The following is a 111969-nucleotide window of genomic DNA, read 5'->3' on the forward strand; positions in this document are numbered from 1 at the left end:
GGTGCTGATGGCGATCCTGAACATCATCCTCAACAATATCGCGATCAGCGCAATGACCGGCGGCGCGGCGATCTGACTGCCTGGCGTGAGACGACGGACGGGATCGTGATCGCGGTTCGCGTCACCCCGCGCGGCGGGCGTGACGCGCTGCTGGCTGGCACCGACGAGCATTTCGCCGCACGGCTCTCCGCCGCACCCGTCGATGGCGCAGCCAATGCGGCGCTGATTGTGCTGGTCGCCAAGCATTTTGGTGTACCCAAACGTGACGTGGCGCTGGTCGCGGGCCAGACCGCACGCCTGAAGCGACTGACGGTCGCGGGCGATCCGCAGGTGCTGGCGCGCGCCGCCGCTTCGCTCTATGCGGTCGCGCCATGACAGCGCGCCTCATCGACGGAAAAGCCTTTGCCGCCAAGCTGCGCGGCCGTGTCGCCACAGCGGCCGCCGCCTTCACCGAACAGGCGGGGCGTGCGCCCGGGCTGGCGGTCGTGCTGGTCGGCGAGGACCCGGCCTCCTCGGTCTATGTCCGGTCCAAGGGCAAGGCGACCGTCGCCGCCGGGATGGAGAGTTTCGAGCATCGCCTGTCCGCCGACGTGACCGAGGCAGAGCTGATCGCGCTGGTCGATCGCCTCAACGCCGACGAGACCGTCGATGGCATCCTTGTCCAGTTGCCCTTGCCGAAGCACATCGATGAGCGCGCGGTCATCACCCGCATCGACCCCGACAAGGACGTCGACGGCTTCCACCCGGTTAACGCCGGGCGGCTTGCGACCGGCTTGGACGGGCTGGTGCCGTGCACCCCGCTCGGCTGCCTGATGCTGCTACAGGACATCCACCCCCATCTGGCCGGGCTGGAGGCCGTGGTGATCGGTCGCTCGAACATCGTCGGCAAGCCGATGGCGGCCCTGCTGCTCCAGCAGAGCTGCACCGTGACCACCGTCCACAGCCGCTCGCGCGATGTGATGGGGCATGTCCGTGCCGCCGACATCGTCGTCGCGGCGGTAGGCATCCCCGCGTTCGTCCAGCCGGAGTGGATCAAGCCCGGCGCGACCGTTATCGACGTCGGCATCAACCGCACCGACGACGGGCTGGTCGGCGATGTCGATCCGCGCGTGGCCGAGGTCGCGGGCGCGATCACCCCGGTGCCGGGCGGGGTCGGGCCGATGACGATCGCGGTGCTGATGCGCAACACGCTCGTCGCCGCCGGGCGCCGCGCCGGCATCGCGGTCGATCCGGCGCTCTGATGGTCGAGCTGTTCGTCTCGTCGTTCATCACGTTGTTCGTCATCATCGATCCGCCCGGCTGCGCACCGATCTTCGCCGGGCTCACCGCCGGCGCGACCGCCACGCACCGCCGCGCGATGGCGATCCGCGCGGTGATGGTCGCGGCGGGCATCCTGCTGGTCTTCGCGCTCGCGGGCGAGCCGCTGCTCCACGCGCTGGGCATCGAGCTTGCGTCGTTCCGGATCGCGGGCGGCGTGATGCTGTTCCTGATCGCGCTTGAAATGGTGTTCGAGAAACGCACCCAGCGTCGTGAGGACCGCGCCGCCAAGATCACCGAGGAAGAGGCCGACGACGTCTCGATCTTCCCGATGGCGATGCCGATGATCGCCGGGCCGGGGTCGATCGCGTCGGTGATGCTGCTTACCGCGCGCAGTCAGGGCATCGAACAGACCGCGGTCGTGATGGCGGCACTCGCGGCCAACCTGATGCTAATGCTGATAGCGCTGCTCTCTGCCGGGCCGCTGATGCGCGTGCTGGGCGCTAAGATCGAGGCGGTCATCACTCGCCTGCTCGGCGTGCTGCTCGCCGCGCTCGCCGTGCAATTCGTGATCGACGGGGTGATGGAGCAGCTGCGCTAACTTCGTCATTGCGTTGCCAGAGTCGCAAGCACGTTAAGTCACTCCACCCGGTAAGCCCGGAACGGCGATCCCTTCCTGATCGGCAACGGCACGAGCCAGTCGAACTGCTCGCCCTTCGCCAGCCGGTCGTAGAAGCCGCCGCGTGCCTTCGCGCGATAGTTGGTCGATTCGGCCATGTCGGGACACACCAGCAGCATCGTCGCGCCGTGACGCTTCATGATCGCGCGCGCCACCTCGGGCGTGCCCATGAAGGCGTGGTGGACGTCGAGGATCGCGTCGCCGTTGCGGTGATACGGTCCAGCGATCGCATTGTGGTGCGTCAGCGTGATGAGCCGCGGGCCGAGGTCGACGAAGGTGAAGACGGTCTGCGCCGGATAGCGGTTAAGTGGCTGCATCGCCGGGATTGTCAGGCAGCGTCCGGTCGCCTTGTTGACGCGGCGGACATAGGCGTTGGGGCGGTCGACCTTGAACTGGTCGATGATGATTTGCGTGAAGCTGCCGGAGACGATCACGAACAGCGCGACCGCGGCCGCCGCCTTCGCCCACCAGTAACGCGGTGCGATCAGCCACGGCACCGCCATCCACGCCAGCGCCGCCGCACCAGGGATTGCAAGGAGTTGCGCCGCTGGCCCGGCGCGCGCCTGCCACAGCAGCATCAGCGCCGCGAACGCGCCGAACAGCGCCACGCACGCCCAGCCGCGCAGCGTCGGTTGCCGCCGTGCGCGCCAAGTTGCGAATAATGCACCGATTAATCCGATCAGCGGGAGCGTGACGATCGGCAGCGCGACGCGCAGCGGGTGGCGGTAGATCGGCTTGGCCTCGCGCACCTGCGACAGCCAGCTCGTGTAGAGTTCGTTCGACACCTGCTCGGGCCGGCCGAGGCATTGCGGGAAGGCGAGCGCGAAGAACGCCGCGACAACCGCACCCGCCGCGACGGCCAGAAGCAATCTTATCAGTGGCTTGCGTGGCGATGCGACCGCGACCGCCAGCAGCAGTCCGCCGGCCAGTACCACGGTGGAGGCATAGACCGGGGTCAGCGCGTCGCAGCGATAGACGCGGTTGGCGTAGGAGGTGAATGCCGCAAAACCCGCCGCCACGCCGCCCGCCAGCGATAGCGCGTAGAGCGCCAGCCGTTCACGTTCTGACCGCTCCCATACCCAGGCGAGCGCGATAATACCCCCTGCCATCGCGGCATAGGGAAGCATTTCCAGCCCGATCGTAAGCGAAATCGCGGTCGCGGTACCAACCAGTGCACCGCCGCGCCGAAGTTGCGGATCGCACAGCCCGGCGACCGTCACTGCCAGCATCGCGAGCTGCCAGCCGTGGTGATCGATCCGGTCGGGCATGAACATGCCGAGCGCGACATTGGTGGCGAGGAACAGCGCGATCCCCAGCGGCCATGCCAGCGGATGCACCAGCCGCCGCAGCGTCGCGCCCAGCGCCACCAGCACCACCGCCATCGGCAGCAGCGGCGCGATTCCGCACGCCAGCCGCTCGGCCTCCGCCACGCCGACGAACGGGCGCAGCAGCACGATCAGGCCCGCGATCGGCAGATCGACCAGCCGCGACCAATGGATGTCGAACCCGCCCGGCGGATTGAGCCGGTAGTTGCGCAGGTCGAACCAGCCCTGGCCGTCCAGCAGCGCACGGACCTGCATCAGCCGCATGTTATCGTCGGTGTCGCCCAGCGACAGCCAGTGGATCGCCGCCCAGCGCTGCCAGACGTACCAGATCGCGATGCCGGCCCATGCCAGCAATGTCAGCCGAAGCCAGTGGCGATCGAGTGTCCGCGCGACCCGGTCTTCAATGGCGGGCGGCAACAAATGATTGGTCAACACTTTTCCTTCACGCCGCGCCTTTGGCGCGCGGCCCGTCGATGGCGCGATGCTTAGGCTGCGGCCGGCGAAACGGCAACGGGCGTCCCCCGTTCGCCGGCACGCGGCCATTGCCAGCACCGGCGGGCGGGCCTAGGCGGGCGGCGGAAAGGGCAAGATTGTGGCGACGTTGCAGGCAGACGGCAAGATCGATCAATTACGCGCGCTTTTCTGGCAGATCGTCCGCTTCGGGCTGACCGGGGGCGCCGCGACCGCCATCTATGCGGCGGTATATTGGCCGATCGCCACCTATGCGCAGGTGCGCTGGCCGCTCGAGCATCGCAGCATCTGGCCGCTGATCGCCAATGTCCTCGGCTATCTGGTGTCGATGGTGGCGGGTTTCGTCATCCACAGCCGCTGGAGCTTTCGCGGGGTGGGCGAGCGTGACAATGTCGCGCGTACCGGAGGCCGCTATCTGGTGGTCATGCTGGTCAGCTTCACGATGAACACTTTCTTCGTCTGGTTGCTGACCGGCCCGATGCATGGCGCGACCTGGTGGCCGCTGGTGACAAACGTGTTCGTCACGCCGATGCTGACCTTCGTACTTTATCGTTTCTGGGTGTTCGCTTGATCAAGAGTAATCGCTGATGGACCGTCGCGTCTATGATCGCATGGCCGAGCACGATTCCACCCATTGGTGGTATCGCGCCCGCCGCGACATCCTGGCAGGTTACCTGACGCGTGAAGGGCGATTGCCGGCACCGGCACGAATTCTTGAGATCGGGTGCGGCACCGGACACAATCTGCCGATGCTGGCGGCGTTCGGCGTGGTCGACGCGATCGAGATCGATCCGGCCGCGCGCGACATTGCCAGCCAGCGGCTCGGCAAGCCGGTCGGCGATGCTCCGCTGCCGGCGCTTCCCGGCGTGCCGCGCGGGCATTACGATCTGATCGCGGTGCTGGATGTCGTCGAGCATATCGAGGACGATGTGGCGGCGCTGGCGGCGATGCGCGAATGTCTGGCCCCCGGCGGCAAGATCCTGATCGCGGTGCCCGCCCATCAATGGATGTGGAGCGCACACGACGTCGTGAATCACCATCATCGCCGCTATTCCAAGAAGACGCTGCTCGGCGCGCTGCACAAGGCCGGGCTCAAGGAGCGCGGGCTGACCTATTTCAACTCGCTACTGTTCCCGCTAGCGGCGGCGGCGCGGGTTGCCGGGCGGCTGACCGGGCGCGACGACAGCGACGATTCGCCGCCCGCCGCGCCGCTCAACGCCCTGTTCGAGCGGATCTTCGGGCTGGAGCGGTATCTCGTTGGACGAGTGCCGATGCCGACGGGGGTGTCGATCCTGACGCTGGCGGAGCCGAAGTAGGCTCCCGGAAAATGGTTGGCGTTGATGTAATCCGTCATTGCGAGCGTAGCGAAGCACTCCAGGGCGCCCTAATCCGACTCTGGATTGCTTCGCTACGCTCGCAATGACGGCTGAAAAGTTCGAGGTTAGTCGCCGATCACATGCAGCGCGAGCGTGCGGCGGTGGGGGGCGGCGCGGTGTTCGAACAGGTAGAGCCCCTGCCACGTCCCCAGCACCATCCGCCCGTCGTGGACGGGAATCCCAATCGAGACGTTGGTCAGCGCGGTCTTCAGATGCGCCGGCATGTCGTCCGGGCCTTCGTCGTCATGTTCATAGTCGCGCGATTCGGGCGCAAGCCGCTGGAAATACCGCTCCAGATCACGGCGTACCGCCGGGGCCGCATTCTCGTTGATGAGCAGCGAGGCCGAGGTGTGCCGGCAGAAGACGGTCAGCAGCCCGTCGGCGATACCCTGTGCGTCCAGCCACGCCGCGACCTCGTCGGTCACCTCGACCAGTCCCGCCCCGCGCGTCGCGATCGTTAATCTGCCGTGCGCCTGCCGCATCAGAACAGCCGCCCGCCATTCGGGACGGGAACGCCGGGGTGCACCAGCACGACCTTTCCGTCCGCGTCCGGGAAGCCGAGGGTGAGCACCTGCGACATGAACTTGCCGATCTGTCGCGGCGGGAAGTTGACGACCGCCGCCACCTGTCGCCCGAGCAGCGCGTCGCGGCCGTAATGTTCGGTGATCTGCGCCGACGAGCGCTTCGTGCCGATCGTCGGGCCGAAGTCGATCGTCAGCTTGAACGCCGGTTTGCGTGCCTCCGGGAACGGCTCCGCCGCGACGATCGTCCCTACCCGCACGTCCACCGCCAGAAAGTCGTCGAACGCGATCTCGGGCGCGGGCGGGGCGGCGGGATCGTGGGTGGCGTGCATCAGAAGTCCGGATTCTCGTAATAGCTCGGCGGTTCGATCCCGCTGATCCGTTCGGCGAGCAGCGGGCGGAAGCTGCGCCGGCTCTTGAACGCCGAATACCATGCCTTGGTCAGCGCGTGACCCGCCCAGTCGATCCCGCCGAGATAATCGGCGACCGAAATCTGCGCCGCGGCGGCGAGGTCGGCCAGGCTGATCGTCGAGCCTGCGATCCATTTGCGGTGATCGAGCAGGAAGTCGATATAGTCGAGATGCCCGACCGCCGACTTCATCGCCTCGCGCAGCCGCGACGCGTCGGGGGCCATGCGATGCGCGACGCGCTTGATCATGCGCTCGTCGAGCAGCGGCTGGGTGACGTCACGATAGAAATGCGTGTCGAACCACGCCACCAGCCGCCGGATCTCGGCGCGATTGGCGGCGGTGCCATTGATCATCGCCACCCGCTCGACCGTCTCCTCGAAATATTCGCAGATCGCCATCGAATCGACCAGCACGACACCGCGCTCGTTGTCAGTCATCACCGGGGTCTGCCCGGCGGGATTCATGTCGATGAACGCGTCGCGCCGCTCCCACGGATTTTCGCGCATGAGTTGATAGCCCACGTCCTTCTCATTGAGGAGCGTGCGAACCTTGCGCGTGAACGGACACAGCGGGAACTGGTAGAGCTGCCACATATAAGCGCGCTGTTAGGCAGACTTGCGGGCGGGGGGAAGCGGCTTCGTCGCGGGAGTGGGACGATCAGCCCGCAACGCGCGGGCGACGGCGCGGCACGGCATCCGACTGCCGCCGGATCAGCGCGTAATCGACCACAACATGCGGATGATCCTCGCTGCTACCGGCACGGCGCTGCCGAATCTCGCGCATCAGCAGGTCGACCGCGGTCCGCGCCATGTCACTGACCGGCTGGCGGATCGTGGTCAGCTCCGGCCAGACCGTCGTCGCGAGCGCCGAATCGTCGAACCCGCAGACGGTCAGGTCGCCCGGCACGTCGAGGTCGCGGCGGTGCGCGATCGCGACGGTCGCGGCAGCCATGTCGTCGTTGCTGGCGAAGATCGCGGTCGGCGCGTCGGGCAGGTCGAGCAACCGCTCCGCCGCATCGAGCCCGGAGCGATAACCGAAATCGCCCGCGGCGATCAGCGCGTCGTCAATGTCGAGCCCCATGTCGATCAGCGCGTCGCGATAACCGGCAAGCCGCTCGCCGGTTGCGCTCTGGTTCGCGGCGCCGGTGACGAAGCCGATCCGGCGATGCCCGAGCGTGCCGAGATGACGCGTCATCTCGTAAGCGGCCTTGCGATCGTCGATGCTGACCGACAGCGCCCATTCCGGCGCGCGCCCGGTCGAGACCGCGACGACCGGCACGTCGCGCTCGCGCAGCATCGCCAGCACCGTCTCGGCGTCACCGAGCGGGGGCGGCAGCAGCAGGCCGTCGACGCGGCCGTGCAACAGATGCTCGATCGCCGCCACCTCGCCGCCCGCGGCGCATTGCTCGACGATGATCTGGCCGTTCTGGCGCGCGGCCTGATCGAGGCAGCCGACGAGGAACTCGCTGAAGTAGAACAGGCTGGTCGTGGTGTGCAGCACGCCGAGCCGGAAATCCTCACCGCCCGCCAGCATCCGCGCGGCCGCGGACGGCGCATAACGCAGCGCGGCGATCGCTTCCTCGACCCGTTCGCGGGTCGCATCGCGGACGCTGCCTTCGCGGTTGATGACGCGGCTGACCGTCATCGGCGACACGCCCGCGCGCGCCGCGACGTCGCTGATCGTCGGGGCGTTGCGTTGGCGGCGCGACCCGCGCGGTTCGTTCATGCCGGACAGTCCATGCGCACGGTTCTTGGCGACCGCGGGCGACGCCGGCAAGCGTCAGATTAATCGTGGTGACCCGGAACGTACGGAAAGGACTGCGCCTTGTACCACGCCAGATCGTGCAGGGGTGGCGCGACCCCGGCGGGCAGGGCGCGGCCGTTGACCGACATCCAGTAAGCAAGACTGGCGTCGCGCCACCAGCGCGCCTCGCGTTCCTGCACCGCCAGATCGGTGGCGGTTTTCTGCCAGCGCTCGTCATCGACCTGCGCGCGCACGCCGTCCCATTGCTGTCGCATCGCCGCGACATAGGCCACGCCGCGATCGTAATGCGCGACGAGATCCTCCCATAGCGTCTTGCCCGACGGCATCTTCCGGTCCCATGCCACATGGTGGAACCACAACAGGTCGCGGTCGGGCGTGGTCTTCGGGTCGGCGAACGTTCTGGCGACCTTCGGCGCATATTGCGCGACCGCGTTGCTGCCGGTCCTCGTCCGGTCGAAGCCGATGCCGTTGCGGTCGGCCTTGTGATAATAGACCGGGTTCCACTCCGGCCGTGCGAGATCGGCGACCCACGGCCCCGGCCCGTAATGGTGGCCGGTCGCCATCAGATGCGCGAGCCCGAGCGCGCCGGTGTAATCGACCACCGCCTCGCGCGAGCCCATCATCATCGCGAGCGCGGTGTCGACCACCTGCCGGTCGGTACCAAACGTCTGCTGCGCCCATTCGTGCGCGATCGGCGCCGCCGCCAGCGTCGGGTCCCACGCCATCCGGCCGAAGGCGTACCAATTGGCCTGATTGAAGGTCGAGCTCGACCAGTCGCGGTCGCGCCCGATATTGGCCACACCCGCCATGCCGGTCAGGCGGTGCCGCTCGCTGGTGCCGTCGACGACGCTCGCGACGGTTTCGTTGCCGCGTCCGGTCCTGGCCGACAGCACTTCCTCGAACAGCGGGCCAAGATAGGCGAGGTGGGTCGCGAAGCCGAGATATTCCTTGGTGATCTGGAATTCGACCATCAGCGGGGTCTTCGGCATCGCGCCGAACAACGGATGGAACGGCTCGCGCGGCTGGAAGTCGATCGCGCCGTTCTTCACCTGCACCAGCACATTGTCGGCGAAGGTGCCGTCGAGCGGCTTGAACTCGGTATACGCCTGTTTTGCCCGGTCCTCGGGATCGGTTTCGGCATAGACGAAAGCGCGCCACATCACGAGCCCGCCGTGCGGCCTGACCGCGGCGGCTAGCATGTTCGCGCCGTCGGCGTGGCTGGCGCCATAATCGCGCGGGCCGGGCTGGCCTTCGCTGTTCGCTTTCACGAGGAAGCCACCGAAGTCGGGGATTGCGCGGTAGATCTCGTCGGCCTTCGCCTTCCACCATGCGGCAACCCGCGGGTCGCGCGGGTCGGCGGTCTTGAGCCCGCCCAGCTCGATCGGCGCGGAGAAGCGCGCGGAGAGATAGACCTTGATCCCCCACGGGCGGAACACGTCCGCCAGCGCGGCCGCCTTGGCGATGTAGCGCGGGGTGAGGCTGTCCGCCTTGGCGTTGACGTTGTTGAGGACGGTGCCGTTGATGCCGATCGAGGCATTGGCGCGCGCATAGTCGGTGTAGCGCGGGTCCTTGAGGTCGGGGAGCGTCCACCAGTCCCACAGCGACACGCCGGCATAGCCGCGCTCGACGGTGCCATCGAGATTGTCCCAATGGTTGAGCACGCGCAGCTTCACCTTCGGCGCGCTGGTCAGCGTCGCGGTGGCGGCCACCCCGCCGGTCGCGAGGTGGCGCAGCAGCGCGAACGCGCCGTACAGCGCGCCGCGATCGCTGTTACCGGCGACCAGCAGCGTCGGCGTGCCGTCGAGCGTGACGGGGCGGACCAGATAGCCTTCGTCGCCGAGCGGCGCGAACGGCAGCCGCAGCGCTGCGGTCCCGGTGTCGGCGGCAGTGGCGACGGTGACGTTCATGCCCGCGGGCAGCGCGCGCGACAGCTCGGCGGCGGCGAGGCGCAGCGTTGCGGTGTCGCCGCGGATCGCGACCGTCGTGGCGGCCGGTGCGGCGACCGGCGCGCGCAGCCACAGCCGGTATCCGTCGTCGGCGTGCGCCGTGCCTGCCATCAGCACGGCGAGCGCACCCAGCCATCCCGAACGTGCCTTCATCATCGCTCCCGCTACCGCCGGCGGCATTGACAACGCCGCTTCTTGGTCGCCATGGTAACGCTATCAGCATAAATTCACAAGTCTCGGCGGCAGATCGGGAGTGACTGGAGAGTGCGCGCGTGGCCGCCTATCGTCGAAAGAATGTGATCCGTGCACGGCGCGCGCCGCTGTGCCGGAACGCCGCCGCGCCGACCGTCACGCCCGCTTTCGCCTGAGAGAGACCATGCCGATCATCACCGATGCCCGCGTCATCATCACGAGCCCGGGGCGTAACTTCGTCACGCTGAAGATCATTTGCGACGACGGCACGACCGGGGTCGGTGACGCGACGCTCAACGGCCGCGAACTGGCGGTCGCCGCTTACCTTTCCGAACATGTCGTGCCGTGCCTGATCGGGCGCGACGCGCACCGGATCGAGGACGTCTGGCAGTATCTCTACAAGGGTGCGTACTGGCGGCGCGGGCCGGTGACGATGACCGCGATCGCGGCGGTCGACGTGGCACTGTGGGATATCAAGGGCAAGCTCGCCGGGCTGCCGGTCTATCAATTGCTGGGCGGCGCGAGCCGCGAGGCGTGCATGGTCTATGCGCATGCCAACGGCACCTCGATCGAGGACACGATCGCGGTCGCACTGGCCGAGCGCGACAAGGGCTATACGGCGATCCGGCTGCAATGCGGGGTGCCGGGGCTCGCCTCCACCTATGGCGTCGCCAAGCCGGGGCAGCGCTACGAGCCCGCCGATGCCGCGTTGCCGAGCGAATCGGTGTGGTCGACCGAGAAATATCTGCGTAACGTGCCGGAGCTGTTCGCGGCGGCGCGCGAGGCGCTGGGGCCGGACATTCACCTGCTCCACGACGTCCACCACCGGCTGACCCCAATCGAGGCGGGGCGGCTGGGGCGCGATCTGGAGCCGTACCGCTTGTTCTGGATCGAGGACCCGACCCCGGCGGAGAACCAGGACGCGTTCCGGTTGATCCGCCAGCATACCACGACCCCGATCGCGGTCGGCGAGGTGTTCAATTCGATCTGGGACTGCAAGGCGCTGATTGAGAACCAGCTGATCGATTATGTCCGGTCGACGATCGTCCATGCCGGCGGGATCACGCATCTGCGCCGCGTCGCCGCGCTCGCCGATCTGTATCAGGTTCGCACCGGCTGCCATGGGGCGACCGATCTGTCGCCGATCACGATGGCGGCGGCGCTGCACTTCGGGCTGTCGATCCCGAACTTCGGGGTGCAGGAGCATATGCCGCACACCACCGAGACCGATATGGTGTTCCCGCATTCCTACCGCTTCGAACAGGGCATGATGCATCCGGGTGATGCGCCGGGGCTGGGGGTCGATGTGGATGAGGCGCTGGCAGCGGGGTATGAATACAAGCGCGCCTATCTGCCAGTGAACCGGCTGGAGGATGGCACGCTGTGGAGTTGGTGATGTTTTATTACATCGCCGCCCCGGCGCACGCCGGGGTCCAGTTACGGCGCGCTCGCGAGATGCGGCCATGTTTTCCAACTGGGCCCCGGCGTCCGCCGGGGTGGTTGGTAGTTGAAGGGCCCATCGCATGAGCGACTTCACCGACGCCGCGCAGCACGCGCCCGAGACCGCCGTGCATGAGGTGCCGCGACCCAAGGGCCGCGTGCGCTGGATCATCTGCGCCTTGCTGTTCGCGGCGGTGGTGCTGTCGTACGTCGACCGGCTGGTGCTGGGGGTGCTCAAGCCGCAGCTCACCGAACTCTACCGATGGACGAACACCGGCTACGGCGACGTCACCGGTTATTTTCAGGTCTTCTACGGGATCGGCTTCCTGATCTTCGGGTGGCTGATCGACCGAATCGGGCCGAAATACGGCTATCTGCTCGCGATGGGGAGCTGGACGCTCGGCCATTTCGCGCAGACGCTGGTCACCTCGACGACCGGCTTCGTGATCGCGCGCATCCCGCTCGCGTTCGGTGAGGCGGGTACTTACCCATCCGCGCTCGCCGCCGCCTCGCAATGGTTTCCCAAGAAGGAGCGTGCGCTCGCGATCGGCGTCTTCAACGCCGGGGCGAACGTTGGCGCGGTCGTCACGCCGTTGCTGATCGGGTTCATCGTCGCCGGGCTGCTGCTCGACTGGCGCTGGGCGTTTATCATCACCGGGCTGTTCAATCTGGTGTGGCTGTTCGCGTGGTGGCGGCTCTACCACAAGCCCGCCGAGCATCCGCGGTTGACGACCGAGGAGCGTGCGTGGATCGAAACCGAGCCGGCGGTCGATCAGGGCCGCGCCGGCTTCCTGCGCGTGCTGCGGCATCGCGAGGCATGGGCCTATATGGCGGGGCGGTTCCTGATCGATCCCGTCTGGTGGACGTTCCTGTTCTGGCTGCCGGACTTTTTCAACAAGCAATATGGCTATGATCTGAAGAGCTTCGGGCCGCCGCTGGTTGCGATCTACATCCTCGCCGATCTCGGCGCGATCGCGGGCGGCTGGTATTCTTCGCACCTGCTCAAGCGTGGGGTGGCGACCGGGCGCGCCCGCAAGCGGGCGATGTTCGCCTGCGCGCTGTTCGCGCTGCCGGTGATGTTCGCGGGGCAGGCGAGCAACATCTGGATCGCGGTGACGCTGATCGGGCTGGCCTGCGCGGCGCATCAGGGCTTTTCGACCAATCTGTTCGCGCTGCCGGGCGACCAGTTTCCGCGCTTCGCACAGGGGACGCTGATCGGGCTCGGCGGATTCGCCGGGGCGGTCGGCGGGTTCATCGCATCGAAGTCGCTGGGGCTGCTGCTCGATACCGTCGGGAGCTACGGGCCGTTCTTCGTGGCGTGCGGGGTGGCATATCTGGTGGCGTTGCTGGTTTTCCACCTGCTCAACCCGCACTACCGCGACGTTCGCCTGACACCGGCCGGTTGACGGACGCGCCCAAGTGTTTGATACCGCTATCAACGCCGTGCGAGCATGTTCTCGGATCAGGTGCGACCGGCGCGAACGGTCAGGGAGAGAAAGATGTCGATGATCATGCCCGGCTCGAATCGTGCCGTTGACGACGTCTTTCCTCCGTTGCCGCCCGGCAGCTGCCCGTTTTTCTGATTTCGTTAGGCGCGCCGTTTTTCTCCCCTTTATTCGGCGCGTCGACTCTCGGGGCCGGTCTCTTCGCGAGCCCGGCCCTTCTTTCTTCCGGAGCGACCATGCGATCCTCGTTCGTGCTTGCCGCCGCGATGTTCAGCCTCGCCGCCACTCCCGCCGGTGCGCGCTCCTGTAGCTGGCAGGCGGCGTGGGCGTCGGCGCAAATGACGCCGGAGGGCAACAACGTCCTTCCCGCGGACGCGCTGCGCGATGCGACGCTGCGCCAGATCGTCCGCCCGTCGCTGGGTGGCGCGCGGGTGCGGGTGCGGTTTTCAAACACTTATGGGCGCGCGCCGCTGCGCATCGCTGCCGCGAGCCTCGCGCGCTCGGCGGACCTCGCCAGCGCGCGGGTGACGCCGGGCAGCCTGCGCGCGCTGTCGTTCGGCGGTGCGCGCGACGTGATCGTGCCGCCCGGCGCGGAATATTGGAGCGATGGGGTGACGCTGCCGGTCGCGGCGTTCGACGATCTGGCGGTGTCGGCCTATTTGCCCGTAGCGCCGGACGGGCAGACTTCGCACCCCGGATCGCGCGCGACCTCGTGGATCGTGAAGGGCGATGCGACCGGTTCGGCTGACCTGACGGGCGCGACCGGGACCGATCACTGGTTTCAGCTTTCTGGCGTGGAGGTCGAGCGCTGCGCCGCGCCAGCCGGGGTGGTCGCGTTCGGCGATTCGATCACTGATGGCTATGGCGTGAAGCCCAACACCAACGCGCGCTGGACCGACGGGCTCGCGCGGCGGCTGGGCGGCAAGGCGGCGGTGCTCAACCTCGGGATCGGCGGCAACCGCGTATTGCTCGACGGGCTCGGGCCGAATGCGATGGCGCGCTTCGATCGCGACGTGCTCGGGCAGGCGGGGGCGAGGCATCTGATCGTGCTGGAGGGTGTCAACGATATCGGCGTGCTGACCCGCGAGCAGCCTGCGACCCCGGAGGCGCATCTCAATCTGGTGGCCGGGGTGACGGGTGCCTATGCGCAGATGGTGGCGCGGGCGCATGCCAGGGGAATGACGGTGCATCTCGCGACGATCATGCCGTTCTCGACCAACGCTTATTACCATCCCGGCGCCGCGAGCGAGGCGGACCGGCAGGCGATCAACGCGTGGATCCGCACGCCGGGGAACGCCGATCATGTGATCGATTTCGACCGGCTGATGCGCGATCCGGCGCAGCCCGACCGGCTGCTCCCCGCCTATGACAGCGGCGACGGGCTGCACCCGAGCATCGCCGGCTATCGTGCGATGGCCGAAGGGATTTCGCTGGCGCCATTGCGGCGATAGATGCTATTTGTCCGACTATATATCTGTTTGCCGCTCTGGAGTCCGCCTGCATGACCGCCCCCCACGATCCGACGAAGCTGCGCAGCCGCGCGTGGTTCGACAATCCGGCGAACATCGACATGACGGCGCTGTATCTGGAGCGCTATCTGAACTTCGGGCTGACGCTGGAGGAATTGCAGTCGGGTCGCCCGATCATCGGCATCGCGCAGACCGGCTCTGACCTCAGCCCGTGCAACCGCCACCATCTGGTGCTGGCCGAGCGCGTGCGGGAGGGCGTGCGCGAGATGGGCGGGATCGTGCTGGAATTCCCGGTGCATCCGATCCAGGAAACCGGCAAGCGCCCGACCGCCGGGCTCGACCGCAACCTGGCGTATCTCGGGCTGGTCGAGGTCTTGTACGGCTATCCGCTCGACGGCGTGGTGCTGACGATCGGTTGCGACAAGACGACCCCGGCGTGCCTGATGGCGGCGGCGACGGTCAACATCCCGGCGATCGCNCCCCAGCCCAGCCCGAAGCCGAGCAGCAGCGCGGTCCCGAACCCGGCACCCCAATAGCCGGCGATCTGGATGAACATCGGCACGCGCGTGTCCTGCACCCCGCGCAACACGCCGGCCGCGACCGCCTGCGCGCCATCGACGAGCTGGAAGATCGCCGCGATCCCCAGCAGCGCGACCGCCAGCGATGCCACCGCGCCCTCGCGCGCCGGATCGACGTAGAGCCGCACCAGCCAGTGCGGCACTGCCCAGAACACTGCCGCGCTCAGCGCCATTACCGCGATCCCGGTCACGATCGCAACGTTGCCAGCGCGCGCGACCCACGCGCGGTCGCCCGCGCCGAACGCGAAACCGACGCGGATCGTCGCCGCCTGCGCGAGCCCGAACGGGATCTGGAACGCGATCGCGGCGATGTTGAGCGCCACCGCATGCGCGTCGATCGCCGCGACCGAGATCAGCCCCATCAGCAGGCCGGCGCCGCCGAACAACCCGCCCTCGGCCATCCAGCCGAGCGCGATCGGCGCGCCGAGCCGCGCGATCTCCGCCATCCGTGACCATTCGGCGCGCCACCATTTGCCGAGCAGGCGATAGCGGCGCAGCCGGCGATCGGTCAGCAGGATCACGACATAGGCCGCGCAGGTCGCCGTCGACACGATCACGCTCGACAGGGCCGACCCTTCCAGCCCCAGCGCCGGGAAGCCGGCGTTGCCGAATACCAGACACCAGTTGGCGAACACCGCGACACCCAGCGCCAGCGCGGTGACCATCAACGCCCAGCCCGGCCGTCCCAGCGCCGCTGCGGTCAGCCGGATCAAGGCCGCGCCGACCGCCGGCAGCACCGCCAGCGACAGCACGCGGCAGAACGATCCCGCGCGCGCCGCCACCGCCGGGTCCTGACCCGCCAGCCGCAGCAGTGGCGCGACGCAATTCAGCACCGCGATCACCACCACGGAGCCGAGCACCGCCAGCCACATCGCCATCCGGAACGACCGCCGCACCTGCCGCACCGCGCCGACCCGCCGGCCGAGCGCGGCGGCGATCAACGGCTCGGCCGCGCCGACCATCCCGATCAGCCCGAAGCCGAGGATATGGAAGAAGAACACGCCCAGCGTCGCGGCGGCGAACTCGACCGGCCCGAGCCGTGCGACGAACACCACATCGACCGCGAACACCGCCATCTGGAGCAGGTTCGCGCCGATCAGCGGCCCGGCCAGCGCCGCGAGCGCACGCAACTCCGCGCGCCACGTCGGCGGCGGCGCCTGCGTCAGCGGCGCGAGAGTGGAGGGGGCGGTCATGGATCGCGCACTAGCCGAGCCTGTCCGTCATTGCGAGCGTAGCGACGCCATCCAGAGCGTCCGGGGTGCGGCCCTGGATGGCGTCGCTACGCTCGCAATGACGTATGCTGCTCGTCCCTCATCCGTCATCCCGTAGAGGCGGGGATCCAGACGCGCAGGTCTGGCGCTAGCAGCGAAACGTCAGAGGTTCTGGATTCCCGCCTCCGCGGGAATGACGGAGAAGGCCATTTACCCTCAAAGCGTATTGCCCCGGTCATACACGCCGCGCTACGATCGCCGCCACGTAACGAAGGTGGCAGAAACGATGAAGCTGGTACGCGGCGCCTGGAAGCTGCTGGTCGGGATCAAGGACGCGCTGGTGCTCGTCGCGATGCTGCTGTTCTTCGCGGTGATCTTCGCCGCGCTCAATGCGCGGCAGCGCCCGGCCGCGATCGGCGACGGCGCGCTGGTGCTCAAGTTCGACGGCCCGATCGTCGAACAGCCCGAGGAAGTGCCGCTCACCGCGCTGGTCAGCGGGCAGCAGGTCGGCAAGCAATATCGCCTGCGCGACGTGCTGCGCGCGATCGACGCCGCGCGCACCGACGACCGCGTCAAGGCGATCGTCCTTGACCTCGATCGCTTCGGCGGCGCCTATCCGGCAGTACTCGGCGAGGTGCAGGCCGCGCTGGTGCGCGCGCGCACCGCGGGCAAGCCGGTGCTCGCCTATGCCACTGCCTATACCGACGGCGGCTATCGCCTCGCCTCGGCGGCGAGCGAGATCTGGATGGACCCGCTCGGCGGGACCTTCTTTGCCGGGCCCGGCGGCAACCAGTTGTTCTACAAGGGGCTGATCGACAAGCTCGGCGTCAATGCGCACGTCTATCGCGTCGGCAAGTTCAAGTCGGCGGTCGAGCCGTACACCCGCACCGACCAGAGCCCCGAGGCGCGCGAGGCGTCGCAGGCGCTTTACGGCACGCTCTTCGACCAATGGCGCGAGGCGGTGGCGACCGCGCGCCCGAAGGCGCAGCTCGCGCCCTGGCTCGGCAACCCCGCGCAGCTCGTCGCGCAGGCACAGGGCGACGTGTCGCGCGCCAATCTCGCCACCGGGCTGGTCGACAAGCTCGGCGACCGCGTCGCCTTCGGCCGCCGCGTCGCGCAGCTGGCGGGCGGCGACGACAAGAAGGTCGCCGGCTGGTTCAGGACGATCAACTACCCCGCCTATGTCGCCGCCAATCCGCTGCCCAAGAAGGGCAAGGTCGGGGTGCTGACCATCGCGGGCGAGATCGTCGACGGCGAGGCCGGCCCCGGCAAGGCGGCGGGCGATACCGTGTCGAAGCTGCTCTACAACGGGCTGGTCGAGAACGACCTCAAGGCGCTCGTGGTGCGCGTCGATTCGCCGGGCGGCTCGGTGCTGGCGTCGGAGAAGATCCGGCTCGCGATCCTCGAGGCCAAGCGCCGTGGCCTGCCGGTGGTCGTCTCGATGGGTGGGCTCGCCGCGTCGGGCGGTTACTGGGTGTCGACTCCCGCCGACGTGATCTTCGCCGAGCCCGGCACGATCACCGGCTCGATCGGCATCTTCGGCATCATCCCGACCTTCGAGAACACGCTCAAGAAGATCGGCCTGTCGACCGACGGTGTGAAGACCACCCCGCTCTCCGGCCAGCCCGACGTGCTCGGCGGGACCACCCCCGAACTCGACCGGATCGTTCAGGCCGGGATCGAGCATGGCTATCGGCAATTCCTCACCCGTGTTTCGCAGTCGCGCAAGCTGCCGGTCGAGCGCGTCAACGAGATCGGTCAGGGCCGCGTCTGGGTCGGCGGGATCGCGCAGCAGCTGAAGCTGGTCGACCGTTTCGGCGGGCTCGACGACGCGATCGCCGAGGCGGGCAAGCGTGCAAAGCTCGACGATGCGCAGCCGGTGTGGCTGGAAAAGAAGCCCGGGTTCGCCGCGCAGATCGCGCAACAGGTCGCCAGTCAGGAAGACGATGACGACGATGCCAGCGCCCCGGACGCGCTGTCGCGGCTGACGTGGCAGCGCCAGCAGGCCTTCGCCGCCGCACTGGGCGATGCGAAGCGGATGCTCGGCGGCGCGGCGGTGCGCGCGCAATGCCTCGAATGCGTCGGGCTCGGCCCGATCGCGGCGCGCGCCGAGGACCGCAATTTGTGGCAGCTCGTCGTCGCGCGGATCGGGCTGTGATGCCGCAGGGCCCGATCGCGATCCGCGCGGCGACCAGCGGCGACGCCGCCGCGATCGCTGCCATCTACGCGCCGTACGTGCTGTCAGGCACCGTCTCGTTCGAGAACGAGGCGCCCGATGCGGCGGCGATGCGTGAACGGCTCGAGGATTCGAACGGCTATTATCCGTGGCTGGTCGCGACCACCGACGACGCGGTGCTGGCCTATGCCTATGCGACGCAGTTCCGCGACCGTCCGGCGTATCGCTATGTGGTCGAGACATCGATCTACGTTGGCGGCGCGACCCACGGTCAGGGCGTCGGGCGGCTGCTCTACGAGGCGCTGGTCGACACGCTGCGCGCGCAGGGGTTCACGCAGGCGATCGGCGTGATCGCCCTCCCCAACGACGCCTCGATCACGTTACACGAAGCGGTCGGCTTCCGTCGCGCGGGCGTGTATCGCGAGGTCGGCTACAAGCAGGGCCGCTGGATCGACGTCGGCTTCTGGCAATGCGAGCTCAACGACAGCGCGATCCCGCCGGTCGAGCCGAAGCCGTTCAGCGTTACGGGCGTGCGCCGCGACTGACGTCGCGATCGATGAAGGCTGCTACCGTCGGCAAAACTGCCACCGTCGCCCCTGCGCAGGCAAAGGCCCATGTCTGTATCGTATGTCGAGCCAACCGACACACGATCGACACGCCTGTGTCAGATGCCCACGTGACGGGCGTCCGCCGCTACTGACGTCTGTGCTTGAGGGCCACGCTGACGATGAAGGAAGGGCAGCGTCGGGTTACGGCGCCGGCCGCTCCGCCTGCGCTTCGGCGAGGATTACCGCGAACTTGCCCTCGGCGTCGGTCCATTCACGCACCGGCGTCCACCCGCCCGCGCGCAGCAGGATGCGCGCGTCGCGCTCGCCATATTTGTGGCTGTTCTCGGTATGGATCGATTCACCCGCCGCTATCGAAAAGTCACGCCCCTCGACCGTGAAGGCAACGTCGCGCGTCGCGACCAGATGCATCTCGATCCGCGCGCGATCGTCGTTCCAGCGCGCCTCATGCGAGAAGGCGTCGACTGGCACCGTGCCGTCAAGCTCGCGGTTGATCCGCTCGAGCAAATTGCGGTTGAACGCCGCGGTCACGCCCTGCGCATCATCATAGGCCGGAACCAGCACCGCCGGGTCCTTGATCCGGTCCATCCCGATCAGCAGCATCGCGCCCCCGTTGCTGTCGGCGCCCAGTGACGCCCGCATCGCGCGGAGCAGATCCACCGCCGCCAGCGGGATCAGATTGCCGATCGTCGACCCCGGAAAAAACCCCAGCTTTTTCGCCGCGCTGATCGTGTGCGGCAGCGTCAGCGGGCGCGTGAAATCGGCTTCGAACGGCAGCACCAGCAGCTCGGGGAAAGCGTCGGACAGCTCGCGCGCCGACTGCCGCAGGAAATCGCCCGAAATGTCGATCGGCACGTACGACGATGGCTTGACGCAGCGCAGCACGATCGGCGTCTTCGTCGACGAGCCCGAACCGAACTCGACCACCGCGCGCCCCTCACCGACGATCTCGCGCAGCTCGGGGCACAAGCTCTCGAGCACCGCCGTCTCGGTCCGCGTCGGATAATATTCGGGCAAGTCGGTGATCTGCTCGAACAACTCCGATCCGCGGTGATCGTAAAACCACCGCGCCGGGATCGCGCGCGGGCGGCGTTCGAGCCCGGCGAGCACATCGGCACGGAATTGCGGGTCGGCGAGCGTCACCTGCCCGTCCTCGATCTCAGGCTTCAGCATCAAAGGTCCTTTGCCAGCCGCACGCCGGTGAATTGCCAACGCTGGTGCGGGTAGAAGAAGTTGCGATAGCAGGCGCGCGTATGGCCACGCGGGGTCGCGCAGCTGCCGCCGCGCAGCACGAATTGCCCGTTCATGAACTTGCCGTTATATTCGCCGACCGCGCCCTCGACCGGGTGGAAGCCCGGATAGGGGCGATACGCCGATCCGGTCCATTCCCACACGTCGCCGAAGAATGCCGGTCCGCCGTCGGACGGCCGCGGCTCGATCGCCCCCGCGCCATCGAGCTGGTTCCCCGCACTCGCGTCATACGGCGCGGCGGCGGCTTCCCATTCGAATTCGGTCGGCAGCCGCGCGCCGGCCCAGGTGGCATAGGCGTCTGCCTCGTAGAAGCTGACATGCGTCACCGGCGCCGCCGGATCGATCGCACGCCGCCCGTCGAGCCCGAAGCGCGTCCACGCCCCCTCGCGATGCTCCCAGTAGAGCGGCGCGCCGACCCGCTCGCGCTGCACCCATGCCCAGCCGTCCGACAGCCACAGCCGCGCATCGCAATAGCCGCCATCGGCAATGAAGGCGGCCCATTCACCATTGGTGACGGTGCGATCCGCGATCGCATGCTTGTGGAGGAGGGTGCGATGCCGCGGCCCCTCGCAATCGAAGGCAAAGCCGCTGCTATTGTGACCGACCTCGACGATACGCTCGTCACTCTCGATCCACGCGATCGGCCCGGGCAACGCCACGGGTACCTTGCGCGCGGGCGACCAGACCGCCGGCTCCAGCGGGTTTTCCGAGAACAGGTGCAGCACGTCGGTGACGAGCAGTTCCTGGTGCTGCTCCTCGTGATGGCAACCCAGCGCGACCAGTTCCAGCGCCGCCGCGGGCAGCTCCGCGACTGCCGCCAGCACCGCCCCGTCGACCGCCCGCCGATACGCCAGCACCTCGTCCAGCGTCGGCCGCGTGATCATCCCGCGCCGCCCGCGCGTATGACGCCGCCCCTCGGCTTCGTAATAACTGTTGAACAGGAACGGAAACCGCGGGTCGTGCAGCGCATAGCCCGGCACATGGTCGCGCAGGACGAAGGTCTCGAAGAACCATGTCGTGTGCGCCAGATGCCATTTCGCCGGGGAGGCGTCGTCCATCGACTGGACGGTGGCATCGGCGTCGGACAGCGGGGCGACCAGCGCCTCGCTCAGCCGTCGCACCTGCGCATAGCGCCGTGCGAGCGGGTCAGACCCGACAATCCGCCGGGTGAGCGCTTCCATCGTCGTCCTCCTGCAGCCACCCGGGAGATCGGGCGCGCACGGGACTGCCCTAGGTTATCGGTTTGCCCCTGCCACCCACAGAACGTCCCCACCTGCGTTAAGGTTCACCGATCGACAGGCGACGAAAAGAAAATCCGACAGGCGGTTCAGATAGATCAGTGCCTGCGGGTTGGCATGCGGTGCGAGCGCGATCGCCGAGCGTTCGGCACGGCGCACGATCGCGCGCGCCAGATGCAGCGACGCCGCCGCGCCGCCGGGCAGGACGAAGCTGGTCAGCGGCGGAACATGCGCGTTGAGCGCGTCGATTTCCGCCTCCAGCCGTGCGACCTGCGCCGGCACGATCCGCAGCGTCATTTCGCCGGGCGCGTAATCGTCACCCGGTGTCGCGAGATCGGCGCCAAGGTCGAACAGATCGTTCTGGACGCGGGTCAACTGCTCGGTGAGCGCGTTGTCGCCCAGCGCGGCGATCGCCACGCCGATCGCGCTGTTCGCCTCATCGACATCGCCGATCGCCTGCACGCGCGCATCGGTCTTGGCGACACGGCTGCTGTCCGACAGTCCGGTCGTGCCCTCGTCACCCGTGCGTGTGTAGATGCGGTTGAGCCGTACCATCAGGTGCGACCGGCGGCGAACAGGATCACGACGACGATCAGCACCGCGAGCGCCTGATAGAAGATGCGCATCTGCATCATGCGGTTCGATTTGAGCTGCGCCGCGGTCGGCCCCTCGCCGCGCGCCTCGGCGGTGGCGCTCTGGAGGAACGAGATGATGCCACGCACCAGCGCGACCACCGTGGCGATCATCGCCGCGATCAGCAGGATGACGAGAAAGGTATTCATGAAGCGAAGCTAAGACGCGGGAGCGCAAACGGCAATGGTCATCCCTCGTCGCCCCTGCGGAGGCAGGGGCATATGTCTGTCGAGTTGAAGAGGAAGGCAGACACATATCGGCCCATCCATGTGTCAGACCGCCCACCAAGCCGACACAGCCATGGGCCCCTGCCTCCGCAGGGGCGACAGCTCGCGCGGTGGGGGGCGCGACCTCTCCACACGCAATCGCGCCACGCTCACAACCTTGCTTTCACAGCGCCCCTCACCCCGTCGCCCCTGCGCAGGCAGGGGCCCATGTCTGTCGAGTTGAAGAAGAAGGCCGACACCCATCGGCCCACCGATGTGTCAGCCCCCTCACCCGAACGAAGCAGCCACAGGCCCTGACTTCGCGGGCAAGCCGACGCCTAAACCACTCCTGTCCGCAATCTCGCCGCGACCGCGGCCCCGTCCTCCCCCGCCTCGCGCAACGCCGCCAGCGTCGGCGCGCCGTGCCGCTTCGCCAGCCGTTGACCGTCCGTCCCGACCAGCAGATCGTGGTGCCACCAGCACGGCACCGGCAACCCGAGCAACGCCTGCAACACGCGATGCACATGCGTCGCCTCGAACAGATCGCGCCCGCGCACCACATCCGTCACCCCTTGCGCGGCATCGTCGACCGTCACCGCGAGATGATAGCTCGCCGGCGCATCCTTGCGCGCCAGCACCACGTCGCCTTGCGCCAGCGCATCATTCGCCACCACCTTCGCATGATCGCGCCATGACAGGTCACCGCAGCGCGCCACCGCTGCGGCCATGTCGATACGCCAGCAATGCGGCGCGTCACGCGCCGGAGCATGGCGACACGTGCCGGGATAGACCGCCACCGACCCATGCGGCGCGCTCAGCGCCTCGGCGATCTCCGCACGCGTGCAATAACAACGATATAGCAGGTCCAGCTCACGCAGCCGCTCAAGGGCGGCAGCATAAACCTCCAGCCGCGCCGACTGGAACAGCACCTCCCCGTCCCATGTCAGTCCCAGCCAGCGCAGGTCCTCCACGATCGTCGCGACATGCTCGGGCCGACTTCGCATCCCGTCGATATCCTCGATCCGCAGCAGGAATCGTCCGCCACGGTCGCGCGCGACATCATGCGCCCGGATCGCCGAAAAGGCGTGCCCCATATGCAGCCGCCCGGTCGGCGAAGGCGCAAAACGGGTGACGACGCTCATGCCGCGCGATGTGCGCCGTGCCGCGCGTGCCGACAAGAGGGTGACGTTTGGCAATATCGCGCGTTAGGAAGCGCCTATGACCGAACGCACGCCCCCCGTCGCCGCCACCCGCCCGCACAGCTTCACGATGCATGGGATCACCATCGACGATCCCTGGGCGTGGCTGAAGGATCCGAACTATCCCGACGTCACCGACAAGGACGTTCTCGCCTATCTCGAGGAAGAGAACGCGTATTTCGAGGCGCAGGTGGCGCCGCACCGTCCGTTGGTCGACCGCCTTTACGAAGAGATGAAGGCGCGCATCAAGGAGGACGAGAGTAGCGTCCCCCAGAAGGACGGCGATCATCTCTACTGGGCCGCGTTCGAGACCGGCGGGCAATATCGCAAATGGTGGCGCAAGCCGGTTGCGGGCGGCCCCGACGAATTGCTGCTGGACGAACCCGCTCTGGCGGAGGGCAAGGAATATTTCCGGCTCGGCGCGCTGTCGATCAGCGAGGACGGGACGCTGCTTGCCTATTCGACCGACGAGGATGGGTCGGAACGCTACACGATCCGCTTCAAGAGCCTGAACGGCGCGGCCGACGCGCCCGAGGCGATCGAGTCCGCCGCCGGCAAATGGGGCGATACGTCGATCGAGGGCACGATCGGCAACATCGTCTTCACCAGCGACGGCAGCTGCATCCTCTACGGCCTCACCGACGATCAATGGCGGACGCGCACGATAAAATTCCATCGTCTCGGCACGTCCAGCGCCGACGACGTGACGCTCTACTATGAAGACGATCCGGTCTTCTCGGTCGGCGTCAGTCAGACGAGTGACCGCAAGTGGATCGCGCTCGTCGCCAGCAGCCACGATACCAGCGAAATCCGCCTCTACCCCGCCGACAACCCCTTCGCCGAACCGATCCTGATCGCGCCACGCCAGCCCGGGCGCGAGTATGACGTCGACACGCACGGCGACACGTTGTTCATCCACACCAACGACACCGACCCGATGTGGCGACTGGTCACCGCGCCGATCACCGCTCCCGGCGAATGGACCGAGCGGATCGCGCCAAGCCCGCATTTCTACATGACCGGCGTCGAGTGTTTCCGCGATTTCTTCATCGTCGAGGGCCGCGAAGACGGGCTCGACCAGATCGAGATCCACGCCTACGATCTCGTCGGCGAGCCCCGCCGCATCGCCTTCCCGGAAGCGAGCTACGCGGCCGGGCTCGGCGACAATCCCGAGTATAATCAGACGGTTCTGAGGCTCGGGTACGAGTCGATGGTAACCCCGGGCACCGTTTACGATTACGACACCGCGACCGGCAAACTCACCACCCTGAAGGTGCAGGAAATCCCCAGCGGCTATGACGCGGCGAAGTACGACACGCAGCGGCTGAAGATCACCGCGCGCGACGGCACTGCCGTCCCGGTGTCGATTGTCTATCCGCGCGACTTCCCGCGTGATGGCTCGCGGCCGTTGTTCCTCTATGCCTATGGCGCCTACGGCCATGCGATCGCACCGGGTTTCTCGACCGGCATCCTCAGCCTGCTCGACCGTGGCTTTGCCTATGCCATCGCGCACATCCGCGGCGGCGACGACCTCGGCCAGCAATGGTATCACGACGGAAAGCTCGAGAAGCGCACCAACACCTTCAACGACTTCGTCGACGTCGCGAAGGGATTGGTCGAGGAAGCCTGGACCAGCGCCGGGCGGATTGCGATCGCCGGACGCTCGGCGGGCGGCGAGTTGATGGGTGCGGTCGTCAACTCCGATCCGCAACTGTGGGGTGCGGTGATCGCCGACGTCCCGTTCGTCGACGTGCTCAACACGATGCTCGACGAGACGTTGCCGCTCACGCCAGGCGAGTGGCCCGAATGGGGCAACCCGATCGAGGACCGGGCAGCATTCGAATTGATCCGCAGCTACTCGCCCTACGACAATGTAAGGGCGCAGGATTATCCGCCACTGTTCATCTCGGGCGGTCTCAACGATCCGCGCGTCACCTATTGGGAGCCCGCCAAATGGGCCGCCAAGCTGCGCGCGACCAAGACCGACACCAACATCCTGCTGCTCAAGACCAACATGGGTGCGGGCCACGGCGGCAAGTCCGGTCGCTTCGAGAGCCTGCGCGAAGCCGCCGAGGAACATGCCTTCGTGCTGTGGCAATTGGGCGTCGAGGCATGACCGCCGCATGACGATAGAGGCGATCGTCGCGCGCTATGGGCTCGCCGCGCTGTTCGCCGGCGCGGCGCTCGAGGGCGAGGCCGCGGTGGTGGCGGGCGGCATCCTCGCGCACAAGGGGCTGCTGTCGCTGCCCCTGGCGATGCTCGCCGCCGGGCTCGGTTCCTACACCGCCGATCAGGCGTGGTTCTACGCCGGCCGGCACTTCCGCGACCACAGATGGATCGCCGCCGCGCGCGCCAGGCCCGCCTTCGCGCGCGCGGTCGCCGTGTTCGAGCGCCATCCTACCGCGTTCATCTTCGCCTTCCGCTTCCTCTATGGTCTGCGCACCGTCAGCCCGATCGCGATCGGCTCGACCAACGTCTCGGCGCGGCGCTTCGCAATCGTCAACGGTGTGTCGGCGACCTGCTGGGCGATCCTGTTCACCGGGATCGGCTTCCTGTTCGGGCACGGTTTCGAGCGATTGCTCGGCCGGATCGCCGCCGACCGGCATCTCTGGTCGACGGTCGGCGCGCTGATCGCCCTAGGCATCGCGTTCGGCGGCTGGCGCTGGTACAAGGCACGACACGCATGACCTTTACCCGGACCTTCACCGCGCAACCCGCCGACATCGACGAACTCGGCCATGTCAACAACGCCGTCTGGGTGCGCTGGATTCAGGAGCTGTCAGTCGCGCATTGGGCGGAGATCGCGCCGCCCGCGCATCAGGCCGCCTATGTCTGGATGATCACCCGCCACGTCATCGACTATCGCGGCAATGTCGTGGAAGGTGAGACAGTTACGGGCGAAACCTGGGTCCCGGACCCACCGCGCGGCGCGCGCTTCGACCGCCATTTCCGCTTCCTCGGCACCGACGGCAAGCTACGCGTCGAGGGGGTGACGACCTGGGCGTTGCTCGACCGCGCGAGCGGGCGGCTGTTGCGGATCACGCCAGAGATCGCCGCTCCGTTTCAGGCGTAGCGTCATTGCGAGCGTAGCGAAGCAATGACGAAGGCGGAGGCCGCTATGAACCCCCGCCCCCGAGCATCACGCGTTCGCCGGCTGCTTCTCGCCGATCACCTTCATCAGATCGTCGAACGACTTGGAAAAGCTCGCCACGCCCTCCTCGACCAGCGTCTTGGTCACGCCATCCAGATCGAGCCCAAGCCGCGCCTGTTCCTCGATCACGTGCCGCGCCTCGTCGACGCCCTCGGTCAGCGTCTGCGCCACCGTGCCATGATCGCGAAACGCGTCCATCGTCTTCGGCGGCATCGTATTGACCGTGTCCGGCCCGATCAGCTGGTCGACATACAGCGTGTCGGGATAATCGGGGTTCTTGGTCCCCGTCGACGCCCACAGCAAGCGCTGCGGCTGCGCGCCCTTCGCCGCCAGCTTCTGCCAGCGATCCGACGCGATGAACTCCTGGTACCAGGCATAGGCCAGCTTGGCGTTGGCGATCGCCACCTTGCCCTTCAGCGCCTTCGCCTCGTCGCCGCCCTTCCCGGCGTCGATCGCGTCGTCGATCTTGCTGTCGATCCGGCTGACGAAGAAGCTCGCCACGCTCGCGATCCGGTCGATCGGCATGTCCTTCGACACGCGCTCCTCCAGCCCCTCGACATAGGCGTAGGCGACCGCCTTGTACGCCTCGACCCCGAACAGCAGCGTGACGTTGACGTTGATCCCCTTGGCGATCGTGTCGCGGATCGCGCGCACGCCGTCGTCGGTGCCGGGGATCTTGATCATCAGGTTCGGGCGATCGACCGCCTGCCACAGCCGCTCGGCTTCCTCAGCGGTTTCCGGCCCCTTGAGCGCCAGATACGGCGACACTTCGAGGCTGACATAGCCGTCCTTCGAGTCCAGCCGGTCATAGACCGGGCGCAGCGTATCGCACGCCGCCTGGATGTCCTTGATCGCCTGCGATTCATAACGGTCCATCGGCTCGGCACCCGGACTGGCCTTGTCGAACTCGGCAAAGCCCGCATCATAGGCGTCGCCCGCACCCATCGCCTTCTCGAAGATCGTCGGGTTGGAGGTGACCCCGGTCAGCCCGTCCTCGTCGACCAGCTTCTTGAGACCGCCCTGTTCGAGGAACTTGCGATCGACGAAGTCCAGCCACACCGCGGTGCCGGCGTTGCTGAGGTCCTGTAGCTTGCTCATCCCGATCTCCAAACTCGTCGCCCCCGCGCAGGCGGGGGCCAATGTCTCTCACCACGAAGGGCAACGCTGATGGATATAGTGATGGGCCCCCGCCTTCGCAGGGGCGACGTTTACGCCATCACTTCCTTCGCCACCTTCACGACATTATCGACCGTAAAGCCGTATTTGTCCGCCAGCTTGGCGAGCGGCGCCGACGCGCCGAAGGTCGACATCGTGACCTGCCGCCCCTCATAGCCGACATAGCGATCCCAGCCGAGCGACCCGGCCATTTCGATCGCAACGCGCGCCTTGACCGCCTTGGGCAGCACGCTCTCCTTATAGGCGGCGTCCTGCAGTTCGTAGCGATACCAGCTCGGCATCGACACGACCCGCGCCTTCACACCCTCGGCGACCAGCTTCTCATAGGCCTGCACCGCCAGCGACACTTCAGAGCCGGTCGCGATCAGGATCACGTCCGGCCTCTCGTCGCCACCCGCCAGCACGTACGCGCCCTTCTCGACGCCATCAGCGCTCGCATACTTGCTGCGGTCAAGCGTCGGCAGCGCCTGCCGCGACAGGATCAGCGCCGCCGGGGTGCTCGCATCCTTCATCACCGCGCGCCAGGCCGCCGCGACCTCATTGGCATCGCCGGGACGGATCGTGTCGAGTCCCGGGATCGCGCGCAGCGTGGCGAGATGCTCGATCGGCTGGTGGGTCGGTCCGTCCTCGCCGACGCCGATCGAATCGTGCGTGAACACCCACACCGATCCGATCTCCATGATCGCCGACAGCCGCACCGGCGCACGCATATAATCGAGAAAGACAAGGAAGGTGGAGCCGTAGGCGCGCAGGTGCGACAGCGCCATGCCGTTCACCACCGCGCCCATGCCATGCTCGCGCACGCCGAAGTGCAGGTTCGTGCCGCCGTAATTGTCGGCCTCGAACGACGGCGCACCCTTGATGTCGGTCTTGGTCGACGGCGACAGATCGGCCGAGCCGCCGAGCAGCCACGGCACCTTCTTGACGATCGCGTTGAGCACCTTGCCGCCCGCGTCGCGGCTGGCGACGCCCTTTTCATCGGCGTCAAAGGTCGGGATCTCGCTGTCCCAGCCCTCGGGCAGCTCGTCCTTGAGCAGCAGGTCGAGTTCCGCCGCCAGCTCGGCATGTTCGCCGCGATACTTCTCATACAGCGCAACCCATTCGTCGCGCGCCTTGCCGCCGCGGTCCTTCACCGCCTTGCCGAATGCTTCCTTCACGCCCTCGGGCACGTAGAAGTCCTCGGCCGGCCAGCCATACGCTTCCTTGGTCTTGGCGATGTTCTCGGCGCCCAGCGGCTCGCCATGCGCCTTCTCACTGCCGGCGCGAGGGGAACCCCAGCCGATCACCGATTTGACGACGATCAGCGTCGGCGCCTCGGTTTCCTCACGGAACGCCTCAAGCGCCTCGGTCAGTGCCTTGATATCATTGGCATCATCGACATGAATGACGTTCCAGCCATAAGCGTGGAAGCGCGCGCCGACGTCCTCGTCGAACGCCAGATCGGTATCGCCCTCGATCGAGATCTGGTTGCTGTCGTAGATCCAGCACAGGTTGCTGAGCTTCAGATGCCCGGCCAGCGACGCCGCCTCGGCGGAGACGCCTTCCATCATGTCGCCATCGCCGCACACGACATAGACGTCATGGTCGAACAGCGCGAAGCCCGGACGATTGTAGCGCGCCGCCAGCCAGCGCTCGGCGATCGCCATGCCGACCGAATTGCCGCACCCGGCGCCCAGCGGCCCGGTCGTCGTCTCGACGCCGGTGGTGTGGCGATATTCCGGGTGGCCCGGCGTCTTGGACGAAAGCTGGCGGAACTGCTTGATATCGTCGAGCGACATCGCCGGCTTGCCGCTCTTCTGGCCGCTCGCGTCGATCTCCTCGACACCGGCGAGATACAGCAACGAATAGAGCAGCATCGAGGCATGGCCGACCGACAGCACGAAGCGGTCGCGGTTCGGCCAGTCGGCGTGCGCGGGATCGTAGCGGAGGAACTGCGTCCAGATCGTCCAGCCGACCGGCGCCAGCGCCATTGGCGTGCCGGGGTGGCCAGAATTGGCCTTCTGCACGGCGTCCATCGACAGCGTGCGGATCGTGTCGATCTGCAGCCGCTCCGGGCTGCCGTCCTCGTGGAAACCGGCGGGCGAGCTGGCGGTATCGGTCATGCAATCCTCATGTCGGGAGTCACGGGGTCGAACGCACCGGCGCGACGCCGGTTGCCGAGTCCCGTTTCCCTTAACCGTTGAGGTCCACGCGTTCCAGTCGCGTAACGACGCCGCGATCCGCGACATAGGTCGCATCCACCTCGTCGAGGAACAGCCCGTGCCCCAGCACGCCGGGCGTGGCGTCCAGCGCCTCCGCCAGCCACCGCGCGTCGGGAAAGGCGGCGAAACGTGCGTCGAGCACAATATTGCCATTGTCGGTTACGCCATTGCGCACCGTCACCGTCGCGTCGACCATCGCCAGCCGATCCACGGCATAGGCGCGCGCAAACGGCAGCACCTCGATCGGCAGCCTGGCCGCACCGATCGCCGCGACGCGCTTCGAGGCGTCGGCGATCACCACCATCCGCGTCGAGGCCGCCGCGACGATCTTCTCGCGGAGCATCGCCCCGCCCGCGCCCTTGATCGCCCACAGCCGATCGTCGATCTCGTCCGCGCCGTCGATCGTCAGATCGACGCGCGCGACCTCGGCGAAGTCGCGGACGACGATGCCGAGCGCCGCCGCCCGCTCGGCGCTGTCGATACTGGTCGCCACCGCGGTGACGCGAAGCCCATCGGCGACGCGCCGCCCCAGCGCCTCGATCGCAAAGCGCACCGTCGATCCGCTGCCCAGCCCGACCAGCATGTCGCGCTGCACCTCGCCCACCGCCGCGTCGGCCGCGGCCCGCTTGTCGTCGTCCTGGGTCATCATCACCTTAGCGCATCAACCCCGCCCCGGTTGCACCAATCGCTCCTTTCGTCATCCCGGACTTGATCCGGGATCCCGCTTGTTCTTGCACGCTCGCGACGAAGAAGCGGGGCCCCGGACCAAGTCCGGGGCGACGAAGGTGGGTAAGCTGTCGATCCAGAAGTTAGGCCGATCCCGCCGAGCCCCTCAAGAACGCGGGGCGAAGATCTTGCCGACCAGCAGCTCGGCTGCGCGCGCGAACGCTTCGCCGGGTTCGGTGCGCGCCGCCTCCGGCTTCGCCCCGTTAGCCTTCTCGCCCCGCTCCGCCGCCTTCGCGGCCTCGCGCGTCAACGCCGCGGTCGCCACCGCGCCGACCACTGCCGCCAGCGCCTGCTTGCCCGCCGGCCCCTGCACCTGCTCGATCAGCTTCTCGCCGGCCTTGCGCAGCTCCTTGGGCACCTTCACCCCCAGCACTTCCTTGGGCAGCTTGCCCTTCTTCTTCTTCGCCATCGCGTCGCGCCTCCAGACTGTAACATTCATATAAGACACCACCGCCGCCCCGCAACCGTCGTGCGTGTCGTGCGTCTTGCCGCAGTGCGGCGCCCGCCCCACATCGCGCGCTCGCCGCCGGGCTGGACGCGGCCGAACAGATATGGAACAAACTCCCTTATGGCATTGACGACGATCTCCGTCCGCGGCGCGCGCGAGCACAACCTCAAGGACGTGAGCGTCGATATCCCGCGCGATACGCTGACGGTCATCACCGGGCTGTCGGGGTCGGGCAAGTCGAGCCTCGCCTTCGACACCATCTATGCCGAGGGGCAGCGCCGCTACGTCGAGTCGCTGTCCGCCTATGCGCGCCAGTTCCTCGAGCTGATGCAGAAGCCCGACGTCGACCATATCGAGGGGCTGAGCCCTGCGATCTCGATCGAGCAGAAGACCACCAGCCGCAATCCGCGCTCGACGGTCGCGACCGTCACCGAGATCTACGATTACATGCGCCTGCTGTGGGCGCGGGTCGGCGTGCCCTATTCGCCGGTCACCGGCCTGCCGATCGCGGCGCAGACCGTCAGCCAGATGGTCGACCGCGTCATGGCGCTGCCCGAGGGCACGCGGCTCTACCTGCTCGCCCCCGTCGTGCGCGGCCGCAAGGGCGAGTATCGCAAGGAGCTGGCCGAGTGGCAGAAGGCGGGCTTCACGCGCGTCCGCATCGACGGCACGATCCATGAGATCGACGAAGCCCCCGCGCTCGACAAGAAGTACAAGCACGACATCGAGGTCGTGGTCGATCGCCTCGCGGTGAACGAAAACGCCGCCACCCGCCTCGCCGACAGTTTCGAGACCGCGCTCAAGCTCGCCGACGGCCTCGCCTATATCGACCCCGCCGACCCGGTCGAGCCGCGCACCCCCGAAAGCGTCGTCCTCGGTGACCACGCACCCCCGGGCCGCATCGTCTTCTCCGAGAAGTTCGCCTGCCCGGTCAGCGGCTTCACGATCTCCGAGATCGAGCCGCGGCTGTTCTCGTTCAACGCCCCGCAGGGCGCCTGCCCGGCGTGCGACGGGCTCGGCGAGAAGCTCGTGTTCGACGAGGACCTCGTCGTCCCCAACCACGAACTGTCGATCAAGAAGGGCGCGGTCGTCCCCTGGGCCAAGTCCAACCCGCCCTCGCCTTATTACATGCAGGTGATGGCCAGCCTCGCGCGCGAATTCGGCTTCTCGCTCGACACGCCGTGGAGCGAGCTGCACCCCGAGATCGCCGACAAGATCCTCTACGGCACCGAGGGCAAGGCGGTGACGCTGACCTTCATCGACGGCAAGAAGAGCTACGACGTCAAGAAGCCGTTCGAGGGCGTGATCGGCAACCTCAACCGCCGACTGCTCCAGACCGAGAGCGCGTGGATGAAGGAGGAGCTGTCCAAATACCAGTCGAGCCAGCCTTGCGAGGTCTGCAAGGGCGCGCGGCTCAAGCCCGAGGCGCTGGCGGTCAAGATCGCGAACGAGAACATCAGCCACGCCACCCGCATGAGCGTGGTCGACGCGCTCGCCTTCTTCACCGATCTCCCCAACCACCTCGGCGACCAGCAGCGCGCGATCGCCGAGCGCATCCTGAAGGAGATCATCGAGCGGCTCGGCTTCCTCAACAACGTCGGGCTCGACTATCTCAACCTCGACCGCACCAGCGGCACGCTGTCGGGCGGCGAGAGCCAGCGCATCCGCCTCGCCTCGCAGATCGGCAGCGGGCTGTCGGGCGTGCTCTACGTCCTCGACGAGCCGTCGATCGGCCTGCACCAGCGCGACAACGACATGCTGCTCGCCACGCTCCGCCGGCTGCGCGACCTCGGCAACACCGTGATCGTCGTCGAGCATGACGAGGATGCGATCCGCATGGCCGATTACGTGATCGACATGGGGCCGGGCGCGGGCGTCCACGGCGGGCAGATCGTCGCGCAGGGCACCGTCAAGCAATTGCTCAAGAGCAAGACCTCGGTCACCGCCGATTACCTCAACGGCACCCGCGAAGTCGCGGTCCCGGCCAAGCGCCGCAAGGGCAGCGGCAAGAAGCTCACCGTCCACAACGCCACCGCCAACAACCTGACCGGCGTCACCGCGTCGATCCCGCTCGGCACCTTCACCTGCATCACTGGCGTGTCGGGATCGGGCAAGTCGAGCTTCACGATCGACACGCTCTATGCCGCCGCGGCGCGCACGCTCAACGGCGCACGCATCCTCGCGGGCAAGCACGACAAGATCACCGGTCTCCAGCATCTCGACAAGGTCATCGACATCGACCAGTCGCCGATCGGCCGCACCCCGCGCTCCAACCCCGCCACCTATACCGGCGCGTTCACGCAGATCCGCGACTGGTTCGCCGGGCTCCCGGAGTCACTGGCGCGCGGCTACAAGCCCGGGCGCTTCTCGTTCAACGTCAAGGGCGGCCGCTGCGAGGCGTGCCAGGGCGACGGCGTACTCAAGATCGAGATGCACTTCCTCCCCGACGTCTATGTCACCTGCGACGTCTGCCACGGCGCGCGCTACAATCGCGAGACGCTGGAGGTGAAGCACAAGGGGCACAGCATCGCCGACGTGCTCGACATGACCGTCGAGGACGCCGCGTCCTTCTTCGCCGCCGTCCCGCCGATCCGCGACAAGATGGCGATGCTGGTCGAGGTCGGGCTCGGCTACGTCAAGGTCGGGCAACAGGCGACGACGCTGTCGGGCGGCGAGGCGCAGCGCGTGAAGCTCGCCAAGGAACTCAGCCGCCGTGCCACCGGCAACACGCTCTACATCCTCGACGAACCGACCACCGGCCTGCATTTCGAGGACGTCCGCAAGCTGCTTGAGGTGCTCCATGCGCTGGTCGAGCAGGGCAACACCGTGGTCGTGATCGAGCACAATCTCGACGTCATCAAGACCGCCGACTGGATCGTCGACCTCGGTCCCGAAGGCGGCGTGAAGGGCGGCGAGATCGTCGCCGCAGGCACGCCCGAGGAGGTGGTGAAGGAACCGCGTAGCTTTACGGGGAAGTATTTGCAACCGTTGCTTTCGAGGAATGATGACAGGCAACATGCGGCCGAGTAATCTGGCCCTGGGAGGGGCCGATGTTCTACATCCATATACTTCGTGTGAAATGTGAAGGCATGCCGCAAGGCGACTTTCTTCGTGAGGCAAGCGACCCTGTGTCTGTCATTGTACGATCGTTAGAGTCGAAGCCGACTGCGGATGTTGGGAGAGGATCAGAGTGGCACATCGGAAACGTAGAAAAAATTGACAAAAGCGGTGTCGGGTTTGCCATGGGTCGAACGCAAGCTGTCACAACACCACAGTTTGATTTGAGTACGCACAACTTCGTTGAAGAGGAGGCAATGCGAGCTCCGTTCACGCTCGGCGTGTTTGATAAAGAAACTCAGTCCTGCGGGATCATTCGCAAAGGTGGCGTTTCACAAAGCTCGAGTGAAATTGCCGGAAAACTGGCCAAGTTACTAAATTCCGCGCCCTATGCCAGAGAGTCAAACTACGAGATTGTAGTCGAACCAATTCCGGATCCCATCGACTTCATCTCTTCCGTCCGGGAAGCAAAAGCGGTCATTCGTTTTAGTTTCACGGTCACTTGGCCGAATCCACATGATGTTGACAGATTGATTCAGGGACCTGCGAAGGAGTTTACCAAAGAGGCTGGAGGCGAAAAAACACGCGTTGAGGTTGAAGGAGAAAGTCTCGATAAGGGCTTGATTGAGGACGTGGCCAAAGCTGTCGCAGCGGATGGGGAGCAGGCGTCCGCCAGCGTACGGACGGGAGAGGGTGGCCCGCCCAAGCGCGTACATCTGTCAGGGAATCCGGTGGTAGAGCGCGTTGAACCGTCACCTCACGAGTCGGTATTTTCGTCAATACTCGATGCTACGAAGCGAGCTTACCATAGGGTTCGAGGCCCAGTGGATTTGTAATGCAAACATTCTGGAAATGGTTGATACATCGCAAACCCGGATCACCCCGAGGCATGGAGAATATTGTCAATGGTTTTCTTCTGATTCATGTCGCCATTGCCACGGTCGCTACATTCCTTATCAAGTCCGACCCATTTACGTTTGCAGCGAAGGCGCTTTTCCCAGCATCCTCTATTCTAATTGGCATGTCGCTGGCATGGACTACACGGGCGTCTACACTTCTCCAATCTGCCGACCTTAGAGATGCCCTTTTCAGAAACGATCGGCGCGCCGAAGACTACGTATACGGCTTTCAGTTAGCCATACTCGTCATTATGCTAATGGTAACGTACGTTGCGATAATGGCGGGTGGGGGCTTATCAATAAATGTTTTTGGGCAGGAGACAGATTCGCTACTATCGGGATTCTGGCTTTATCTGCTTCTCAGCCTCGCCATGAGGGAGTGCTGGGGTGTGGTGAATTTTACTAACTTGCTAAGCCTTTTAGATTACAGGCGAAGCGAAAAACGCTAAGTCACAAACCCGCGGCCTTCCGAAGCGCCTCGTTCATCCGCCCCTGCCACCCCGGCCCGCCTTCGCGAAACTTCTCGATCACCTCGGGATCGAGCCGCAGCGTTACCTGCCTTTTCGGCACATCACCACTCGGCGGACGCCCGACCGGGCGCCACTTACCCGGCCGGACGACCTCGTCACCGAGACGCACCTCCGCCTCCGCGAACATCTCCTCCGTCCACTCCGGCGCGTCGTCAGGGTCAACCCAGTTGCCGGGCGAACCAGTGTTGCTCTCGCTCATTGCACTTCCTCATCGAGATGATGCGGCGGTGTCCGTCCACCTCCGCCCACACCACGACCACCAGTCGTTCGTTCAGCAATCCGAACGTCTGGAAGCGAGGTTCGGGATAGTCGAACCGGTCATCGGCTCGCGTCATCGTCAAACCGGCGAACATCTGCCCGGCATCGGCGAAGTCCAGCCCTCGTTCGGCCAATGTCTTCGCGCGTTTGGCAGGGTCGAAGCTGATCTCCACCGCGCAATTATGTAGCTACACAATCGGCAAGGTCAATGGCCCGCCGCGGCAAAGCCGCGTCGTCGGACGGCGCTCATAGCGCCGCCGGCCGAGCCCGCCGCACGGTGCCGCGCCGGTAGCTCCGCTACCGCCTTGCGCGGCGGGCTGTCCTACACCCTCCAACAAAAGCCACCCTCCCGCACCCTTTCCGCAGGAGGCGCACCACAATGACCGTCATGACCCCGATGGAAGGCATCACCGCCCCCGCCCGCCGCGCCACGACGCCGCTCCCATCCGTCACCCTCCTCACCGAAAGCACCCAATCCCGCCGCCACGACGGCTGGTCCGCCACCAACCAGCGCGCCTTCCTCGAAGCGATCGCCGAGGGCCACGGCGTCGACGCCGCCTGCGCGTGCGTCGGGCTGTCCGCCACCTCCGCCTATGCCTTCCGCCGCACCGCCAAGGGCGCGGCGTTCGCGCTCGGCTGGCGCGCTGCGTCGCTCGTCGCGCGTGAGGTCGTCGCCGAGACGCTGATGGTCCGCGCGCTCGACGGCCAGACCGACACCTACACCCGCGCCGACGGCTCCGTGGTCACCCGCCACCGCCACGACAACCGCCTCGCGATGAGCCTGCTCGCCCGCCTCGACCGGCAGGTCGAGGCCGCCCCCGACACCGACGTGAAGGCCGCACGGCTCGTCGCGCAGGAGTTCGACGCCTATCTCGATCTCGTCGCGGGCGGCGGCGGCGCGGCGCGCGCCGGGCTGTTCCTCGCGCAGCGCAGCGGCGCGCTCGATCCCATACGCGACGCCGCCGACGGCGACGCCGCCGCGCTCGCCCCGCTCTACGCGCTCGCCGCCGCGGACCGCTTCGCGCGCACCGGCCACGCCACCGCCGCCGACGTGCCGGTCGCCGATCTCGACCCCGCGCAGCGCCAGCACTGGACCGCCGAGCAATGGGCGCGCGCCGAGGCCGCCGGGCTGATCGCCTTCGCCGCCCCGCCCGCGCCGGAAGCACCCCCGCCGGCGCCTCAACTTTCGCAACATTCGGCCGGGCCCGCCGAGCCGGTGTGGTGGGACGACGAGGCGGAGGACTGGCGCACCTGCTTCCCGCCGCCCGCCGATTTCCTCGGCATCGAGGAAGGCGATCCCGCCGACCCCGATTACGAACGCTCGCTGACCGAGGCCGAGGAAGCGCTGATGGGCGACCCGCCCGAGGATACGGATGGCGCGCTGGTCGCCGATCTCGCGCGCGACCGCGACGCGTGGTTCGGCGCGCGCGCCGCGTCGTGCTGGCCCACCGACGCGACCGAACCCGCCGCCCCGCCTGAACCTTCGTGGTTCGCCGACGTTGCCCCCGCATCCTTCCACGACACAGGAACGTTTGCGACATGAGCATCTTCGGGGCGATCAAGAAGGCGATCTTCGGCGACCACGGCCCGCTCGGCGGTCAGTTCTCGGGCAAGAAGGATGCGCCCGCTGCCGCCCCCGGCGCGCCGGCCGCCCCTGCGGCACCCAGCCCCCCGCCGACCTTGCGACCCCGAATAGCGCGCTTTCCTCCCCGCCGCGCCCGCCCGCTTTCCGTGTCGCTTTTGATGCAACAGCGCGCCGCAGTCTCCACGAGGGCAGGAGGGGGGCGGATTTGGCGCGCCGCTGTGATGCGGATTGATGCACCCGGATGCGCTTTTCGGCGGGCGTGGGCAAATGGTCGAAACGCGGCTTGGCAGCGCCATTGTGGGTGCTGGTAGCGGGAAAAGCATGATCTTCCCGACATTGCCTCAGAACGACCCGGAAACCCGCAGAAAACAGCCGTTCTTCGATCATGTTCGAGGCATGACCTAACCCTGATCCCAGACAGCCGAAAACATGATGTCTAATGAATTCAGAAGCTTAGCGGTGCCGATCTGTCACCCTAAAAGGACATGATCAGATCATCATAACATCAGGGTATTTGTCATGCCTTAAGCCGTTGATTTTGCCGGTAAGTTAGGAAGGTCAGGGTTTTCCCGACCCATCCCTACAGGTTTAGCCGGGCGTCCCTAACTAGGCACAGCCGCCCATTGTCGGACCGGCGTGCTTGCCAGTCCAAGGCAGCACACGGCGCAAAGCGCACATGTGCTATTAATGGAGCGGGTGAAGGGAATCGAACCCTCGTCGTAAGCTTGGGAAGCTTCTGCTCTACCATTGAGCTACACCCGCGTGGCGATCCCGTTGCCATGAGGCAAAGGCGGCGTCAACGCGATTCGGCGCGGTAGTCCAGCACGAAGGCGACCACCGACGCCGCCGGCATCTCGCACGGCCGCAGCGCGACGCGTCGGCCGGCAAGACGATAAAGATTGAAGCTTACCCGCGCTGCGCCGCCGAGTTCCTCGCCGTACAGCCACACGCGCCGCCGGTCCGGGCTTTCGGCGAGCGTGACGCCCCAGCGCCGCCCGGCATATACGCCCTCGCCATAGCCGGGCGGCCAATCCTCGAGCGTGGCGAGGAAGGCCGCCGGGGGTGCGTCGTCAGTCGAGGTCGCTGTTGCCATGACCGTGGCCGACCGTCACCTTTGCGCCGGTGTCGGCGCCGCGGCCGCTACCCGCTTCCCACCAGTAAGGCAGGCGCTTGCGGTTCCCGGTCGCGACTTCGTTGAGCGTCGCCGCGTCGTACAGGCGGCCGCCCAGCATCACGCGGCTGATCTTGTCGCTGTTGCGGATGTCGGCGGTGGGATCGGCGTCGAGCACGACCAGATCGGCGAGCTTGCCGGGTTCGAGCGAGCCGACGTCCTTCTGGTAACCGAGCGAGGTCGCCGAGGCGATCGTGCCGGCGCGCAGCGCCTCGATCGGGGTCATTCCGCCGCGCACGAAGCTCCACAACTCCCAGTGCGCGCCGAGCCCCGGTTGCTGGCCGTGCGCGCCGATCGCGACGTGGATGCCCTTGTTGGCGAGCTTCCTGGCCTCGCGCGCGGTCGCGCCATCGACATAATCCTCCTCGGGCGCGATCGGGCGGCGTGCGTTCTGCGCGGCGAGCAGCGCGGGCGGAGCATGGCGGGTGAGCAAGGGGTGCCGCCATACGTCGCTGTGCGCGCGCCAGTACGGGTCACCCGCCAGCCCGCCGTAAGCGACGACCAGCGTCGGGGTATAGCCGACCGTGGTCTGCGCCCACAGGCTGAGCACATCATTGTAGAAATGTTCGAGCGGGACGTTGTGCTCGAGCGTCGAATTGCCGTCCGACACCAGGGTCATGTCGAGCGTGTAGAGCGAGCCGCCCTCGGGCACGACTTCCATACCCTCGGCCTGCGCGGCGGCGACGACCATCTGGCGCTGTTCGCGGCGCGGCTGGTTATAGTTCTTGACGCTGTGCGCGCCCTGCGCCTTCAGCCGGCGGACGATCGACAGCGCATCGTCGTAGCTGTCGATCTGCGCGTAAACGTCGGGGCTCTTCGCGCCATAGATCACCTCGCCGGTCGAGAAGGTGCGCGGTGCGAGCACCAGCCCGGCGGCTTGCATCTCGGCGGCGGGGAAGATCTCCGCCGAGCGCGACGACGGATCGTGGACGGTGGTGGTGCCAAGCGCGAGATTGGCCATCGCCGACCAGTTCTGCTGCGGGACCAACTCGTCGTCGCCCTGCGGTCCGTGCGCGTGCGCGTCGACGAAGCCGGGGACGATCGTCTTGCCGGTGACGTCGACGGTCGTCGCGCCGGCCGGGACCTGCACCGAGGTGCGCGGCCCGACCGCGACGATGCGGTCGCCGCGGATCATGACCGTGGCGTTATCGATGATACCGCCGTCGGTGCCGGCCATCGTCACGACGCGGGCGCCGGTGAGTGCGACCGTGCCGGTCGGCTTGGCGGCGGCGACGTCCATCGACAGCGATACGCCGGTGCGCGGCGCGGCGAATTTGGCGGCGTCCTCGTCGGCCGGCGCGGCGCGGAACAGCGCGGCGATGTCGGCGGAATAGAGCGTCGGGCCGGCGCTCCAGTGAATACGCTTGCCGTCCTGCGACCAGTTGATGAAGTCGGCCCCGTCGGCGCTGACCCGCGTCACCGGCAGCGCGCCGGACTTGGTATCGACCTCGACCGCCTGCGTGCCCGGCATCAGTGGCATGACGAAGGCTTCGTAGTTCTGGCGGAACGCGACGTAATCGCCCGCCGGCGAGATCTGGAAGTCGTTGACCAGCTCGCCCGCGGCATGGACGCGACGGTTCTCGCCCGACAGATCGGTGCTGACCAGCTGGCGCTTGTTGCCCTCGTTGACGATCAGGAACACGCGGTCGTTGGCGGTGCCGAATTGCGGTGAGGCGGCGTCTTTCGCGACTCGCACCGGCGCGCCGCCGGTCGCGGCGACGCGGTAGACGCCGGTGCCGGCGTTGCCGCGCGCGGCGGTCAGCTCGCCGCCCTCGCCCTGTTCGAAGACGATTGTCTTGCCGTCGGGCGAGAAGCGCGGACGACGATAATGGCCGGCGACATTCGTCACCGCCTTCGCCGCACCGCCGCTCGCCGCCACGGTGCGGATCCGGCCGAGCCCGGCGTCGGTCCAGCCCGTGAAGACGATCGTGCGCCCGTCGGCCGACCAGCTCGGCCACAGTTCCAGCTCGTCGGTGGCGCGTGTCAGCCGCCTGGGCGCGCCGCCCGCCAGCGGCTTGATCCAGAGTTTGCCGAGCGTCTCGAACACCACCTGCTTGCCGTCCGGCGAGACGGTCGCCCAGCGGGTCGCCTTGGTCATGAAGCGCGCGGGTGCGACCTCGACCTGCGGGTGGACCGCCTCGGCGATCACGCGCGTGTCGTCGACGTGGAACGGGATCACGCTCGCGCTGCGGCCGTCAATGCCGACGCGGCGCAGCTTGCCGCCCGACCAGAAGACGATGCCCTTGTCATCGGAAGTCCAGCTCATGTTCGGATAGACGCCGGTAACTGCCCACGTCTCCTGCACGTCGCGGTCGAGCGGGCCGTAGACGATCCGCTCGGCACCGGTGGCGAGGTCCTTGACCCACAATTTGGTGACATTGTCGTCGCGGCGGACGAACGCGATCATCTTGCCGTTGCGCGACGGGGTCGGGCGTACCGAGCCGCCGACGCCGCTGACCGCAGTCGTCACCTCGCCGGTGTCGATGTCATACCGTTCGATGTCGAACAGATCGGTGCGCGAATTCTGCGCATATTCAAAGATCGGCCCCGACGAGACATTGCGGGTGTAATAGATGCTCTTGCCATCCGGGGCGTAGATCGGCTCGCCGAGTTCCTTCTGCAGCACCTCGCTGGCGCGCTTGACGAGTTGCACCCCGCCGCCGCCCGAGACGTGGTAGAGCCACACCTCGCCGGTGCCGAGCGAGCGCCCGGTCGTGAAATGCTTCTTGGCGGCGATGAAGCGCCCGTCCGGGCTCCACGTCGGCTGGTTGAGCAGGCGAAAGTCTTCCTTCGTCACCTGACGCTTGTCGCTGCCGTCGACGTTCATCACCCAGATATTGTCGCCACCGCCGCGATCGGACGTGAAGGCGATCCGGCGCCCGTCGGGGGAGAAGCGCGGCTGATGCTCGAACGCCAGCCCCTCGGCGATGCGCGTCGGCGTGCCGCCCGCAATCGGCATCGTATAGATGTCGCCCAGAAGGTCGAAAGCGATCGTCTTCCCGTCAGGCGCGACGTCGACGTTCATCCAGCTCCCTTCGTCGGTCGTTATGCGCACCTGCTTCGTGCGCAGGCCACGCGGTGCGTTGACGTCCCATTTCGCGGGCTTGGCATCCTTCGCGCCAGCGGCGGTGGTTGCCGGGGCGGGGGGCGGAAGGGTGCCGGAAGAGTCCGGCGTCGACGCGGTTGCCTCATTCTCTGGCAGCTGGGTCTGTTCGACCGGCTTGTCCTGCGCGGCGAGCGGCGCGGCGAACAGGCACAAGGCGACGGCGGTCATGGCACGGAAGGTCACGATGAGAGATTTCCTCTGATACTTTCGCCATCGTGCCGCGATCCGCGCGACGCGTCACGTCCCAAATCGTCGCCCTGGCGATCATTGTGCGTCGCTTACGCGAAAGTGACCCGCGCCATAAAATGGATCAGCGCTAGTTGCGACAAACCGTGTCTAGGATGCACGTTCGTTTTGCAGGAAAATTGTGTGCCTGAATCTTTGCTGCTCCATCGTTTCGAGGAATTCCTGCCGCTGTCCGAACAGGACAAGGAGCGAGTGCGCTCGCTGGGCGAGCCGGCGACGTCGTTGCCGCGCCATGCAGTGCTGCGCCGCGAGGGCGAGGCGCCGCGCCACATCTATCTGCTGCTCAGCGGCTGGGTCGGGGCGTCGGTGCTGCTGCCCGGGGGCGAACGGCAGATCGTCAAATTTCACCTGCCCGGTGATATACTGGGAACTCCCAGCATGTGTCTGGCGCAGGCGGCGGATACGCTGACCGCGCTGACCCCGGTGACGATCAGCCGCGTGCCGTTGGCGGCGTTCGGCGCGCTTTTCGCCGGTTCGCCGCGCTTCGCCGCCGCGATGTTCCTTAGTGTGCAACGCGAGCGCGTCGCCCTGATGGACCGGCTCGCCGCCGTCGGGCGGACCCCGGCGATCGCACGCGTCGCGGCGCTGCTGCTTGATGTGGAGGAGCGATTGCGCGCGCTGGGCAGTGCGGGTGACAACGGCTTTGACATGCCGCTGACACAGGAGCAGATCGGTGACCATCTGGGGCTGACCGCGGTGCATGTGAACCGCGTCTTCCGTCAGATGGCCGAAAGCGGGCTCGTCGGGCGCGAGCGGCAACGGATCACGCTGCTCGATGTGCCACGTCTGCGGTCGATGTCGGCGCGGCAGCAACGGGTAATGACCCGCGACGCCGGCTGGATCCTTGGTGAAGGCACGATCTGACACGCTGTAGTTAACCGCTTTTTCGTCAACGCTGGCTAACGGCGTGCCATCGGTCGGAACGATGGGACGAACACAGGCGTGGCGATTTTCTACGATGCCAGCGGGCGACGCGCCCGGCGGGTGCGTGTGGCGCTGGGCGCGGCGGTGCTCGTGCCGCTGCTGCTCGCCGCGCTGCTGATCGCGGCGGTCGTTCGTCCGGTCGCGGCGATTGCACCGCGCTTCGCGCTGCCCGGCGCGCCACAGGCTGCCACGGTGGCGCCAGCTCGTGACGTCGCGCGCGGCGCATGGCTGCCGGTGGCGAGCGGCGCGGCGCTGACCGGCGGGACGATGGGCTTCTACATGCCGTGGGACGCGCCGTCGCGGCAATCGTTGGCCACGCATGTCGATGAGCTGGAATGGCTCGTCCCCGGGCTCGCCACCGTCACCGGCCCGGATCATCGTTTCGTGGCCGAGGACGATCCGTTCATGCGACAGGTGCTGGCGCGCGCCGCGCGGCGTCCGCGCGTGCTGCCGATGGTGCAGAATGCCGCAGCGGACGGCAGCTGGGACGGCACCGGAACCGCCGCCTTGCTGGCCGACCGCGTCGAACGCGCGCGGTTCGCCGACCGGATCGTGGCGCTGGTCAAGCGCGAGGGCGGCGCGGGGGTGATGCTCGACCTCGAGAGCCTGCCGGCAAGCGCACATCGCGACTATCGTACCTTCCTCGGCGAGCTGCGCGCGCGCTTCGCACCGCGTGGCTGGACGGTGGCGCTGGCGACGCCGGTCGCCGATCCGGACTGGGACCTGCGCGCGTACGCGGTGGTCGCCGACCGGCTGGTGCTGATGGCCTATGACGAACATTGGATGGGCGGTGCAGCGGGGCCGATCGCGTCGCAGCCGTGGTTCGCGCGGGTCGTCGCGCAGGCGGTGGAACAGGCCGGCGCCGGCAAGGCGATCGTCGCGATCGGCAGCTACGCCTATGACTGGCAGGACCGCACCACCGAGCCGCTCGCGATCCCCGACGCGCTGGTGCTGGCGGCGCAGGCGGGGGTGAAGCCGGTGTTCGACGCTGCGAGCGGCAACAGCCATTTCGCTTATGACATGCGGGGCAAGCACCACGAGGTGTGGATGCTTGATGCGCTCAGCGCCGCAAACCAGATGGCGGTGGTGCGGCGTACCGGCGCGGCCGGCGTGGCGCTGTGGCGGCTGGGCAGCGAGGACGCGTCGGTGTGGCAGGCGCTCTCGGACCGCACGCGGCCCGATCTGCGCCGCCTGCCCGCGCCGGCCGGGATCGCGGTGCGCGGACAGGGCGAGATCATGCGCATGACCGCGGAGGCGGCACCCGGCGTGCGCGACGTGACGTGGCGCGACGGGCTGATCCGTGCGGCGCGGTTCGTACAGCTGCCGCAGCCCGATACCGTCGAGCGCACCGGCGCGCATCGCCGCCAGATCGCGCTGACCTTCGACGACGGCCCCGACCCGGCGTGGACGCCGCAGATCCTCGACGTGCTGGCACGCGAGCATGCGCCCGCAACCTTTTTCGTCACCGGCGCCAACGCGCTGGGGCAAGGCGCGCTGCTGCGCCGGATCGTCGCGCAGGGGGGCGAGCTGGGCAACCATTCGACCTCGCACGCCGACCTGTCGCGCCGCTCGGAGCCGGCGATCGCGCTGGAGCTGAAGGCGACCGCGCGGATCGTCGAGGCCTACACCGGGCGCGCGATGACGCTGTTCCGTCCGCCGTTTCTCGGTGACGCCGATCCCGATCGCCGCGACGAGCTGCACGCGACGCGCGTCGCGGCGCGGCTGGGATATCTGACGGTCGGGCTCAACGTCGATCCGCTCGACTGGCAGGGGCCGCGCGCCGAGCTGATCGCCGAGCGCGTGATCGCGCAGGTGGCGGTCGGCACCGCCGAGCGTCCGGCGCAGATCGTGCTGCTCCATGATTCGGGTGGCGACCGGACTGAGACGCTCCGCGCGCTGCCGCTCATCATTCGCGGGCTGCGCGCGCGCGGTTACGACTTCGTACCCGTCTCGACGCTTGCCGGCTTGCCGCGCACGACGGTCATGCCCCGGTTGCAAGGTCATACGGCAGCCGATGCGGCGGGGACGCGCGGGCTGTTCGACGGGCTGGCGTGGCTGCGCGACGCCGGGGCGGTGCTGTTCGCGGTGGTGATCGCGATCGGCATGGCGCGGGCGGTGACGCTGACCGGGCTGGCGCTGTGGCGGCGGCGCCGCGAAACGGTGCCCGACGGCGCACCGCATCTGGTGCCGACGTTCGTCTCGGTGCTGATCCCCGCCTTCAACGAGGCGCGGGTGATCGAGACCTCGGTGCGGCGCATCCTAGCCAGCACCGGGCCGCGCATCGAGGTGATCGTGATCGACGACGGCTCGACCGACGGCACCAGCGAGGTCGTGCAGGCGGCGTTCGGGATCGACCCGCGCGTCCGGCTGCTGACGCTGGCGAATGGCGGCAAGGCGCGCGCGCTCAACACCGCGTTGCGGCAGGCGCGCGGCGATGTGGTGATCGCGCTCGACGCCGATACGCAGTTCGAGGCGGAGACGATCGCGAAGCTGACTCGCTGGTTCGCCGATCCACACATCGGCGCGGTGGCGGGGAACGCCAAGGTCGGCAATCGTACCAACCTCATCACGCGCTGGCAGGCGCTGGAATATGTCATCGCGCAGAATCTCGAGCGGCGTGCGCTGCTGTCGCTTGGCGCGGTGACGGTGGTGCCGGGCGCGGTCGGCGCGTGGCGCCGCACCGCGCTGGACGCGGTCGGCGGATATCCCGAGGATACGCTGGCCGAGGACCAGGACCTGACGATTGCGGTGCAGCGTGCCGGGTGGCGCGTCGCCTGCGACAATGACGCGATCGCCTGGACGGAGGCGCCGGAGACGGTGCGCGCCTTGTTCAAGCAGCGCTTCCGCTGGGCGTTCGGGACGCTGCAATGCCTGTGGAAGCATCGCGGCGCCCTCGGACAGCACGGCGGACTCGGGCGGATCGGGCTGCCGCAGGCGTTGGTGTTCCAGTTCCTGTTCACGCTGGCGGCGCCGCTGATCGACATCGCGCTGTTGCTCGGGGTCGGCGGGACGGCGTGGCGCGTCCATGATCGCGGCTGGGACGCGGCGGGTGGCGACGCGCTGACCGTGGTCGCGTTCTGGGCGGCGTTCGGGGCGGTCGATCTGGCGTGCGGCTGGATCGCCTACCGGCTCGACGGGCGGGAAGCGCGCTTACCCGGTATCCGGCTGTTGATGCAGCGGTTCGGCTATCGCCAGCTGCTCTATGCGGTGGTGTTGCGGGCGCTGTACGTCGCCGCGACCGGGCCGAAGGTCGGCTGGGGCAAGCTGGAGCGAACCGGCAGCGTCGCGGTGAACGACACGGGCGCGGCGACGCCGGAACCGCTGCGCGCCGCGGCGTGACCTCACCCGCGAATGTTGCGAATGTTGAGACGCTGGCGGGGTGCATGTTGAGGATGGAGGGCGGCATCATAACGGCGTGATGCCGTATGTCGGACGGTGTAGGACAGAGCCTCAGCAAGCCAGCGGCGGCAAAGCGACGCTCCCGCCGAGCGATGCCCGTCCGCGGAACGAGGATATGGCGGCAGCGAGCGTGAGGCGCTGTCGCTCAGCCTGTCGATGGCGACTCCACAACGACCATCGTCGCAATTCGTGGTTCATGGGAACGGCGGGTCGAAGGTGGAACCTGTGACGGCGGTATGCGAACCATGTCCTTTACCGATACCGTGCCGGTCGCCCCCGGCAGCGTGAAGACGATCAAGGGCGATGGCGGGCTGACGGTGACGTTGCGGCAGCAATAACGTGCAGCGACCATCGTCGTGCTGACGTGGCGCGAAAAGGACGATAGCATAGCGCTTTGTCTGCCCGGAGCGTTGCCGATGTCGTTGTTGTCTGCCCTGTTCGTTCTCGCCGCCGCCGCGCAGGGCGAGCATGTCGCGATCCAGGCGTCCGACATCGATCGCAGCGCGACCTTCTATCACGAGGCGTTCGGGCTCCAGCTGATCAAGCAGCCGCTGCCAAACCGGCGCTGGATCGATCTCGGACGTGGCTTCGCGATGCACATCCTCGACGGGCGGACCGCGCCCAAGCCGTCGAACATCAACGAGCATGTCGCGATCCACGTCGACGATCTGGCCAGCGTGACCGCGTGGCTGGACGCGCACAAGCGGCCGTGGACCGATCTGGCCGGCAAGCCGCGCACGATGCAGACGCGCTTCGACGGGGTGCGGCAGATCTACACGCAGGACCCGGACGGCTATTGGCTGGAGGTCAGCGACAGCCGCGGGGTGGCGGCGAAAGGGTGATCGGCGCGCGCGGCGATCAACCCGCTGGCGGGCGGAGCAATTCGGCGATCCCGTTGCCCTGATCGTCCGACCCGAACGCGGCGGTGGTTCGCCCGTTGACCACGATCTCCACCGTTTCGGGAACATAGCCGCGACTTGGCGGCGGCCCGGGGAATTGCGCCGTTGCCGGCGTGTAGCGGTGGCGGCACGTGATCGCAGCATCGAGCCTTGCACCCGCCGCCGCGTCGAGCGCCCATTCCTTGCGCGGGAGCACCCGGTAGGGGCCACCTTCGACCCAGATCTTGCTGCGGCCGACCGCGGTGCCATGCCAGACGCCATCGGGCGTCTTTGCGAGGACGATGCTATATTCGTCAGTCGCGAGATGGCCACCCCGACCGAACAGCATCACCATCGTGGGCGCGTTCGGCAGCGGTTCGTCAAGCGCCTTGCGCAAGGCGCGATGCTCCTCGAGTTTCGAGGACGTGCGCGCGGCGACGCCGGTCGGTACCGGAACGCAAAGCGTGGAGTCGGCGGTGGTTGCGACGAGAGCGAGGAGCGCGGCGAGCATCGGCCAAGCTTACGCTACGGCAGCCGGGAGGCAAGGACGCGCCGACCCGAAACGCCGCTCAGACGATCGCGTGCGGGACGAAGCGCGCGAGGTCGCGGGTGATCGGGCCGTCGTCTTCGCGGATCGACATCGCGACCGGTTCGTCGCCGACGATCCATGAGCCGATCACCGCATGTTGGCCGTCGAACACCGGAAGCGGGCTGAGCGCCTGGACGATATGGCCTTCCTCGCCGTAGCCGCCTTCGGGACCGCGATCCTCGGCCGTGCCGTCGTGGAGTTCGATGTCCCAGCCTTCACGTGAGAACAATGGCTTGCGGACGAAACGGTCCCCGATCGCCGCGACGCCCGACGCGTCGTCGGCGAAGGCGGCGGGGAGGAGGTTGGGGTGGCCGCGGTGGCGTTCCCAGAGCAGCGGGAGCATGCCCTTGTTCGAGAGAATCGCCTTCCAAGCCGGTTCGAGGAACATCGTCCTGGTGGCGGGGAGGTGCGCGGCATAGGGTTCGCGCAGCATGTCCTCCCACGGGTAGAGCTTGAAAAGCGCTGCGATCAGAACGCTTTCCTCGTCGACGAACTGGCCGTCGCCGTCGACGCCAATCCGGTCGATCGCGACGAACGCCGGATCGAGCCCGGCCTGCCTCGCGGTATCCTCGAGATAGCGGACCGTCTGCCGGTCTTCCTCGTGGTCGGCGACGCTGGCAAAATGCAGGGTACTTCCGGGGGTTAGCAGCGCGCCGAAGCGGGCGACCAGCGCGTCGTGGAGGCGGTTGTACTGGTCGGCGTCGGCGGGGAGGGTGCCGTCGGCGATGCGGTCTTCCAGCCATTGCCACTGGAACAGCGCGGTCTCGTAGATGCTCGTCGGGGTATCGGCGTTATATTCCAGCAGCTTGGCCGGGCCGGTGCCGTCATAGGCGAAATCGAAGCGGCCGTAGAGCGAGGGCGCGTTGGCCTTCCACGACGCGGCGACGACGTCGCGCATCGCGTCCGGGATCGCGAGCCGGTGCATCAGCGTGTCGCTTCCGACCACCTCGGTGACCAGATCGAGGCAAAAATAGTGCAGCTCTGCGCTCGGCGTCTCGATCCCGGACTCGATCTCGTCGAGCGAGAAGCGGTAATAGGCGCGTTCGTCCCAATAACGCTGACCTTCCATGTGGTGGAAGGTGAAGCCCATCGCGCGGGCGGTCTCCTCCCACCCGGCGCGCTCACCGGTGACGATGCGTTCCACCGCGACTCAGCCGCCGGATTTGTCGTCGAGGCGCCCGACCTCGCGCCGTGCCTCGCCGCCGTCGCGGGGGGCGGACAGGCGCGCGAGAATGTCGTCGGCGCTCGATGCGCCCGGCAACAGCCCGGCGCGCTCCAGCTTGGCGTCGAGGTCGGCGCCGGTGCGCATGTCCTCCAGCTCGGCGGAGGCGCGGAACTTCTCGTCGCGCACCGCCTGCCGCTCCTTGAGCCGAGCGAGGCTGTCGGCGGCCGAGCCCAATTGCGATTGTGCGCCGTGGGTGTTGCTGGCGATCTGCGCCTGCGCCTGCTGGACGCTTTCGTTGGCGCGGACGACGTCGACCTCGCGGCGCAGCGCCTCGATCTTGCCGTCACCCTGTTTGATGATCCCGCGCATCCGGTCTTCGGCGGTGCGCATGTCGGCGACCTGCGGGTTCTTGGCGTTCAGCTCGCGCTCGATCTGCGCCAGCCGCTCGGCAACCTCGCGCGCGAGGTCCATGTCGCCGCGACCCATCGCGGCGCGCGCCGACGCCTCGTACTTGTCGCGCTGCGCGGCGAGCTGCTCGATGTCCTTTTCGATCATCCGCCGCTTGGCGGTGACGGTCGCGAGATCGTCGCGCGCCTTGGCCTGCGCGGTCCCGGCGTCGCGGAGCTGCTGGTCGAGGATCGTCAGCGCGCGCGCGTCGACCACCGACTGGCCCGCCTCATGCGCGGTGCCGCGGATCAGCGTGACGAATTGCTTCCACATCGACATGGTATCGTAGTTCCTCAGGCAGCAGCGAAGGCGTGGCGCAGATCGGCGGCGGCATCCAGCGCATTGTGCGCCAGCACGCGCAGCTCGATCAGGATCGTGCGCAGCGTCGATTCGATCGAAAGCTCGCCGATCAGTTCGTAATATTCACGCCCGTCGACCTCGTTGATCGCGAAATTGGACAGCGGCACCAGCTTCTGCGCTTTCAGCAGGAAGTGGTTGAAGGCGGCGGCGTCGTCCATCTCGGCGACCGGCCACAACAAGGTCGAGACGACGATCTGCTCGCCCGCGACGCTAAGAAACACGGCGAGGTCGCCGTGATCGTGCATCGTGACGCGCAGCACGTCGCCGACGCGTTCGACGCTGAGTTCCGCATTATGCTCGCCCGCGCCCAGCGCCTCGGCGAGCCGCCCGATCGTCCAAACCCGTGCCGTGTCGTCCACGCTCTTCGTCCTCTCGGTATGCTTGACACTCCAAGCATAAGCCCGCAGCGTTTGGCAAGGTGGATGGGCACACGGGAATGCGCGCGACATGATCTTCGGCAGCCTGTTCGGCGGCGGACGCGACGAAGCGAAGAGCGCGGTGGCGGTGGTGCGCGACGTGACGATCGGCCGGATGGTGCGGCTCGACGCGCTGGCGTGGCGGCGGCTGGCGGGCGGCACCTTCACGCTCGATCGCGACACGCTGGAGATCACCGCGCAGGGGATCATCAAGCTCGACGACGGCGGCGGCTATGTCCACCGTTTCTATACCGACGACGAGCTGATGCTGCAGGCGGTCAGCCAGCAGCCGGACGGATCGGACGCCGACGACTTCACCTTGTTTCGCCCGTGGTCCTCGACCTATGCGACCGGCGGGTGGGACGATGCGGCGTTCCGCGACCGGCTGAGCCAGCCGGTGTGGAACGAGGCCGGGCTGCCGCCCTTCCGCCGCTTCTGGTATGACGGTGACGAGCGCGTCCAGCCGCCGGTGCAATTGTGGGAAGCGCTGTATTACGAGCGGGATGGCGACCCGGTGAAGCAGATCCGCCAGCAATGCATGCTGTATGTCCGCGATCTGGCGCCGGAGGGACAGGAGCTGTTGCTCGCGCTGTCGGCGCGACCGGAGGGGGGCGATACGACGCATGACATCATGATCGGGCTGCCGTTGTCACCGGCGGAGTTCAGTGCGTAGCGGGGATGAGTGACCTTTTCCGTTCGCCTCGAGCAGCCGTCGAGCCTGTCGAGGCGGCGTGTCGAGAGGTTTTGCGCGGTGGCCATCTCTCGACACGGGCTCTCGGCAAGCTCGATCCCTGCTTGAGACGAACGGGGGTGGGGATTGGCGACCGTAGGTAGCTCGTCATTGCGAGCGTAGCGAAGCAATCCAGTGCCGGACCAGGACGCCCTGCATTGCTTCGCTACGCTCGCAATGACGGTTTTTGGTGAGGTGATTATCCGCTAGGGTCGATCAAAAGTCGGCGTTTCAGTGACGGACGCCTCCTTCCATCGTCGCCCCGGACTTGATCCGGGGGCCCGCTTCTTCTCCGCGAGCGTGGCAAGAAGAAGCGGGATCCCGGATCAAGTCCGGGATGACGAAAGAAGGAACGCCGATCACTTGGGAAAAGGGGAGCACGCATGTTCGACACGACCGCCTTTCTGTTCGGGGCCGGGCATTTCCTGATCGCCTTCGCGATCGCATGCCTGTTCCTCGCGATCTTCAAATGGCTGTATCAGGTCTCGACGCCCTATGACGAGCGGCGGCTGGTCGCGGAGGGCAATATGGCCGCCGCGATCACGTTCGGCGGGGCGATCGTCGGCTTTGCGCTGCCGCTCGCCTCGGCGCTGGAGGTGACCGCCAACCCGCTGGAGTTCGTGGCATGGGGCGTGCTGGCGGGGGTGATCCAGGTGGTGGCGTCGCTGGTGGTGCGGCGTATCGTGATCCGCGATCTGGTGGCGCGGATCGAAACCGGCAATGTCGCGAGCGCGGTCTATATGGCGGCGACGTCGATCGCGATCGGGCTGCTCAACGCCGCCTGCATGACGTATTGAGGCCGACGCGATGACCGATTCCTCTTCCACCCGCCGCAAGCGCTCCGCCGCCGCCGGGCTGACCGCCGTGGGCGCGCTGGCGATGCTGTCCGGCTGCGACGGCACGCCCGACCAGCAACAGTTCGGCCCGCCGACCGAGGTGTCGGCGTTCAAGACCGTCGACGAATGCGTCGCCAGCGGCGCGTTCGCCAAGGTGACGTGCGAGAACGCCGCGAAGGAAGCCGCGACCACCGACGGCAAGGCCGCGCCGCGCTTCGACGAGAAGAATTTGTGCGAGGACCAGTTCGGGTCCGGGCAATGTCTGGCGCGCAACGAGGGCGGGCAGAGCTTCTTCGTGCCGCTGCTGACCGGGTTCATGATCGGGCGGCTGCTCGACGGGTCGGGCTATCGTTACAACGGGCTGTACCAGAACCGGCGCGACGGGAGCTGGTACACGCCGTCGGGCGCGTGGCTGTACGGCGGCGGCTATGGCGGGCGCGGGTATAATTATCAGGTCGGGTCGCGCGCGGTGACCGCGCCGATCACGACGCAGCGCATCCAGACGCGCAGCTCGGTGGTGTCGCGCGGCGGGTTCGGCGGGCGTGTGTCGGCGCGGTCGAGCGGTGGCTGGGGCGGCGGGCGCTCGTTCGGGGGCTGAGGGGTGGCGGATGACGCAGCCGATCGGCGCGTGATGCGTTCGCGGGTGGGATAACCGATAAAAAGGACAGGGATGACCCGGCTTTTCCACGTCAGCGACGTTCATTTCGGCGCGGAGGACCCGGCCGCGGTCGCGTGGTTCCGCGACGTGGTGGCCGAAGAGAAGCCCGATGCGGTCATCATGACCGGCGACCTGACGATGCGCGCGACCCGGCGCGAGTTCGAGGATGGCGGGGCGTGGCTGAAGAGTCTGGGCGTGCCGGTGACGCTGGAGGTCGGCAACCACGACATCCCGTATTACTGGGATCCGCTGCGCCGGCTGTTCGCGCCCTATTCGCGTTATGCCGCGGTCGAGAAGATGATCGAACGGCCGCTGGAGATCCACGGAATCACGATCGTCCCGCTGAAGACCACGGCGCGCGCGCAATGGCGCTGGAACTGGTCGAAGGGGCGGGTGAGCACGGGCTCGCTGCGCCGCGCGCTGGCGCTGGTCGAGGCGGCGCCGCGCGGCAATCTGATCTTCGTCGCCGGGCATCATCCGCTGATCGACGGCGGCAGTCTGGGGACGGCGAAGACGAAGCGCGGTGACGAGGCGCTGGCGGCGCTGGCGGATGCCGGGGTCCATGCGGTGCTGTCGGGGCATGTCCATGATCCGTTCGACATGCCGTATGAGCGGAATGGCTGGCGGCTGCGGCTGATCGGGGCGGGGACGTTGTCGAAGCGGACGCGCCACTCGCCGCCGGCGTTCAACGAGATCCGGGTAGAGGGCGATCGCTTCGAGACGCTGGTGCGGACGATGTCGGCGCAGCCGGTGTATCCGATCAGCGAGATGAGCGCGGCGGGGCGGTAATTTCCCTCGTCATTCCCGCGAAGGCGGGAATCCAGACGCGCAGGGTTTCGGAAGAGCCGCGACGTCCGAGGTTCTGGATCCCCGCCTGCGCGGGGATGACGGAGAAAAGGGGCAGCGCCTGTCCTTCGTCGTCCCGGATCAAGTCCGGGGCGACGAACAGTGGCGCCAGGTCGTTACACCCCCTATCTCCCGTTCGTGCCCAAGAAACCCAGCCCCGGCCTGCCGACGCGCGAGCAGATCCTCGATTTCATCACCTCCTCCGCGACGCCCGCGGGCAAGCGCGAGATCGCGCGGGCCTTCGGGCTCACCGCGCAGCAGAAGATCGCGCTCAAGGCGTTGCTCAAGGACATGGGCGACGAGGGGCTGATCGACTCCGCGCCGGGTCGCGCGTTCCACAAGATGGGCGGGCTGCCGAAGGTGACGGTGCTGCGGATCGTCGACGTCGATCAGGGCGGCAACGTCTGGGGCGTACCCGAGCGCTGGGAGGCCGACGTGCCGACCCCGCGCATCCGCGTGCGCGACCGCAAGCATGGCGCTTTGGGGGTCGGCGAGCGGGTGCTCGCGCGCACCGAGGAGACCGGCGGCGGCTGGACCGCGCATCCGATGAAGGTGCTCGCGCCCGCCTCCGAGCAGGTGATCGGGGTGCTGCGCCGCGCGGGAGACCGGTTGTGGCTGCAGGGCGTCGAGAAGAAGGAGCGGCGCGAGTATCTCGTGTCGGATGCCGGCGGGGCGGAGGCGGGCGATCTGGTCAGCGCCGAGATCGCCGGGCGGCCGCCGCGGGTGATGGCGAAAGTGGTGCAGCGGCTCGGCGATCCGTTCGCGCCGCGCAGCTTCTCGCTGATCGCGATCCACAAGCATAACATCCCGGATGTCTTTGCGCAGGAGGCGCTCGACGCGGCGGAGAAGGCGGCGCGGCAGCCGCTGGGCGAGGGGCGCGAGGACCTGACGCACCTGCCGATCGTCGCGATCGATCCTGCCGATGCGCGCGACCATGACGATGCGGTGTGGGCGACGCCCGACGACGATCCCGCCAACGACGGCGGGTGGAAGGCGATCGTCGCGATCGCCGATGTCAGCTTCTACGTGCGGCCGGGCAGCGCGATCGATCGCGAGGCGCGCGCGCGCGGCAATTCGGTCTATTTCCCCGATCGGGTCGTGCCGATGCTGCCCGAGATCCTGTCGGCGGATGTCTGTTCGCTGAAGGCGGGCGAGGATCGCGCGGCGCTGGCGTGTCATTTGCAGGTGACGAAGGCGGGGGCGCTCAAGAGCTGGCGCTTTACGCGGGCGGTGGTGCGGCTGGCGGCGAACATCGCTTATGAAGAAGCGCAGGCGGCGATCGACGGCGGCAGCGGCTTCGGGTGGGACGATGCGCTGACCGAAACCGCGCTGGTGCCGCTGTGGGATTGCTGGCGGGCGTTGGCGGAGGCGCGCGACAAGCGCGAGCCGCTCGACCTCGATCTGCCCGAACGACGCGTGGTGCTCGACGAAAAGGGGCGGATCATGTCGGTGGCGCCGCGCGAGCGGCTCGACGCGCACCGGCTGATCGAGGACTATATGATCGCCGCCAACGTCGCCGCCGCCAAGGCGCTGGAGGCGAAGAAGGCGCCGGTCATGTACCGCGTCCACGAAGCGCCGGCGCGCGAGAAGCTGGTCGCGCTCAAGGATTATCTCGAGACGTTCGAGGTGCCGTTCGCGCTGGGGCAGGTCGTCAAGCCGGCGACCTTCAACCGCATCCTCGATCGCATCGGCGACGTGCCGTTCCGGCCCGAGATCATGGAGCAGATCCTCCGCTCGCAGACGCAGGCCTATTACGCGCCCGCGAACCACGGACATTTCGGGCTGTCGCTGGGTAGTTACGCGCATTTCACCTCGCCGATCCGCCGCTATGCCGACCTGATGGTGCATCGCGCTTTGGTGTCGGCCTACGGGCTGGGGCCGGGCGGGCTGAACGGCGACGAGGATTTCGAGCTGGCGGGCACGACGATCAGCAAGCTGGAGCGTCGCGCGATGGAGGCCGAGCGCGAGACGATCGACCGCTATGTCGCCGCGTTCCTGTCGGAGCGGGTCGGCGAGCTGGTCGAGGTGCGGATCACCGGGGTCACCAACTTCGGTTTCTTCGCCACGGTCGACGGGATCGGCGGCGACGGGTTGATGCCGGTGCGCGATCTGGGCGGCGAATATTTCCGCTTCGACGAGGCGGCGCGGCGGCTGGTCGGCGAGCAGAGCGGCGAGCAATATGCGCAGGGGCAGCGGCTGGAGCTGCGGCTTGCCGAGGCCAATCCGGTGTCGGGGGCTTTGCGCTTCGAATTGCCCGAGGGCCGCTATGGCGGCGCGCGAACCGAGCGCGCGCCGGCGAAGGGCGTCAAGCCGCCGCGCGTGCTCAAGCGGCGCGGGCGGCCCGGCAATCTGCGTCATCAGAATCGCAAGAAGTAAGAAGGAGTTCGCATGTCTGGCACGATCATGGCGGCGCTGATCGCCAAGGCGCGCAACCGCGTCACCTGGCATTTCACCTCGGCGGGCGCGACGACGAAGGAGACGGCGACGAAGTTTCCGACGCCGACGTCGCGGCTAGACCGGCGCGTGTTCGAGCGGATGGTGGCGTTCGGCGCGATCGAGAAGACGCCCGAGGGGCTGTACTGGCTCAACGAGGCGCGGCTGTCGGATTACCGCAAGGAGTCGCTGGCGCGGGTGCTGGGGATCCTCGCCATCGCCGGGTTCGCGGCGGCCGGCGCGATGGCGGTCGGCGGGTAGGGGCTACCTTCTCTCGTCATTGCGAGCGGAGCGAAGCAATCCAGAGCCGGACCAGGACGCCCTGGATTGCTTCGCTCCGCTCGCAATGACCGGCTTGTTGCCAGCATTTCACATTTCTGAGGGTCGTCACCCCGGGCTCGACCCGGGGTCCCGCTTCTGCCTGCCTTGCGGGTGGAAGAAGCGGGACCCCGGCTCGGGGGCCGGGGTGACGGCTGTTGGGGGGATCGGTTCGGCAATACGTCGCGCGGGGCGCGTCATCGTATGCCTATTATCCACACTCCATCCACTGCTTACGCACGATCGCTCCACAATTTGCCCACACCTTGCCCACAGCCCTGTCCAGCGCTTGCCAACCTCTTTTTCACCGACTTATCCACAGGCACATGATCCGCGGGGCGGTAGCGCGTGGCGCGTGCAGGCGCTAACCGGGCCGTCATGTCGCATCGTCCCAACCGCCTGTATCTCTCCTCCGACGCGCTGATCGCCAACTGGCGGGCGCTGGCGCGGCTGAGCGGGGCGGCGGCGTGCGGCGCGGCGGTGAAGGCCGATGGCTATGGGCTCGGCGCGCGGGCGGTGGTGCCGCGGCTGCTCGATGCCGGGTGCCGCGACCTGTTCGTCGCGACCTGGGCAGAGGCGGCGGCACTTGCCGATCTGATCGTCGGGCGCGAGGCGACGATTGCCGTGCTGCACGGGCTGCGCGAGGCCGACCTGCCGCTGCCCGAACTGCCCGGCGTCCGCCCGGTGCTGAGCACCACGGCGCAGATCGCGCGCTGGCGGCTGGTCGCGCCGGGGCAGCCGTGCGACGTGATGGTCGACACGGGCATGAACCGGCTGGGGATCGGTGAAGCCGAGGTCGCGGGCGGACTACTCGACGGGTTGGCGATCGACACGCTGATGAGCCATCTCGCCTGCGCCGACGAACCGGGTCATGCGCTTAACGAGACGCAACGCGCGCGCTTCGCGGCGCTGGCGGGGCGAACCGGCGCCAAGCGGATGAGCCTCGCCAATTCGGCGGGGATCGCGTTGGGCGACGGCTATCACTTCGACCTCACGCGCCCCGGACTGGCGCTGTATGGCGGGGTGCCGGTCGCGGGGCTGGCGGGGGCAATCTGCCCGGTCGCGACGATCGCGGCGGAGGTGCTGCAGTGCCGGACGGTGCGCGCGGGCGAGACGGTCGGCTATAATGCGACGTGGCGGGCCGAGCGCGACCTGGCAGTGGCGGTCGTCAACCTTGGCTATGCCGATGGCTATCGCCGCGCGCTGTCGAGCCGGGGCTGTGCGTTTGCGGGTGACACGCCGCTGCCGGTGATCGGGCGCGTGTCGATGGATCTGCTCGCGCTCGACGCCAGCGCGGCGGCGGTGCGCGAGGGCGACTGGGTACGGTTCGACGACGATCTGGTCCATGTCGCCGCCGCCAGCGGGGTCAGCCAGTATGAGCTGCTGACCGGACTGGCGGACCGGTTCGAACGGGTGTGGTCGTAGATCGATCGCCGTCGTCCGGGATGACGGACGATCCTAGCTGATCGTGCGCAGCCAGTCGGTCAGCGGATCGTAGAGCAAGGTACGGGCGCGACCGCCGACCATCATCCCGACATGCCCGGCGGCGAGATCGCGGCGGGAGGCGAGCCCGATCGCGGTGGCGGCGGGGGTGATCCGGTCGGTGAGCGAGACGAATTCGGTGGCGGGGCAGGGCAGCGCGTGCGGGTCGATCGCCCGACCGCCGACGATCCACTCGCCGCGTCCCGGCCAGTCCCTGGCGAGCAGGGTCTCGAACAGGTCCGCGCCCGCGGCATAGGTCAGCGGCGCGCCGGCATTCGCCCAATCCTCCAGCAGCACGAATTCGGCGGCGCGCTCCGGCGGCGTCGTCGCGAAGGCGGCGTATTTGGCGATCGTGCGCGCCGGATCGAGTTGCCAGAAAGCGGTCTGCAGCACCTCCATCGGGAGTACACCCAGCGCCTGCGCGCCCGGCGCGACCTGCTCCCAGAGCGCCGCGAGCGCGGCGCGCGCGTCGTCGCCATAGCCGGCGAACTGCCACGGGGCCGCGATCGTCGCGACACCGGCGACGCTGCCGGACGGAGCGGCCGCCGCGGCGGCGAGCGCGAGCGTCCCGCCGAGGCAATAGCCGACCAGCAGCGCCGGTCGGTCGAGCCGGCCGAGCAACGGGAGCAGACGGCGGGTGACATGGCCGGCGAGGTCGAGCCCGGCATCCTGCGCGCGTGGCGTCCCCCAGTCGACCAGCCATGGGTGGAACCCGGCGGCGGCGAGATGCGCGACCAGCGAGCGGCCCGGCGCGAGGTCGAGCACATATGGCGGGTTGATGAGCGATGGCACCAGCACCACCGGCACGCCGCCGCAGCCGCGTGCGCCGTCGCGGAGGCGTGCCGCGCCGCTGCGGTAGCGGATCGGTCGCATCCGCCGCCGCGTGCGCGGGGCGTCCTGGTAGCGGCGCAGCCCGGCGAGCGCGGCGGCAGCGCGCTGCGGCGATGTTGCGGTTTCGCGGCGCAGCATGTCGAGGAACAGCGGCAGCGGTCGCGGGCCGTATCCAGCGTGTTGCAGCGCCACATTTTGTGCAATACCACGAACAGGTTCGGTCACGGGGATCTCGCGCGATGAAGAAGCAGCATGGTACCGACGGAGTGGTCGTCATCAAGAAGTACGCCAACCGCCGGCTCTACAATACCGAAAGCTCCTCCTACATCACGCTGGAACATCTCGCGGCGATGACGCGCGAGGGGCGCGAATTCAAGGTCGTCGATGCCAAGACCGACGAGGACATCACGCATAACGTCCTCACCCAGATCATCATGGAGGCGGAAAGCCGCGGGCAGACGATGCTGCCGGTGAATTTCCTGCGCCAGCTGATCGCCCTATATGGTGATTCGATGCAGGCGATGGTGCCTGATTATCTCGACGCGTCGATGGACAGCTTCCGCCGCAATCAGGCGCAGTTCAAGACCGCGGTTGAGGGGGCGTTCGCGGGATCGCCGTTCGCCGAGATCGCCAAACGCAATCTCGAGATGTTCGAGGCCGCGGCACAGGCGTTCAAGCCGGCGGTGGCAGCCGCGCCCGCAACCGGCGCGGTGGGCAAGGATGGCGAGATCGCCGCGCTGAAGGCCGAACTGGCGCAGCTTCGCGACAAGGTCGACAAGCTCGGCGAGTGAGCGGGCCTTGCCGCCGTCCGACGCGACCGCCGCTTCAACCATCCTGCCCTGAACCGCCGTCCCGGACCTGATCCGGGACGACGAAGGTTCGGGTTGGCGGTCTTGATGCTCAGCGCGGCTTGACGAATTTGAGCGTCATCCGGTCGCTCTCGCCGATCGCGGCATATTTCGCGCGGTCGACGTCCTTGAGCGCATAACTCGGCGGCAACGTCCAAACCCCGCCCGCCCAGTCGGCGGTGTCCTTCGGATTGGCGTTGATTTCCGATTTGCCCGCCAGCTTGAAGCCGGCGGCGGTGGCGTAGCCGATCACGCTGCTCGGCTTCATATAGCCGCTCTTCTCCTCGGCGGCAGCATCGCGTGCCTCGGGCAGGCGATGCTCGACGACGCCGAGCGTCCCGCCGGGCTTGAGCATCCGGAACATCGCCGCAAACATCTGCCGCGCCTGATCCTCGCCCCCGAACCGCCAGTTGTGGACGTTGCGGAAGGTGAGCACGACATCGGCGGCGCCATCGGGCACGGTCGGCTGGCCGGGCTGTGCAGGCAAGGCGGCGAGCTGGACCTTGCCATAGGTCGCGGCGTCCTTGCTCTGGAGACCACGCACCGCGTTCAGCCCCTTTTCCCATGGCCCCGCGGCATAATAGCGTCCGCGCGCGGCGGTTAGCGGCGCGAGGATCTCGGTGTACCAGCCGCCGCCCGGCCAAACCTCGACCACGGTATCGGTCGGCTTCACGCCGAAGAAGGCGAGCGTCCCGGCCGGGTGGCGGTAACGGTCGCGCGCGGTATTGGCGGGGGCGCGGGTCGGCGCCGCCACCGCGGCGGCGATCGGTGCCGGTGCGCGCGGCGCGGCGGACACGACGGCGGGCGCGGCGGTCAGGGCCAGCAGCAAAATGGGAGTGAGACGATGCATGGACGTAAACCTCTCCGCGATTGGATGCGCCGGAGGCTGACGCGGCGATGAGCGATACGCAAGACCTGCTATACGTCATTGCGGGTGCGGCGCTGTCCGTCGCGATCCTTGCGGGATGGCGCGAGCACCGCCGGCGGCGGCGCGCCGACCCCGATGCGGTGGGCTGGGTGGACTGGACCCTGGTGCAGGTGATCGCGCTGATCGTGGCGGCAATTGCGGGGTGGGTCGCGCTAAAGGCTTGAGCCGGCAGGGGGAACCACTCCGCCGGCCCCGGGTTCTGCTCGGGATCGAAGGCCCATGTCGCGACGGATACCTTGCGCTTTTGCCCAGGACGTCGGGAGGAGATCGGTTCGGCAGCCTTCACCCGTCACAACAGGTGTACGCATGAAGCCAGATCTATGTACGATCGCGCCGGACGTCAGCGCCGATGACGGCGTGGTCACCGTGCTGTCGCGTTGCGGCGCCACCTACAACCTGACGGCCGAGGCGGCGATGCGGCTGAGCGAGGAACTGGTGCGCAGCGCCGCGCGCGCACGCGGCCAGCAGCGGATGAGCGAGCCACGCGGCGAGGATCGCCTGCGCTAGCCGCGCCACCTTATCCCGGAAGGCCGTTCTGGCGCGGGGTAACGGTGGCGACGATCACCGTGGCCGCGGCGCGCCCCATGTCATCCTCGACCGTGACGCGCCAATGCCCCTCCTCGGCGTAATTCGGATGGTCGGCGAGATAGCGTCCGAGCCGCTGCACCGCCTGGTTGCGGGCGGCGGACAGGTTCGCGCAGTCGACGGTGACGCGCTCGGACTCGCGTCCGGCGAAGATGATGGTGAAATGCGGCATCCTGCCCCTTTGCTCGTCCAGCGACACCAACGATCCGGGCGGCGGGACGATGCCGTGAATTGTACGATTTGTATCAGTAGAAATGCTTCAGGGTCAGCGCGCGGCGTCGACCGGCGCAATCGTCGAGCATGACGACGCGGCCTTCGCTGCCGGCCGGCCATGCCGCGAGCGGACCGCGCGCGTAAGCGGCGTCGATGCGGGTGCCGTCGACCGCGCAGATCGTGTCGCCCCCCTGCCAGCCGGCGGCGGCGGCCGGGCTGCCGCGCATGACGTGGAGCACCCGCAACCGCTCGCCGGTCAGCGCCAGCAACAGCCCGCTGGTCGAGCGGAGCGTCGGCGTGTCGGTGCGCGGCGTGGCACCCAGCAGCATCTGCCCCGCGGCGGGGTCGAGCAGCACGCGATAGCGCTGGAGAAAGCCCGATCCGATCCGACCCGCGACCCCGATCGTATCGGAAAAGCCGCCGGCCGGTTCGACGCGCACCTCGACATCGCGCGCGATCGCGTCGCCGATCCGCAGCGCGGGCACGATCGCCATGTCGCTGACCACCGCGCCGGCCAGCCCGAACGAGACGGTGGTGGTCACCGGGCCGGCGGCGACGCGGGCGGTTGCCCAGGCCGCGGCCCCCAGCGTGATCGCCGAGCCGTCGCCGGTATCGACCACCATCGGCGCCAGCGTCGCGCCCGCCGCGCCGATCGCGCTGACATAGACCATCCGATCGCGCGCGATCGACAGCGGCGCGGCGACGCCGGCGAACGGGCGGCTGCCGCTGCGCAGCAACCGGAAGCGGCGCGCCTGATAGTCGATGTCGAGCGCATAGGGCGCGGTGAGGTCGCGCCCGACGAGCAGGTCGACCGCCAGGGCGCTGCCGGTCGCGGTAGCGGGAAGGTCGGCGACCGCGAGGCTTCCGCCGCGCCGCGTCACCGCGCCGATCGCCACCGCGCGCGTCTCGACGCGCCCGATCGCGACGCTGCCGCCGATCACGGTCGCGCGACCGTCGGCGCGGACCGGCAGGCGATACGCCTCGGCGAAGCGGCGTGCGAGGACGGAGTAGCTGACCCCGGTATCGAGGATCGCGGTAACCGGGCGGCCGTCGACCGCCATGGTGAAGCGGATCTGGTTGCCGGGGGTGAGGTCGAACGGGATCCAGCGGCCCTCGGCATCGGCGGCGAGCGTCGACCGCCCGACCCATGCCGCGCGCGGTTCGGGCAGCGGTGCGGCGGCGAGCGCAACGGCAAGGAGGGGCAGGATCGGCACGTGGATGGTGTAGCGGATCGTGTAGATGTGTCACGGGTGGAGGGTGCGTGGTTGCCGAAGTCCGTCACCTTTGCGGAGGCGGGAATCCAGACGCGCGGGTTTGTCGATAGAGGGGCGCGGTCTGAGGTTCTGGATTCCCGAATTCGCGGGAATGACGAAGGAGGAGTGCCCAATAGTGGTCATCCCGGACTTGATCCGGGATCCCGCTTCTTGCTTCGATCGCCAAGAAGAAGCGGGGCCCCGGATCAAGTCCGGGGCGACGAGGGGTTATGGTCGGGGCGACGAAGGCGTATGGTCCGGGGTGACGGAAGAGGGAGACGTTACAGGCACGCCTCCAGATACGCCTGGTCGAAGCCGAACTGCTTGGCCTTGTCGATCGTGTACGGGCGCAGACCCATCGAGCGATATTCGCCGATGATCTTCCCGTCGGCGCTTTCGTCGAGATATTCGAACTTGAACAATTCCTGCGTGACGATCACCGGGCCTTCCATCCCGATCACCTCGGTGACGTTGGTCACGCGGCGGCTGCCGTCGCGCAGGCGCTTGACCTGGATGATCAGGTCGACGCTGTCCGCGATCTGGCGGCTGATCGCTTCCTTGGGCACCTTGATGTCCGACATCATCACCATGTTCTCCATCCGCGCCAGCGCCTCGCGCGGGGAGTTGGAGTGGAGCGTGCACATCGAGCCGTCGTGGCCGGTGTTCATCGCCGCGAGCATGTCGAAACATTCGCTGCCACGGATTTCGCCGAGGATGATGCGATCCGGGCGCATGCGCAGCGCGTTCTTGACGAGGTCGCGGATGCTGATCTCGCCCTGACCCTCGAGGTTAGCCGGGCGGGTTTCGAGCGGCAGCCAGTGCGGCTGTTGCAGGCGCAGCTCGGCGGCGTCCTCGATCGTCAGCACGCGTTCGCCAGGGTCGATCATCTTCGACAAGGCGTTGAGCATCGTCGTCTTGCCCGAGCCGGTGCCGCCCGAAATGACGATGTTGAACCGCGACGCGCCCGCAACCTTGAGCGCGGTCGCCATCTTCGGGCTCATGCTGCCGAAGCCGGCCATCATGTCGAGCGTGATCGGCTTGGCGGAAAACTTGCGGATCGAGATCGCGGTGCCGCGCAAGCTGAGCGGGGGCACGATGACGTTGACGCGGCTGCCGTCCTTTAGGCGCGCGTCGGCGAGCGGGGTGGTCTGGTCGACGCGGCGGCCGACCGAGTTGCAGATCCGCTGCGCGATCTGGAACAGATGCTCCTCGTCGCGGAACTGGATCTGCGCCATCTCCAGCTTGCCGCGGCGCTCGACGAAGGTCTGGTCGGGGCCGTTGACCATGATATCGCTGATCTCGGGGTCGGAGAGCAATTCCTCGAGCGGCCCCAGCCCGAGCAACTCGTCGACCAGCACCTTCTCGAGCGCGAATTGCTCGCGGCGGTTGAGCGTCAGCTTCAGCTCGGCGAGCACCTCGCCGATGATCGGGCGGAATTCCTCGGCCAGCTCGTCCTTGCCGAGTGTCGCGGCCGCCTCGGGGTCGACGCGCTCCAGCAGCCGCGGGAGCACCTGCTCCTTGATCTTGTGGATCGACGCCTCGAAGCCTTCCATGCGGCTCGCGCCCTGCTCGCCGGTGGCGTTCTGGCGGTCCGACAGCCGTTGCATCGCGTCGATCTGGCCGGGCGGGGTGAGCGGGTCGAGCGCGGCGATCGCGTCGAGCGGCGCGGCGGTCTCCACCGGCTGGTCGTCGCGTGAACCCGGCTGGACGTGCATCGGGCGTGCGACCCCGAAGCCGCCGCGCATCCCGCCGCCGGTGCCGTTACCCATGCCGCCGTTGCGGCGTCCGAACGCGTTCATCGACCCTGATCGTCCTCGAAGTGGCTCGGCAACGATCGCTACCGCGCAAGCCTTTCGATTTGGCTAACTAATCGGGGTTGCCCTGAGCGTGGAGCAGCGTGCGGAAGGCAATATTACGGATCGCGAGCGGCAGCGCGGCGTCGGCCGGCACCGCCGCCGCCCGCCCGACCCGCGCCGTGGCACGGGCGCGGAACGCGGCATCGCCGCGAAGCAGCGTCGCGGCGGGAAAGGCGGCGCGCAACGCCGCCCCGTCCTCATCCACGTCCTCGTCGAACGCGAACCGCGACCAGCCGCGCGCACTCGCGGCGAGCAGCAGCGGGCCCGGCGGGGCAGCGAGGCGTACCCAGTGCAGCGTCTCGCCCGCGCCACCTGCCGCCGCCGCCTGCGGCGTCATGCCGAGCCGCGCGGCGTCGGCGTAGAAGCGACTCGGCGCGCCATAGCCGGCAGCATAGATCGCCGCGGTCACGCCATCGCTCGCACGCAGCGCCGCCAGCACCCGATCGGCGCGACAGGTCCGCGCATAAGCCGCCGGGGTGACGCCGGTCAGCCGATGGAAGAGGCGGTGAAAATGGTGCGGCGCGTAGTCGACCCCCGCCGCCAGCGCGGCAAGCGGCGGCGGCGCGTCCGCGGCGAGCAACGCGGCGGCGGCGATCACCGCTGCGCGGTCGCGGGCGACCGAATCGGGCAGACAGCGGCGGCATGCGCGATAGCCGGCCGCCTGCGCCGCGGCGGCGTCGGGCAGGAAGGCGACATGTTCGCGGCGGGGGCGGCGCGCCGCACAGCTCGGCTTGCAATAGATATGCGTGCTGCGCACCGCGACCACGAAGCGGCCGTCGAACGCGCGGTCGCGCCGGGCGAAGGCGTCCCAGGCGGTGTCGGAGTCGATGGTCGCGCTCATGCCGGCCGGTCTACGCCAGCCGCACGTGCGCCGCATCCCGCAGCTTGCGCCCAAAGCGCCGCCCGCCGCCAGCGCTGGCATCACGACGGTTTCACTCCGGTTGCATCGCGGTTCCCCCTTTGCTACGCGCGCCGTACCCAAGCGAGGCGCACCCGATGTGCGCTATCCGTTCGCGTGGGTGGGCACCCTTGGGTATGACGAGGAAAGTGGATCGCGTGGAGAGTTCCAGCGGTAATCAGGGCAGCAGCATCCAGGCCGGTCTCGGCGGCCGGTATGCGAGCGCGCTGTTCGATCTGGCGGTGGAGGCCCGTGCGGTCGATCGCGTCGAACAAAGCCTGACGGCGGTGCGCGACGCACTGGCGGCGTCGAGCGACTTCAGGACGCTGACGGCATCGCCGGTCATCGCGCGCGGGCAGGCGGTCAAGGCGGTGCTCGCCACCGCCGACGAACTGGGGCTCGACCCGACGACGCGCAGCTTCCTCGGCGTGCTCGCGGAGAATCGCCGGCTGGCGGCGTTGCCGAAGATCATCCGCGCGTTTCGCGCAATGGCCGCGCAGCATCGTGGCGAGACCACCGCCGAGGTCACCAGCGCGCACCCGCTGACCGCCGAGCAGGTCGACGAGCTGAAGCAGCAGCTTCGCCGCCGTGTCGGTCGCGACGTGACGGTCGACCTGGCGGTCGATCCGCAGATCCTGGGCGGCCTGGTCGTCCGCATCGGTTCCCAGATGATCGATTCGTCGATCCGCACCCGTTTGAATGCGCTTGCCAGCGCGATGAAAGGCTGAGTTGATGGACATTCGCGCCGCAGAAATCTCCCGCGTCATCAAGGACCAGATCGCCAGTTTCGGCACCGAGGCACAGGTGTCGGAAACCGGTCAGGTGCTCAGCGTCGGTGACGGGATCGCGCGCATCTACGGGCTCGACAACGTCCAGGCGGGCGAGATGGTCGAATTCGCCAATGGCGTCCAGGGCATGGCGCTCAACCTCGAGGCTGACAATGTCGGCGTCGTGATCTTCGGCTCTGACGCCGAAATCCGCGAGGGCGATACCGTCAAGCGCACCGGCACGATCGTGGACGTGCCGGTCGGCAAGGGGCTGCTCGGCCGCGTGGTCGACGGGCTCGGCAATCCGATCGACGGCAAGGGCCCGATCGTGACGGAGCAGCGCAGCCGCGTCGAGGTCAAGGCGCCGGGCATCATCCCGCGCAAGTCGGTGCACGAGCCGGTGCAGACCGGGCTGAAGGCGATCGACGCGCTGGTGCCGGTCGGCCGTGGGCAGCGCGAGCTGATCATCGGCGACCGCCAGACCGGCAAGTCGGCGATCGCGATCGACACCTTCATCAACCAGAAGCAGGCGAACGCCGGCACCGACGAATCGAAGAAGCTCTATTGCGTCTATGTCGCGATCGGGCAGAAGCGTTCGACGGTCGCGCAGCTGGTCCGCACGCTGGAAGAGAATGGCGCGATGGAATATTCCATCGTCGTCGCCGCGACCGCGTCGGACCCCGCGCCGCTGCAGTTCCTGGCGCCCTACACCGGCACCGCGATGGGCGAATATTTCCGTGACAACGGGATGCACGCGGTGATCGTGTTCGACGATCTGTCGAAGCAGGCCGTTGCGTATCGCCAGATGTCGCTGCTGCTGCGCCGTCCGCCGGGCCGCGAAGCCTATCCGGGCGACGTCTTCTATCTCCACTCGCGCCTGCTGGAGCGCGCGGCGAAGATGAACGAGGCGAACGGCTCGGGTTCGCTGACCGCGCTGCCGATCATCGAGACGCAGGCCGGCGACGTGTCGGCGTACATCCCGACCAACGTGATCTCGATCACCGACGGCCAGATCTTCCTTGAAACCGATTTGTTCTTCGCGGGCATCCGTCCGGCGATCAACGTCGGCCTGTCGGTCAGCCGCGTCGGCGGTGCCGCGCAGACCAAGGCGATGAAGAAGGTGTCGGGCTCGATCAAGCTGGAGCTGGCGCAGTATCGCGAGATGGCGGCGTTCGCGCAGTTCGGCTCGGACCTCGATGCCTCGACGCAGAAGCTGCTCAACCGCGGCGCGCGGCTGACCGAGCTGCTCAAGCAGCCGCAGTTCAGCCCGATGCCGTTCGAGGAGCAGACCGTCTCGATCTATGCGGGCACCAACGGCTTCATCGACACCGTGCCGGTCGCCGACGTCAACCGCTACGAAGCGGCGATGCTCAGCTACATGCGCGCCGATCACGCCGACGTGCTGACCGCGATCCGCGACAGCCGCGAGCTGGGCAAGGATACCGAGGGCAAGCTGAAGGAAGCGCTCGGGCAGTTCGCGAAGACGTTCGCTTAATCAATACGTCGCCCCTGCGCAGGCAGGGGCCCATGTCTCTCTCCATCAGAGACACCGTTCGTTGAGATAGAGATGGGTCCCTGCCTACGCAGGGACGACGAGAAGAAGGACAAGATGGCGTCACTCAAGGCCCTCAAGATCCGCATCGGCTCGGTGAAGTCGACGCAGAAGATCACCAAGGCGATGAAGATGGTCGCTGCTGCCAAGCTGCGCCGGGCGCAGGAGGCGGCGGTCGCGGGGCGTCCGTATGCGGAGCGTCTCGAAGGCGTCGTCGCCAGCCTGGCGCGGACGGTCGGCGTCGGCGCGTCGCCGCTGCTCGCGGGTACCGGCAAGGATCAGGTGCATCTGCTGGTCGTCGCGACCTCGGAGCGCGGTCTGGCGGGCGCGTTCAACACCAACATCGTCCGCGCCGCGCGCCGCAAGGCCGAGGAGCTGGAAGCCGCGGGCAAGACCGTGCGCTTCTATATTGCCGGCAAGAAGGGGCGCGTGATGAAGCGCTTCTACCCGACCGGGATCGTCGCCGACCATGACCTGTCGGAGATGAAGACCGCGAGCTTCGACGCCGCCAAGGACATCGCCGACGACCTGATCACGCGCTTCAAGGCCGGCGAGTTCGACGTCGCGCATCTGTTCTATGCGCGCTTCCAGTCGGCGCTGGTGCAGGAGCCGATCGGCGCGCAGATCATTCCGGTCGCGATACCGCACGTCAAGGGCGCGAAGGCGGCGAACGATGCCGATGCGACGGTCGAATATGAGCCGAGCGAGGAAGCGATCCTCGACGATCTGCTGCCGCGCAACGTCGCGATCCAGATCTTCCGCGCGCTGCTGGAGAATGCCGCGTCGGAGCAGGGCAGCCGCATGACCGCGATGGACAATGCGACCCGCAACGCCGGCGACATGATCAAGCGGCTGAGCATCCAGTACAACCGCGCGCGTCAGGCGGCGATCACGACCGAACTGGTCGAGATCATCTCGGGCGCCGAGGCATTGTAGTATGTCGGATTTCTCGATCGATGACCGCTTTGCGCGGTTTGGCTCGACGAGATACGCTATCGATAAAATTACGTCTTTTTCTGTTTCGACTCGGCAGGAGAGGGCGCAGGGACAAAACAGTCGTAAGCTCTTTGCCTCAGGTGGCTTTTTTGGTTCGATCGTTGGCTGCATCATGGCGAGGATTGGTCATGATGCAGGCGACCAAGCGACGTTTTTTGGAGGGTGTGCGGTCATTTTGGCCGGATGCGGACTGCTCTGGAAAGCACGGAAAATGCCTTCTGACGGGTCAACCAAGCGAACTCTATTCTGTCTTTTGATTGTGACGAATGCGGGGGAAGTTGTAGCGTTTGAGACAGCATCCCTAGCTGAAATGGACGACATCGAGTCTGCGCTTGAGCAGGCAATAATTGATTCGAGGCGATAGGAAACGAACATGGCAACCGCCGCTGAAGACATCCGCCCGACCCACCTTACGGGCCAGACCAACAACACGGGCCGCATCAGCCAGATCATCGGCGCGGTGGTCGACGTGCACTTCCCGTCGCAGCTGCCGGCGATCCTGTCGGCGCTGGAGACCGAGAACAACGGCCAGCGGCTGGTGCTCGAGGTTGCGCAGCATCTCGGCGAGAATACCGTGCGCACGATCGCGATGGACGCGACCGAGGGGCTGACCCGCGGCCAGCCCGTCACCGACACCGGCGCGCAGATCCTGATGCCGGTCGGCCCGGCGACGCTCGGTCGCATCATGAACGTCATCGGCGAGCCGATCGACGAGCGTGGCCCGATCGCGACCGACCTGCGCGCGCCGATCCACGCCAAGGCGCCGGACTTCATCGACCAGTCGACCGAGAATGCGATCCTCGTCACCGGGATCAAGGTCATCGACCTGCTCGCGCCGTACGCGAAGGGCGGCAAGATCGGCCTGTTCGGCGGCGCGGGCGTCGGCAAGACCGTGCTGATCCAGGAGCTGATCAACAACATCGCGAAGGGCCATGGCGGCACCTCGGTATTCGCGGGCGTCGGCGAGCGGACCCGCGAGGGCAACGACCTGTATCACGAGTTCCTCGACGCGGGCGTCATCGCCAAGGATGAAGAGGGCAATGCGGTCAGCGAGGGCTCGAAGGTCGCGCTGGTTTATGGCCAGATGAACGAGCCGCCGGGCGCGCGTGCGCGGGTCGCGCTCTCGGGCCTCGCGATTGCGGAATATTTCCGCGATCAGGAAGGGCAGGACGTGCTGTTCTTCGTCGACAACATCTTCCGCTTCACGCAGGCGGGCGCCGAAGTGTCGGCGCTGCTGGGCCGTATTCCGTCGGCGGTGGGCTATCAGCCGACGCTGTCGACCGACATGGGTGCGCTGCAGGAGCGCATCACCTCGACCAACAAGGGGTCGATCACCTCGGTGCAGGCCGTCTACGTTCCCGCGGACGATCTGACTGATCCGGCGCCGGCGACCTCGTTCGCGCATCTTGACGCGACGACCGTGCTCAACCGCGCGATCTCGGAGCTGGGCATCTATCCGGCGGTCGATCCGCTCGATTCGACCAGCCGCGTGCTGGAGCCCCGCACCGTCGGGCAGGACCACTACGAAACCGCGCGTGCGGTGCAGGCGACCTTGCAGAAGTACAAGTCGCTGCAGGACATCATCGCGATCCTCGGGATGGACGAGCTGTCCGAAGAGGACAAGCTGACCGTCAGCCGCGCACGCAAGATCCAGCGCTTCCTGTCGCAGCCGTTCCACGTCGCCGAGGTGTTCACCAACATCCCCGGCAAGTTCGTGCAGCTCGAGGACACGATCCGCAGCTTCAAGGCGGTCGTGAACGGCGAATACGATCACCTGCCCGAGGCGGCCTTCTACATGGTCGGCGGGATCGACGAGGCGGTCGCCAAGGCCGAAAAGATGGTCAAGGAGGCCTGAGGCTTCTTCCGCCCCCGCGACCGGTTGTCGGTCACGGGGGGCGGTCCTGTGGCTGTTTGCCGATCGGAACTAACAGCTAGGGTGCTGTACATGCTGCATTTCGAACTCGTAACGCCGGCGCGCCTCCTCATCTCCGAGGACGTTCATATGGTGACCGTACCCGGCGCCGACGGCGACTTCGCGGTCTTGGAGGGCCATGCGCCGTTCATGTCGACGATCCGTGACGGCGCGGTGCTGGTGCAGAAGACGCCCGGCGGCCAGCCGGAGGCGATCGCGATCCGCGGTGGCTTCGCCGAGGTCAATGCGCGCGGGCTGACCGTGCTCGCGGAGCACGCGGGCTGAGCGTCTAGCGATCGACCGATTGCTACCCCGGACGTAACCCGGGGTAGTCGGCGATACCGTCATTGCGAGCGGAGCGAAGCAATCCAGTGCCGGACCAGAACGCCCTGGATTGCTTCGCTACGCTCGCAATGACGTTTGGTTAAGCCGGTGTTTCCCGGACAGCGGGCAAGCAGAAGAAGCGGGATCCCGGGTCAAGCCCGGGATGACGTTGGATTGCCGGGTCCCAGACCAGCACCGTCGCCTTACTTCTCCTCCTCGCCGTCGTTCTCTTTCCTGCTTTCCATCGCGGTCGCGATCGTGTCGATCGCCGAAGTGTCCTTGCTTTCGATTGCGGTGAGCACGGTGCCGGCCATCGTCCCCAGCGCGCCGCCGTGCGGATCATAGGCGACGCGGCGCAGCGCCGGCACCGCGGCGTCATATTCCTTCTTGCGGATGTGCATCGCCGCCACCTGCATGGCGAGCCCGCTGTCGAACGGCGCAAGTGAGAAGGCGTAGTCGAGTCCCTTCTCGGCATTGCCGCTCATGGTTCCACCCGACGAGCGCAGCGCCTGATAGTGCGCGACCAGCGGCCACGGGTCCTCGGGGTCGAGGTGGTTGGCGGTGATGAACCATTGCCGCACCGCCTTCCAGCGCGCGGCGTCGGTGACATGCTCCTTCTCGGCGAGCGCCGACTGCGCCATGCCGCGGTAGATCAACGCCTCGCGCAGCCCCGGCCTGGCCGCCAGCGCGCGCGCGGCCGCGGCATCCGCGGCCGCATAGCCGCCGGCATCATATTCGGCCTCGGCGAGCGCGACCTGCACCGCCGGATCGTTCGGAAAATCCACCGCGACCTTTCGCGCGGCGACCGCCACGGCGGGCGCGGTCCTGGGGTTCACCCCGCGCGTCGAGCGGAGGACGACCGGCATGATCGCCTCCTCCCCGGCGCCCAGCGCCCGCGTCGTCACCGGGCCGATCGGCAGCTTGTCGATCTTCATGCCAAGGATCGGCAGCGTCTTGCGCGCATAATTGTTGAGCTCGCGGTCGAGCTTGCGAGGATCGCCGAGCAGCGCCGCCGCGGTTTTCGGATCGCCGCCTTTCTCCAGCGCCTTGAGATAGGCGGCCAGTTGCGGGCGACGCTCGTTGTTGAGCAGCATGTAGTGGGTCAGCAGCCACGCGCGGCCGTAGAAGACCTGCCGCTGGTTCGGATCGAGCCGCTTGTCGCCCGGCGCCAGCGTCAGCAGGTCACGCATCGGCAAGAGGCTGTCGTCGATCAGGCCATAGGCGCGATAGAGCGGCGGCACCCCGATCAACAGCCGATCGGGCTCGAACACCGTCGGCGCGTTGAACTCCGCGAATCCCTCGACGAACCATGCCGGAAACGGCTGGTCGCCCCACGACGAGAACATGAAATGGTGCGCATATTCGTGGAGCAGCACCGCTTGCGGCGTCAGCGCGAGCTTTCCGGTGTCATTGGTCTTGCGCGGCACGAACGCCACCGGCCCCGACAGCCGCGGCATATAGATACCGGCGGCGTCGCTCCTGCCGAGCAGTTTCTGCAGGGCGCCCACATCCTTGACGACGAAGACGCGCACGCGCTGCGACGGGCTGAACGCCGGGTCTTCCATGCCGCGCATCACGCGCATCGCCTTGTCGAACCGCTCCAGCCGGGTGGCGAATTCCGTAACCTTGTCGGGCTCGTCGTCCGAATAGACGACGAAGTGCCGCGACGATGCCTGTTGCCACGCCGCGGCCGCCGGCGACGCCATCCCCAAGGCCAGCGCCGCCGCTGCCCACCACCTGCGCATCATTCGCCCCCGTCAAACTTCCCCGCCGACAGACTAAGCGGGGATGGCCGGCGGTCAAGCGCCCGGCGTCAGGCGTCGTGGAATTGCAAACCGGCGAGCCGCGCATAGAGCCCGCCCGCACCGGTCAGCGCGGCATGGCTGCCTTCCTCGACGATCCGGCCGCTGTCCATGACGACGATCCGCGACGCCGCGCGGACGGTGGCGAGGCGGTGCGCGATGACGATCGTGGTGCGCGATGCCATCAGCCGCTCGAGCGCATCCTGCACCAGCCGCTCGCTTTCGGCATCGAGCGCGCTGGTCGCTTCATCGAGCAACAGGATTGGCGCGTCGCGGAGCAGCGCGCGGGCGATTGCGACGCGTTGCCGCTGCCCGCCCGACAGCCGCGCGCCGCCCTCGCCGAGGAAGGTGTCGAGACCCTCGGGGAGCGCGCGCAGGAAGTCGGCGGCGTTGGCGGCCTCCGCCGCGGCCCAGACCTGCGCGTCATCGGCGTCCCAGCGGCCGTAGCGAAGATTGTCGCGCGCGCTGGTGCCGAAGATCACCGTCTCCTGCGGGACCATCGCGATCCGCGCGCGGACCTCGGCCGGGTCGGCGCGGATGAGATCGACGCCGTCGACCAGCACCGCGCCGCGCGCCGGCTGGTAGAAATGCTGGAGCAACTGGAACAGGGTCGACTTGCCCGCGCCGGACGGGCCGACCACCGCCAGCGTCTCGCCGGGGGCGACCTCCAGCGTGAAGTCGTGGAGTGCGGCGACATCGGGGCGGCTGGGGTAGCGGAACTCAACGTTGTGAAAGGCGACGCGGCCCTGCGGCGGTTGCGGCAGCGCGACCGGGTGCGCGGGCGGGGCGATCTCGGGACGCTCGGCGAGCAATTCGCTCAGCCGGCCCGCCGCGCCCGCGCCGCGCAGCAGATCGCCGTAGACTTCGGTGAGCGCGCCGAACGCGCCGGCGACGATCCCGCCGGTCAGCACGAAGGCGGCGATCGCGCCTCCGGACAGCCGTCCGGCCGCGACATCGTCAGCGCCTTCCCACAAAACCAGCGTGATCGCGCCGAAGATCAACCCGATGACGATTGCGGTCATGATCGCGCGCAGCGCCACGCGCTTGCGCGCCGTCGCCATCGTCGCCTCGACCGCGTCGGTGAAGCGCGCGCTCTCGCGTGCCTCCTGCCCGAATGCCTGGACGATCTTCATCGCGCCGAGCGTCTCGACCACGATCGAGCCGACGTCGGCGATCCGGTCCTGCGAGGTGCGCGACAGGTTGCGGACGCGCCGCCCCAGCAGCGCGATCGGCGCGATGATGAGCGGGATGCCCGCCAGCAGCATCGCCGCCAGCTTGGGCGAGATCGCAAACAGATAGATCAGCCCGCCGATCGCGGTGAACGAGTTTCGCAGCGCGATCGACACCGTGCTGCCGACCACCGTCTCGATCTGGCCGGTGTCGGCGGTGAGCCGTGAGGCGATCTCCGACGGGCGGTTGGTCTCGTAGAAGGACGGGCTGAGCGTCATCAGATGCCGCTGCACCTCGGTGCGGATATCGGCGACGACGCGCTCGCCCAGCCAGGCGACGAAATAGAAGCGCACGGCGGTGCCGATCGCGAGCACGACCACGATCATCAGCATATAATGGAACGACGACGCCACGGACTCGGCGGATGCGCCGTTGGCCGCAAAGCCGCGGTCGATCACGCGTTTGAAGCTGTAGGGGATCGCGATCGTCGCGCCGGAGGTGACCGCCAGCGCGCTAAACGCGGCGGTAATCTGGAGCGGGTATTTGCGGGCGTGTCGAAAGACCATCGCCAGATTGCCGAGACGGCGGGAAGGAGCGACGTCGGAAGCGCTGGCCATGCGCGCGGCCTAGCAGCGCGTGCCGGCCCGCTCAACGTGTCGTGAAGGGTTTAGCGCGGGTCGGGGCCCGGAAATCGACTGCAATCGTTGCAGTCGCGTTGCGACGGACGAAGTTGCTATAGGCGCCGCACCGGCGGGGCCGGGGAAGGAAGACGCGAATGTTGTACGACGCCTATGAATTGCAGCGGTCGTGGCTCGCCTCGGCCAGCGCGATGGCGACGGTAGGAGCCAACTGGCTGAACAACCCGTCCAACCCGTTCGCGTATCTGGGCGGCGGGCCGGTGATGGCGTCCGCGCTGGAGGTGTTCGCGCATGCGTCGGCCTCACGCGGCAAGCCGGCGTTCGGATTCGAGTCGACGACCGTCGACGGCCGCGAGGTAGCGGTGGTCGAGGAGATCGTGCTGCAACGCCCGTTCGGGCAGCTCAAGCGCTTCCGCCGCGAGGGCGTGGAGGGCGGGCCGCGGCTGCTGATCGCCGCGCCGATGTCGGGACATTTCGCGACGCTTCTGCGCGGGACGGTCGAGCGGATGCTGCCGGTCGCCGACGTCTATGTCACCGACTGGCGTGACGCGAAGCTGGTATCGACGCGCGAGGGACGGTTCGATCTCGACGATTATATCGATTATCTGATCGCCTTCCTCGAAGCGATCGGCGCGGATCAGGACGGTGTGGCGGACGGCGCGCATGGCGCGCACATGCTGGCGGTGTGCCAGCCATCGGTGCCGTGCCTCGCCGCGACCGCGCTGATGAGCGCCGACCGCAACCCGTGCCGACCGCGTACGCTGACGATGATGGGTGGGCCGATCGACACGCGCGAGGCGCCGACCGCGGTCAACACGCTGGCGACCGAGCGGCCGTTCGCCTGGTTCGAGCAGAACGTGATCGCGACGGTGCCGATGTTGTACCCGGGCGCGGGGCGGAAGGTCTATCCGGGCTTCCTGCAATTGTCCGGGTTCATGACCATGAACCTCGGTAACCACATGATGAGCCATTACGAGCTGTTCAAACATCTCGTCACCGGCGACGATGACAGCGCCGAGGCCACCAAGCGCTTCTACGACGAATATCGCTCGGTCTGCGACATGACCGCGGAGTTCTACCTCCAGACGATCGACACCGTCTTCCAGTCGCACAGCCTGCCGAAGGGCGAGATGCTGCATCGCGGACGGCGCGTCGACACCGGTGCGATCACCGATGTCGGGCTGCTGGCGATCGAGGGCGAGCGCGACGACATCAGCGGGCTGGGACAGACAAAGGCGGCGCTGACGATTGCGACCGCGCTGCCCGAGGAAAAGAAGCGCTATTACATGGCCGAGGGTGTCGGCCATTACGGGATCTTCAACGGCTCGAAATGGCGCAACCGGATCGCGCCGGTGGTCGAGGAATGGATGGCGGCCAACGGCTGATGTAAAACGGGCCGGTCGCTTGTGGCGACCGGCCCGGGTTTTGAATCATCGTCCCTGCCTGCGCAGGGGCGACCTGATTATGCCGCGCTGTTTTCCGCGGTTGTCCGCACCTTGGCGTGGCTGCCAGATTCGTCGGCCTTGATTGTGCCGCCGAACAGCATCTTTACCCGGCCCGACAGGGAGATGTCGGTTTCCCACAGTTCAGCAGAGTCGATGTCGACGCGCAGCAGCGCGAGGTTCGGGTCATTGCGGCCCTCCGGGAACCACGCCTCGACCTGCTTATTCCAGAGCTTGTCGATCTGCGCCTGATCGTTGTCGATCCGCGCGGTGCCGTCGAGGCAGGCGAAGAAGTCGTGCCCCTTGGAGACGTACTGCGCCATCACGCGGCCACCGTCGGCGAGCCGGTTCGTCTTGCCGATGAAAAAGAACAATGTGTCGACCTGATCCTGATCGAGTTGCGCGGTCAACGGCTCGTGATGCGCATGGCCATCCGCCGGGCCGACCATCACGAAGGGGCTGTCGGCCATCTTCTTCCAGAGATCCTGCTTCAGCTTCTTCGGATCGGTGTTGGCGTCGGCCATATCGTATCTCCTGTTCGGGTTCGACGGGAGAACGTGAGGCGGGGGCGTTGGTTGCGCGGTCGTTGCGCGGGCGTCATGACCGGGAGCGGCGGCAATCCCGCCGCCACCATGAGGAAGTGAACTATGACGTTTGCTGACTTGTGCATGTTCCTCGGCGTTTTGATCGCCTTCGCGACTCTGGTCGTGCGGATGATCGAGGCGGCGCGGAAGTAGCGCACGGGCGGGGTCCGGCCTGGCAGCCGGGCCCCAAACGCATTTGAGCCCCGGCCGCTGGCACGACCGAGGCTCACATGAGGCGGTGCTATGACGTCACCGTACCTCTATATAGCGGGGAGCGACCAAGCGTTCAACGTCACAGCACTTCGAAGAGCCCCGCCGCGCCCATGCCGCCGCCGACGCACATCGTGACGACGACGTGTTTCGCACCGCGGCGCTTGCCCTCGATCAGCGCGTGGCCGACCATCCGCGCGCCCGACATGCCATAGGGGTGGCCGATCGAGATCGCGCCGCCGTCGACGTTGAGCAGTTCGTCGGGGATGCCGAGCTTGTCGCGGCAATAGAGAACCTGCACCGCGAACGCCTCGTTCAGCTCCCATAGGCCAATATCGGTCATTTTCAGGCCGTTGCGCTCGAGCAGCTTAGGGATCGCGAAGACCGGACCGATGCCCATCTCGTCGGGTGCGGTGCCGGCCACCGCCATGCCGACATACCGCCCCAGCGGGGTCAGCCCGCGTTGCTCGGCGAGTTTCTCCTCCATCAGCACGCTCGCCGAGGCACCGTCCGACAACTGCGAGGCGTTGCCGGCGGTGATGTTGAGGTCGGGCCCGAGCACCGGCTTCAGCCCGCGCAATCCCTCCAGCGTGGTGTCGGCACGATTGCCCTCGTCCTTCGTGAGCGTGACCTGCTCGTGCGAGACCTCCTTCGTCTCCTTGTTCACGTTCGCCTTGGTCGCGGTGACCGGGACGATCTCGGCATCGAAGCGCCCGGCAGCCTGCGCCGCGGCGGTGCGCATCTGCGAGCGATAGCCATATTCGTCCTGCGCCTCCCGCGTGATCCCGTAGCGCTTGGCGACGATCTCCGCGGTCTGGAGCATCGGCATGTAGATGTCCTTGTGCATTGCCAGCAGCTCGGGATCGGGCGCGACGCGCATCTCGGGGGTCTGCACCATGCTGATGCTCTCGACCCCGCCGCCGATCGCGATCTGCATCCCGTCATGCACGATCTGCTTGGCGGCGGTGGCGATCGCCATCAGGCCGGAGGCGCATTGCCGGTCGAGCGACATGCCCGATACGCTGGTCGGCAGCCCGGCGCGCAACAGGCTGGTGCGCGCGATGTTCGGCGACTGATGCCCCTGTTGCAGCGCGGCGCCGAGCACGACGTCGTCGACCTCGGCGCCGTCGACGCCGGCGCGCTCGACCGCGGCCCTGATCGCATGGCTGGCCAGCGTCGGGGAGGGCAGGTTGTTGAACGCACCACGATAGGCGCGGCCGATCGGGGTGCGGGCGGTGGAGACGATGACGGCGGAACGCATGAGACGGGGCCTTTCGGTGCAGCCTAGACGAAGATTTGGGTGATCCACTCGGCGACCATCGCGGGCTTTTTCTGCCCTTCGATCTCGATCGTGACCTCGGCGGTCGATTGATATTGGCCGGGGCGCTTCTGTTCGAACGACAGCAGCCGCGAGTGTGCGCGGATGCGCGCGCCGGACGGGACGGGTGCGAGGAAGCGGACGCGGTTGCCGCCGTAATTGACGTGCATCGTCGCGGCGCTGACCGTCGGCAGGTCGGGCGTTTCCGCCATCAGGCGTGGTAGCAGCGACAGTGTGAGGAAGCCGTGCGCGATCGTGGTGCCGAACGGCGTCGCGGCAGCACGGACGGAATCGATATGGATGAATTGACGATCACCGGTGGCGTCGGCGAAGGCGTCGATCATCGCCTGCGTGACGTCGATCCATGCCGAGACGCTGGTGCGTCCGACCGCACCCTCCACTTCGTCGAGCGTCACGGCCCGTCTCTCCCAACCTTTGCGACTGTGTAGGCGCAGTTGCGCGTCGCTCGCAAGGTGGGGCGGACCGAAAATATGAAAAAGGCCGGGTGCCGCTACGGAAGCGGCGAACCCGACCTTCTAAAATGGAACCCGCGCCGGTGATACGCCCCGGCACGGACCGTCGCGCTTAGCGGCAGCGCACCTTGCCGCGGTCGATCTGGCGACCAAGCAGCGCACCCGCGCCGCCGCCGGCCAGCGTGCCGAGCAGGCCACCGCCGACGAGGTTGCCGAGCAGCGCGCCGCCGGCGCCGCCGACCACGAGACCGGTGGTGCCGTCGTTGCGGCGGCAGTAGTTGCGGCCGTCACGCCCGCGATAGACCTGATCCTCGCGGCTTAGACGACGCTCGCGGTAGTTGCCGCGGCGATAATTCTTGGAGGCATCCCAATCGTTACGGTCGCCCTGCCATTGGTAATCGCGGTCGCGATCCCGGCGTTGCGCGTCCGCCGCCGGGGCGGCGACCATCGGGGCGGAGACGGTGGCGATCGCCAGTGCCGTCAGCAGGGCCTTCTTCATCTCGATCATACTCCTTCAGCTGCCTGCACGAACGTTGCAGACACGGAAGGGTTCACGCCGGTTGCGTTGCGGCGTGTCCGGGATCGGGAACGAGCAGCTTTTCACGCTGTGCGACGATCAACGGGACGACGATTTGTCCGGCGACGTTCACCGCGGTGCGCCCCATGTCGAGGATGGGGTCGATCGCGAGCAGCAACCCGGCGCCTTCGAGCGGCACGCCGAGCGTGGTGAGCGTGAGCGTCAGCATCACCAGCGCGCCGGTCAGCCCGGCGGTCGCGGCCGAGCCGATCACCGAGACGAGCGCGATCAGCACATAGTCGGGCGCGTGGAGCGCGACGCCGTAATATTGTGCGACGAACAGCGCCGACACCGCCGGGTAGATCGCGGCGCAACCGTCCATCTTGGTCGTCGCGGCGAAGGGGACCGCAAAGGCGGCATAGTCGCGCGGGACGCCGGCCTTTTCGGCGACATCCTCGGTGACCGGCAGCGTCGCGATCGACGAGCGCGAGACGAACCCGAGCTGGATCGCCGGCCAGGCGGTGGCGAAGAAGCGGCGCGGCGACAGGCGGTTGGCGGCGAGCAACGCGGGATAGACCCCGAACAGCACCAGCGCGAGCCCGAGATAGACCGCCCCTGCGAAGCTGCCGAGCGCGGCGAGCGACGACCAGCCGTAGCGGACGATCGCGGTGCCGATCAGCCCGGCGGTGCCGATCGGCGTGAGTCGCACGACCCAGCGCAGCAACTGACGAAAGATCGTGAGTAGTGAGGTGTTGACCGACAGGAACGCCTCGCCCGCCGCGCCGACCTTCACCGCCGCCGCGCCGACCGCGATCGCGACGACGATCAGTTGCAGGACGTTGAACGAGACGCCGGTGGTGGCGGCGCCGTCCTTGAGCCTGGTCGACGCCTCCAGCGCAAGGAAGTTGCCGGGGATCAGCCCGCGCAGGAAATCGAGCCACGAGCCGGCGGTGCCGGGCGCGACCGCGCTGGCGGCGTCGACGCCGGCGCGCACGCCGGGCTGGAGGATCGTGCCGAGCGTCAGCCCGATCGCGACCGCGATGAGCGCGGTGATCGCGAACCACAGCAGCGTCTGGCCGACCAGCCGCGCGGCATTGCCGAGGTCGCGCAACGCAGCGACCGAGGCGACCAGCGCGGTGAAGACGAGCGGCACGACCAGTGCCTTGAGCAATTTGACGAAGCTCTCGCCGGTGAGGCGGAGGGTTTCGGCGAGTGCGCCGTCAGGGGCGGTGCGGGCGACGAAGCCGAACGCGACGCCGATCGCCATGCCGGCGAACACCTGCACCGTGAAGGAGGGTTTCTTCATGGTGCCGAGGTGAGAGGGCGCGGGGGTTTGCGCCAGCAACTTTGCGTTTGTGGCTAGGGAGTGGGGCTTTGCGGGGGGCTTAAGCGGGAAAGGGAGACGTAGGTTTTGGCAAGCGGTTTTGGCAAGCGCCGCCACGTCGGAGGTTCTGGATTCCCGCGTTCGCGAGAATGACGAGTTTGGTGACGATGGATGACGCGACCAGGCACGCCGTCGCCCCTGCGGAGGCAGGGGCCTATGGCTGTGTCGTCTTGCGAACCGTCTGACACATGCACGACCTGTCGTGTGTCAGATGTCTGTCCTTTTACGCGACAGGCATGGGCCCCTGCCTGCACAGGGGCGACGGCGTTTGTGGCGGGCGGATGTAGTACGGCTTGCCGGTGTCGCCCGGAGGGGAAAGATGCGTGGCTTAATCCTTCGCCGTCTGGGCCGGCTCCGCGTACGGCATCACCAAGGTTCCGTCCGGGGCCGCCGTGTAAGTGGTCTGCGTCGGATACGGAATGCTGATCCCCTCCTGCGCGAAGCGACGCATGATCGCGACCAGCAGGCGGTTGCGGACATTGTGTGCCGTCGCCCAGTCGTCGCCGGGCGTATCGACCTGGAGCACGAAGTCGAGGCTCGACGCACCGAACGTCTCGAACCCGGCGCGCGCGACCTTGGCGCCTTCCGCCTCGACCAGCTCGGTCAGGATCGCGGGGATGCGCTCCAGCGTCTCGGGCGGCGTCTCATAGGCGACGCCGATCGTGTACGACACGCGGACGTGATCGCGCTGCGAGGTGTTCTGGATTTCCTTGTCGAGCAGGTTGCGGTTGGAGATGATCCGCAGCTCGCCGGTGAACGCGCGGATGCGCGTCGATTTCAGACCGATCGCCTCGATCACGCCGCTGGTGGTGCCGTAGCTGATCTTGTCGCCGCGCCGGAACGGGCGGTCGAAAATGATCGCCAGCGCCGCGAACAGGTCCGCGAAAATGCCCTGCGCCGCCAGACCAATCGCGATGCCGCCGACGCCGAGCCCCGCAACGAGCCCGGTGACGTTGACGCCGAGGTTGCTGAGCACGACCACCAGCGCGATCGCGAAGACCGCGAAGCTGACGAGCAGGCGGATCAGCCCCATTGCGCTCATCAGCGCCTCGCCCGAGTAATGTTCGTCGCGGGTGCGGTGCTCGATCGCGCCGAGGATCAGCTCGCGTGCCCAGATCGCCGCCTGGAACACCGCCGCAACCGTGAACAGGAAGGTGATCGTCTTGTCGAGATCGGCGGGCGTGGCGGCATAGCCGTCGACCAGCTTGGCCGAGAGCATGACGATGAAGAAGGCGTTGGTCCGCTCGATCGCGCGACCGAGCACCGCCGCCCAGCCCTTGCCCGAGGCGCTGCGGTGCGCGAGCCGCGGCCCGAACGCGCGGACCCAGAACAGCAACAGCGCAATCGCGACGCCGATCCCGACCGCGATCAGGATCTGCAGCCAATGCTGCTGCAACCAGATGAAGCTCGAATGGAGCAACGCGCCGGCCTGCTGGCCGACGCGATCGGTATCGAACGCCGCCTTGTGGGCGGCGGCGGCACTGGTATTGCTCATGTCAGGCGGCTTTCAACTCGCACGCGCCGCAGGTTTCGAGGAAGGCGATCAGCCCGCGCTCGGTACGCGTCAGATAATGGGTGGATCGCGGCAGCCGCAGCGACTGGCGGAACGCGGCCTGCGCGGCCTTGTCCTTGCCGAGTTCGATCAACGCCGGGTGGACATAGGATTTGCGCGCGATCGCCGGCGTGTTGCCGAGATGTGCGACCACCGGTTCGAGCATCGTCTTGAGCCCGATCGGCGCCTCGGCTTCGATCAGCGCCTCGAACGCGACGACGCTCGCGCCCCAGGTGCGGAAATGCTTGGCGGTGAAGCCGTCGCCCATCGCCGCGCGGAGATAAGCGTTCACGTCGGACGAGGTTACCGCGTGCGGTGCGCCGTCGTCGCCGACATATTGGAACAGCTTCTGGCCGGGCAGATCCTGACATTTCTTGACAAAACGCGCGAGGCTGCCGTCGGTGATCTTCAGCTTGCGGATCTTGCCCGACTTCGCCTTGTATTCCAGCTTCAGCGTGCTGCCGCTGATCTGCGCATGGCGGTCGCGCAGCGTGGTCAGGCCGAAGCTCTTGTTCGTCCTGGCATAGGTCTCGTTGCCGATGCGGAGCGCTGCGACGTCGAGCAATTTGACCACCGCTGCGACAGTGCGTTCCTTGGTATGGCGGCGGCGTTCGAGATCGGCCTCGACGCGCGCACGCAGCTTGGTCAGCGCGCGGCCGAACGGCGCGCACAGATCATATTTGGCTGCTTCCTGCTGCGCACGGAAGCCGAGGTGATAGCGGTATTGCTTGCGACCCTTTTCGTCCCAGCCGACCGCCTGGATATGACCCTCGGGATCGGGGCAGAACCATGCGTCGGTATAGGCCGGAGGGAGGCCGATCGCGTTCAGCCGGTCGATTTCGTCGCGGTCGGTGATCCGCTTGCCGCTCGCATCATAATAGGCCCAGGCATCGTGGCGCGTGCGCTTGCGCGTGATTCCTGCGGTATCATCCTCAAAGAAAACGAGATTTCCTGCCACCTTGGCCCTTCCGCGGTGCTGTGACCCGGGTTTTGAAATGCGCAAGGGCTGCCCATCGTTCCCGGAACGGGCGACCATTGCGGAGGGTTGGGGCGCCGGAACACTTCCTTTCCAGCAGGAGACTGACATGGCCGATTTGTCGCAAGCCCGCGTGCTGATGATCGCCGCCGACGGGTTCGAGACCGTGGAATTGTTCGAGCCGCGCAAGGCGCTGGAAGCGGCCGGCGTGACCGTCACACTCGCCTCGATCAAGCGCGATCCAATCCAGGGGATGAAGGGCGACATCAACAAGGCGGAAACCGCCACGCCCGACCTGACGCTGGAGGAGGTCGAGGTCGACGATTACGACGCGCTGGTGCTGCCGGGCGGGGTCGCGAACCCCGACAAGCTACGCGTCGTGGATCTGGCGGTCGAGATCGTCCAGCAGTTCATGGACGAGGACAAGATCGTCGCCGCGATCTGCCACGCGCCGTGGCTGCTCGCCGAGGCCGATGTGATCGACGGGCGGCGCGTGACCGGGTTCGTCTCGATCCGCACCGATCTCGCCAATGCCGGCGCGGAAGTAGAAGATGAAGAAGTGGTGATCGACGACAATCTGATCACCAGCCGCAAGCCGGACGACATCCCGGCGTTCAACAAGGCGATCATCGACGCATTGACCGAAGAACTCGCCGACGCTGACTGAGGCGCGCGGCGCGTAAACGCCGCGATAAGGATACCGCGGCGTTTACCATCTGCTCATGATTGTTCCGCTACACTGCGGACATGCTCGACGACATCCTGCCCCTTCCGCTTTCCGCGCGCAGTCATGGCGTGCTCGACTCGATGCGTGCCGCGGTGTCGCGGCTCGGCAGACGGCGGGTCGAGCGCGTTACGGCGGCGGGGGGCGTCGCGCCGTGTGCGTGGATGGCACCACCGCCCGAGCGGCCGCTGCCGCGCGACCTGAACCTCAAGCTCAGCGCGTTCGATCCGGGCGCGCTGCGCCGTTCCACCCCGGTGTCGGCGGCGGCGTTCGTCGATCCGATCGTGCTGGAACGGACGCTGCACCGCATTCCGGCGCGCTGAGGTCGCACGCCACCGTCACTCCCTCGATCCGCAGCATCACCCGCTCGCCATATCGCGCATGGGTCGCGACGCGCAGGTCGGCGACGATCTGACCGGGGATCGTCAGTTCGCACGCCGGTAGCTGATCCAACCAACGATCGAGCACCGCGCCGATTCGGGTGCTGACGACGAGTTCGTGCCGTGCGCCCGAGAAGGTGGCGCTGTGCCACGGGATCGCGCGACCATGTTCCACCACCAGCGCCACGCCCGCTTGCGCCGCGTCACGCGACACCGCGCGCTCGAACCGCCGCGCAATCATTGCGCGCGCGCCGACAGGATCGCCGCAACCCTCGCGCACAGCGCCGGGCCGGGTACCCGCCCGCGGCGCAGATCGCGGACCAGTCGCGGATCGTTGACCGCGCGCCGCCCGAACGTGGTCTCCGCCACGCCGGTCCTTTGCAAATAGACGTCGATGTCGTTCAACAGGCACATGGACTCTCACTCCGACTCTGTGTTCCTTATATGTTCTCCTTTGTTCTACTTGTCGAGGAAAAATCCTCAGCGTAAGGTTGCGTGATGAACGACACGCCACAACAGGCACTTGCGGCGGCGGCGCGCGCGCGGGGCGTGGCGTTGTCGGCGCTGTCGCGGATGCTCGGGCGCAATCAGGCGTATCTGGGGCAGTTCGTGAACCGCGGCTCGCCCCGCGTGCTGCCCGAGCGCGAGCGGCGGATGCTCGCCGATTTCCTCGCGATCGACGAGGCGCTGCTGGGGGCACCGCCGCTGGTAAGTGACGATGTCGCGGTGCCGTGGCTGGCGGTGCAGGCCGCGGCGGGCGTCGCGCAGATCGCCGACGAGCGCGTGCTGCGGACCGAACGGCTGCCGCGCGCGGCGCTCCGCGGTGCCGGGGTTTCACCCGAGGCGGCGTCGGTGATCTGGGTGAGCGGCGACTCAATGGCGCCGACGTTACGCGATGGCGACCGGTTGCTGGTCGACCGTGCGACGCGGGAAATCGCGGGGCGGGGCGGGATCTATGTGGTGCGGCGCGGCGAGGCGGTGGTAGTCAAGCGGCTGGTGCCGCGGGGCGATGCGGTCGAGATCCGCAGCGACAATCCGCTATGGCCAGCCGAGCACGTGCCATTGACGGAGATCGAGGTAGTCGGGCGCGCGACGTTGTTGCTGCGGCGGCTGTAGCGGCGCGCGCGCGGGCTCGTTACACTCGGTCCAAACAAGGAGAGGTAGCGCATGAAACTCGCCAGTTTGAAGCAGGGGCGCGACGGTCGCCTGGTCGTCGTATCGGACGATCTGGCCTGGTATGCCGATGCCGGGCATATCTGCGCGACGCTGCAGGCCGCGCTCGACGACTGGGCGCAGGTTGCCCCCGCGCTCGAGCTGCTGGCGGTCGATCTGCGCAACGAGGCGATCCCGCGCGAGCGCTTCCACGAACATGACGCCGCCGCGCCGCTGCCGCGCGCTTACCAGTGGGTCGATGGGTCGGCGTACGTGAACCATGTCGCACTGGTGCGGCAGGCGCGTGGCGCGGAGCTGCCCGACAGCTTCTGGCACGATCCGCTGATGTATCAGGGCGGGTCGGACGGCTTCCTCGGCGCGCGCGATGCGATCCCGCTCGCCGACGAGGATTGGGGCTGCGATCTGGAGGGCGAAGTGGTGGTCGTCACCGGCGACGTGCCGCTGGGTGCGACGCGCGAACAGGCGCTGGACGCGATCCGGCTGGTCGGGCTGACCAACGACGTGTCGCTGCGCAACCTGATCCCGGCCGAACTCGCCAAGGGGTTCGGCTTTTTGCAGTCCAAGCCGGCCTCGGCCTTCTCGCCGGTGTTCGTGACACCGGCGGCGCTGGGCGAGTGGTGGCGTGACGGCAAGCTGCACCGCCGCTTGCTGGTCGAGGTGAACGGCGCGCCGTTCGGCCGTGCCGAGGCGGGCGAGGACATGACTTTCGACTTCGGGACGTTGATCGCGCATGCCGCCAGGACGCGCGCGCTGGGTGCGGGGACGATCGTCGGATCGGGCACCGTCTCCAACCGCGACGCCGATGGCGGGCCGGGGCGGCCGATCGCGGAGGGCGGCGTCGGCTATTCGTGTCTCGCGGAATTGCGGACCGTCGAGACGATCCAGAGCGGCGCGGCACAGACACCTTACCTCGGCAAGGGCGACACGGTGCGGATCTGGATGGAGGACGATCGCCACCATCCGATCTTCGGGACGATTGAACAGATGGTCGGCTGAGGCGCCCGGCGCTTCGTGGTTTGCTACGCGCGCAATGACGGAGCTATGTGATGATCGCTCCGGGCGCCGCGCGACGTATGCGCAGTTCGGGGCGACCGAGCATCGCAAAACCAAGGAAGGCGGCGATCAGTCGATGGTCGTCGACCGCCGCCAGCACTTGCTTGAGATCGTCGAGAAACGCCTGCGCAGCCGTCGTGTCGCGGACGCGCCGGACCTCCATGGCCCAGCCGCCGAACTGCCGCGCCTGCACCTGGCGACGTTCGATATAAGCGATCGAATCGTGGCGTGGGTCGCGTTCGATCCGCGCCATCAACGCCTCGACCTCCGACTGCCGGCCTTCGAGCGCCTGGATGAAGCGCCAGCCATCGTGGAGCAACAGGCCGGTGATGGCATGGTCGGCGTTGAAGCGCGTTGCTTCGACCGCCAACCGGTCAAGCTCGGCATCGTCAAGCGGACCGCTGGCATGGCTGATGTAGACCAGCTGATAAACGAGATCAGCCATGTGCATGATGTCGATCAGGCATGAGGGGAGTGTCAGCGCAGTCTTTGCAAATCAACTGGCTTGGTCCAGTAGCGCCGCGCACATTTCGCGTCGCCCCGGATGTGACCCGGAATAATGGTTAACAGCGGGGTCCGGGCGTATCAGTGAAAGTCATGGCTGCGGATCGGGATGACATCCTCGGGATCGCAGCCGTTGCGGAACGGGGGGTGATAGTCGCTGCGCACGCGCGTCTTCCAGCCGGGATCGCCGCGGTCGGGCGAGCCGGGGTGGGTCGCGCCGTCGCCGCGGCTGGTGAGGCGCGGCAGGTCGATGTCGCCGACCTCGCGCAGCATCGCGGTACGATCGTGGATGCGATCGGCGATGACATGGATCACTTCACCCTCGCGCTGGACGACGCCGGTGACGCTGATCATCGCCGAGGACATGACGACGGTGCGCTGCGCCTCAAATCGGTCGGGCCACAGGATGATATTGGCGACCCCGGTCTCGTCCTCGATCGTGATGAACAGCACGCCCTTCGCCGAGCCGGGCTTCTGGCGGACGAGGATGATCCCCGCGACCTCGACGCGGCGGCCGTCGCGCGTTTGCCGGAGCTGCGCGCACGCGATCACGCGCTGGTCGGCGAGCCGGTCGCGCAGGAAGAACAACGGATGCTCGCGCAGGGTGAGCTGCGTGGCGCGATAATCCTCGACGACCTCGCGCCCGGCGGTGAGCGGCACGAGGCTGACCGGCGGTTCGCGGCGTTCGGCGGCCTCCAGCAGCGGCAGCGGCGTCTCGCCGAGCCCGCGGATCGCCCATAACGCCTGCCGCCGGTCGAGCCCGAGCGCGTGGAAGCCATCGGCCTTGGCGAGCTTCTCCAGCGTTGCCAGCGGCACGCCCGAGCGGCGCCACAAATCCTCGACTGAACGGAACGGCGCCTCGGCGCGCGCGGCGATGATCCGCGCGACGTCGAGCATCGCGACGCCCTGGACGACCTTCATCCCCAGCCGCAGCGGCAGGCGCGCGGTGCCGCCCTCATCGACCAGCCGCGTATCCCAGTCGCTGTCGACGACGCACACCGGGCGGATCACGACGCCATGCTCGCGCGCGTCGCGAACGATCTGCGCGGGGGCGTAGAAGCCCATCGGCTGCGCATTTAGCAACGCGCAGCAGAACACGTCCGGGTGGTGGCATTTCATCCAGCTAGAGGCATAGGCGATCTTGGCGAAGGAGGCGGCGTGGCTTTCGGGGAAACCGTAGGAGCCGAACCCCTCGATCTGCTTGACCAGCCGTTCGGCGAAATCGGGGCCGATGCCCTTCTTCGCCATGCCTTCGATCAGCTCGGTTTTGAACTGCCCGACGCCCTGCGTGTATTTGAAGGTCGCCATCGCCTTGCGCAATTCGTCGGCGCGCGCCGGGGTGAAGCCCGCGCCCTCGATCGCGACCTTCATCGCCTGTTCCTGAAACAGCGGCACGCCATGCGTTTTGCCAAGCACCGCCTTCAGCTCTGGCGACGGATAGTCGAACTCGATCGCCGGGTTGCGGCGCTTCTGTTCGCGGCGTTTCAGATAGGGGTGGACCATGTCGCCCTGGATCGGGCCGGGGCGGACGATCGCGACCTGGATCGCGATGTCGTAGAAATTGACCGGCAGCATCCGCGGCAGCATCGCCATCTGTGCACGGCTCTCGATCTGGAAGACGCCGAGCGTATCGGCCTTCTGAATCATTTTGAAGGTCGCCTCATCGTCGGTCTGCAAGTCGGGGTGGTCGAGCGTCAGGCGCAGGTTCTTGTGGCGCGCGAGCAGGTCGAAGGCGCGGCGCATACAGCCGAGCATCCCGAGCCCGAGGATGTCGACCTTCATCATCCCGGCTTCCTCGACATCCTCCTTCTCCCATTCGATCACGCGGCGATCGGCCATCGCGGCGGGTTCGATTGGCACGAGCGCGTCGAGCCGGTCGCGGGTGAGGACGAAGCCGCCGGGATGTTGCGACAGATGCCGCGGGGTGCCGATCAGCTCGCGCGCCAGTTCGAGCGTCAGCGCGAGCCGCGGGTCGCCGCGATCGAGGTTGAGCGCATCGACATGGCGATCGGCGACGCCTTCCTCCGACCAGCCCCACACCTGCCCGGCAAGCGCGGCGGTCATGTCCTCGGGCAGTCCCAGCACCTTGCCGACCTCGCGCACCGCGCCGCGCGCGCGGAAGCGGCTGACCACCGCGGTCAGCGCGGCATGGTCATGGCCATAAGTGTCGTAGATCCACTGGATCACTTCCTCGCGGCGTTCGTGCTCGAAATCGATGTCGATATCGGGCGGTTCGGCGCGGTTCTCCGAGAGGAAACGCTCGAACAATAACTGGTGGACGATCGGGTCGATCGAGGTGATGCCAAGCACGAAGCAGATCACCGAATTGGCCGCCGACCCGCGCCCCTGACACAGAATTTCCTGGCTGCGCGCATATTCGACGATCGAATGGACGGTCAGGAAATAGGCGGCGTAATTGAGTTTCGCGACCAGCCCGAGCTCCTTGGCGAGCAGGTCGCGATAATCCTGTGGCACCGCGCCGTCGAAGCGCCGGTCGAGCGCGCGGGTGGCGAGTTTCTCCAGCGCCTGTTGCGGGGTTTGCCCGCTCATCACCTTCTCTTCGGGGTAGAGATATTGGTCGCGCAGGTCGCGTGGCGAGAAGGTGCAGCGCTCGACCACCGCCGCGACCGCGGCGAGCGCGTCGGGGAAGCGCGCGAAGCGGCGCTCCATCTCAAACGGGGGATGGAGGCAGCGGTCGGCGGAGCGTTCGCGGCGCAACCCGAGCGCGTCGATCGTGGTCTTCTCGCGGATCGCTGTAACGACGTCCTGGATCATGCGCTTGTCGGGATGGTGGTAGAGCACGTCGCCGGTCGCGAGCGGGGTCAGCCCGTAACGGTGTGCGGCGGCGGCGGCGGCGTACAGGCGGCGCGCGTCGTCGGGGCGGCGCTGCTGCGTCAGGCAGACATGGCCACGCGCGTCGCCCGAGCCGGGGCCGAACAGGTCGGCCATCCAGCGCAGCTCGCTCTCATCCGCGCCGTCCGCGCCGGGGACGAGCGCGGCGACCAGCCCGGCGGCGTGCGCGGCGACATCCTCCCAGTGCAGGAAGCAGCGGCCTTTCTCGCCATGCTGCGGACGGGCGCGCGCCTTGCCGATCGTCAGCAGCCGGGTGAGCCTGCTCCATGCCGCGAGGTCCTGCGGCCAGACGAGCAGCGACGCGCCGGTGACGAGATCGAGCCGGCAACCGGCGACCATCCGCACCGGATTGCCCTGTGCCGAGGTCTTTTCGGCGGCGACCATCGCGCGGACGATCCCGGCGACCGAATTGCGGTCGGTGATGCCGAGCGCGGGGAGGCGCATTTCCGAGGCGGTGGTGAACAGCTCCTCGCACGACGACACGCCACGCAGGAAGCAGAAGTGGGTCGAGACCTGCAGTTCGGCATAGGCCATGGCTCAAAGTTCCGCCGTCATTGCGAGCGGAGCGGAGCAATCCAGGGCGTCCTGGTCCGGCTCTGGATTGCTTCGCTGCGCTCGCAATGACGGTGCTGAGACAACCGGCCTCAACTGCCCAATCCATGCAGGAACCAGCTCAGATCGCCGGTCTCGCTGCGCATCCCGTCGCCGCGGCGGAACAGCCAGAAGCGTTGCCCGGTCTCGTCCTCGACACGGTAATAATCGCGAACCGCCATCCGCTCGGGCGCGCGCCGCCACCATTCGCCCGCGACACGCTCCGGCCCTTCGGCGTGGACGATGCGGTGCGTGGCGCCGCGCCACGTGAAGCGCTTCGGCGGCTGGTCGGGGAGTTCGGCGAGGACGTGGTCGATCCGTTCCGGTCGCCGCAACAGCAACACCGGTCGCGGCCAGCGCGGGTGCCACGGATGGTCCGCGGCGCGTGCGTCGAGCTGGCGGACGTCGTCGGCGCGCAACGCACGCGTCTCGCGCGCCGACGGGTCGAGCGGCGCGGTGCGCGTCCACGAGCGTTCGGGGACGTCGCTCTCGACCGGCGCGACCCGCCACAGCCGGTTCGCGCCGATACGGTTGATGAGCGCGTCGATCAGCGGGGCGAGATCGGGCGCGGTGTCGTTGGCGAGCGCCGGGGCGAGCGTCTCGGCGCCGAGCGGGTCGGCGCGACGCACGATCAGCGCGATACCGTCCACGCCATAACCGGGTTCAATTTCCTCGATGCGGCGCAGGGTCAGCCGCAGCATGTGTGCGGCGTCGCGGGTCGGGCGCGCGAAACCGAGCCGCAGGATCTGCGGCACGCCGTCGACGCGCGCGGCGATCATTTCGACCGAACGTGCGCCCTGACCGGCCTTGGCCAGCGCGACCGTCAGCCGCTGCATCAGTTCGCGTAGCCAGTGTTCGATCGCCTCGGGGGTGGCGATCGGCTCGACGAAGCGCTGCTCGACGGCGACGCGCGTCGGGGGGACGATCGGCTCGAACGGTTCGGGCAGCTGGCCGAGCGCCTGATCGATGCGGTCGGCGATCGCGCGGCCGAAGCGTCGGACGAGCGGCGCGCGCGGGAGGGCGGTGAGCTGGCCGATCGCCTCGATGCCGAGCCGCGCGAGCAGTTCCAGCGCGGGCGGCTCAAGCCGGAGCGCAGCGACCGGGAGCTGCGCCAGCGCGGTGCCTTGCCCGGCCGGTGGCACAATCTGCACGGCGTCGCGCGCGCCGAACCGTGCCAGCGCCCAGGCCGCGCCCGGTGTGTCGGCGACCGCGACGCGCGCCGTGATGCCGTAGCGCGCGAGCAGCCGCAGCAGCCGGCGGCAGAAGCGCGCCTCGCCGCCGTGGAGATGCGCGACCCCGGTCAGGTCGACGAACAGCCCGTCCGCGTCGGAGACCGTGACGGTCGGTGCCCAGCGGCGCGCGAGCAGGGTGGCGAGCGCGGCGAGATCGGCGGCGTCGCGCTCGGGCTCGGCCTCGCGCACGTCGAGGCCCGGCACCTGCGCGCGCGCCATGGTGAGCGCGGTGCCCGGGCCGATGCCGAGCGCGCGCGCCGCTTCATTGGCGGCGGCGACCTCGACCCGCGCGCCGCTGCGCTGCACCGTCACCAGCGGCGGTTCGTCGACGAGTGGGGGTATGTGGGCCGCTTCGTCCTCGTCGTCGCAGACGCGCGCCACCATCGTCGCGAGCGTGCGGCCGGTCTGGAAGAAACGGCCGGCGCCATAGCCGGGCGCGGTCGGCGCGCTTTTGCCGTGATTGTCGGGGTGCGGGCCCTCGCCGGGGTATTGGACAGCGGGCATGGCGGCGAGTTGCTTGAGGCTCTGTGCGAGATTGGGTGGGGCGACATGCCCGGCCTCGCCGCCATGCCCGTCGCGCGCGCTGCGGCGCGGCGCCTTCATCGCACGGCGGACGACCACATCCTCGCCGGGGCCGAGCACCGGCGGCATCCTGGCCATGCGGCGCAGCACACCCGATTCGTCGGGGGGCATCGGGCGGAACGGGTTGTCGCCCAGCTCGGTCTTGCGCGACAATTCCTGCAGCGACGGGCGGCGATGCGCGGGGAGCGCCTCGACCGAGGCTTGCAGATCCTCGTTGTGCCAGCCGCGCGTGCCGGGGCGGAACAACGGTTCGGCAGCCTCGGTGCGGCGCGACAGCTCGCGGAACGGGGTAGCGGCGGCCTCGCTGGTACGGCCGAGTTCGCGCTGCGCGGGGCGGCGATGCGCGGGCAGGCCGGCGACCGCATTCTCGACCTGATCGCGCGTGTCGGCGAGTCCACTGCCGGGGTCGGTCCGCGCCCAGCGCGCGCCGGGACGCCAGCCGCCTTCGTTGGGCACCGAACAATGCAGCGCACGTTCGGCGGCAGCATCGGCACCCAGCGCGTCGAACGCGGCGCGGCCGTCGGCTTCAGCCGACGGCGCGGCGCGGCGCTCGATCCGCCGCAGCCGGTCGATCGACCAGCTGGGCAGGTAGAGCGAGGCGACCCGTTTCATCGGAGCCCTCCACCAAGAGTTCGAATGGATCCCCGCCGCGCTGGCGCACGCATTCGACGTGCCAGCAGGCGCGGCCCAGCCCGCCCCACGGCGCCTTCGACGACGGTGCGTGCGCGACGCGCCAGCGCGTCACCGCCGCGGACGGCGCGGTGATTGGATCGGTGCCGTCGCGGGTCGGGCGGCGCAGCAGCAGCGCGGGGGTGCCGCCGCCCTCGGCGGCGAGTTGCAGCCGGCGTGCCTGCGCCATCTGGACTCGTTTCGCCTCACCCACCACCGCGCCGAGCCCGCGGTGGCGCAGACCTTCCTCGACCAGCGCGAGCAATTCGGCATCGTCGCGCGCCTCGGCATAGACGACGCGCGCCGGGGTGAGCCCGGCCTGGAACAGCCCCGGCGCGAACAGGTCGCGCGAGCGGACGACCCATAATATCTCACCCTGCGTGCGCGCGGCGATCCCGGCAGCGAACAGCACCGCGGCGGCATCGTCGCCCCATCCGGTGCCGCGCGAGGAGATTTCGTGGAGCGCGTCGGTCCGCAGCCCATGGTCGGCGAGTCGCACGTCGAGCGCATCGACACCGAACGGCAGCACGGGCCGGTCGCGCGCCTCGCCGGTGATGGCCTGCAAGCTCTCGCGGAGCGCGGCAAGGGTGGGAACGGGACCGGACACAGGCGACTCGCAATGAATATGTTCGCTATTTGTTCCTATATGCGTTCCGGCGTCAAGGCTTTGCCGGAGCTAGGAATGTGGGGTTGGGGCTCCCATCGTTCGCCTCGTTCGTCATCCCGGACTTGATCCGGACTCCCGCTATTGACCCCGTGCCAAGAAGAAGCGGGGCTCCGGATCAAGTCCGGGGCGAGGATCGATGGGGAAGGTGACTAAGCCGCCTCAGCCTGATCCTCCGCCGACGGCGTCACGCGCAAAATCTCGCTCACCGCGCGGCGTTGCTCGCGGCGCGTGACCACCGGCGCGAGGCGCCCGGTGTCGTCGCAGGCGATCGCGGTTGCGGTGAACGGTTCGCCATCGGTCTGTCGGGCGAGCGTCAGCGCCCACCGCGGGCGAGCATTCCCGACCATCGGCACGGTGCCGACCCGCCAGCGGGTCGCCGCCGGGGAGGAGGCCGCGAACGGATCACCGCCTTCGCGCGCCGGGCGCTTCATCAGCAGCGCGACGGTGCGCCCGCGCGCCGCTGCCAGATGCACGCGCTTGGTCGCGGCCAGCGGGGCGCGACGCACCTCGCCGATCACCGCGCCCAATGCGGGATGGCGCAGGCCTTCCTCCATCAACGCGAGCACCCCGGCGTCGTCATCGGCCTCGGCATGGATGACGCGCTTCGCCAGCAACCCGGATTGCGTCAGCGCAGGCGCGAACAGGTCGCGGCGGCGCACCACCCACAGGATCGGCCCCCACGCCCGCGCCGCGACGCCCGCGACGAACAAGGTAGCGGCCGCATCGTCGCGCAGCGATGGCGTCGCCGCCGCCACTTCGTGCAGCGCGTCAAGCCGCAGCCCGCCGTCCGTCAGGCGTGAGTCGATGTCCGGAATGCCGAACGGCATGACCCGCCGCCGGCTGTGCCCGTCGCCCGGCACGGCGCGCAGCGTCTCGCGCAGGGAAATGAGGACGCTCGACTCGGGCACGACACGCAGGACTCCGCAGCGGAATGTCGTTCGCAATTTGTTCCATAACGAGGGCGCGAGTCAATGGTCTGTCACGATCCGGGACGACAGTGATCGCGAGGCGCGCCGCTCAAAAGGGCTTTGACTGGCGTTGAAACAATATTACAAGCGGCTGAAATCGTGCTGCGTGCCAAGCGGCGCATGACGGAGAGTGAAACGTGGGCGAAGAACCCGGCATCGTGCACCCGCGCGGCAACCTGCCGCCCCTGTCGCTGCACGTCCCAGAACCCAAATTCCGGCCCGGCGATGCGGTCGATTTCGCCGATGTCCCGATCCCGCCCGCGGGTGCGGCACGCCGGCCCGACACCGCCGAGCCGGCGCGCGATTTCACCGAACTCGCTTATTCGATGGTGCGCGTGCTTGACGAGAACGATCAGGCGGTCGGCACGTGGAACCCGCGGCTGTCGCCCGACACGCTACGGCGGATGCTCCGCCACATGGCGACCGTCCGTGCATTCGACGAACGGATGTTCCGCGCGCAGCGGCAGGGCAAGACCAGCTTCTACATGAAATCGCTCGGCGAGGAGGCGGTGGCGGTCGCCGCGGCGCACGCGCTGGATGCCGAGGACATGTGTTTCCCCTCCTATCGCCAGCAGGGGCTGCTGATCGCGCGGGGTTGCCCGATGGTCGACATGATGAACCAGATCTATTCGAACACCGGCGACAAGCTGCAGGGCAAGCAGCTGCCGATCATGTATTCGGAGAAGCGCTTCGGCTTCTTTTCGATCTCGGGCAATCTGACGACGCAATATCCGCAGGCGGTCGGCTGGGCGATGGCGTCGGCGTCGAAGGGCGATACGCGGATCGCGGCGACCTGGTGCGGGGAGGGGTCGACCGCGGAGGGCGACTTCCATTCCGCGCTGACCTTCGCGACCGTCTATCGCGCGCCGGTGATCTTCAACGTCGTCAACAATCAGTGGGCGATCAGCAGCTTCTCGGGGTTTGCGGGCGCGGAGGCGACGACCTTCGCGGCGCGCGCGGTCGGCTACGGGATCGCCGGGCTACGGGTCGACGGCAATGACGCGCTGGCCGTCTATGCCGCGACCGCCTGGGCCGCGGAGCGCGCGCGGACCAATGCCGGGCCGACGCTGATCGAGCATTTTACCTATCGCACCGAGGGGCATTCGACCTCCGACGATCCGACGCAATATCGCTCGGCCGGCGAGCCGAATGCGTGGCCGCTCGGCGATCCGATCCGGCGGCTGAAGGATCATCTGGTCGCGATCGGCGAATGGGACGAAGCGCGGCAGGCCGACATGGACCGCGAGGTCGCCGAACAGGTGAAGGCGGCGCAGAAGGAGGCCGAGAAGAACGGCGTGCTCGGCCACGGGCTGCGCCAACCGCTCGACTCGCTGTTCGACGGGGTGTTCGAGGAGATGCCGTGGCATTTGCGCGAGCAGCGCCAGATGATGATCGACGAGGAAACCGCGAGCGGTCGGCCGTGGGACCGGACGTGAGGGCGGCCGCTTCCTTCGTCAACGCGGCCTTGCGCCGGGGTCCCGCTTCCTTCCGCCCGCAGCAAGAAGCGGGACCCCGGGTCAAGCCCGGGGTGACGGGGTAAAAAGATGAGCGATACGATCGAACAACCGGTGGACGACACCACCACCCGCATGAACATGATCCAGGCGATCAACTCCGCGATGGACGTGACGATGGCGCGCGATCCGTCGATCGTCGTGATGGGCGAGGATGTCGGCTATTTCGGCGGCGTGTTCCGCGCGACCGCGGGGCTCCAGAAGAAATACGGCAAGACGCGCGTCTTCGACACGCCGATCACCGAATGCGGGATCATCGGCGTCGCGGTCGGGATGGGCGCCTATGGCCTGCGCCCGGTGCCGGAAATCCAGTTTGCCGATTACATCTACCCCGCGCTCGACCAGCTGGTCAGTGAGGCGGCGCGGTTGCGCTATCGCTCGGGCGGCGAGTTCACCGCGCCGATGACGGTGCGCTCGCCGTTCGGCGGCGGGATCTTCGGCGGGCAGACGCATTCGCAGTCGCCCGAGGGGATCTTCACGCACGTCTCGGGGGTGAAGACCGTCATTCCCTCGACGCCCTATGATGCCAAGGGGCTGTTGATCGCGGCGATCGAGGACAATGATCCGGTGATCTTCTTCGAGCCGAAGCGCATCTACAACGGCCCGTTCAATGGCCATTGGGATCGCCCGGCAGAGAATTGGTCAAAACATCCCGGCGGCGCGGTGCCGACCGGTTATTACAAAATCCCGCTCGGCAAGGCGAACGTGGTGCGTGAGGGCGAGGCGGTGACGATGCTCGCCTATGGCACGATGGTCCACGTCTGCGCGCAGGTGGTCGCCGACACCGGCGTCGATGCCGAGATTGTCGACCTGCGCACGCTCGTCCCGCTCGACATCGAAACGATCGAGGCGAGCGTGAAGAAGACCGGGCGCTGCATGATCGTCCATGAGGCGACGCGGACCAGCGGGTTTGGCGCGGAGCTGGCGGCGCTGGTGCAGGAGCGGTGCTTCTATTACCTCGAGGCACCCGTCGAGCGCGTCACCGGCTTCGACACGCCATACCCGCACAGCCTCGAATGGGCCTATTTCCCCGGACCGGTGCGGATCGGGCAGGCGCTCAAGAAAATCCTGAAGGACTAAGGCAGATGGCGCGTTTCACCTTCAAGCTGCCGGACATCGGCGAGGGCATTTCCGAGGCGGAGATCGTCGCGTGGCACGTCGCGGTCGGCGACCGCGTCGAGGAGGACCAGAGCCTCGCCGACATGATGACCGACAAGGCGACCGTCGAGATGGAATCGCCAGTCGCGGGCGTGGTGGTCGAGATCGCGGGCGCGGTCGGCGATCAGGTGTCGATCGGCGCGCCGCTGGTGGTGATCGAGACCGAGGGCGAGGGGGAGGTTGCTGCTCCTGCGACGGAACCAGACACGCTTGAGGCGGAGAATCCCGGTGTCGAGGAAGCCTCTCCCCTCCCTGCAAGGGAGGGGCCGGGGGTGGGTGATGTGTCCAACGACGCAAACCCCGAACGTGACGCCCCGTCTAAACCCGAATCCCACGACCGTTCCTCGAAGATCAACACCCGATCGGTCGAGACGACATGGCAGCAGATCGGCTCGCTTCTCGACGCCTTCCCACCCCACGAATGCGCCAACTATCTCCGCAACAGCGGCTACGCTTCAACTTAGATGGATCGCACTCTAGCGGCCGATTTGCTCCGGCGACAGCGGTGCGTGGGGATCGGCAACGGTATGCTCCGGATCCTCACGCGGCTCGAACGCCACGACCCACTGCGGATAGCCGTTCGGCGACATGACGATGTCTGCATGTCCGACCGGGTCGTTGCCAGTTTCGATCCAGCCAGCCCCCTTGCAATAGTCGCAGACGGCCCTCTTGCACCGGAAGCTCACCAGATCGATCTCGGTGTTCCACTGCCCGTGTCCCTTGCAGATCGGGCACTTGGCATCGAGCGTGCCGTTCCGCGGCTGAAGCGGGATGATGTCGAACGCGTGAGGGCTGTTAGGGCCGTCACAGTAGACGATGTTGCTGGCGTGGGCGATCGGTCTTCTCCTTGGCGCCGCACGAACGACTGGATCCGCGCTGCGGTTGCCGGATCAGGTCGGGCACAGCCTGGCCGCCCATGTTGACCATTGTTAACCTGACCGACCGGTTGTCGGGTCCGTGGGATCGCTGACGGCGGTACGACGGTAACGGCCCGCTACATAGTCGTGGGGCATGCCCGTCCGCACGGCCCCGCGCAACGAGACTGGCCTGATCCGGCCCCGCCGGCCGAAGCCACGCGACTTCCGCGAACGGTATCTGGAGATGGGCTGGGATCGCGAGATCGAGGACCATTATCGCTGCAACTGGCGGTGCATACGCAGGTGGATCATCGAGGAAGGCAAGGATCAGCTACGCGCAGATCGCGCCGCGGTGGTGGCGGCACAACGGGCTGCGGTGAGGGCGTCGAAGCGTCGGCGCTGACGGCGGTAAGACCGCATGCCGCGCCGGGATACGTCCGGTTGCATGAACCACGCACGACCCCGCCCCGCAGACTTTCGCGCGAGATACGTCGCACTCGGCTGGACAGGCTGCATCGCGCACTACGGGACATCGTATGGCGTTATGCGCCGCTGGGTGAACGAGGAAGGGGCTGACCAGCTCGCTGCTGAGCGCGGCCAGCACGTCGAGCGGCTTCGTGAACGCGATCGTGCCTTCCGCCAGCGGGCAGCGGCTCAGCTCAGCGCTTCATACCTCGCGGCGACGGTCTGACCCGGAGGCACATATGAGCACCACTGCGGTTACATTGTCATTCGGCGGCAAGGACACGCTCTTCCACATTACCGACACGGAAATTTGGCACATGGAATTGGCGCCTCTTCCGCGTGCTCCAGGCATGAACGGGCCGTCCGGGCGGATTGCGGTTGGCCCACTCTACGCCCGCATTCTGCGGGGGCAATACCGGATCGACGGAGCCGACGTCGGCATTGCCGCTCAGGCTGAATGGGCGTCCCTGGATCTCGACAGGGTCATCTTCTACGGCTTGGTCGGCGGCGGCAAGGACGAGGACGAAGCCGCTCACCTGCTCAGGACAGTGACGCGCCCGATGCCGCTGATGCAGCGGTGGGATCTTGCGTTCGCGATTCTCGGCGCCCGTTTCGAAGGTGACGTCGGCGGCGGCGAAGACTGACGTGACCCGCTCGCGTTTCTCTGGTCGGTTGCGCAGCCTGGTGCCGGCGATCGTGCCCGACATCTCGAAGGCGCTGTTCGCCGCGGGCGAAGCTCTCGCCGTCGATGCACAGACGTCAATCACCGAGGGCAGCGTGTCGGGCAGGCAGCACGTCTCGAGCGCCGCGGGTCAACCGCCGAATGCGGACACTCACCACCTCGCGAACAACATCGAGGTGACTCAGGACACGCCGCTGAAAGTCGTTGTGACATCGAAGGCCAAGTACAGCGCGTCGCTCGAATTTGGCACGTCCCGGATGTCGGAACGACCCTTCATGAGACCTGCTGCCGAGCGTGCCCGGCCCGAGATCAACAAGCGCATCAGCCGCGCCGCCCGCCGCGCGATCCGACAGCATTTCAGGGGTTGAACCATGGCCGCCATCACCGCCGAAGAAGTCGCCGTCGATCTGCTGGCGCGATACGACAAGATGGAGCGGCAGCTCCGCGCCGCAGAGAACGTCGTCGATCGACGGTTGAGCAATATGGAGGGCCGAGGCGCCGCGTTCGTGTCGCGCTTCAATGGTCTGCTCGCTGGCGTCAGCGCCGTGGCGCTCGGCAAAGAGTTTCTGAAGCTCGCCGACAGCGCCAAGGCGATCGACGCGCAGCTCAGGCTCGCCACCTCGGGCTTCGGCTCGTACGCGCAAGCGCAGGTGGACGTGCAGCGCCTCTCTGCCGCCACACGCGGGGAACTCAGCGCCACCGCGAACCTGTACGGCAACTTCATCCGTGCCTCCCAGGAGTCTGGCCGAAGCCAGGAACAGGCAGCACGCGCGACCGAGACGTTCAGCAAGGCGCTGAAGATCGGCGGCGCTGACGCTGCTGCGACGGCATCTGCCACGCTTCAGTTCAGCCAGGCGCTCGCTTCAGGTGTGCTCCGGGGTGACGAGTTCAACTCGATCATGGAAGCATCGCCGCGTGTTGCGCGGCTCCTGGCCGCTGGGCTGGGCGTCCCGATCGGTCAGTTGCGCAAGATGGCCGAGGAGGGGAAGATCACTCGTGATGTCCTGTTCCGAGCGCTGACGGACACCAAATTCACGAAGGGGATCGACGACGAGTTCAAGACGCTGCCGGTGACGTTCAGCGACGCCATGCAGCAGGTCGAGAACGCAGCCGTGACCACCTTCGGCGCCTTCGACCGAGGGGGCGAATTCTCTACGGCGTTTGCCAGCTTCATTACCGAGGGCTCGACCGGCTTCAAGGGATTGGCGACCGATGCCGAGCAGATGGGTGTCGACATTCGCGCGACGCTCGCAGGGCTGTACGACGCGTTCAATCCGATGCTGGAGGGCGCTCGGTCGGCCTTCGAATTGCTGGGCGGTGACAGTCGATCCTTGGTCGAGCAGGTGCGTGGGGACATTTCGTTCATCCTCGGCGCGATCGATCGCTTCAGCAATCTCGGCGACGGCATCGAGACATCCTTGGTCAACGGCCTCAACCGAGCGATTGACCGAGCCGGTGGCGGCAAGCACTTCGCCCAACCCGGCCCGGCGTCCGACCTACAGGGTCGGTTCGATCGTGGCTTCGACAGCCGGCAACAGGCGGGCCGCCAATCAGCCCTACGCCGCGCATTCGGCGCCGAAGGCGCTTTCCGGCTCAACACACCAGACGGTCGTCGCATTCTTAGCGCGACCCCGCCTCGCGTCAGTCCTCCCGCAGCCGATCCCGCGGGAACGAAGCGCAAGGGTCCGTCAGCCGATACGCTTGCGCGGCGTGCTGAGGCGCAACGTCAAAAGGAGCTGCGCAACGACGACGCGTTCGCAAATGAGAAGGCCGGCCTCAACCAAGACCTGCTGCGCGCGCGTCGCTCCGCCGCCACCGCCGCTGACATCGTTGCGCAGTTCGAGTTGCAGGAGATCGGCGTCGCCCGTGATCGGCAGAACAGCTCCTATCAGCGGGATGTCGCCGAGAAAAAGCTGACGCAGGCACGCGCCGACGAGTTGATCGCGGTTAACAATCAGGTCGCCGCCGCTCGGGCTGCCCAGGTTCAGGCGGAACGTGACGAGCGAGCTCGGGCGGATCGTGCCGCTGTCTCCCAGGCGGACCTTGCCAACGCGCGCGATCTGGCGTCGATGAATGTGGATCTAGCGACGACGACGCGGGCACGACGCGACGCGGCTTTGCGCCTGTTAGACGTGGAGTTCCAGCTTGAACGTAGCCGGCTAGATGCGGTCCTTGCCTCCCAGGAAAGCACCGAGGCCGAGCGTGAGATTGCGCGGCGGCGGCTGGCCGTCCTGCCCCAGATCGAGAGCAATGAGCGCGCTGGCGTGACCCAGCGGTATGCCGGGCCAGTCGGCCAATACACGAACCGCTTGCGTGCTTCGGTCGGTGACATGGACGAAGCACTTGAGGGCGTGGCGGCGAATGGCCTCGCCACCGTCGAGGATGGGCTCACGTCGATCGCTACCCGAACGCAGAGCGTAGGTGATGCCTTCAAGCAAATGGCCGACCGGATCATCGCGGATCTGATCCGGATCGCGGTGCAGAAAGCGATCCTTGCCGCCGTTGGTGGATCAGCCGATGCGGGCTTTGGTGCGGTAGAGGCCGGTGGTGGCGGCGGCGGTGGTGGCGTCGCCGGTTTCCTCGGCTCGTTGTTCGGCTCCGCTGCTCGTAGCGTCGGTGGCCGCGCGTCAGGTGGCTATGTCGCCCCACATTCGATCGTGAATGTGAACGAGGGCGTTCGACGTGGCCCGGAACTGCTTCGCATGGGATCGGCGGGGGGCACCGTCATTCCGCTGGGTCAGGCAAATGCCGTAGCTACCAGAGCGCCAGCACCGCAGCCGGTCGTAGTGCAGCTTGTGGTCGGCAAGGGGCAGATGTTCGAGCCTGCCGTGCGTCAGATCAGCGGGCAGGTGTCGGTGCAGACTGTGCAGGCGGCGGCGCCCGATCTCATCAAGGCCGGCGGTCGAGCCGGGGTCGGGATGATGAACAAGGCAAATCGGCTTGGGACGTATTGATGAAGACGTGTGGCCGGCGAAACGAAGGCTCACTTCGCGAACGGGTCATCCTTCATAGCGCTACGGCGTCGCCCAACGCAGCGGCCTACCTCAAGCAACGCCTTGTAAGAGCCAGCAAGATTGTATCGGCCAATCAACTGATCATCGCGCCTAATTTCAATATCCTTGGAGATCATCGCGGTCGCCAGCAAATCCGTACCTTCTAGTGGCACGTAAATTCCAGAACTGCTACCCGTCTTCATCCCGCTCGCGGAGAAGCGAGTAGGCTCGCCCCCGTCGAACGAAACGAAGATATTGTAGCGCTCGTCATCTTTAATCGATGACCATTTGTCATTCCAAAGCGTCATAGCGCTACTTTGGCCATCGTACGACAGCGAGAGCACCGTTCCATCCTCGAACGAGCCCTCTATGCCGCAGTCATTCTCTGACTCCGCAATGGACCACCCGCGCACTGTTTTGTCCGCGGCCGCGACAGGGTTTGAAAGGGTCAGGATGAACGTCAAAGCGATTGTGTACAGTTCTGCTCGCATGTCTCGTTGGCCCCACCCTTAGCCAAAGGCGCTAGTCAAACAGCGGACCGGCACCGTCCTTGCCACCGCTTATCGTGGCATCCTGCTGCACCGTCATCAACTGCGACGGAAACGGCTTGGCCAGAGCGACGGCATCGTCGAACGGGCACGTCAGCCACCGCTCCTCGTCTTCCTCATCGAGCAGGACCGGCATGGCCTTGGGGTGGATGGGCGCCACCAGCGGGTTGGGATCGGTCGTAAGGAACGCGAACACCGCGCCGCCATCGATCGGCCGCCATACGCCCGCAAAGCTGACGATCGGCCGGCTCAGCACGTCGAACCAGAACAGCGGGCGCTTGCCGGTCGGACCGGGGCCATACTCGCTGAAGCTGGTGAACGGGACGAGGCACCGCCGCTCAGGGTTCGCTAGCGCCGACTTCCAGAACGGCGAGATGTAGTTCCTGACGTTGGTGACCTTCGTGTCGAGCAACACGGGCTTGCCGGTCGCCTTGTCGATGCGCTTGCCGGGCACCTTGCGCGGGAAGCCCCAACGCATGACGTCGAGCGTGTGGGCGCCGTCTTCCTGACGCACGACATATGCCGGCTTGTCGGGGAACAGCTCAGGCGGCGGGATCGTGTGATCGGGCGGGAAAGGTGCCTCGACGCCGTAGCGGGCGGCGATCGCGATCTGAGCTTCGGTCATTCGATAGCGGTTGCACATGGGCGCATCGTGCTGAGCGAGGAGGCAGAGTCAACAATCGCCGACGGCCCAATGTCAGACGTTCGGGTAGTCGTCGCAACCGCCGTGCTTCCGACATTATTCGACTTAGATTGACGCTCCGTCGACATCATCGTTGAGTAGCGCGGACTGAGATCGCAGGGCAATCAGGCGTTGCTTTAGATTGCTTCGTAAGCTCTGGCGGAAGCCACGAGATTCGGTAATCATCCGGGCGTGAACGATGATGCATCAAGGGAGCCGTCCCAGCAGCAGCACCTCCTGACGGCGAGCGAACGCCTCGTCACTGCACGGTCGATCTCAGAGGTCGTCGAAGTCCTGCGCGATACCACTCGCAATACCGTCGGCGCGGAAGGCATTGCGGTGGTGCTGAAGGACGGCGACCGCTGCGCCTATGTGGCCGAAGATGCGGTGTCACCGCTGTGGCAGGGCGAGAGCTTTCCGCAGAACGCGTGCATTTCAGGCTGGGCCATGCGGCATGGGCAAACCGTCACGATCCGCGACGTCAGGCTCGACGAGCGCATCCCGCAGGAAGCCTACGCTAGGACGTTCGTGCGGAGCCTCGTGATGGTCCCAATCGGGCGGCCCGAAGCCGTCGCAGCGCTGGGAGCATACTGGTCGGAGGTTGCCGACCATGACGACGGCGCAGTCGAACGGCTCGAGGCATTGGCTCGGCTTGCAACCATCGCGGTAGAGAATGCGCGGCTTACCGCGGCACGGGACCGAGCCCACGCTCTCAGCACGGCGCAGAACCGTATTCTGGAACTAGCGGTAGAGGATGCCCCTCTCAAAGACACCCTCACAGAGATCGTCCGGGAAGTTGAGACGCTTTCCGACACCGGCGTGCTCGGAAGTATCCTCCTGCTTGACGAAGACGGAAGACACCTGCGCCATGGCGCGGGACCGAGCCTTCCTACCGAATACAATGAAGCGATCGACGGCATCAATGTCGGACCGTCTGTGGGATCCTGCGGCAAAGCGGCCTTCACGGGTGAGGCCGTCTTCGTCTCGGACATCAGCAGCGATCCGCTCTGGGCCGACTTCAGGGATCTAGCTCTTTCACATAACCTTTGCGCGTGCTGGTCGATTCCGATCCGCTCGGCGAACGCCACGCTGCTCGGCACCTTCGCCATGTATCATCGGCAGCAACGCGTGCCCCAGAAAGCAGATCTCGAGATTGTCGACTTCGTTGTCCGCACGGCCGCACTGGTAATCGAGCGGTCCGCTAGTGAGACGAGCCTGCGACGCAGCGAGGCGCGCTATCGCCAGATCGTCGAAGGAGCGGAGGACTTTGCAATTGTAACCTTCGATGCGGAAGGACGCGTCACCGGCTGGAACCGGGGGGCGGAGAACATCGTGGGGCACGATGCCGCCTACGCCATTGGCCGGCCCGGCGACTTCTTCTACACCAAGATGGACCGGTCGTCCGGCGCGTTCTGGCGCGAAGTCGAATGCGCGCGGCGCGAGGGGCGCGCGGTAAACGAGCGCTGGCATCTTCGTTCCGACGGAAGGCGGTTCTGGGGTTCGGGTTTGATGATGCCGCTGGCGATGGACCATGGCGGCTTCATGAAGTTCTTCCGCGATGGCACAGCGGAGCACGAGGCAGAGGCGAACCTGCGCGCGAGCGAGGAGCGGCTCAGGTTCCTGGCGGAGGTTGAAGAGCGGCTGTTCCGGTCGGCGGATGCCGAGCATGCGATGGCGGCCGCAACCGAGTTGCTCGGACGCCGGATCGGCGCGTCGCGTTGCGCCTACGCCGACGTAGAGGAGAACGGCGACACCTTTCACATTCGCCGCGACTTCGTCGATGCCGGCTTGGCCACCTCCGCTGGCACGTACAGCCTCGACTTATTCGGTGCGCGAGCCGCCTCCGACATGCGTGGCGGCAACGTCCTGGTCGTGCAAGACGTCGGCGCCGAGCTCGACGATGTTGGCGTGGACACATTCCGATCAATCGGGATTGAGGCGATCATCTGCTGCCCGCTTATCAAGGCTGGTCGATTGACAGCCATGATGGCAATTCATCAGAATCAGCCGCGGAACTGGACAGCCGACGAGATCGCATTGACCAGGGACGTGGTCGAACGCTGCTGGGCTCATGTCGAGCGCGTGGGCTCCGAGGCGCGGCTTCGCGACAGCGAAGAACGGCTGCGCCTCGCCGTGACCAACGCCGAGGTCGGCTTCTGGGATGTCGACATCGTAAACGACGTGCTGATCTGGCCCGCGAGGACCAAGGCGATGTTCGGTATTTCACCCGACGTGCCTGTGACCATGCAGGATTTTTACGAGGGTTTGCATCCGGAAGACCGCGCGGCGACCAGCGAAGCGTTTGCTGCGGCCGCTGATCCGGCGCGACGCGCACTTTACGATGTCGACTATCGCACCATCGGAAAGAAAGACGGTGTCGTCCGCTGGGTCGCTGCTAAGGGCCGCGGCGTTTTCGACGATCTAGGCCGATGCCTGCGGGTCGCGGGCACGGCTGTCGACATCACGCCGCGAAAGGTTGCAGAGGAAGCGTTGCGCGAACTCAACGCGACGCTCGAGGCCCGCGTTGAGCTCGCAGTCGCCGAACGGGAGGTGGCGCAGGAAGCACTGCGACAGAGCCAGAAAATGGAGGCGATGGGCCAGCTGACGGGCGGCGTAGCACACGACTTCAACAACCTGCTTACACCCATCGTTGGCGCTCTCGACATGCTCCAGCGCAAGGGCCTTGGCGGCGAGCGCGAGCAACGGCTGATCGACGGCGCGGCTAAGTCAGCGGACCGTGCGAAGACGCTCGTTCAACGGCTCCTTGCCTTCGCGCGCCGACAACCGCTTCAGGCGGTCGCGGTTGACGTAGCGAAGCTGGTGCACGGGATGGGGGACTTGGTGTCCAGCACGACGGGGCCGCAGATTAAAGTGGCGGTCGAGGCACCGGACGACCTTCCCGCCGCTCGAGCGGATCCGAACCAACTGGAGATGGCGATTCTCAACCTGGCGGTGAACGCACGTGACGCGATGCCGGACGGTGGCACTCTGCGCATCTCAGCAGCACGTGCAGCCGCTCGCGGGGGTGAGCGCCCAGGCCTGAAGGCCGGCGACTACATCCGGTTGTCCGTGGCCGATACCGGCGCCGGCATGGATGAAGCGACTATGGTCCGAGCCATCGAGCCGTTTTTCTCCACAAAGGGGATCGGCAAGGGCACGGGACTCGGCTTGTCGATGGTCCACGGCCTCGCCTCGCAACTGGGCGGCGCGTTGATCATCCAAAGCGCCCCCGGGCTTGGAACGAACGTTGAGCTGTGGTTGCCCGTCAGCGACGCCGCGCCCGACCTCCCCAATCTTTCGCGCGACACCGCTGCGGTGTCACGCGCCGGGTCTGCCCTACTTGTTGACGACGAGGAGCTGGTGCGCATCAGCACCGCCGATATGCTCTCTGATCTCGGCTTCGATGTCACTGAGGCCAGCTCCGGCGAGGAGGCGCTCCGTATCGTCGCTGGAGGAGCCCGCTTTGACCTGCTCGTAACCGATCACCTCATGCCTGGGATAACCGGCGCCGATCTCGCAGCGGCGATCCGGAGCATCCGGCCTGACCTTCCCGTGCTCCTCGTGTCCGGCTATGCCGAGAACGAGGGCTTAGCCGCCGACCTTCCCCGCCTCACTAAGCCATTCCGCAAGGACGAGCTCGCCTCCAGTCTGGCACAGCTCTCGGTGTAAACGAGGCCGGCTATGCGCGGTCACGGACCCGAAAGCGGCCGGTCCGCAAACCACCAGCTACCGCCATACCGGTTATGGCCGATCGACCTCGTCCACCTCAGCGCCCTGCTCAATCAGCCTCTGCGCGATCCATCGGTAAGGCAGGTGGCAGCTCGTCCATGGATGCCGTAACTCGGCCGTTGCAGCCCTCCAAAACTCGGTGAGCAGTCGCTGTTCCCGCACGAACGGGCGCAGCACGTGCAGTGCAAGGCGAACCTCGACCGTGCCGACCGCCTCACGCGCCGACCGCTGCGCCGCCTCGCGCAGCACCTGAAGCGACAGGTTGATCAGCGCGTGCCGGTGAGCGCGGCGCCGGGCACGTTGCTTGCCATAGGGCAGCGGTAGCAGATCGATCCGCGGCGCCGCGCAGTGCCGCGGACACTTCAGCGCCGATCGCGCCGCCCGCCAGTCGGTGTTCCCGCCATTCGCCCGGACCTCGGCGATCAGCGCATCCAGCTCCCATACCTCGGTCGCCTTGCAACTTCGGCAGGTGACGCGAACCTGAGCCTCGACCCGGTATAGGTCGTGCAGGGTCTTCGGATCGCCAACCACATCCGCTGATTACGCAATCGCCGGCAGCGGCAACTGCTCGCCCCGGACTGCCAGCACCGTACGCGCTTGAAGGGTCGCGTCGACTGCCTGCCGATAGTGCACGGTCCCCCACCTTTCGGCCTCGTCCAAGCCCACCGGCGACCAATCGTCGCTCGGGTAGCAGGCGTCATAGATCGCGCGCGCAGCCGCACGCAGCAGGAGATCGTGCTCCATGGCAAGGCTCCTTGATGTCGGTACGCCGTCGATCGGCGGTGCCGGCAAGCTACGCCGATGCCGCCGCGATTCGCAAGAACATTGCGGGAACATGGGCTTGCTGACATGACGCTCGCCATGATCGCCACGCCGCTGCCACCTCTCGTCTGCCATGTCGTCCGCGTTCATGACGGTGATGGCCCGCTGTGGTGTCGATCAGGCGTGAAAATCCGCATAGCAGGGGTGCAGGCACCGGACTTCGAGAGCGCAGCGCCGTGTCGGCGACCCGCGTCACAGCGACGTGCCTATGTCTGCGACGATCGCGCAGCTAAGCGCAGTCAGCAGATCATGGAGCGGCTGACGCTCGGCAAGCGGCTCGCCTGCCAGCCGGTGGGCAACAGCTACGAGCGCGTGGTCGCCCGCTGCACGCTGCCGGATGGCCGATCGTTGTCCTGCGCGGCCATGGCGACAGGGGCAGCTGCACGCTGGGATCGATACTGGCGTCAGTACCGCATGGGCGAGTGCCGGTAGCGAAAGCAGCCTGATTAAGGCCGGCGACCTCTCTCAACACCGTGCTGTGCGGACTAGCGCTCGGTCTGCCGCTCGGTTTGTGGAAAGAAGTGCTCGATCACGTCCTGCGCGAGCCGCGCCGGACGCATCGTGGATGCATCGAGGCAGCACCAGCTTGACTTAACTTCGGCGAGAACCTCCTCGCCGCGCTTGATCACGGTTTCGTAGAAGGCGCGCGCTCCATGCACCTTTTCCAGGAGGACAGTGGCGATCACATCATCCTCAAGGAATGCTGGCTTTCGATACGTGATCTCGTGCTTGAGCGCGACCCACAGGTGCTGCGCTGCAATCTCCGCTGGTGCCAAGGCGCGCCAGTGATCGAGCACAGCCGCCTGTACCCACTTCAGGTAGCTCGCGTTGTTCACGTGGCCCATGAAGTCGATGTCGACCGGCTCGATGCCGATGGAGAAGCGATGCGGTGCGGCGTTGATCACGCCTCTCCGTACCACATCCTTCAGGGTACGTGCAGCCGATACCTGGATGGGTTGAAGACCATTACAGGGTCGCGTCCAGCTCGCTGCGTACGATAGATCATCCGATTGTTTCGTTCGAAAACGTCCGCTCGCGTCACGTGCAATCCATGCAGTGTCACCTGCTCATCAGCGTGACGTAAGATAGGTGGTTTGATGTCGACCCCACGCTCATTTGGGCGCACGCTAGTCGCCTACATGCTGGGGAAAATCGATGTACCGGGTCGTTTTTACCAGCAGAGCGTCCTCGAATTTCAGTCGGGCCTAGATCAAGGCGTTGTGCGAAGCAGCGGCGGTTCGGAACGAGGTAAACGGCATCACTGGCCTCTTCCTCTCTGACGGCAGCCGGTTCTTACAAGTGATTGAAGGCGAGGGGGAAGACCTAGACGATCTTATGCGGCGCATCGTGCGCAATCCGCGGCATCATGATATAATCATCGTGAGTTCGCATAGGATTGAACATCGTGAGTTTCATAACCGAACGATGAGCCAACCCTTATACGGGGTTGGTGATGATCCAGACGACTACGTAGAGCGCATAAAGGAAGAGCTTAGAGAGGTGTCAGACGATCACCTAAAGGCTATGTTCATCGGCTTCGCTTATCTCGCTCGCAATGCGCGCTTTCGCTACGAATAAGCCCGAGGGTTGCCCTTGCCGACCCAAACCAAATAGCGCCAGCCGATCGGCACGATAGAGAGCCGACGCGTACCCTCCTCTGATCAACTCAGCGGTAGTCTTACAGCGAATATGCTAAGTCGCTCTGCCATACGATGAACCTCCTCGGCCTCTCTGCCGAGGCTTGCAGCCAGCGACTTGATGTTCGCACCGCCAGCAACCTCTCTGCGCAGCTCATTGATGTCCGTTTGTGTCCAACGCCTCTTTTGATAAGCGTCGGACATCACCCGACTAGATGCCGCAGCAGCCACACTCGAAAATCGTGTGAGATCATCGACCCGCCAAGAAGAACGAGAGCGGTTCCAATCGGGGCAAGCCAAATCAGGCTGACAAAAGTCCACATCCAAGTCACCGGTTTGCCGTAGCCAGTTTTGGATCCAGCAAGGCGCGCAACGACGATGGTTCGTCATCTATGGTGCTGGCTTGTGGCGAGTGGGTGGACGAATACCGCTCCTCTCCGCTCGCATCATAGTTTTCTATGCGATCGGCGTAGCTAGCGGCCAATTCCCTGTGCGAAAGTTTTGCCTGTGGCGAAGTGGCTGCCGCTGCCGAGGCCGCCGCAACACGTTGACGAAGATAAAGCTCTTTGAGATCCATCGACGACGCTCCCTTGTAAGCGGGAGCACGGGGTCTCTCTGCCGCTGGCGCTTACGGTAGTAAGCCAGTGGTGCCTTCAATGTGGGGGTTGTTGCGGGAACTACAATGGGCTCATCGACGTGCAGCCTCGACGCCGCCGCAGCTTGTCCGATGCTCCACCACCACCCATATACATGATACTGCCTGCTTCCAATTTGCGAGCGCCGGCGGCTGAGAGACATGGCGCTCCCGCTTGCTAGCAAGGAGCCGAACCATGGACATGAACGAGCTATATCGCGTTCACCAAATCTTGATCACGCAGGCTACGAATGCGGCATCGATCGAGGCACGGATCTCACATGCGGGACGTGCCAGCGGCTATGCAGCGCTGATTGCGGAAAAGCAGCTCACTTTTGGCGTTGATCGGCCAACGCTGGTTTCTTCGTCATGATCGATGAGGAAGCAAAGCGGCAGACACCTGCCAAGCCGCTCCGCTTCCGCTCCCGCGCAAGCCAACCGCAGATCTCCCGCGAGGCTGCTGCACGGGAGGGATCGATCCTCAGAGCCGCAGTGGCGGCACTCGGCATGCAAGGTGCTCAAGCCTTCCTTAACGGCCACAACGATCAGCTTGATGGTCGACCGCTTGCGATCGCGGCCAGCAGCGCAGAAGGCTACGAGGCCGTGTCGGCTGCAATCACCGCTATCGCGCCGGTTGCGCCGACGATCGCGGCTTAGCGCGCGTGGTCGGAACGACGCTCCGCGTGGCCCGCATCGCCGATGGCGAGCATGCGGGACGCTGGAGCTTGTGGTCCGATTCTGAGCAGCGCTGGGCCGGTGTGCTCTACGTCACGGAACGGCACGCCACAGAAGCGCTGCGACATCTTACAGGCAAGGTCGCCGGCTAAAGCTGGACAATCGCAAAGACGTTGCTGGATGCCTAGCAGGCATACGTATGTTGCCAGCACAAACCGCAGGAGAGCTTGAGAATGACTGAGCAAAATAAAACAGCTGAGCGCGGCCAAAATGACGCAGGCAAGGACGGGGAAGATCGCGACATTCTCGGGAAGCTCCAGGAAGACCTGACCTCGGAAGATCTGAAAGGCGACGCACGCGACAGCAAGGGCGAGTAGTTCATGGCGGTGGTGCTTAAAAGGCGCCACCGCGATTGATCATAGCTATAATGTTCCCGCGAACCCCGTTGCGACGGCAATAGCTAAGGTCGCAACTGCGAATAGCACAAGGCAGAGAAACCCTGCCGTCGCCTTGATCTTACGTGCTACCTTACCCAGAACCCGGTGCCTCCTCGTCTGTTGCATGCTGCCCCTCGGCACCGGTCATGCCCGACGCCTCTGCCGCTGCGATCCCGGAGGTGTCTTCGATCTTAATGGTGCGACCCTGCATGACCTCAGTTCTAACCCGTGATCCATCGTCGTCCTGATTGGGACCGCGCGGACCTGGCTTCGGCCCGGTCTCGCCCTGATCGGTGAAGTGGTCGTCACCTTGCGCCGCTGCGTTGGGGTTCGCGCTGCCATCCTGCCCGGCTTGGCCGCCGCCATGGTAGCCGATGTTCGACTGGCCGCCGTGCTTCGGAAAGCCTCCGCTCCGATCGTCGTTGCCGTCACGGCCGTTCGGGTAGCTCCCGCCACCGCTCTCGCCTTGTTCACTTCGACCGCTCGGGTCGGTGTTCACGCCGTCTGGCGCGCCCTTCATGTCATCACTGCCTGCGGCGGGCATCGGCTTGCGATCGCTCATGGTCATTCCTTATGCTATTGTAGCAAGGAACGCATCGGGCGGGTGATCGGGCTCTGGGTGCGCGGTGACAGCAGGCAACCATCTCCACGCCAGCTTAGATCATACGTCGATGTTGCCAAGGCGGCCGCACGCAGCCAAGATGACGACAGGTCTCTACGGACCTGCTGCGCCTCGCTCTTGAACCTATCTCCCTTGAGCGAGGCGCGCTTTCCTCAAACGCGCCATTTCATATTGACGATTGGCTGCAATACGCACTTACGGGCCAATCCCGCCTGCAGACAGAAGGTCGCGCCGACTGCGCCTAGGTGTGGGTAGCCCGACTTATCGTTGACGGCGCTAGGCCTACGTTCAAGGAGCGGGCGGGTATCCGCCCCATGGTAGCGGCCTTTGTGCAAGCTGCTCACGATCCGTTGGTGGTACTCGAATCCGATCCTCTGTCCCTTGCGGCTGACAGCCAAGCGCCTGAAAAATATCGTGTCCGTTCGCGAGACGCGGGTGGGCGCTGAGCATATCCTGCTGGATGGTGAGACACCTACGGTCGTTCGCCTTCGAGATGGTTGTAGCCCGGTCTCCAGCGCGGAATAGGATTGCGGCGCCTACCAAGAAGAAGGCACCCCCGATCCATCCTGCCCACTCCGCCTTGATGTCGACTGTCGTCCACAGGAGGATCAGCGCCAAGCCAAGACCTAGGCTATAACCTCCAGCCCAAACCCAGGTCGGATCGGCGAAGCGGATCAAGGGCGAAGATGCAAAGGCGATCA

General features: G+C 67.0%; 106 protein-coding genes, 1 tRNA gene and 4 pseudogenes (1 of these 111 cut by a window edge). 58 read left to right on the forward strand and 53 right to left on the reverse strand.

What is annotated here, in order from left to right:
• The 4 genes in view from BACI71_RS05270 to BACI71_RS05285 are tightly spaced (at most 29 nt apart) and all read left to right on the forward strand, a layout consistent with a single transcriptional unit that may run on beyond the window.
• Nucleotides 1-76: the 3' portion of a YggT family protein gene (locus tag BACI71_RS05270; protein WP_159755976.1), read on the forward strand. 236 nt of this gene lie to the left of the window's left edge; 76 of the gene's 312 nt are visible here — the last part of the coding sequence; its start codon lies beyond the left edge, outside the window; its stop codon occupies nt 74-76.
• 29 nt (nt 77-105) lie between these two features.
• Nucleotides 106-375 (forward strand): DUF167 domain-containing protein, encoded by a 270-nt coding sequence (locus tag BACI71_RS05275; RefSeq protein ID WP_328803996.1) that lies wholly within the window; start codon nt 106-108, stop codon nt 373-375.
• A complete protein-coding gene (gene folD, locus BACI71_RS05280; protein ID WP_159755979.1) occupies nt 372-1241 on the forward strand; it encodes a bifunctional methylenetetrahydrofolate dehydrogenase/methenyltetrahydrofolate cyclohydrolase FolD in 870 nt (289 codons plus the stop codon). Before BACI71_RS05275 ends, folD begins: the two co-directional genes overlap by 4 nt.
• Entirely contained in the window at nt 1241-1858 is a 618-nt protein-coding gene (locus tag BACI71_RS05285) for a MarC family protein (RefSeq protein ID WP_159755983.1), read from the forward strand. Before folD ends, BACI71_RS05285 begins: the two co-directional genes overlap by 1 nt.
• Before the next feature lie 38 nt (nt 1859-1896).
• Here the strand turns inward: BACI71_RS05285 and BACI71_RS05290 are convergent, their stop codons facing one another.
• Nucleotides 1897-3693 carry an AcrB/AcrD/AcrF family protein gene (locus BACI71_RS05290; protein ID WP_236552824.1) on the reverse strand — a complete coding sequence of 599 codons (1797 nt, stop codon included), beginning with the start codon at nt 3691-3693 and terminating at the stop codon, nt 1897-1899.
• Between the two features lie 160 nt (nt 3694-3853).
• Between BACI71_RS05290 and BACI71_RS05295 the strand changes: the two genes are divergently transcribed.
• Together BACI71_RS05295 and BACI71_RS05300 are read left to right on the forward strand one after the other, a co-directional pair.
• On the forward strand, nt 3854-4303 hold the full coding sequence (locus tag BACI71_RS05295) for a GtrA family protein (RefSeq protein ID WP_236552825.1): 450 nt from the start codon (nt 3854-3856) through the stop codon (nt 4301-4303).
• 16 nt (nt 4304-4319) lie between these two features.
• Complete coding sequence (locus BACI71_RS05300; RefSeq protein ID WP_159755986.1) at nt 4320-5048, forward strand: class I SAM-dependent methyltransferase; 729 nt, start codon at nt 4320-4322, stop codon at nt 5046-5048.
• A 125-nt stretch (nt 5049-5173) separates the two neighbouring features.
• Here BACI71_RS05300 and BACI71_RS05305 read toward each other — a convergent pair whose 3' ends face one another.
• From BACI71_RS05305 to BACI71_RS05325, 5 genes are all read right to left on the reverse strand, one after another.
• Nucleotides 5174-5590: a secondary thiamine-phosphate synthase enzyme YjbQ gene (locus tag BACI71_RS05305; protein WP_159755989.1), complete on the reverse strand. Its 417-nt coding sequence runs from the start codon at nt 5588-5590 to the stop codon at nt 5174-5176.
• Nucleotides 5590-5961, reverse strand: coding sequence for a tRNA-binding protein (locus tag BACI71_RS05310; protein ID WP_159755992.1), 372 nt, complete (start codon nt 5959-5961; stop codon nt 5590-5592). Before BACI71_RS05310 ends, BACI71_RS05305 begins: the two co-directional genes overlap by 1 nt.
• A complete protein-coding gene (locus BACI71_RS05315) occupies nt 5961-6632 on the reverse strand; it encodes a glutathione S-transferase family protein (protein WP_159755995.1) in 672 nt (223 codons plus the stop codon). The genes BACI71_RS05310 and BACI71_RS05315 overlap by 1 nt, the downstream gene beginning before the upstream one ends.
• A 64-nt stretch (nt 6633-6696) precedes the next feature.
• On the reverse strand, nt 6697-7764 hold the full coding sequence (locus BACI71_RS05320; protein ID WP_159755998.1) for a LacI family DNA-binding transcriptional regulator: 1068 nt from the start codon (nt 7762-7764) through the stop codon (nt 6697-6699).
• A 59-nt stretch (nt 7765-7823) separates the two neighbouring features.
• Nucleotides 7824-9905 carry an alpha-glucuronidase family glycosyl hydrolase gene (locus BACI71_RS05325; protein ID WP_443018452.1) on the reverse strand — a complete coding sequence of 694 codons (2082 nt, stop codon included), beginning with the start codon at nt 9903-9905 and terminating at the stop codon, nt 7824-7826.
• Between the two features lie 220 nt (nt 9906-10125).
• Here BACI71_RS05325 and manD point away from each other — a divergent pair, with 220 nt between their 5' ends.
• The 4 genes from manD to BACI71_RS18040 all read left to right on the forward strand — a co-directional run.
• Nucleotides 10126-11337, forward strand: coding sequence for a D-mannonate dehydratase ManD (gene manD, locus BACI71_RS05330; RefSeq protein WP_159756004.1), 1212 nt, complete (start codon nt 10126-10128; stop codon nt 11335-11337).
• A gap of 127 nt (nt 11338-11464) precedes the next feature.
• Nucleotides 11465-12787 carry an MFS transporter gene (locus BACI71_RS05335; protein WP_159756007.1) on the forward strand — a complete coding sequence of 441 codons (1323 nt, stop codon included), beginning with the start codon at nt 11465-11467 and terminating at the stop codon, nt 12785-12787.
• A gap of 275 nt (nt 12788-13062) precedes the next feature.
• Nucleotides 13063-14277 (forward strand): SGNH/GDSL hydrolase family protein, encoded by a 1215-nt coding sequence (locus BACI71_RS05340; protein WP_159756010.1) that lies wholly within the window; start codon nt 13063-13065, stop codon nt 14275-14277.
• 50 nt (nt 14278-14327) lie between these two features.
• Nucleotides 14328-14773 (forward strand): dihydroxy-acid dehydratase domain-containing protein (locus BACI71_RS18040; protein ID WP_268894057.1); only part of this gene is annotated, 446 nt, incomplete at its 3' end.
• Nucleotide 14774: 1 nt separating this feature from the next.
• On the opposite strand, the pseudogene BACI71_RS05350 reads toward BACI71_RS18040, so the two are convergent.
• Nucleotides 14775-16066: pseudogene (locus tag BACI71_RS05350) on the reverse strand (MATE family efflux transporter); the annotation flags it as partial.
• 304 nt (nt 16067-16370) lie between these two features.
• Between BACI71_RS05350 and sppA the strand changes: the two are divergent.
• Nucleotides 16371-18242, forward strand: a complete 1872-nt coding sequence (gene sppA, locus BACI71_RS05355) for a signal peptide peptidase SppA (protein ID WP_159756013.1) — start codon at nt 16371-16373, stop codon at nt 18240-18242.
• Nucleotides 18242-18805, forward strand: coding sequence for an arsinothricin resistance N-acetyltransferase ArsN1 family B (locus BACI71_RS05360; RefSeq protein ID WP_159756016.1), 564 nt, complete (start codon nt 18242-18244; stop codon nt 18803-18805). Before sppA ends, BACI71_RS05360 begins: the two co-directional genes overlap by 1 nt.
• Nucleotides 18806-19009: 204 nt before the next feature.
• Here BACI71_RS05360 and egtD read toward each other — a convergent pair whose 3' ends face one another.
• From egtD to gluQRS, 5 genes are all read right to left on the reverse strand, one after another.
• On the reverse strand, nt 19010-19999 hold the full coding sequence (gene egtD / locus BACI71_RS05365) for an L-histidine N(alpha)-methyltransferase (protein ID WP_159756019.1): 990 nt from the start codon (nt 19997-19999) through the stop codon (nt 19010-19012).
• Entirely contained in the window at nt 19999-21258 is a 1260-nt protein-coding gene (gene egtB, locus BACI71_RS05370) for an ergothioneine biosynthesis protein EgtB (protein WP_159756022.1), read from the reverse strand. Before egtB ends, egtD begins: the two co-directional genes overlap by 1 nt.
• A 54-nt stretch (nt 21259-21312) precedes the next feature.
• Nucleotides 21313-21870, reverse strand: coding sequence for a cob(I)yrinic acid a,c-diamide adenosyltransferase (locus BACI71_RS05375; protein ID WP_159756025.1), 558 nt, complete (start codon nt 21868-21870; stop codon nt 21313-21315).
• A complete protein-coding gene (locus tag BACI71_RS05380) occupies nt 21870-22097 on the reverse strand; it encodes a twin transmembrane helix small protein (RefSeq protein WP_159756028.1) in 228 nt (75 codons plus the stop codon). The genes BACI71_RS05375 and BACI71_RS05380 overlap by 1 nt, the downstream gene beginning before the upstream one ends.
• 395 nt (nt 22098-22492) lie before the next feature.
• The gene (gene gluQRS, locus BACI71_RS05385) at nt 22493-23296 is read right to left on the reverse strand and encodes a tRNA glutamyl-Q(34) synthetase GluQRS (protein WP_159756031.1); all 804 of its coding nucleotides are present in this window, start codon (nt 23294-23296) and stop codon (nt 22493-22495) included.
• A 76-nt stretch (nt 23297-23372) separates the two neighbouring features.
• Between gluQRS and BACI71_RS05390 the strand changes: the two genes are divergently transcribed.
• Genes BACI71_RS05390 through BACI71_RS05400 form a run of 3 tightly spaced genes read left to right on the forward strand, consistent with a single transcriptional unit; the run spans nt 23373 to nt 26426 of the window.
• Nucleotides 23373-25469: a S9 family peptidase gene (locus tag BACI71_RS05390; protein WP_159756034.1), complete on the forward strand. Its 2097-nt coding sequence runs from the start codon at nt 23373-23375 to the stop codon at nt 25467-25469.
• A gap of 7 nt (nt 25470-25476) precedes the next feature.
• A complete protein-coding gene (locus BACI71_RS05395; protein WP_159756037.1) occupies nt 25477-26040 on the forward strand; it encodes a DedA family protein in 564 nt (187 codons plus the stop codon).
• The gene (locus BACI71_RS05400; protein ID WP_159756040.1) at nt 26037-26426 is read left to right on the forward strand and encodes an acyl-CoA thioesterase; all 390 of its coding nucleotides are present in this window, start codon (nt 26037-26039) and stop codon (nt 26424-26426) included. The genes BACI71_RS05395 and BACI71_RS05400 overlap by 4 nt, the downstream gene beginning before the upstream one ends.
• A 66-nt stretch (nt 26427-26492) precedes the next feature.
• Here BACI71_RS05400 and tal read toward each other — a convergent pair whose 3' ends face one another.
• From tal to BACI71_RS05420, 4 genes are all read right to left on the reverse strand, one after another.
• Nucleotides 26493-27602: a transaldolase gene (tal, locus tag BACI71_RS05405; RefSeq protein WP_159756043.1), complete on the reverse strand. Its 1110-nt coding sequence runs from the start codon at nt 27600-27602 to the stop codon at nt 26493-26495.
• A 110-nt stretch (nt 27603-27712) separates the two neighbouring features.
• The gene (tkt, locus tag BACI71_RS05410) at nt 27713-29782 is read right to left on the reverse strand and encodes a transketolase (RefSeq protein WP_159756046.1); all 2070 of its coding nucleotides are present in this window, start codon (nt 29780-29782) and stop codon (nt 27713-27715) included.
• 70 nt (nt 29783-29852) lie between these two features.
• Complete coding sequence (rpiA, locus tag BACI71_RS05415) at nt 29853-30530, reverse strand: ribose-5-phosphate isomerase RpiA (RefSeq protein WP_159756049.1); 678 nt, start codon at nt 30528-30530, stop codon at nt 29853-29855.
• A gap of 183 nt (nt 30531-30713) precedes the next feature.
• Nucleotides 30714-31016: a hypothetical protein gene (locus tag BACI71_RS05420; protein ID WP_159756052.1), complete on the reverse strand. Its 303-nt coding sequence runs from the start codon at nt 31014-31016 to the stop codon at nt 30714-30716.
• 159 nt (nt 31017-31175) lie between these two features.
• Here BACI71_RS05420 and uvrA point away from each other — a divergent pair, with 159 nt between their 5' ends.
• Complete coding sequence (gene uvrA, locus BACI71_RS05425) at nt 31176-34085, forward strand: excinuclease ABC subunit UvrA (protein ID WP_159756055.1); 2910 nt, start codon at nt 31176-31178, stop codon at nt 34083-34085.
• Nucleotides 34086-34105: 20 nt separating this feature from the next.
• Nucleotides 34106-34948: a hypothetical protein gene (locus BACI71_RS05430; RefSeq protein ID WP_159756058.1), complete on the forward strand. Its 843-nt coding sequence runs from the start codon at nt 34106-34108 to the stop codon at nt 34946-34948.
• Between the two features lie 513 nt (nt 34949-35461).
• Here the strand turns inward: BACI71_RS05430 and BACI71_RS05435 are convergent.
• A complete protein-coding gene (locus tag BACI71_RS05435) occupies nt 35462-35740 on the reverse strand; it encodes a BrnA antitoxin family protein (protein ID WP_159756061.1) in 279 nt (92 codons plus the stop codon).
• Nucleotides 35700-35972, reverse strand: a complete 273-nt coding sequence (locus tag BACI71_RS05440; protein WP_159756064.1) for a BrnT family toxin — start codon at nt 35970-35972, stop codon at nt 35700-35702. The genes BACI71_RS05435 and BACI71_RS05440 overlap by 41 nt, the downstream gene beginning before the upstream one ends.
• 206 nt (nt 35973-36178) lie before the next feature.
• Here BACI71_RS05440 and BACI71_RS05445 point away from each other — a divergent pair, with 206 nt between their 5' ends.
• Nucleotides 36179-37342, forward strand: coding sequence for a hypothetical protein (locus BACI71_RS05445; protein ID WP_159756067.1), 1164 nt, complete (start codon nt 36179-36181; stop codon nt 37340-37342).
• A 730-nt stretch (nt 37343-38072) separates the two neighbouring features.
• On the opposite strand, the gene BACI71_RS05450 is transcribed toward BACI71_RS05445, so the two are convergent.
• The 3 genes from BACI71_RS05450 to BACI71_RS05460 form a co-directional block, all read right to left on the reverse strand.
• A tRNA-Gly gene (locus tag BACI71_RS05450) sits at nt 38073-38146 on the reverse strand.
• 34 nt (nt 38147-38180) lie between these two features.
• Complete coding sequence (locus BACI71_RS05455) at nt 38181-38477, reverse strand: hypothetical protein (RefSeq protein WP_159756070.1); 297 nt, start codon at nt 38475-38477, stop codon at nt 38181-38183.
• Nucleotides 38455-41844, reverse strand: a complete 3390-nt coding sequence (locus tag BACI71_RS05460) for an amidohydrolase family protein (RefSeq protein ID WP_443018453.1) — start codon at nt 41842-41844, stop codon at nt 38455-38457. The genes BACI71_RS05455 and BACI71_RS05460 overlap by 23 nt, the downstream gene beginning before the upstream one ends.
• 186 nt (nt 41845-42030) lie before the next feature.
• On the opposite strand from BACI71_RS05460, the gene BACI71_RS05465 reads away from it, so the two are divergent.
• The 3 genes from BACI71_RS05465 to BACI71_RS05475 all read left to right on the forward strand — a co-directional run bounded on the left by BACI71_RS05465 (nt 42031) and on the right by BACI71_RS05475 (nt 47072).
• Nucleotides 42031-42771 carry a Crp/Fnr family transcriptional regulator gene (locus BACI71_RS05465; RefSeq protein WP_236552826.1) on the forward strand — a complete coding sequence of 247 codons (741 nt, stop codon included), beginning with the start codon at nt 42031-42033 and terminating at the stop codon, nt 42769-42771.
• Between the two features lie 78 nt (nt 42772-42849).
• A complete protein-coding gene (locus tag BACI71_RS05470; protein WP_159756073.1) occupies nt 42850-46170 on the forward strand; it encodes a glycosyltransferase in 3321 nt (1106 codons plus the stop codon).
• Nucleotides 46171-46646: 476 nt separating this feature from the next.
• Nucleotides 46647-47072: a VOC family protein gene (locus BACI71_RS05475; RefSeq protein WP_159756076.1), complete on the forward strand. Its 426-nt coding sequence runs from the start codon at nt 46647-46649 to the stop codon at nt 47070-47072.
• 16 nt (nt 47073-47088) lie between these two features.
• On the opposite strand, the gene BACI71_RS05480 is transcribed toward BACI71_RS05475, so the two are convergent.
• The 4 genes from BACI71_RS05480 to BACI71_RS05495 are packed head-to-tail and all read right to left on the reverse strand — an operon-like array spanning nt 47089 to nt 50028.
• Nucleotides 47089-47619: a hypothetical protein gene (locus BACI71_RS05480; RefSeq protein ID WP_159756079.1), complete on the reverse strand. Its 531-nt coding sequence runs from the start codon at nt 47617-47619 to the stop codon at nt 47089-47091.
• Nucleotides 47620-47677: 58 nt separating this feature from the next.
• Nucleotides 47678-48841 (reverse strand): glutathionylspermidine synthase family protein, encoded by a 1164-nt coding sequence (locus BACI71_RS05485; RefSeq protein WP_159756082.1) that lies wholly within the window; start codon nt 48839-48841, stop codon nt 47678-47680.
• Nucleotides 48842-48847: 6 nt separating this feature from the next.
• Nucleotides 48848-49588, reverse strand: coding sequence for a PspA/IM30 family protein (locus BACI71_RS05490; RefSeq protein WP_159756085.1), 741 nt, complete (start codon nt 49586-49588; stop codon nt 48848-48850).
• A 14-nt stretch (nt 49589-49602) separates the two neighbouring features.
• A complete protein-coding gene (locus BACI71_RS05495; protein ID WP_236552827.1) occupies nt 49603-50028 on the reverse strand; it encodes a YjfI family protein in 426 nt (141 codons plus the stop codon).
• An 88-nt stretch (nt 50029-50116) separates the two neighbouring features.
• Between BACI71_RS05495 and BACI71_RS05500 the strand changes: the two genes are divergently transcribed.
• From BACI71_RS05500 to alr, 7 genes are all read left to right on the forward strand, one after another.
• Nucleotides 50117-50758: a DUF2491 family protein gene (locus BACI71_RS05500; protein WP_159756091.1), complete on the forward strand. Its 642-nt coding sequence runs from the start codon at nt 50117-50119 to the stop codon at nt 50756-50758.
• Between the two features lie 440 nt (nt 50759-51198).
• A complete protein-coding gene (locus tag BACI71_RS05505) occupies nt 51199-51612 on the forward strand; it encodes a DUF350 domain-containing protein (RefSeq protein WP_159756094.1) in 414 nt (137 codons plus the stop codon).
• A 10-nt stretch (nt 51613-51622) separates the two neighbouring features.
• A complete protein-coding gene (locus BACI71_RS05510; protein ID WP_159756097.1) occupies nt 51623-52249 on the forward strand; it encodes a DUF1190 domain-containing protein in 627 nt (208 codons plus the stop codon).
• A 72-nt stretch (nt 52250-52321) separates the two neighbouring features.
• Entirely contained in the window at nt 52322-53098 is a 777-nt protein-coding gene (locus tag BACI71_RS05515; RefSeq protein ID WP_159756100.1) for a metallophosphoesterase family protein, read from the forward strand.
• Between the two features lie 195 nt (nt 53099-53293).
• Nucleotides 53294-55531: a ribonuclease R family protein gene (locus tag BACI71_RS05520; protein ID WP_159756103.1), complete on the forward strand. Its 2238-nt coding sequence runs from the start codon at nt 53294-53296 to the stop codon at nt 55529-55531.
• Nucleotides 55532-55543: 12 nt separating this feature from the next.
• Nucleotides 55544-55849 (forward strand): hypothetical protein, encoded by a 306-nt coding sequence (locus tag BACI71_RS05525; protein ID WP_159756106.1) that lies wholly within the window; start codon nt 55544-55546, stop codon nt 55847-55849.
• Between the two features lie 435 nt (nt 55850-56284).
• Nucleotides 56285-57331, forward strand: coding sequence for an alanine racemase (gene alr, locus BACI71_RS05530; RefSeq protein ID WP_159756109.1), 1047 nt, complete (start codon nt 56285-56287; stop codon nt 57329-57331).
• 33 nt (nt 57332-57364) lie between these two features.
• Here alr and BACI71_RS05535 read toward each other — a convergent pair whose 3' ends face one another.
• Entirely contained in the window at nt 57365-58357 is a 993-nt protein-coding gene (locus BACI71_RS05535) for an alpha/beta hydrolase (RefSeq protein ID WP_201297431.1), read from the reverse strand.
• A 101-nt stretch (nt 58358-58458) separates the two neighbouring features.
• On the opposite strand from BACI71_RS05535, the gene phaR reads away from it, so the two are divergent.
• Entirely contained in the window at nt 58459-59010 is a 552-nt protein-coding gene (phaR, locus tag BACI71_RS05540) for a polyhydroxyalkanoate synthesis repressor PhaR (RefSeq protein ID WP_159756112.1), read from the forward strand.
• 109 nt (nt 59011-59119) lie between these two features.
• On the opposite strand, the gene BACI71_RS05545 is transcribed toward phaR, so the two are convergent.
• Nucleotides 59120-59917, reverse strand: a complete 798-nt coding sequence (locus tag BACI71_RS05545) for a class I SAM-dependent methyltransferase (protein WP_159756115.1) — start codon at nt 59915-59917, stop codon at nt 59120-59122.
• Nucleotides 59918-59964: 47 nt separating this feature from the next.
• Between BACI71_RS05545 and BACI71_RS05550 the strand changes: the two genes are divergently transcribed.
• Together BACI71_RS05550 and BACI71_RS05555 are read left to right on the forward strand one after the other, a co-directional pair.
• Nucleotides 59965-60159: a hypothetical protein gene (locus tag BACI71_RS05550; protein WP_159756118.1), complete on the forward strand. Its 195-nt coding sequence runs from the start codon at nt 59965-59967 to the stop codon at nt 60157-60159.
• A 142-nt stretch (nt 60160-60301) separates the two neighbouring features.
• Nucleotides 60302-60502, forward strand: a complete 201-nt coding sequence (locus tag BACI71_RS05555) for a hypothetical protein (protein ID WP_159756121.1) — start codon at nt 60302-60304, stop codon at nt 60500-60502.
• A gap of 10 nt (nt 60503-60512) precedes the next feature.
• Here BACI71_RS05555 and BACI71_RS05560 read toward each other — a convergent pair whose 3' ends face one another.
• The 4 genes from BACI71_RS05560 to BACI71_RS05575 form a co-directional block, all read right to left on the reverse strand.
• The gene (locus BACI71_RS05560) at nt 60513-60752 is read right to left on the reverse strand and encodes a DUF6894 family protein (protein ID WP_159756124.1); all 240 of its coding nucleotides are present in this window, start codon (nt 60750-60752) and stop codon (nt 60513-60515) included.
• 73 nt (nt 60753-60825) lie between these two features.
• Nucleotides 60826-62007 carry a retropepsin-like aspartic protease gene (locus BACI71_RS05565; RefSeq protein ID WP_236552828.1) on the reverse strand — a complete coding sequence of 394 codons (1182 nt, stop codon included), beginning with the start codon at nt 62005-62007 and terminating at the stop codon, nt 60826-60828.
• A 320-nt stretch (nt 62008-62327) separates the two neighbouring features.
• Complete coding sequence (locus BACI71_RS05570; RefSeq protein ID WP_159756127.1) at nt 62328-63845, reverse strand: CpaF family protein; 1518 nt, start codon at nt 63843-63845, stop codon at nt 62328-62330.
• A gap of 67 nt (nt 63846-63912) precedes the next feature.
• Nucleotides 63913-64743, reverse strand: a complete 831-nt coding sequence (locus BACI71_RS05575; protein WP_159756130.1) for an Ada metal-binding domain-containing protein — start codon at nt 64741-64743, stop codon at nt 63913-63915.
• A 215-nt stretch (nt 64744-64958) separates the two neighbouring features.
• On the opposite strand from BACI71_RS05575, the gene BACI71_RS05580 reads away from it, so the two are divergent.
• The 6 genes from BACI71_RS05580 to BACI71_RS05605 all read left to right on the forward strand — a co-directional run bounded on the left by BACI71_RS05580 (nt 64959) and on the right by BACI71_RS05605 (nt 70312).
• Nucleotides 64959-65528: a F0F1 ATP synthase subunit delta gene (locus BACI71_RS05580; RefSeq protein WP_443018454.1), complete on the forward strand. Its 570-nt coding sequence runs from the start codon at nt 64959-64961 to the stop codon at nt 65526-65528.
• A 4-nt stretch (nt 65529-65532) separates the two neighbouring features.
• On the forward strand, nt 65533-67062 hold the full coding sequence (atpA, locus tag BACI71_RS05585; RefSeq protein WP_159756137.1) for a F0F1 ATP synthase subunit alpha: 1530 nt from the start codon (nt 65533-65535) through the stop codon (nt 67060-67062).
• A gap of 114 nt (nt 67063-67176) precedes the next feature.
• Complete coding sequence (locus BACI71_RS05590) at nt 67177-68055, forward strand: F0F1 ATP synthase subunit gamma (RefSeq protein WP_159756140.1); 879 nt, start codon at nt 67177-67179, stop codon at nt 68053-68055.
• Between the two features lies 1 nt (nt 68056).
• The gene (locus BACI71_RS05595; RefSeq protein WP_159756143.1) at nt 68057-68479 is read left to right on the forward strand and encodes a DUF6232 family protein; all 423 of its coding nucleotides are present in this window, start codon (nt 68057-68059) and stop codon (nt 68477-68479) included.
• Between the two features lie 9 nt (nt 68480-68488).
• On the forward strand, nt 68489-69970 hold the full coding sequence (atpD, locus tag BACI71_RS05600) for a F0F1 ATP synthase subunit beta (RefSeq protein ID WP_159756146.1): 1482 nt from the start codon (nt 68489-68491) through the stop codon (nt 69968-69970).
• 90 nt (nt 69971-70060) lie between these two features.
• A complete protein-coding gene (locus BACI71_RS05605) occupies nt 70061-70312 on the forward strand; it encodes an ATP synthase F1 subunit epsilon (RefSeq protein WP_159756149.1) in 252 nt (83 codons plus the stop codon).
• Nucleotides 70313-70554: 242 nt separating this feature from the next.
• Here BACI71_RS05605 and BACI71_RS05610 read toward each other — a convergent pair whose 3' ends face one another.
• Nucleotides 70555-72096, reverse strand: coding sequence for a hypothetical protein (locus tag BACI71_RS05610; RefSeq protein WP_159756152.1), 1542 nt, complete (start codon nt 72094-72096; stop codon nt 70555-70557).
• 68 nt (nt 72097-72164) lie between these two features.
• Nucleotides 72165-73940, reverse strand: coding sequence for an ABC transporter transmembrane domain-containing protein (locus tag BACI71_RS05615; RefSeq protein WP_159756155.1), 1776 nt, complete (start codon nt 73938-73940; stop codon nt 72165-72167).
• A gap of 158 nt (nt 73941-74098) precedes the next feature.
• On the opposite strand from BACI71_RS05615, the gene BACI71_RS05620 reads away from it, so the two are divergent.
• Complete coding sequence (locus tag BACI71_RS05620; RefSeq protein WP_159756158.1) at nt 74099-75346, forward strand: polyhydroxyalkanoate depolymerase; 1248 nt, start codon at nt 74099-74101, stop codon at nt 75344-75346.
• Between the two features lie 77 nt (nt 75347-75423).
• Here the strand turns inward: BACI71_RS05620 and BACI71_RS05625 are convergent, their stop codons facing one another.
• The 7 genes from BACI71_RS05625 to BACI71_RS05655 all read right to left on the reverse strand — a co-directional run bounded on the left by BACI71_RS05625 (nt 75424) and on the right by BACI71_RS05655 (nt 82399).
• A complete protein-coding gene (locus tag BACI71_RS05625) occupies nt 75424-75927 on the reverse strand; it encodes a pyridoxamine 5'-phosphate oxidase family protein (protein ID WP_159756161.1) in 504 nt (167 codons plus the stop codon).
• Between the two features lie 352 nt (nt 75928-76279).
• Nucleotides 76280-77458: an acetyl-CoA C-acyltransferase gene (locus BACI71_RS05630; protein WP_159756165.1), complete on the reverse strand. Its 1179-nt coding sequence runs from the start codon at nt 77456-77458 to the stop codon at nt 76280-76282.
• 23 nt (nt 77459-77481) lie between these two features.
• Entirely contained in the window at nt 77482-77931 is a 450-nt protein-coding gene (locus tag BACI71_RS05635) for a MaoC family dehydratase (protein WP_268894058.1), read from the reverse strand.
• A 169-nt stretch (nt 77932-78100) separates the two neighbouring features.
• Nucleotides 78101-78487 carry a glycine zipper 2TM domain-containing protein gene (locus BACI71_RS05640; protein WP_159756168.1) on the reverse strand — a complete coding sequence of 129 codons (387 nt, stop codon included), beginning with the start codon at nt 78485-78487 and terminating at the stop codon, nt 78101-78103.
• A gap of 52 nt (nt 78488-78539) precedes the next feature.
• Nucleotides 78540-79811 (reverse strand): dicarboxylate/amino acid:cation symporter, encoded by a 1272-nt coding sequence (locus tag BACI71_RS05645; RefSeq protein WP_159756171.1) that lies wholly within the window; start codon nt 79809-79811, stop codon nt 78540-78542.
• Nucleotides 79812-80217: 406 nt separating this feature from the next.
• Nucleotides 80218-81384: a mechanosensitive ion channel family protein gene (locus BACI71_RS05650; protein ID WP_159756174.1), complete on the reverse strand. Its 1167-nt coding sequence runs from the start codon at nt 81382-81384 to the stop codon at nt 80218-80220.
• Between the two features lies 1 nt (nt 81385).
• Nucleotides 81386-82399, reverse strand: coding sequence for a DNA topoisomerase IB (locus BACI71_RS05655; RefSeq protein ID WP_236552829.1), 1014 nt, complete (start codon nt 82397-82399; stop codon nt 81386-81388).
• 127 nt (nt 82400-82526) lie between these two features.
• Between BACI71_RS05655 and BACI71_RS05660 the strand changes: the two genes are divergently transcribed.
• Together BACI71_RS05660 and BACI71_RS05665 are read left to right on the forward strand one after the other, a co-directional pair.
• Nucleotides 82527-83084, forward strand: coding sequence for a type 1 glutamine amidotransferase domain-containing protein (locus BACI71_RS05660; RefSeq protein WP_159756181.1), 558 nt, complete (start codon nt 82527-82529; stop codon nt 83082-83084).
• Nucleotides 83085-83164: 80 nt separating this feature from the next.
• Nucleotides 83165-83464, forward strand: a complete 300-nt coding sequence (locus BACI71_RS05665; protein WP_159756184.1) for a hypothetical protein — start codon at nt 83165-83167, stop codon at nt 83462-83464.
• Nucleotides 83465-83758: 294 nt separating this feature from the next.
• Here the strand turns inward: BACI71_RS05665 and BACI71_RS05670 are convergent, their stop codons facing one another.
• Nucleotides 83759-83935 (reverse strand): hypothetical protein, encoded by a 177-nt coding sequence (locus BACI71_RS05670; protein ID WP_201297297.1) that lies wholly within the window; start codon nt 83933-83935, stop codon nt 83759-83761.
• An 84-nt stretch (nt 83936-84019) separates the two neighbouring features.
• Between BACI71_RS05670 and BACI71_RS05675 the strand changes: the two genes are divergently transcribed.
• On the forward strand, nt 84020-84637 hold the full coding sequence (locus tag BACI71_RS05675) for a S24 family peptidase (protein WP_159756187.1): 618 nt from the start codon (nt 84020-84022) through the stop codon (nt 84635-84637).
• A gap of 51 nt (nt 84638-84688) precedes the next feature.
• Nucleotides 84689-85690, forward strand: coding sequence for a fumarylacetoacetate hydrolase family protein (locus BACI71_RS05680; protein WP_159756190.1), 1002 nt, complete (start codon nt 84689-84691; stop codon nt 85688-85690).
• A gap of 43 nt (nt 85691-85733) precedes the next feature.
• Here the strand turns inward: BACI71_RS05680 and BACI71_RS05685 are convergent, their stop codons facing one another.
• The 5 genes from BACI71_RS05685 to BACI71_RS05705 all read right to left on the reverse strand — a co-directional run bounded on the left by BACI71_RS05685 (nt 85734) and on the right by BACI71_RS05705 (nt 93753).
• The gene (locus BACI71_RS05685; protein WP_159756193.1) at nt 85734-86192 is read right to left on the reverse strand and encodes a BLUF domain-containing protein; all 459 of its coding nucleotides are present in this window, start codon (nt 86190-86192) and stop codon (nt 85734-85736) included.
• A 140-nt stretch (nt 86193-86332) separates the two neighbouring features.
• The gene (locus tag BACI71_RS05690; protein ID WP_159756196.1) at nt 86333-89638 is read right to left on the reverse strand and encodes an error-prone DNA polymerase; all 3306 of its coding nucleotides are present in this window, start codon (nt 89636-89638) and stop codon (nt 86333-86335) included.
• A gap of 110 nt (nt 89639-89748) precedes the next feature.
• Complete coding sequence (locus BACI71_RS05695; protein WP_236552830.1) at nt 89749-92121, reverse strand: Y-family DNA polymerase; 2373 nt, start codon at nt 92119-92121, stop codon at nt 89749-89751.
• On the reverse strand, nt 92036-92785 hold the full coding sequence (locus BACI71_RS05700; protein ID WP_236552831.1) for an ImuA family protein: 750 nt from the start codon (nt 92783-92785) through the stop codon (nt 92036-92038). Before BACI71_RS05700 ends, BACI71_RS05695 begins: the two co-directional genes overlap by 86 nt.
• A 209-nt stretch (nt 92786-92994) precedes the next feature.
• On the reverse strand, nt 92995-93753 hold the full coding sequence (locus BACI71_RS05705) for an ImuA family protein (RefSeq protein ID WP_201297298.1): 759 nt from the start codon (nt 93751-93753) through the stop codon (nt 92995-92997).
• 197 nt (nt 93754-93950) lie between these two features.
• Here BACI71_RS05705 and BACI71_RS05710 point away from each other — a divergent pair, with 197 nt between their 5' ends.
• From BACI71_RS05710 to BACI71_RS05740, 8 genes and pseudogenes are all read left to right on the forward strand, one after another.
• Nucleotides 93951-95249 (forward strand): 3-methyl-2-oxobutanoate dehydrogenase (2-methylpropanoyl-transferring) subunit alpha, encoded by a 1299-nt coding sequence (locus BACI71_RS05710; protein WP_201297299.1) that lies wholly within the window; start codon nt 93951-93953, stop codon nt 95247-95249.
• Between the two features lie 153 nt (nt 95250-95402).
• Nucleotides 95403-96407 carry an alpha-ketoacid dehydrogenase subunit beta gene (locus BACI71_RS05715; protein WP_159760913.1) on the forward strand — a complete coding sequence of 335 codons (1005 nt, stop codon included), beginning with the start codon at nt 95403-95405 and terminating at the stop codon, nt 96405-96407.
• Between the two features lie 5 nt (nt 96408-96412).
• Nucleotides 96413-96583 (forward strand): annotated as a pseudogene (locus BACI71_RS18195) (biotin/lipoyl-containing protein); the annotation flags it as partial.
• A 186-nt stretch (nt 96584-96769) separates the two neighbouring features.
• A pseudogene (locus tag BACI71_RS18200) lies at nt 96770-96949 on the forward strand (IS630 family transposase); the annotation flags it as partial.
• A 547-nt stretch (nt 96950-97496) separates the two neighbouring features.
• Nucleotides 97497-97745, forward strand: a complete 249-nt coding sequence (locus BACI71_RS05725) for a hypothetical protein (protein ID WP_159756199.1) — start codon at nt 97497-97499, stop codon at nt 97743-97745.
• A 301-nt stretch (nt 97746-98046) separates the two neighbouring features.
• Complete coding sequence (locus BACI71_RS05730) at nt 98047-98451, forward strand: GTA-gp10 family protein (RefSeq protein ID WP_159756202.1); 405 nt, start codon at nt 98047-98049, stop codon at nt 98449-98451.
• 1 nt (nt 98452) lies between these two features.
• On the forward strand, nt 98453-98857 hold the full coding sequence (locus BACI71_RS05735) for an HK97-gp10 family putative phage morphogenesis protein (protein ID WP_159756205.1): 405 nt from the start codon (nt 98453-98455) through the stop codon (nt 98855-98857).
• Between the two features lie 3 nt (nt 98858-98860).
• The gene (locus tag BACI71_RS05740; RefSeq protein ID WP_159756208.1) at nt 98861-101443 is read left to right on the forward strand and encodes a tape measure protein; all 2583 of its coding nucleotides are present in this window, start codon (nt 98861-98863) and stop codon (nt 101441-101443) included.
• Nucleotides 101444-101472: 29 nt separating this feature from the next.
• Here BACI71_RS05740 and BACI71_RS05745 read toward each other — a convergent pair whose 3' ends face one another.
• Nucleotides 101473-101973, reverse strand: a complete 501-nt coding sequence (locus tag BACI71_RS05745; protein ID WP_159756211.1) for a hypothetical protein — start codon at nt 101971-101973, stop codon at nt 101473-101475.
• 31 nt (nt 101974-102004) lie between these two features.
• Nucleotides 102005-102673 (reverse strand): SOS response-associated peptidase, encoded by a 669-nt coding sequence (locus tag BACI71_RS05750; RefSeq protein ID WP_159756214.1) that lies wholly within the window; start codon nt 102671-102673, stop codon nt 102005-102007.
• A 231-nt stretch (nt 102674-102904) separates the two neighbouring features.
• Between BACI71_RS05750 and BACI71_RS18205 the strand changes: the two are divergent.
• Together BACI71_RS18205 and BACI71_RS18210 are read left to right on the forward strand one after the other, a co-directional pair.
• Nucleotides 102905-104770: pseudogene (locus BACI71_RS18205) on the forward strand (GAF domain-containing protein); the annotation flags it as partial.
• 24 nt (nt 104771-104794) lie between these two features.
• Nucleotides 104795-106381, forward strand: a complete 1587-nt coding sequence (locus BACI71_RS18210) for an ATP-binding protein (protein ID WP_443018496.1) — start codon at nt 104795-104797, stop codon at nt 106379-106381.
• A gap of 72 nt (nt 106382-106453) precedes the next feature.
• Here BACI71_RS18210 and BACI71_RS05760 read toward each other — a convergent pair whose 3' ends face one another.
• Nucleotides 106454-106972: a hypothetical protein gene (locus tag BACI71_RS05760; protein ID WP_159756220.1), complete on the reverse strand. Its 519-nt coding sequence runs from the start codon at nt 106970-106972 to the stop codon at nt 106454-106456.
• 9 nt (nt 106973-106981) lie between these two features.
• Complete coding sequence (locus tag BACI71_RS05765) at nt 106982-107185, reverse strand: hypothetical protein (protein WP_159756223.1); 204 nt, start codon at nt 107183-107185, stop codon at nt 106982-106984.
• Nucleotides 107186-107290: 105 nt separating this feature from the next.
• Here BACI71_RS05765 and BACI71_RS05770 point away from each other — a divergent pair, with 105 nt between their 5' ends.
• Nucleotides 107291-107695 carry a thermonuclease family protein gene (locus BACI71_RS05770; RefSeq protein ID WP_236552833.1) on the forward strand — a complete coding sequence of 135 codons (405 nt, stop codon included), beginning with the start codon at nt 107291-107293 and terminating at the stop codon, nt 107693-107695.
• 53 nt (nt 107696-107748) lie between these two features.
• Here the strand turns inward: BACI71_RS05770 and BACI71_RS05775 are convergent, their stop codons facing one another.
• Entirely contained in the window at nt 107749-108168 is a 420-nt protein-coding gene (locus BACI71_RS05775) for an acyl-CoA thioesterase (protein WP_159756226.1), read from the reverse strand.
• Between the two features lie 313 nt (nt 108169-108481).
• On the opposite strand from BACI71_RS05775, the gene BACI71_RS18215 reads away from it, so the two are divergent.
• Entirely contained in the window at nt 108482-108841 is a 360-nt protein-coding gene (locus tag BACI71_RS18215) for a BLUF domain-containing protein (protein ID WP_159756229.1), read from the forward strand.
• Between the two features lie 387 nt (nt 108842-109228).
• Here BACI71_RS18215 and BACI71_RS05785 read toward each other — a convergent pair whose 3' ends face one another.
• A complete protein-coding gene (locus tag BACI71_RS05785) occupies nt 109229-109477 on the reverse strand; it encodes a hypothetical protein (RefSeq protein WP_159756232.1) in 249 nt (82 codons plus the stop codon).
• A 253-nt stretch (nt 109478-109730) separates the two neighbouring features.
• Here BACI71_RS05785 and BACI71_RS05790 point away from each other — a divergent pair, with 253 nt between their 5' ends.
• The 4 genes from BACI71_RS05790 (at nt 109731) to BACI71_RS05800 (ending at nt 110586) form a co-directional block, all read left to right on the forward strand.
• Nucleotides 109731-109907 (forward strand): hypothetical protein, encoded by a 177-nt coding sequence (locus tag BACI71_RS05790; protein ID WP_159756235.1) that lies wholly within the window; start codon nt 109731-109733, stop codon nt 109905-109907.
• The gene (locus BACI71_RS05795) at nt 109904-110191 is read left to right on the forward strand and encodes a hypothetical protein (RefSeq protein ID WP_159756238.1); all 288 of its coding nucleotides are present in this window, start codon (nt 109904-109906) and stop codon (nt 110189-110191) included. Before BACI71_RS05790 ends, BACI71_RS05795 begins: the two co-directional genes overlap by 4 nt.
• A gap of 26 nt (nt 110192-110217) precedes the next feature.
• Nucleotides 110218-110361, forward strand: coding sequence for a hypothetical protein (locus BACI71_RS17850; RefSeq protein WP_184504129.1), 144 nt, complete (start codon nt 110218-110220; stop codon nt 110359-110361).
• Nucleotides 110362-110442: 81 nt separating this feature from the next.
• Nucleotides 110443-110586 carry a hypothetical protein gene (locus tag BACI71_RS05800; RefSeq protein ID WP_159756241.1) on the forward strand — a complete coding sequence of 48 codons (144 nt, stop codon included), beginning with the start codon at nt 110443-110445 and terminating at the stop codon, nt 110584-110586.
• Nucleotides 110587-110737: 151 nt separating this feature from the next.
• On the opposite strand, the gene BACI71_RS05805 is transcribed toward BACI71_RS05800, so the two are convergent.
• Nucleotides 110738-111208: a hypothetical protein gene (locus BACI71_RS05805; RefSeq protein WP_159756244.1), complete on the reverse strand. Its 471-nt coding sequence runs from the start codon at nt 111206-111208 to the stop codon at nt 110738-110740.
• Between the last annotated feature and the right edge of the window lie 761 nt (nt 111209-111969).

It is taken from the genome of Sphingomonas sp. 8AM (assembly GCF_902506455.1).
Classification (GTDB): domain Bacteria; phylum Pseudomonadota; class Alphaproteobacteria; order Sphingomonadales; family Sphingomonadaceae; genus Sphingomonas.

Excerpts from the sequence above, each read along its gene's own strand:
- BACI71_RS05605 (WP_159756149.1), top strand. The coding sequence starts at position 70,061 with ATGCTGCATTTCGAACTCGTAACGCCGGCGCGCCTCCTCATCTCCGAG.
- BACI71_RS05525 (WP_159756106.1), top strand. The coding sequence starts at position 55,544 with ATGTCTGGCACGATCATGGCGGCGCTGATCGCCAAGGCGCGCAACCGC.
- BACI71_RS05630 (WP_159756165.1), bottom strand. The coding sequence starts at position 77,458 with ATGCGTTCCGCCGTCATCGTCTCCACCGCCCGCACCCCGATCGGCCGC.
- BACI71_RS05310 (WP_159755992.1), bottom strand. The coding sequence starts at position 5,961 with ATGCACGCCACCCACGATCCCGCCGCCCCGCCCGCGCCCGAGATCGCG.
- BACI71_RS05595 (WP_159756143.1), top strand. The coding sequence starts at position 68,057 with ATGTCGGATTTCTCGATCGATGACCGCTTTGCGCGGTTTGGCTCGACG.
- BACI71_RS05745 (WP_159756211.1), bottom strand. The coding sequence starts at position 101,973 with ATGCGAGCAGAACTGTACACAATCGCTTTGACGTTCATCCTGACCCTT.
- gluQRS (WP_159756031.1), bottom strand. The coding sequence starts at position 23,296 with ATGAGCGTCGTCACCCGTTTTGCGCCTTCGCCGACCGGGCGGCTGCAT.
- BACI71_RS05305 (WP_159755989.1), bottom strand. The coding sequence starts at position 5,590 with ATGCGGCAGGCGCACGGCAGATTAACGATCGCGACGCGCGGGGCGGGA.
- BACI71_RS05320 (WP_159755998.1), bottom strand. The coding sequence starts at position 7,764 with ATGAACGAACCGCGCGGGTCGCGCCGCCAACGCAACGCCCCGACGATC.
- BACI71_RS05445 (WP_159756067.1), top strand. The coding sequence starts at position 36,179 with ATGACCGTCATGACCCCGATGGAAGGCATCACCGCCCCCGCCCGCCGC.
- BACI71_RS05490 (WP_159756085.1), bottom strand. The coding sequence starts at position 49,588 with ATGTCGATGTGGAAGCAATTCGTCACGCTGATCCGCGGCACCGCGCAT.
- BACI71_RS05645 (WP_159756171.1), bottom strand. The coding sequence starts at position 79,811 with ATGAAGAAACCCTCCTTCACGGTGCAGGTGTTCGCCGGCATGGCGATC.
- BACI71_RS05685 (WP_159756193.1), bottom strand. The coding sequence starts at position 86,192 with ATGGCTGATCTCGTTTATCAGCTGGTCTACATCAGCCATGCCAGCGGT.
- BACI71_RS05620 (WP_159756158.1), top strand. The coding sequence starts at position 74,099 with ATGTTGTACGACGCCTATGAATTGCAGCGGTCGTGGCTCGCCTCGGCC.
- BACI71_RS05690 (WP_159756196.1), bottom strand. The coding sequence starts at position 89,638 with ATGGCCTATGCCGAACTGCAGGTCTCGACCCACTTCTGCTTCCTGCGT.
- tkt (WP_159756046.1), bottom strand. The coding sequence starts at position 29,782 with ATGACCGATACCGCCAGCTCGCCCGCCGGTTTCCACGAGGACGGCAGC.
- BACI71_RS05435 (WP_159756061.1), bottom strand. The coding sequence starts at position 35,740 with ATGAGCGAGAGCAACACTGGTTCGCCCGGCAACTGGGTTGACCCTGAC.
- alr (WP_159756109.1), top strand. The coding sequence starts at position 56,285 with ATGTCGCATCGTCCCAACCGCCTGTATCTCTCCTCCGACGCGCTGATC.
- BACI71_RS05615 (WP_159756155.1), bottom strand. The coding sequence starts at position 73,940 with ATGGCCAGCGCTTCCGACGTCGCTCCTTCCCGCCGTCTCGGCAATCTG.
- tal (WP_159756043.1), bottom strand. The coding sequence starts at position 27,602 with ATGAGCAAGCTACAGGACCTCAGCAACGCCGGCACCGCGGTGTGGCTG.
- BACI71_RS05570 (WP_159756127.1), bottom strand. The coding sequence starts at position 63,845 with ATGAACGCGTTCGGACGCCGCAACGGCGGCATGGGTAACGGCACCGGC.
- BACI71_RS05390 (WP_159756034.1), top strand. The coding sequence starts at position 23,373 with ATGACCGAACGCACGCCCCCCGTCGCCGCCACCCGCCCGCACAGCTTC.
- BACI71_RS05730 (WP_159756202.1), top strand. The coding sequence starts at position 98,047 with ATGAGCACCACTGCGGTTACATTGTCATTCGGCGGCAAGGACACGCTC.
- BACI71_RS05590 (WP_159756140.1), top strand. The coding sequence starts at position 67,177 with ATGGCGTCACTCAAGGCCCTCAAGATCCGCATCGGCTCGGTGAAGTCG.
- manD (WP_159756004.1), top strand. The coding sequence starts at position 10,126 with ATGCCGATCATCACCGATGCCCGCGTCATCATCACGAGCCCGGGGCGT.
- BACI71_RS05535 (WP_201297431.1), bottom strand. The coding sequence starts at position 58,357 with ATGCTGCGCCGCGAAACCGCAACATCGCCGCAGCGCGCTGCCGCCGCG.
- BACI71_RS05395 (WP_159756037.1), top strand. The coding sequence starts at position 25,477 with ATGACGATAGAGGCGATCGTCGCGCGCTATGGGCTCGCCGCGCTGTTC.
- atpD (WP_159756146.1), top strand. The coding sequence starts at position 68,489 with ATGGCAACCGCCGCTGAAGACATCCGCCCGACCCACCTTACGGGCCAG.
- BACI71_RS05675 (WP_159756187.1), top strand. The coding sequence starts at position 84,020 with ATGAACGACACGCCACAACAGGCACTTGCGGCGGCGGCGCGCGCGCGG.
- BACI71_RS05510 (WP_159756097.1), top strand. The coding sequence starts at position 51,623 with ATGACCGATTCCTCTTCCACCCGCCGCAAGCGCTCCGCCGCCGCCGGG.
- BACI71_RS05455 (WP_159756070.1), bottom strand. The coding sequence starts at position 38,477 with ATGGCAACAGCGACCTCGACTGACGACGCACCCCCGGCGGCCTTCCTC.
- BACI71_RS05400 (WP_159756040.1), top strand. The coding sequence starts at position 26,037 with ATGACCTTTACCCGGACCTTCACCGCGCAACCCGCCGACATCGACGAA.
- BACI71_RS05300 (WP_159755986.1), top strand. The coding sequence starts at position 4,320 with ATGGACCGTCGCGTCTATGATCGCATGGCCGAGCACGATTCCACCCAT.
- BACI71_RS05515 (WP_159756100.1), top strand. The coding sequence starts at position 52,322 with ATGACCCGGCTTTTCCACGTCAGCGACGTTCATTTCGGCGCGGAGGAC.
- BACI71_RS05665 (WP_159756184.1), top strand. The coding sequence starts at position 83,165 with ATGCTCGACGACATCCTGCCCCTTCCGCTTTCCGCGCGCAGTCATGGC.
- BACI71_RS05795 (WP_159756238.1), top strand. The coding sequence starts at position 109,904 with ATGATCGATGAGGAAGCAAAGCGGCAGACACCTGCCAAGCCGCTCCGC.
- rpiA (WP_159756049.1), bottom strand. The coding sequence starts at position 30,530 with ATGATGACCCAGGACGACGACAAGCGGGCCGCGGCCGACGCGGCGGTG.
- sppA (WP_159756013.1), top strand. The coding sequence starts at position 16,371 with ATGAAGCTGGTACGCGGCGCCTGGAAGCTGCTGGTCGGGATCAAGGAC.
- BACI71_RS05790 (WP_159756235.1), top strand. The coding sequence starts at position 109,731 with ATGGACATGAACGAGCTATATCGCGTTCACCAAATCTTGATCACGCAG.
- BACI71_RS05475 (WP_159756076.1), top strand. The coding sequence starts at position 46,647 with ATGTCGTTGTTGTCTGCCCTGTTCGTTCTCGCCGCCGCCGCGCAGGGC.
- BACI71_RS05800 (WP_159756241.1), top strand. The coding sequence starts at position 110,443 with ATGACTGAGCAAAATAAAACAGCTGAGCGCGGCCAAAATGACGCAGGC.
- BACI71_RS05505 (WP_159756094.1), top strand. The coding sequence starts at position 51,199 with ATGTTCGACACGACCGCCTTTCTGTTCGGGGCCGGGCATTTCCTGATC.
- BACI71_RS05550 (WP_159756118.1), top strand. The coding sequence starts at position 59,965 with ATGAGCGATACGCAAGACCTGCTATACGTCATTGCGGGTGCGGCGCTG.
- BACI71_RS05765 (WP_159756223.1), bottom strand. The coding sequence starts at position 107,185 with ATGGAGCACGATCTCCTGCTGCGTGCGGCTGCGCGCGCGATCTATGAC.
- BACI71_RS05640 (WP_159756168.1), bottom strand. The coding sequence starts at position 78,487 with ATGAAGAAGGCCCTGCTGACGGCACTGGCGATCGCCACCGTCTCCGCC.
- BACI71_RS05750 (WP_159756214.1), bottom strand. The coding sequence starts at position 102,673 with ATGTGCAACCGCTATCGAATGACCGAAGCTCAGATCGCGATCGCCGCC.
- BACI71_RS05480 (WP_159756079.1), bottom strand. The coding sequence starts at position 47,619 with ATGCTCGCCGCGCTCCTCGCTCTCGTCGCAACCACCGCCGACTCCACG.
- BACI71_RS05660 (WP_159756181.1), top strand. The coding sequence starts at position 82,527 with ATGGCCGATTTGTCGCAAGCCCGCGTGCTGATGATCGCCGCCGACGGG.
- BACI71_RS05725 (WP_159756199.1), top strand. The coding sequence starts at position 97,497 with ATGCCCGTCCGCACGGCCCCGCGCAACGAGACTGGCCTGATCCGGCCC.
- BACI71_RS05340 (WP_159756010.1), top strand. The coding sequence starts at position 13,063 with ATGCGATCCTCGTTCGTGCTTGCCGCCGCGATGTTCAGCCTCGCCGCC.
- BACI71_RS05420 (WP_159756052.1), bottom strand. The coding sequence starts at position 31,016 with ATGGCGAAGAAGAAGAAGGGCAAGCTGCCCAAGGAAGTGCTGGGGGTG.
- BACI71_RS05555 (WP_159756121.1), top strand. The coding sequence starts at position 60,302 with ATGAAGCCAGATCTATGTACGATCGCGCCGGACGTCAGCGCCGATGAC.
- BACI71_RS05770 (WP_236552833.1), top strand. The coding sequence starts at position 107,291 with ATGACGCTCGCCATGATCGCCACGCCGCTGCCACCTCTCGTCTGCCAT.
- BACI71_RS05375 (WP_159756025.1), bottom strand. The coding sequence starts at position 21,870 with ATGGTACGGCTCAACCGCATCTACACACGCACGGGTGACGAGGGCACG.
- BACI71_RS05625 (WP_159756161.1), bottom strand. The coding sequence starts at position 75,927 with ATGGCCGACGCCAACACCGATCCGAAGAAGCTGAAGCAGGATCTCTGG.
- BACI71_RS05680 (WP_159756190.1), top strand. The coding sequence starts at position 84,689 with ATGAAACTCGCCAGTTTGAAGCAGGGGCGCGACGGTCGCCTGGTCGTC.
- BACI71_RS05650 (WP_159756174.1), bottom strand. The coding sequence starts at position 81,384 with ATGAGCAATACCAGTGCCGCCGCCGCCCACAAGGCGGCGTTCGATACC.
- BACI71_RS05695 (WP_236552830.1), bottom strand. The coding sequence starts at position 92,121 with ATGAAACGGGTCGCCTCGCTCTACCTGCCCAGCTGGTCGATCGACCGG.
- BACI71_RS05560 (WP_159756124.1), bottom strand. The coding sequence starts at position 60,752 with ATGCCGCATTTCACCATCATCTTCGCCGGACGCGAGTCCGAGCGCGTC.
- BACI71_RS05805 (WP_159756244.1), bottom strand. The coding sequence starts at position 111,208 with ATGAGCGATCGCAAGCCGATGCCCGCCGCAGGCAGTGATGACATGAAG.
- BACI71_RS05715 (WP_159760913.1), top strand. The coding sequence starts at position 95,403 with ATGAACATGATCCAGGCGATCAACTCCGCGATGGACGTGACGATGGCG.
- folD (WP_159755979.1), top strand. The coding sequence starts at position 372 with ATGACAGCGCGCCTCATCGACGGAAAAGCCTTTGCCGCCAAGCTGCGC.
- BACI71_RS05670 (WP_201297297.1), bottom strand. The coding sequence starts at position 83,935 with ATGTGCCTGTTGAACGACATCGACGTCTATTTGCAAAGGACCGGCGTG.
- BACI71_RS05785 (WP_159756232.1), bottom strand. The coding sequence starts at position 109,477 with ATGGATCTCAAAGAGCTTTATCTTCGTCAACGTGTTGCGGCGGCCTCG.
- BACI71_RS05360 (WP_159756016.1), top strand. The coding sequence starts at position 18,242 with ATGCCGCAGGGCCCGATCGCGATCCGCGCGGCGACCAGCGGCGACGCC.
- BACI71_RS05285 (WP_159755983.1), top strand. The coding sequence starts at position 1,241 with ATGGTCGAGCTGTTCGTCTCGTCGTTCATCACGTTGTTCGTCATCATC.
- phaR (WP_159756112.1), top strand. The coding sequence starts at position 58,459 with ATGAAGAAGCAGCATGGTACCGACGGAGTGGTCGTCATCAAGAAGTAC.
- BACI71_RS05575 (WP_159756130.1), bottom strand. The coding sequence starts at position 64,743 with ATGAGCGCGACCATCGACTCCGACACCGCCTGGGACGCCTTCGCCCGG.
- BACI71_RS05315 (WP_159755995.1), bottom strand. The coding sequence starts at position 6,632 with ATGTGGCAGCTCTACCAGTTCCCGCTGTGTCCGTTCACGCGCAAGGTT.
- BACI71_RS05740 (WP_159756208.1), top strand. The coding sequence starts at position 98,861 with ATGGCCGCCATCACCGCCGAAGAAGTCGCCGTCGATCTGCTGGCGCGA.
- BACI71_RS05325 (WP_443018452.1), bottom strand. The coding sequence starts at position 9,905 with ATGATGAAGGCACGTTCGGGATGGCTGGGTGCGCTCGCCGTGCTGATG.
- egtD (WP_159756019.1), bottom strand. The coding sequence starts at position 19,999 with ATGCTGAAGCCTGAGATCGAGGACGGGCAGGTGACGCTCGCCGACCCG.
- egtB (WP_159756022.1), bottom strand. The coding sequence starts at position 21,258 with ATGGAAGCGCTCACCCGGCGGATTGTCGGGTCTGACCCGCTCGCACGG.
- BACI71_RS05610 (WP_159756152.1), bottom strand. The coding sequence starts at position 72,096 with ATGCGCAGGTGGTGGGCAGCGGCGGCGCTGGCCTTGGGGATGGCGTCG.
- BACI71_RS05500 (WP_159756091.1), top strand. The coding sequence starts at position 50,117 with ATGATCTTCGGCAGCCTGTTCGGCGGCGGACGCGACGAAGCGAAGAGC.
- BACI71_RS05380 (WP_159756028.1), bottom strand. The coding sequence starts at position 22,097 with ATGAATACCTTTCTCGTCATCCTGCTGATCGCGGCGATGATCGCCACG.
- uvrA (WP_159756055.1), top strand. The coding sequence starts at position 31,176 with ATGGCATTGACGACGATCTCCGTCCGCGGCGCGCGCGAGCACAACCTC.
- BACI71_RS05335 (WP_159756007.1), top strand. The coding sequence starts at position 11,465 with ATGAGCGACTTCACCGACGCCGCGCAGCACGCGCCCGAGACCGCCGTG.
- atpA (WP_159756137.1), top strand. The coding sequence starts at position 65,533 with ATGGACATTCGCGCCGCAGAAATCTCCCGCGTCATCAAGGACCAGATC.
- BACI71_RS05430 (WP_159756058.1), top strand. The coding sequence starts at position 34,106 with ATGTTCTACATCCATATACTTCGTGTGAAATGTGAAGGCATGCCGCAA.
- BACI71_RS05545 (WP_159756115.1), bottom strand. The coding sequence starts at position 59,917 with ATGCATCGTCTCACTCCCATTTTGCTGCTGGCCCTGACCGCCGCGCCC.